This window comes from Herbaspirillum lusitanum (assembly GCF_046025995.1).
GTDB classification, from domain to species: domain Bacteria; phylum Pseudomonadota; class Gammaproteobacteria; order Burkholderiales; family Burkholderiaceae_D; genus Herbaspirillum; species Herbaspirillum lusitanum_A.
The window spans coordinates 230,686-346,028 of sequence record NZ_JAQQFM010000008.1; the positions used below are offsets into that span (position 1 = coordinate 230,686).

At 60.7% G+C, this 115,343-nt stretch carries 96 protein-coding genes and 2 tRNA genes (2 of these 98 only partly in view); 42 read left to right on the forward strand and 56 right to left on the reverse strand.

What is annotated here, in order from left to right; all coding sequences use genetic code 11:
* Positions 1–537: the 3' portion of a MetQ/NlpA family ABC transporter substrate-binding protein gene (locus PQR62_RS19020; RefSeq protein WP_408159579.1), read on the forward strand. It extends 264 nt beyond the left edge of the window; 537 of the gene's 801 nt are visible here — the last part of the coding sequence; the start codon falls outside the window, past its left edge; the stop codon is at positions 535–537.
* Positions 538–656: 119 nt separating this feature from the next.
* Here PQR62_RS19020 and ylqF read toward each other — a convergent pair whose 3' ends face one another.
* Positions 657–1,628, reverse strand: a complete 972-nt coding sequence (ylqF, locus tag PQR62_RS19025) for a ribosome biogenesis GTPase YlqF (protein ID WP_408159580.1) — start codon at positions 1,626–1,628, stop codon at positions 657–659.
* A 174-nt stretch (positions 1,629–1,802) separates the two neighbouring features.
* Positions 1,803–3,152 carry an MFS transporter gene (locus PQR62_RS19030; protein WP_408159705.1) on the reverse strand — a complete coding sequence of 450 codons (1,350 nt, stop codon included), beginning with the start codon at positions 3,150–3,152 and terminating at the stop codon, positions 1,803–1,805.
* Between the two features lie 434 nt (positions 3,153–3,586).
* Between PQR62_RS19030 and PQR62_RS19035 the strand changes: the two genes are divergently transcribed.
* Positions 3,587–4,462 (forward strand): LysR family transcriptional regulator, encoded by an 876-nt coding sequence (locus tag PQR62_RS19035; protein ID WP_408159581.1) that lies wholly within the window; start codon positions 3,587–3,589, stop codon positions 4,460–4,462.
* Positions 4,463–4,483: 21 nt separating this feature from the next.
* Here PQR62_RS19035 and PQR62_RS19040 read toward each other — a convergent pair whose 3' ends face one another.
* Positions 4,484–5,452, reverse strand: coding sequence for a histone deacetylase family protein (locus tag PQR62_RS19040; RefSeq protein ID WP_408159582.1), 969 nt, complete (start codon positions 5,450–5,452; stop codon positions 4,484–4,486).
* Between the two features lie 379 nt (positions 5,453–5,831).
* On the opposite strand from PQR62_RS19040, the gene mltB reads away from it, so the two are divergent.
* The 3 genes from mltB (at position 5,832) to PQR62_RS19055 (ending at position 10,514) form a co-directional block, all read left to right on the forward strand.
* Positions 5,832–7,028: a lytic murein transglycosylase B gene (gene mltB, locus PQR62_RS19045; RefSeq protein WP_408159583.1), complete on the forward strand. Its 1,197-nt coding sequence runs from the start codon at positions 5,832–5,834 to the stop codon at positions 7,026–7,028.
* 144 nt (positions 7,029–7,172) lie between these two features.
* The gene (locus PQR62_RS19050) at positions 7,173–9,326 is read left to right on the forward strand and encodes a TonB-dependent siderophore receptor (RefSeq protein ID WP_408159584.1); all 2,154 of its coding nucleotides are present in this window, start codon (positions 7,173–7,175) and stop codon (positions 9,324–9,326) included.
* A gap of 24 nt (positions 9,327–9,350) precedes the next feature.
* Positions 9,351–10,514 (forward strand): phosphotransferase enzyme family protein, encoded by a 1,164-nt coding sequence (locus PQR62_RS19055; RefSeq protein ID WP_408159585.1) that lies wholly within the window; start codon positions 9,351–9,353, stop codon positions 10,512–10,514.
* 31 nt (positions 10,515–10,545) lie between these two features.
* Here the strand turns inward: PQR62_RS19055 and PQR62_RS19060 are convergent, their stop codons facing one another.
* Positions 10,546–11,088: a YaeQ family protein gene (locus PQR62_RS19060; RefSeq protein WP_408159586.1), complete on the reverse strand. Its 543-nt coding sequence runs from the start codon at positions 11,086–11,088 to the stop codon at positions 10,546–10,548.
* A gap of 224 nt (positions 11,089–11,312) precedes the next feature.
* Between PQR62_RS19060 and PQR62_RS19065 the strand changes: the two genes are divergently transcribed.
* Positions 11,313–11,903, forward strand: a complete 591-nt coding sequence (locus PQR62_RS19065) for a DUF1415 domain-containing protein (protein WP_408159706.1) — start codon at positions 11,313–11,315, stop codon at positions 11,901–11,903.
* Between the two features lie 330 nt (positions 11,904–12,233).
* Positions 12,234–12,593 (forward strand): hypothetical protein, encoded by a 360-nt coding sequence (locus PQR62_RS19070; RefSeq protein ID WP_408159587.1) that lies wholly within the window; start codon positions 12,234–12,236, stop codon positions 12,591–12,593.
* 215 nt (positions 12,594–12,808) lie between these two features.
* On the opposite strand, the gene cysM is transcribed toward PQR62_RS19070, so the two are convergent.
* Positions 12,809–13,711: a cysteine synthase CysM gene (gene cysM, locus PQR62_RS19075; RefSeq protein WP_408159588.1), complete on the reverse strand. Its 903-nt coding sequence runs from the start codon at positions 13,709–13,711 to the stop codon at positions 12,809–12,811.
* Between the two features lie 278 nt (positions 13,712–13,989).
* Here cysM and PQR62_RS19080 point away from each other — a divergent pair, with 278 nt between their 5' ends.
* The gene (locus tag PQR62_RS19080) at positions 13,990–15,690 is read left to right on the forward strand and encodes an isovaleryl-CoA dehydrogenase (protein ID WP_408159589.1); all 1,701 of its coding nucleotides are present in this window, start codon (positions 13,990–13,992) and stop codon (positions 15,688–15,690) included.
* A 60-nt stretch (positions 15,691–15,750) separates the two neighbouring features.
* Here PQR62_RS19080 and PQR62_RS19085 read toward each other — a convergent pair whose 3' ends face one another.
* The 3 genes from PQR62_RS19085 to PQR62_RS19095 are packed head-to-tail and all read right to left on the reverse strand — an operon-like array spanning position 15,751 to position 18,674.
* The gene (locus PQR62_RS19085; RefSeq protein ID WP_408159590.1) at positions 15,751–17,043 is read right to left on the reverse strand and encodes a ribulose-bisphosphate carboxylase large subunit family protein; all 1,293 of its coding nucleotides are present in this window, start codon (positions 17,041–17,043) and stop codon (positions 15,751–15,753) included.
* Positions 17,043–17,582 carry a VOC family protein gene (locus PQR62_RS19090; RefSeq protein ID WP_408159591.1) on the reverse strand — a complete coding sequence of 180 codons (540 nt, stop codon included), beginning with the start codon at positions 17,580–17,582 and terminating at the stop codon, positions 17,043–17,045. Before PQR62_RS19090 ends, PQR62_RS19085 begins: the two co-directional genes overlap by 1 nt.
* A 60-nt stretch (positions 17,583–17,642) precedes the next feature.
* A complete protein-coding gene (locus PQR62_RS19095) occupies positions 17,643–18,674 on the reverse strand; it encodes a TRAP transporter substrate-binding protein (protein ID WP_408159592.1) in 1,032 nt (343 codons plus the stop codon).
* 321 nt (positions 18,675–18,995) lie between these two features.
* Between PQR62_RS19095 and PQR62_RS19100 the strand changes: the two genes are divergently transcribed.
* A complete protein-coding gene (locus PQR62_RS19100) occupies positions 18,996–20,189 on the forward strand; it encodes a LacI family DNA-binding transcriptional regulator (RefSeq protein ID WP_408159593.1) in 1,194 nt (397 codons plus the stop codon).
* Positions 20,190–20,259: 70 nt separating this feature from the next.
* On the opposite strand, the gene PQR62_RS19105 is transcribed toward PQR62_RS19100, so the two are convergent.
* From PQR62_RS19105 to PQR62_RS19120, 4 genes are all read right to left on the reverse strand, one after another.
* On the reverse strand, positions 20,260–21,165 hold the full coding sequence (locus PQR62_RS19105) for an NAD(P)-dependent oxidoreductase (protein WP_408159594.1): 906 nt from the start codon (positions 21,163–21,165) through the stop codon (positions 20,260–20,262).
* Positions 21,162–21,479, reverse strand: coding sequence for a putative quinol monooxygenase (locus PQR62_RS19110; protein ID WP_408159595.1), 318 nt, complete (start codon positions 21,477–21,479; stop codon positions 21,162–21,164). Before PQR62_RS19110 ends, PQR62_RS19105 begins: the two co-directional genes overlap by 4 nt.
* 9 nt (positions 21,480–21,488) lie before the next feature.
* On the reverse strand, positions 21,489–22,847 hold the full coding sequence (locus PQR62_RS19115; RefSeq protein ID WP_408159596.1) for an NAD(P)H-dependent oxidoreductase: 1,359 nt from the start codon (positions 22,845–22,847) through the stop codon (positions 21,489–21,491).
* A gap of 257 nt (positions 22,848–23,104) precedes the next feature.
* Positions 23,105–24,016: a LysR substrate-binding domain-containing protein gene (locus tag PQR62_RS19120; protein WP_408159597.1), complete on the reverse strand. Its 912-nt coding sequence runs from the start codon at positions 24,014–24,016 to the stop codon at positions 23,105–23,107.
* A 287-nt stretch (positions 24,017–24,303) separates the two neighbouring features.
* Here PQR62_RS19120 and PQR62_RS19125 point away from each other — a divergent pair, with 287 nt between their 5' ends.
* On the forward strand, positions 24,304–25,386 hold the full coding sequence (locus PQR62_RS19125; RefSeq protein ID WP_408159598.1) for a TRAP transporter substrate-binding protein: 1,083 nt from the start codon (positions 24,304–24,306) through the stop codon (positions 25,384–25,386).
* A complete protein-coding gene (locus PQR62_RS19130) occupies positions 25,383–27,269 on the forward strand; it encodes a TRAP transporter large permease (protein ID WP_408159599.1) in 1,887 nt (628 codons plus the stop codon). Before PQR62_RS19125 ends, PQR62_RS19130 begins: the two co-directional genes overlap by 4 nt.
* Positions 27,270–27,421: 152 nt before the next feature.
* Here PQR62_RS19130 and gltK read toward each other — a convergent pair whose 3' ends face one another.
* The 10 genes from gltK to eat form a co-directional block, all read right to left on the reverse strand.
* A complete protein-coding gene (gene gltK, locus PQR62_RS19135; protein ID WP_408159600.1) occupies positions 27,422–28,105 on the reverse strand; it encodes a glutamate/aspartate ABC transporter permease GltK in 684 nt (227 codons plus the stop codon).
* 31 nt (positions 28,106–28,136) lie between these two features.
* Positions 28,137–28,871 carry an amino acid ABC transporter permease gene (locus PQR62_RS19140; protein ID WP_408159601.1) on the reverse strand — a complete coding sequence of 245 codons (735 nt, stop codon included), beginning with the start codon at positions 28,869–28,871 and terminating at the stop codon, positions 28,137–28,139.
* Positions 28,872–28,881: 10 nt separating this feature from the next.
* Entirely contained in the window at positions 28,882–29,466 is a 585-nt protein-coding gene (locus tag PQR62_RS19145) for a carboxymuconolactone decarboxylase family protein (RefSeq protein WP_408159602.1), read from the reverse strand.
* 46 nt (positions 29,467–29,512) lie between these two features.
* A complete protein-coding gene (locus PQR62_RS19150; RefSeq protein WP_408159603.1) occupies positions 29,513–30,454 on the reverse strand; it encodes a transporter substrate-binding domain-containing protein in 942 nt (313 codons plus the stop codon).
* Positions 30,455–30,524: 70 nt separating this feature from the next.
* Positions 30,525–31,853: an aspartate aminotransferase family protein gene (locus tag PQR62_RS19155; RefSeq protein ID WP_408159604.1), complete on the reverse strand. Its 1,329-nt coding sequence runs from the start codon at positions 31,851–31,853 to the stop codon at positions 30,525–30,527.
* Positions 31,854–32,189: 336 nt separating this feature from the next.
* Positions 32,190–33,113 carry a MurR/RpiR family transcriptional regulator gene (locus PQR62_RS19160; RefSeq protein WP_408159605.1) on the reverse strand — a complete coding sequence of 308 codons (924 nt, stop codon included), beginning with the start codon at positions 33,111–33,113 and terminating at the stop codon, positions 32,190–32,192.
* Positions 33,114–33,267: 154 nt separating this feature from the next.
* Positions 33,268–34,110 (reverse strand): ethanolamine ammonia-lyase subunit EutC, encoded by an 843-nt coding sequence (gene eutC / locus PQR62_RS19165; RefSeq protein WP_408159606.1) that lies wholly within the window; start codon positions 34,108–34,110, stop codon positions 33,268–33,270.
* 15 nt (positions 34,111–34,125) lie between these two features.
* Positions 34,126–35,523, reverse strand: coding sequence for an ethanolamine ammonia-lyase subunit EutB (locus tag PQR62_RS19170; RefSeq protein ID WP_408159607.1), 1,398 nt, complete (start codon positions 35,521–35,523; stop codon positions 34,126–34,128).
* A gap of 79 nt (positions 35,524–35,602) precedes the next feature.
* Positions 35,603–36,928, reverse strand: coding sequence for a haloacid dehalogenase-like hydrolase (locus PQR62_RS19175; protein ID WP_408159608.1), 1,326 nt, complete (start codon positions 36,926–36,928; stop codon positions 35,603–35,605).
* A gap of 64 nt (positions 36,929–36,992) precedes the next feature.
* Positions 36,993–38,399 carry an ethanolamine permease gene (gene eat, locus PQR62_RS19180; RefSeq protein ID WP_408159609.1) on the reverse strand — a complete coding sequence of 469 codons (1,407 nt, stop codon included), beginning with the start codon at positions 38,397–38,399 and terminating at the stop codon, positions 36,993–36,995.
* A 305-nt stretch (positions 38,400–38,704) separates the two neighbouring features.
* Here eat and PQR62_RS19185 point away from each other — a divergent pair, with 305 nt between their 5' ends.
* Both PQR62_RS19185 and PQR62_RS19190 read left to right on the forward strand, forming a co-directional pair.
* Positions 38,705–39,742: a helix-turn-helix domain-containing protein gene (locus tag PQR62_RS19185; RefSeq protein WP_408159610.1), complete on the forward strand. Its 1,038-nt coding sequence runs from the start codon at positions 38,705–38,707 to the stop codon at positions 39,740–39,742.
* A 349-nt stretch (positions 39,743–40,091) separates the two neighbouring features.
* A complete protein-coding gene (locus PQR62_RS19190) occupies positions 40,092–41,822 on the forward strand; it encodes an acid phosphatase (protein WP_408159611.1) in 1,731 nt (576 codons plus the stop codon).
* Between the two features lie 109 nt (positions 41,823–41,931).
* Here the strand turns inward: PQR62_RS19190 and PQR62_RS19195 are convergent, their stop codons facing one another.
* Positions 41,932–42,147, reverse strand: coding sequence for a hypothetical protein (locus PQR62_RS19195; protein WP_408159612.1), 216 nt, complete (start codon positions 42,145–42,147; stop codon positions 41,932–41,934).
* Positions 42,148–42,342: 195 nt separating this feature from the next.
* On the opposite strand from PQR62_RS19195, the gene PQR62_RS19200 reads away from it, so the two are divergent.
* The gene (locus PQR62_RS19200) at positions 42,343–42,597 is read left to right on the forward strand and encodes a hypothetical protein (protein WP_408159613.1); all 255 of its coding nucleotides are present in this window, start codon (positions 42,343–42,345) and stop codon (positions 42,595–42,597) included.
* Positions 42,598–42,696: 99 nt separating this feature from the next.
* On the opposite strand, the gene PQR62_RS19205 is transcribed toward PQR62_RS19200, so the two are convergent.
* Positions 42,697–43,125, reverse strand: a complete 429-nt coding sequence (locus PQR62_RS19205; RefSeq protein ID WP_408159614.1) for a response regulator — start codon at positions 43,123–43,125, stop codon at positions 42,697–42,699.
* A 299-nt stretch (positions 43,126–43,424) separates the two neighbouring features.
* Between PQR62_RS19205 and PQR62_RS19210 the strand changes: the two genes are divergently transcribed.
* Together PQR62_RS19210 and PQR62_RS19215 are read left to right on the forward strand one after the other, a co-directional pair.
* Entirely contained in the window at positions 43,425–44,081 is a 657-nt protein-coding gene (locus PQR62_RS19210; protein ID WP_408159615.1) for a GNAT family N-acetyltransferase, read from the forward strand.
* 268 nt (positions 44,082–44,349) lie between these two features.
* Positions 44,350–44,748, forward strand: a complete 399-nt coding sequence (locus PQR62_RS19215; protein ID WP_408159616.1) for a hypothetical protein — start codon at positions 44,350–44,352, stop codon at positions 44,746–44,748.
* A gap of 245 nt (positions 44,749–44,993) precedes the next feature.
* On the opposite strand, the gene PQR62_RS19220 is transcribed toward PQR62_RS19215, so the two are convergent.
* The 5 genes from PQR62_RS19220 to PQR62_RS19240 form a co-directional block, all read right to left on the reverse strand.
* Positions 44,994–46,580: a methyl-accepting chemotaxis protein gene (locus PQR62_RS19220; protein WP_408159617.1), complete on the reverse strand. Its 1,587-nt coding sequence runs from the start codon at positions 46,578–46,580 to the stop codon at positions 44,994–44,996.
* A gap of 427 nt (positions 46,581–47,007) precedes the next feature.
* Complete coding sequence (locus tag PQR62_RS19225) at positions 47,008–49,371, reverse strand: TonB-dependent siderophore receptor (RefSeq protein WP_408159618.1); 2,364 nt, start codon at positions 49,369–49,371, stop codon at positions 47,008–47,010.
* Positions 49,372–49,580: 209 nt separating this feature from the next.
* Entirely contained in the window at positions 49,581–50,573 is a 993-nt protein-coding gene (locus PQR62_RS19230) for a FecR family protein (protein WP_408159619.1), read from the reverse strand.
* An 8-nt stretch (positions 50,574–50,581) separates the two neighbouring features.
* Positions 50,582–51,097, reverse strand: a complete 516-nt coding sequence (locus tag PQR62_RS19235) for a sigma-70 family RNA polymerase sigma factor (RefSeq protein WP_408159620.1) — start codon at positions 51,095–51,097, stop codon at positions 50,582–50,584.
* Positions 51,098–51,327: 230 nt separating this feature from the next.
* Positions 51,328–51,945 carry a DJ-1/PfpI family protein gene (locus PQR62_RS19240; RefSeq protein ID WP_408159621.1) on the reverse strand — a complete coding sequence of 206 codons (618 nt, stop codon included), beginning with the start codon at positions 51,943–51,945 and terminating at the stop codon, positions 51,328–51,330.
* Between the two features lie 88 nt (positions 51,946–52,033).
* Here PQR62_RS19240 and PQR62_RS19245 point away from each other — a divergent pair, with 88 nt between their 5' ends.
* The gene (locus PQR62_RS19245; protein ID WP_408159622.1) at positions 52,034–53,374 is read left to right on the forward strand and encodes an aminotransferase-like domain-containing protein; all 1,341 of its coding nucleotides are present in this window, start codon (positions 52,034–52,036) and stop codon (positions 53,372–53,374) included.
* Between the two features lie 34 nt (positions 53,375–53,408).
* Here the strand turns inward: PQR62_RS19245 and PQR62_RS19250 are convergent, their stop codons facing one another.
* Positions 53,409–54,302: an SDR family oxidoreductase gene (locus tag PQR62_RS19250; RefSeq protein WP_408159623.1), complete on the reverse strand. Its 894-nt coding sequence runs from the start codon at positions 54,300–54,302 to the stop codon at positions 53,409–53,411.
* Positions 54,303–54,426: 124 nt separating this feature from the next.
* Between PQR62_RS19250 and PQR62_RS19255 the strand changes: the two genes are divergently transcribed.
* Positions 54,427–55,365, forward strand: coding sequence for an AraC family transcriptional regulator (locus PQR62_RS19255; protein ID WP_408159624.1), 939 nt, complete (start codon positions 54,427–54,429; stop codon positions 55,363–55,365).
* A gap of 18 nt (positions 55,366–55,383) precedes the next feature.
* On the opposite strand, the gene PQR62_RS19260 is transcribed toward PQR62_RS19255, so the two are convergent.
* From PQR62_RS19260 to rpoD, 5 genes are all read right to left on the reverse strand, one after another.
* Positions 55,384–55,515: a hypothetical protein gene (locus PQR62_RS19260; protein ID WP_408159625.1), complete on the reverse strand. Its 132-nt coding sequence runs from the start codon at positions 55,513–55,515 to the stop codon at positions 55,384–55,386.
* Positions 55,516–55,532: 17 nt separating this feature from the next.
* Complete coding sequence (locus PQR62_RS19265) at positions 55,533–55,679, reverse strand: hypothetical protein (RefSeq protein ID WP_408159626.1); 147 nt, start codon at positions 55,677–55,679, stop codon at positions 55,533–55,535.
* 107 nt (positions 55,680–55,786) lie between these two features.
* Positions 55,787–55,996 carry a hypothetical protein gene (locus tag PQR62_RS19270; RefSeq protein WP_408159627.1) on the reverse strand — a complete coding sequence of 70 codons (210 nt, stop codon included), beginning with the start codon at positions 55,994–55,996 and terminating at the stop codon, positions 55,787–55,789.
* Between the two features lie 234 nt (positions 55,997–56,230).
* A tRNA-Ile gene (locus PQR62_RS19275) sits at positions 56,231–56,309 on the reverse strand.
* A gap of 43 nt (positions 56,310–56,352) precedes the next feature.
* The gene (gene rpoD / locus PQR62_RS19280; RefSeq protein WP_408159628.1) at positions 56,353–58,578 is read right to left on the reverse strand and encodes an RNA polymerase sigma factor RpoD; all 2,226 of its coding nucleotides are present in this window, start codon (positions 58,576–58,578) and stop codon (positions 56,353–56,355) included.
* A gap of 148 nt (positions 58,579–58,726) precedes the next feature.
* Here rpoD and PQR62_RS19285 point away from each other — a divergent pair, with 148 nt between their 5' ends.
* Positions 58,727–58,933 carry a hypothetical protein gene (locus PQR62_RS19285; RefSeq protein WP_408159629.1) on the forward strand — a complete coding sequence of 69 codons (207 nt, stop codon included), beginning with the start codon at positions 58,727–58,729 and terminating at the stop codon, positions 58,931–58,933.
* 445 nt (positions 58,934–59,378) lie between these two features.
* Here the strand turns inward: PQR62_RS19285 and dnaG are convergent, their stop codons facing one another.
* The 3 genes from dnaG to rpsU all read right to left on the reverse strand — a co-directional run bounded on the left by dnaG (position 59,379) and on the right by rpsU (position 62,137).
* The gene (dnaG, locus tag PQR62_RS19290) at positions 59,379–61,151 is read right to left on the reverse strand and encodes a DNA primase (RefSeq protein WP_408159630.1); all 1,773 of its coding nucleotides are present in this window, start codon (positions 61,149–61,151) and stop codon (positions 59,379–59,381) included.
* A gap of 43 nt (positions 61,152–61,194) precedes the next feature.
* Positions 61,195–61,644, reverse strand: a complete 450-nt coding sequence (locus tag PQR62_RS19295; RefSeq protein WP_408159631.1) for a GatB/YqeY domain-containing protein — start codon at positions 61,642–61,644, stop codon at positions 61,195–61,197.
* Between the two features lie 280 nt (positions 61,645–61,924).
* Complete coding sequence (rpsU, locus tag PQR62_RS19300) at positions 61,925–62,137, reverse strand: 30S ribosomal protein S21 (protein ID WP_005877634.1); 213 nt, start codon at positions 62,135–62,137, stop codon at positions 61,925–61,927.
* An 82-nt stretch (positions 62,138–62,219) separates the two neighbouring features.
* Between rpsU and PQR62_RS19305 the strand changes: the two genes are divergently transcribed.
* The gene (locus PQR62_RS19305; protein WP_408159632.1) at positions 62,220–62,471 is read left to right on the forward strand and encodes a hypothetical protein; all 252 of its coding nucleotides are present in this window, start codon (positions 62,220–62,222) and stop codon (positions 62,469–62,471) included.
* Between the two features lie 34 nt (positions 62,472–62,505).
* Here the strand turns inward: PQR62_RS19305 and PQR62_RS19310 are convergent, their stop codons facing one another.
* The 5 genes from PQR62_RS19310 to PQR62_RS19330 form a co-directional block, all read right to left on the reverse strand.
* Positions 62,506–63,702 (reverse strand): BaiN/RdsA family NAD(P)/FAD-dependent oxidoreductase, encoded by a 1,197-nt coding sequence (locus tag PQR62_RS19310; protein WP_408159633.1) that lies wholly within the window; start codon positions 63,700–63,702, stop codon positions 62,506–62,508.
* Positions 63,703–63,868: 166 nt separating this feature from the next.
* Positions 63,869–64,981, reverse strand: coding sequence for a YbdK family carboxylate-amine ligase (locus PQR62_RS19315; protein ID WP_408159707.1), 1,113 nt, complete (start codon positions 64,979–64,981; stop codon positions 63,869–63,871).
* 188 nt (positions 64,982–65,169) lie between these two features.
* Positions 65,170–66,381: a cation:proton antiporter gene (locus PQR62_RS19320; protein WP_408159634.1), complete on the reverse strand. Its 1,212-nt coding sequence runs from the start codon at positions 66,379–66,381 to the stop codon at positions 65,170–65,172.
* 211 nt (positions 66,382–66,592) lie between these two features.
* Positions 66,593–70,126, reverse strand: coding sequence for a UvrD-helicase domain-containing protein (locus PQR62_RS19325; protein ID WP_408159635.1), 3,534 nt, complete (start codon positions 70,124–70,126; stop codon positions 66,593–66,595).
* Positions 70,127–70,143: 17 nt separating this feature from the next.
* Entirely contained in the window at positions 70,144–72,996 is a 2,853-nt protein-coding gene (locus tag PQR62_RS19330; protein ID WP_408159636.1) for a PD-(D/E)XK nuclease family protein, read from the reverse strand.
* A gap of 439 nt (positions 72,997–73,435) precedes the next feature.
* Between PQR62_RS19330 and trxA the strand changes: the two genes are divergently transcribed.
* The 5 genes from trxA (at position 73,436) to PQR62_RS19355 (ending at position 79,467) form a co-directional block, all read left to right on the forward strand.
* Positions 73,436–73,762, forward strand: a complete 327-nt coding sequence (trxA, locus tag PQR62_RS19335; protein ID WP_408159637.1) for a thioredoxin TrxA — start codon at positions 73,436–73,438, stop codon at positions 73,760–73,762.
* A 144-nt stretch (positions 73,763–73,906) separates the two neighbouring features.
* Positions 73,907–75,163: a transcription termination factor Rho gene (gene rho, locus PQR62_RS19340; RefSeq protein WP_408159638.1), complete on the forward strand. Its 1,257-nt coding sequence runs from the start codon at positions 73,907–73,909 to the stop codon at positions 75,161–75,163.
* Positions 75,164–75,529: 366 nt separating this feature from the next.
* Positions 75,530–75,799 carry a type B 50S ribosomal protein L31 gene (locus PQR62_RS19345; protein WP_408159639.1) on the forward strand — a complete coding sequence of 90 codons (270 nt, stop codon included), beginning with the start codon at positions 75,530–75,532 and terminating at the stop codon, positions 75,797–75,799.
* A 505-nt stretch (positions 75,800–76,304) separates the two neighbouring features.
* Entirely contained in the window at positions 76,305–78,029 is a 1,725-nt protein-coding gene (locus PQR62_RS19350; protein WP_408159708.1) for an ArnT family glycosyltransferase, read from the forward strand.
* Positions 78,030–78,120: 91 nt separating this feature from the next.
* Positions 78,121–79,467: an MATE family efflux transporter gene (locus PQR62_RS19355; RefSeq protein WP_408159709.1), complete on the forward strand. Its 1,347-nt coding sequence runs from the start codon at positions 78,121–78,123 to the stop codon at positions 79,465–79,467.
* A 10-nt stretch (positions 79,468–79,477) separates the two neighbouring features.
* Here the strand turns inward: PQR62_RS19355 and PQR62_RS19360 are convergent, their stop codons facing one another.
* Positions 79,478–81,661: a putative bifunctional diguanylate cyclase/phosphodiesterase gene (locus PQR62_RS19360; RefSeq protein ID WP_408159640.1), complete on the reverse strand. Its 2,184-nt coding sequence runs from the start codon at positions 81,659–81,661 to the stop codon at positions 79,478–79,480.
* A 1,068-nt stretch (positions 81,662–82,729) separates the two neighbouring features.
* On the opposite strand from PQR62_RS19360, the gene PQR62_RS19365 reads away from it, so the two are divergent.
* Positions 82,730–83,179 carry an XRE family transcriptional regulator gene (locus tag PQR62_RS19365; RefSeq protein WP_408159641.1) on the forward strand — a complete coding sequence of 150 codons (450 nt, stop codon included), beginning with the start codon at positions 82,730–82,732 and terminating at the stop codon, positions 83,177–83,179.
* A 169-nt stretch (positions 83,180–83,348) separates the two neighbouring features.
* Here PQR62_RS19365 and ybiB read toward each other — a convergent pair whose 3' ends face one another.
* The gene (gene ybiB / locus PQR62_RS19370) at positions 83,349–84,326 is read right to left on the reverse strand and encodes a DNA-binding protein YbiB (RefSeq protein WP_408159642.1); all 978 of its coding nucleotides are present in this window, start codon (positions 84,324–84,326) and stop codon (positions 83,349–83,351) included.
* Between the two features lie 195 nt (positions 84,327–84,521).
* Between ybiB and tsaD the strand changes: the two genes are divergently transcribed.
* Positions 84,522–85,550 carry a tRNA (adenosine(37)-N6)-threonylcarbamoyltransferase complex transferase subunit TsaD gene (gene tsaD / locus PQR62_RS19375; protein ID WP_408159643.1) on the forward strand — a complete coding sequence of 343 codons (1,029 nt, stop codon included), beginning with the start codon at positions 84,522–84,524 and terminating at the stop codon, positions 85,548–85,550.
* 93 nt (positions 85,551–85,643) lie between these two features.
* On the opposite strand, the gene plsY is transcribed toward tsaD, so the two are convergent.
* From plsY to PQR62_RS19395, 4 genes are read right to left on the reverse strand one after another with little or no spacing between them, the layout of a single operon-like run.
* Positions 85,644–86,261: a glycerol-3-phosphate 1-O-acyltransferase PlsY gene (plsY, locus tag PQR62_RS19380; protein WP_408159644.1), complete on the reverse strand. Its 618-nt coding sequence runs from the start codon at positions 86,259–86,261 to the stop codon at positions 85,644–85,646.
* 23 nt (positions 86,262–86,284) lie between these two features.
* Positions 86,285–86,776, reverse strand: a complete 492-nt coding sequence (locus PQR62_RS19385) for an aminoacyl-tRNA deacylase (RefSeq protein ID WP_408159645.1) — start codon at positions 86,774–86,776, stop codon at positions 86,285–86,287.
* Positions 86,777–86,816: 40 nt separating this feature from the next.
* Positions 86,817–87,740 (reverse strand): site-specific tyrosine recombinase XerD, encoded by a 924-nt coding sequence (xerD, locus tag PQR62_RS19390; protein ID WP_408159646.1) that lies wholly within the window; start codon positions 87,738–87,740, stop codon positions 86,817–86,819.
* Between the two features lie 3 nt (positions 87,741–87,743).
* The gene (locus tag PQR62_RS19395; RefSeq protein WP_408159647.1) at positions 87,744–88,256 is read right to left on the reverse strand and encodes a methylated-DNA--[protein]-cysteine S-methyltransferase; all 513 of its coding nucleotides are present in this window, start codon (positions 88,254–88,256) and stop codon (positions 87,744–87,746) included.
* 121 nt (positions 88,257–88,377) lie between these two features.
* On the opposite strand from PQR62_RS19395, the gene PQR62_RS19400 reads away from it, so the two are divergent.
* Positions 88,378–89,043 (forward strand): VOC family protein, encoded by a 666-nt coding sequence (locus tag PQR62_RS19400; protein WP_408159648.1) that lies wholly within the window; start codon positions 88,378–88,380, stop codon positions 89,041–89,043.
* A gap of 587 nt (positions 89,044–89,630) precedes the next feature.
* Here the strand turns inward: PQR62_RS19400 and PQR62_RS19405 are convergent.
* From PQR62_RS19405 to PQR62_RS19415, 3 genes are all read right to left on the reverse strand, one after another.
* Positions 89,631–90,911, reverse strand: a complete 1,281-nt coding sequence (locus tag PQR62_RS19405; RefSeq protein ID WP_408159649.1) for a TRAP transporter large permease — start codon at positions 90,909–90,911, stop codon at positions 89,631–89,633.
* A complete protein-coding gene (locus PQR62_RS19410; protein WP_408159650.1) occupies positions 90,908–91,468 on the reverse strand; it encodes a TRAP transporter small permease in 561 nt (186 codons plus the stop codon). The genes PQR62_RS19405 and PQR62_RS19410 overlap by 4 nt, the downstream gene beginning before the upstream one ends.
* Positions 91,469–91,652: 184 nt before the next feature.
* Positions 91,653–92,669, reverse strand: a complete 1,017-nt coding sequence (locus tag PQR62_RS19415) for a TRAP transporter substrate-binding protein (protein ID WP_408159651.1) — start codon at positions 92,667–92,669, stop codon at positions 91,653–91,655.
* Between the two features lie 340 nt (positions 92,670–93,009).
* Here PQR62_RS19415 and PQR62_RS19420 point away from each other — a divergent pair, with 340 nt between their 5' ends.
* The 3 genes from PQR62_RS19420 to PQR62_RS19430 all read left to right on the forward strand — a co-directional run bounded on the left by PQR62_RS19420 (position 93,010) and on the right by PQR62_RS19430 (position 96,726).
* Positions 93,010–95,028, forward strand: a complete 2,019-nt coding sequence (locus PQR62_RS19420; protein ID WP_408159652.1) for a PAS domain S-box protein — start codon at positions 93,010–93,012, stop codon at positions 95,026–95,028.
* 202 nt (positions 95,029–95,230) lie between these two features.
* The gene (locus PQR62_RS19425) at positions 95,231–95,821 is read left to right on the forward strand and encodes a response regulator transcription factor (protein ID WP_408159653.1); all 591 of its coding nucleotides are present in this window, start codon (positions 95,231–95,233) and stop codon (positions 95,819–95,821) included.
* A gap of 14 nt (positions 95,822–95,835) precedes the next feature.
* Complete coding sequence (locus tag PQR62_RS19430) at positions 95,836–96,726, forward strand: AEC family transporter (RefSeq protein WP_408159654.1); 891 nt, start codon at positions 95,836–95,838, stop codon at positions 96,724–96,726.
* Between the two features lie 28 nt (positions 96,727–96,754).
* On the opposite strand, the gene queG is transcribed toward PQR62_RS19430, so the two are convergent.
* A complete protein-coding gene (gene queG / locus PQR62_RS19435; RefSeq protein WP_408159655.1) occupies positions 96,755–97,873 on the reverse strand; it encodes a tRNA epoxyqueuosine(34) reductase QueG in 1,119 nt (372 codons plus the stop codon).
* A gap of 38 nt (positions 97,874–97,911) precedes the next feature.
* Between queG and tsaE the strand changes: the two genes are divergently transcribed.
* Positions 97,912–98,397 carry a tRNA (adenosine(37)-N6)-threonylcarbamoyltransferase complex ATPase subunit type 1 TsaE gene (gene tsaE / locus PQR62_RS19440; RefSeq protein ID WP_408159710.1) on the forward strand — a complete coding sequence of 162 codons (486 nt, stop codon included), beginning with the start codon at positions 97,912–97,914 and terminating at the stop codon, positions 98,395–98,397.
* The gene (locus PQR62_RS19445) at positions 98,361–99,722 is read left to right on the forward strand and encodes an N-acetylmuramoyl-L-alanine amidase (RefSeq protein ID WP_408159656.1); all 1,362 of its coding nucleotides are present in this window, start codon (positions 98,361–98,363) and stop codon (positions 99,720–99,722) included. The genes tsaE and PQR62_RS19445 overlap by 37 nt, the downstream gene beginning before the upstream one ends.
* A 107-nt stretch (positions 99,723–99,829) precedes the next feature.
* On the opposite strand, the gene PQR62_RS19450 is transcribed toward PQR62_RS19445, so the two are convergent.
* Positions 99,830–100,492: a VTT domain-containing protein gene (locus tag PQR62_RS19450; RefSeq protein ID WP_408159657.1), complete on the reverse strand. Its 663-nt coding sequence runs from the start codon at positions 100,490–100,492 to the stop codon at positions 99,830–99,832.
* Between the two features lie 489 nt (positions 100,493–100,981).
* On the opposite strand from PQR62_RS19450, the gene PQR62_RS19455 reads away from it, so the two are divergent.
* From PQR62_RS19455 to PQR62_RS19480, 6 genes are all read left to right on the forward strand, one after another.
* Positions 100,982–104,002 (forward strand): sensor domain-containing protein, encoded by a 3,021-nt coding sequence (locus PQR62_RS19455; RefSeq protein WP_408159658.1) that lies wholly within the window; start codon positions 100,982–100,984, stop codon positions 104,000–104,002.
* Between the two features lie 332 nt (positions 104,003–104,334).
* Positions 104,335–106,314 (forward strand): methyl-accepting chemotaxis protein, encoded by a 1,980-nt coding sequence (locus PQR62_RS19460; protein ID WP_408159659.1) that lies wholly within the window; start codon positions 104,335–104,337, stop codon positions 106,312–106,314.
* Between the two features lie 145 nt (positions 106,315–106,459).
* The gene (mutL, locus tag PQR62_RS19465; protein ID WP_408159660.1) at positions 106,460–108,355 is read left to right on the forward strand and encodes a DNA mismatch repair endonuclease MutL; all 1,896 of its coding nucleotides are present in this window, start codon (positions 106,460–106,462) and stop codon (positions 108,353–108,355) included.
* Between the two features lies 1 nt (position 108,356).
* Positions 108,357–109,310: a tRNA (adenosine(37)-N6)-dimethylallyltransferase MiaA gene (gene miaA / locus PQR62_RS19470; RefSeq protein ID WP_408159661.1), complete on the forward strand. Its 954-nt coding sequence runs from the start codon at positions 108,357–108,359 to the stop codon at positions 109,308–109,310.
* Between the two features lie 176 nt (positions 109,311–109,486).
* A tRNA-Met gene (locus tag PQR62_RS19475) sits at positions 109,487–109,563 on the forward strand.
* 550 nt (positions 109,564–110,113) lie between these two features.
* A complete protein-coding gene (locus tag PQR62_RS19480) occupies positions 110,114–110,938 on the forward strand; it encodes a glycosyltransferase family 25 protein (protein ID WP_408159662.1) in 825 nt (274 codons plus the stop codon).
* 177 nt (positions 110,939–111,115) lie between these two features.
* Here PQR62_RS19480 and PQR62_RS19485 read toward each other — a convergent pair whose 3' ends face one another.
* Entirely contained in the window at positions 111,116–111,328 is a 213-nt protein-coding gene (locus PQR62_RS19485; RefSeq protein ID WP_408159663.1) for a hypothetical protein, read from the reverse strand.
* A 74-nt stretch (positions 111,329–111,402) separates the two neighbouring features.
* Between PQR62_RS19485 and miaB the strand changes: the two genes are divergently transcribed.
* Genes miaB through ybeY form a run of 3 tightly spaced genes read left to right on the forward strand, consistent with a single transcriptional unit; the run spans position 111,403 to position 114,372 of the window.
* On the forward strand, positions 111,403–112,743 hold the full coding sequence (miaB, locus tag PQR62_RS19490; protein WP_408159664.1) for a tRNA (N6-isopentenyl adenosine(37)-C2)-methylthiotransferase MiaB: 1,341 nt from the start codon (positions 111,403–111,405) through the stop codon (positions 112,741–112,743).
* A gap of 17 nt (positions 112,744–112,760) precedes the next feature.
* The gene (locus tag PQR62_RS19495; protein ID WP_408159665.1) at positions 112,761–113,930 is read left to right on the forward strand and encodes a PhoH family protein; all 1,170 of its coding nucleotides are present in this window, start codon (positions 112,761–112,763) and stop codon (positions 113,928–113,930) included.
* Positions 113,905–114,372, forward strand: coding sequence for an rRNA maturation RNase YbeY (gene ybeY, locus PQR62_RS19500; RefSeq protein WP_408159666.1), 468 nt, complete (start codon positions 113,905–113,907; stop codon positions 114,370–114,372). Before PQR62_RS19495 ends, ybeY begins: the two co-directional genes overlap by 26 nt.
* 130 nt (positions 114,373–114,502) lie before the next feature.
* Here the strand turns inward: ybeY and PQR62_RS19505 are convergent, their stop codons facing one another.
* Positions 114,503–115,343, reverse strand: the 3' portion of a protein-coding gene (locus tag PQR62_RS19505; RefSeq protein WP_408159667.1) for a PepSY-associated TM helix domain-containing protein. It continues 467 nt past the right edge of the window; the window shows 841 of its 1,308 coding nt (coding positions 468–1,308); the start codon falls outside the window, past its right edge; the stop codon is at positions 114,503–114,505.

A 115,343-nucleotide genomic window follows, 5' to 3' on the forward strand; every position in this document is an offset into this window, starting at 1 on the left:
CTGGACGCACAGATCAAGGACCGCGGCTACAAGCTGGTCAGCGTCGGCACCACCATCACGTTCCCGATGGGCGTGTATTCGAAGAAGATCAAGTCGCTGAAGGACGTCAAGGAAGGCGGCCGCATCGGCGTGCCTAACGATCCGACCAACGGCGGCCGCGCGCTGCTGGTGCTGCAGGCACAAGGTCTGATCAAGCTGAAGGCCGATGCCGGTCTGAAGGCTACGCCGCTGGACGTGATCGACAACCCAAAGAAGATCAAGATCGTCGAACTGGACGCAGCGCAACTGCCGCGTTCGCTGGATGACTTCGAAGCTGCTGTGATCAACGGCAACTTCGCTGAATCGGCCGGCCTGTCGCCGACCAAGGATGCGATCGCCGTCGAAGCATCGACCGGCCCTTACGCCAACGTTCTGGCGGTGCGTATCGCCGACAAGGACAAGCCATGGGTGGCCAAGCTGGTCAAGGCTTACCATAGCCCGGAAGTGAAGAAGTTCGTGATCGAAAAGTACAAGAACTCGGTGATTACTTCCTGGTAAGCCTGAGTTGATGATGGCGCTGCCGATGGCGGCGCCGGCATTGAAAAAGCCCGCATCGTTTGCTCGATGCGGGCTTTTTTTATGGGGAGTGATCGGGAATGAAGCGTCGTCGCCAAGACTCAGTCGCGCCGCTCGCGCGGATCGCCCTGATTGCGCCAGTCGTCCTCGTCATAACCGCTGTCGTCGTCTTCGTCCTCTTCCTTCAGCGCATCCGGATTATCGGTTTCCTGATACGTCGCCAGCAGCTCGATGCGCGACTGCGGGGTTTCCAGCGAGATGCGTCCCAGCGCACCGGTACGGTAATCCTGCAAAAAGATGTGCGAGGCTTTTTCGAAATCGTAGTCGCCGCCCTTGAGACGGAAACCGCGCTTGGCGGCCACGCCCTCTATCACCGACACGCCGTCCATGCCTTCGGTCTTGAAGCCGTAGCGCGCTTCCAGCAGCGATGCATAGTTGCGCTGCAGCAGCAGGTCGGCCAGAAAGGTGGCGACTTCATCTTCGATCAGCGCATTCACGCCGACCGCGTGGCTGGCGGCCAGCATCAGGCCATCGCTTGGGTGTTCGATCTTGGGCCACAGCATGCCCGGCGTATCGGTCAGCACCATGTTGTTGCCGAGATACAGGCGCTGCTGCGATTTGGTCACGGCCGGCTCATCGCCGACGGCGGCCACGCGTTTTTTCAGTAGCGCATTCATCAGCGTCGATTTGCCGACGTTGGGAATGCCCATGATCATCATGCGCAGCGGCTTGAGCACGGTGCCGCGATGCGGCGCCAGTTCCAGCGCAAACTTGGGCACCCGCACCACGTCGCTGGGCTTCTTGCAGCTCAGGGCCACCGCTTTCACGCCTTTCTGGCTGTTGTAATGCGCCAGCCAGGCCTGGGTTGCGGCCGGATCGGCCAGATCGCTCTTGTTCAGAATCTTGAGGCAAGGCCGCTGGCGATGCTTGCGCAACTGCTCGATCATCGGGTTGCAGCTGGCCTGCGGCAAGCGCGCATCGACTACCTCGATCACGAGGTCGACCTTTTCCATGGCTTCCGCCGCCTTCTTGCGCGCGGCGTTCATATGCCCCGGGAACCACTGTATGGACATGCTCATTCTTCGTTTTTGACGGATAAGGCCCGTATTTTACGGCCTCCGGGCTGCGCTCCGCCAAAAATCGCTACGTTGACGACGCTATTGTGGCGCCTGCGCTTGCCACCCGCCTTTCCATGCAAAAAGGCCGGCGCAGCGGCCGGCCCCTGATTTGCATCGCCAGAATCCTGATCAGGCAGTCTTCAGCGCCAGCGCCTTTTGCGCCGCCACGTAGCGCCACACCAGCCACAAGGCCAGCGCATAGACCAGCGCCATGCTGCCGAAAGCCAGCGGATTGCGCACGCCCCAGCTATCGAAACTGTGCAGAATCGCACCCATCACCGCCACCCCGACCAGCGCACCGATCTGACGATTGGCATTGAGCGCAGCGGCGGCGCTGTTGGAATGCGTACGCCCGGCGACCTGCATCACCACCACCGTCATGGCCGGAATCGCCGTGCTGATGCCCAGATTCGCGGCCGCGCTGATCAGCGCCAGCAGCCAGTAAGGCGTGTGTGGCGTCAGGCTGGTCTGCAGCAGTGCAAACGTGGCCGCCACCGACAAGCCCAGCAGCAAAGGCACGCGTGGACCCCAATGCGCGCTCATGCGGCCCGAGGTGAGATTGCCGATGAAGATCACCGCCATCATCGGCAGCAATTGCACGCCGGTCTGCAAGGCATCGGTACCGCGCCCCTGCTGCAGAAACAGCGCCAGATAGAACAACTGGCCGTAGACACCGAAATTGATCAGAAAACCGATGCCGTTGGCGGCTGCGAACTGCGGCGTGGCAAACAAGGCGCGCGGCAGCAGCGGCGCGGTGCCGCGCTTTTCGCGCCAGACCAGAGAACCCATGGCGACCAGCGCCAGCGCAAACGCCGAGAGGATGCGGGCGGAACCCCAGCCATAGGCCGGCCCCTGAATCAGCGCAAAGCTCAGCGCCGCCAGCATCACCACGCCCAGCAAATGACTGAACAGGGTCAGCGCGCGGGCATGGCGCGCCACCTGCGGGATCAGCGAACGCGCCATGAACAGGCCGATCAGGCCTACCGGCACGTTGATCAGGAACACGCTGCGCCAGCCGAACCAGTGAATCAGCACGCCGCCGACCAGCGGCCCGACCGCCGCAGCCACGCCGACCGTGGCCGACCACACGCCCAGCATATGAGCGCGCACCTTGTCGTCCTGATAAACGTGCGTCAGCAGGCTGAGCGAACTGGGCATGAACAAGGCCGCGCCCAGCCCTTGCAGCAGGCGCGCCGCCACCAGCGTGACGCCGTTGGGCGCCATGCCGCACAGCGCCGAGGCGATCACGAACAACAGCAGCCCCAGCAGATAGATGCGTTTGGCGCCGTAGCGGTCGGCCAGCGCGCCGCCCACCAGCAGCATCGCGGCGAAGGTCAGCGTGTAGCCGTCGACGACCCACACCAGCATGGTCAGCGGCGCCGCCAGACTGTGTTCGATGGAGGAGAGGCCGACATTGACCACCGTGACGTCCAGCATCGCCATGACGAAACCGATGGCCAGCGCCACCAGCGGCAGCATGCCGGCGCCGCTTGGCGCGGCCTGTGCGGCCTGTGCGGACACGGCGCTGGCCGCCGACTGCGCGGCTGGATGAGCTGCCGCTGAAGCTGCGGCCGGAGAAGATGCGGAGCCGGCGTTGATGCGAGGGCATTGCGCGGACATGATGGACTTTCTTTCAGAGGTGAAGCGCCATGCGGGATGAATGGCCATGTCCGCCATTTTAGGCAGCTTGTGCGACGCAATAAATACGCAAAGGCTCAGCACCATGATGCAAATATGCATCCATATTATTGATGGCGAAGCATTATTGCGCCAAACGGTCAGCCTATAATTGCGCTGTGAACGGCATGTGGAGGGAAAACATGCGCATTTCACGTCCGCATCATTTCCCGGATGGAATTATCCGAGAGATGTGTTTTTGCATCACCGACAGCACCGACAACCGGAAAACCAGGATGGATTGGGACAACGCACGCATTTTTCTGGCGATACATCGCGTGGGCACCCTGCGCGGCGCCGCCGAACAGTTGCAGATCGATCAGGCCACCGCCGGACGGCGTTTGGCGGCCATGGAAAAGTCGCTGGGCGCAAGGCTGTTTCTGCGCACTCCGGCCGGTTATGTCGCCACGCCCGCCGGCGAACTGGCGGCCGCGGCGGCCGAGCGCATGGAACAAGGCGCGGAGCAGTTGATGCGGCAGATGCAGGGCATCGATGAACGCCTGTGCGGCGTGGTGCGGGTGGCCGCCACCGACACCATGGCCAAGCACTTCCTGATGCCTGCGATACGCAAGCTGCATGCGGCTCATCCCAATATCCGCGTGGTGCTCAGCACCTCGACCCAGATCACCAACCTGACCCGGCGCGAAGCCGATCTGGCGGTGCGCAGCCTGCGCCCGAGCAGCCCTGATCTGATCGCGCGCCATCTGCGGCGGCTGGCGACCGGCTTGTACGCCTCGGCCGAATATCTGGAGCAGCACGGCGTCCCGCAAGCCGGCAATGCCTTCAGCGGCCATGATGTGGCGATCTATCAGCGCGCGATCTCGCCGCGCCAGAGCGAAGCGATCTGCGGCGAATCGATCGCCAATGCGCGGGTGACCATGGAAGTGAGTTCGGGCCTGATGCTGGAAGAAGCGCTAGCCGCCGGGCTCGGCATCGGCGCGCTGCCGGTGCATATCGGCAATGCCTCGCCGGGACTGGTGCGCGTGTGGCCGGAGCGCTCCGAGCCTTACGATATCTGGCTGGTGCTGCACAGCGACCTGAATCGATCGGCGCGGGTGCGCGCAGTGGCGGATGCCATCATTGCCTCGTATGAAGAAGCGCCGCAAGTCTGAGCATAAAACTCGGCGGGCCGCTCAATCGAGATCGGCCAGCACCTTGAGATGCGCCACCACACTGCGACCCAGCGCCGACAGGTTGTAGCCGCCTTCCAGGCAACTGACGATGCGCCCTTGCGCATACTGATCGGCGATCTGCATCAGTTGCTTGGTCATCCAGGCATAGTCGGCCTCGACCAGCCCCATCTGCCCCATGTCGTCTTCCCGATGCGCGTCGAAGCCGGCCGAGATGAAGAGCATTTGCGGCTGATGCGCGTGCAGCGCCGGCAGCCATTTGTCGCGCACGATATCGCGCACCACATCGCCGGCGCTGTAGGCCGGCACCGGCACATTCAGGATGTGCTCTTCGGCCGGCTCGGCGCCGCTGAAGGGATAGAAGGGATGCTGAAAGAAACTCGCCATCAATACCCGTTTGTCGTGCGCAAAGGCGAGTTCGGTGCCGTTGCCGTGGTGCACGTCGAAATCGATGATGGCCACGCGTTCGAGGCCATGCACGTCCATCGCATGGCGCGCCGCAATCGCCACATTGTTGAACAGGCAAAAGCCCATGGCCTTGGATGGCGTGGCGTGATGGCCGGGCGGCCGCACGGAGCAAAAGGCGTTGTCCAGCTCGCCGGCCATGACCGCATCGGTCGCCGCCACCGCCGCACCGGCGGCACGCAGGGCGGCTTGCCAGCTATGCGCGTTGAGCAGGGTGTCGCCGTCTATCGAGTAATAGCCGGCATTGGCGTCATCCGGGCTGGGGACGGCACCCGAGGCCTGCAATCTCGCCGAATGTTCGCGCACGAAGGCAATCGCTTCGGGCGTATGGATGCGCGCCAGCTCGGCCAGTTCGGCCAGCGGCGCCTCGCGTCGTTCGATGAACTGATCGATGCGGCTCAGGATCAGTTGATCCTCGATCGCTTGCAGGCGCGCGGGCGTCTCGGGATGCCAGTTGCCCATCTCGTGGCGCTGGCAGTCGGCGTGGGTATAAAAGGCGGTCGTCATTGTTGTCGTTATTGCCATCATGCAACCCGACTGGGCTTGCCGCCGCTATACATTTCAGGCGACCGTCAATCCGCTGATCGGGTGGCGTTGTCTCGGTTTTCGTCTTGATGCACCTGCATCGCGGCGCCTGGATTGCACTTCGTCTGCGTTCAGCGGATTGTCAGTTCTATCCCTTACCGCTCACCTGCGGAATACGCGGGCGCCTGCGCGCTAGTGTACATCCAAGCCGCACCGCAAAGCATGCGCCGATTGCGGCGCAGCAGAATGCCCACCATCCGATACGGTATACTCGGCGGCTGGTTGTACGTCTGCCGTATCTGATTCGCGCCGCATTGCTGCATGGTCACTGCTGCACCGCCTGAAATCTTCAAAGCCTCTCATGCCGATCAAAATTTCCCATCGTCTTTCCAAGTTGCCCGCCACCCTGTTGATGACTGCAAGCTGCCTCGCCGCTCTGGCAGGATCAAGCGCATACGCTCAGGGCAGCGACACCGATACGCCGAAGAAGAGCGCCAGGCCGGCGCCGTCCAAAAAAGCCGGCAAGCAGAAGCAGGATGCCAAGAGCGCCGGCAAGAAAAGCAGCAGCACCAAGAAAAAAGCCGTGAGCCCGCAGGAAGGCGAATACGTCAACTTCAACGAATGGAAAGACGTCAGCAAGTTCGTCGATGAAATGGTGGCGCGCAACGGCTTCAACAAGGAAGAGCTGAACGCGCTGTTCGCCAAGACCCGTTATCTGGACAGCGCGATCCAGCTCATGAAGCCGGCGCCGAGCAACAAGCCCAAGAACTGGGCCGCCTATCGCGCGCGCTTCATCGAGCCCTACCGCATCAATGCCGGCGTCGCCTTCTGGAATGACTACGGCGTGGCGCTGGCGCGCGCCGAGGCGCAATACGGCGTGCCGATGGAAATCATCGTCGGCATCATCGGCGTGGAAACCGTGTATGGCCGCAACACCGGCAATTTCCGTGTGATGGATGCGATCACCACGCTGGCCTTCGACTATCCGAACACGCCGACGCGCGACGCGCGCATGGCCTTCTTCCGCGGCGAACTGGAAAACACCTTGCTGTTCGCACGTGAATCCAATATCGATCCGATGAGCCTGCTGGGCTCCTATGCCGGCGCCATCGGCTGGGCGCAATTCATGCCGGGCAGCCTGCGTCAGTACGCAGTGGATTTCGACGGCGACGGCAAGATCGATCTGCGCAATTCACCGGTGGACGCCATCGGCAGCGTGGCGCATTACCTCTCGGTGCATGGCTGGCAGCGCGGTCAGCCTATCGTGTTCCCGGCCGCCATCAGCAACGGCGAAGGCAAGTTCGATGCCCTGCTGAATCAGGGGCTGGAAGCCAAGTTCACGCAAGACGATCTGCAAGCCGCCGGCATCGCCTCGCGCAGTGAGATCCCGGCCGGTCTGCGGCTCGGTCTGGTCGATCTGCAAAACGGCACGGCGCCCACCGAATACTGGCTGGCGACCAATAACTTCTACGCGATTACGCAATACAATCGCAGCTACTTCTACGCCATGTCGGTGGTTGAACTGGGCCGCGCCGTCAGCGCCGCCCGCAATCGCTGAAGCTGAACACCTGACCATCCAGCAACAGGCCGGGCGCCGCGCGACATCAGCAGCGGCGCCGGTCCATCGCATACGAGACCGGCAATGGCGATCCGCTGGATGTTCCCGATTACTCATACGCTCTGCACTGCACCTAAAACCACAATGAAACGCATCGCTCCCCTCGCCTTTTCGCTGACGCTGGCCGGCGCCGCCCATGCTGCCGGCGCCGACGCCACCAGCACCGATACCGACAATCTGCCCACGGTCAATGTCAGCGCCAGCGGCAACAGCAAGAACGAGGCGCGTGCTCGTTCAGCCTCAGTCGCCGGTTTCGACGACACGCCGCTGCTCGATACGCCGGCCTCGGTCTCGGTCGTGACGCAGCAGCAGATGCAGAATCAGCAGGCGCGCCTGTTGAGCGATGTGATCAAGAACGACGCTTCGGTGGCAGAGAATTACGCCCCGGCCGGCTATTACGAAAACTTCAGCGTGCGCGGCTTCGCCCTCGATCTGGCCAGCGGCTACAAGCTGGACGGCCTGACCATCGCCGGCGAACAGAACGTCGCGCTGGAAAACAAGGAGCGCGTCGAATTCCTCAAGGGCGTGGCCGGTCTGCAAAGCGGCGTGGTGAATGCCGGCGGTCTGGTGAATTACGTCAGCAAGCGGCCGGCCGATGTGCGCTCGGTCACGCTTGGCACCGACTCTTACGGCTCGCGCTATGTCGCGACCGATCTGGGCGTGCTGTTCGGCGAGCAAAAGCAATTCGGCCTGCGCGTGAATGCCGCGCATGAAGATATCCATTCTTACGTCAGCCACGCCGACGGCTATCGCGATTTCGCATCGGTCGCCGCCAGCTGGGCGCTGACGTCCAAGGCGCTGCTGCAGATCAATGCCGAGTACCAGCAGAAATCGCAGAAGTCGGTGGCCGGCTATCAACTGCTGGGCGGCAGCGTGCTGCCCTCAAATGTGTCGCCGACCACCATGCTGACGCCGCAATCCTGGACGCAGCCGGTGCGCGACGATTCGCTCAACGTCAACGCCCGGCTCGACGTCGAATTCAATGCCGACTGGCGCGGCTATCTGCTGGCCGGACGCAGCCGCGCAGTGATCGACGATTATCTGGCCTTCCCGTATGGCAGCGGCGGCGGCGCTTCGCCGGTGTTCGGCGCCAATGGCGACTTCGACGTCTACGACTATCGCAGCCCCAATGACGAACGCCGCAACGATGAAGCGCAGGCGGTGGTGCTGGGCAAGTTCAGCACCGGTTTCATTCGCCATGACATCACGGCCGGCGTCAGCATGCTGCGCCGGGTGGTGGACAAATCGGACGGCATTTCCAGTCTGGTCGGCAGCGACAATATCTACAACCCGACGCCGCTGGCATTTGCCGCCAGCAGCGACGTGCCGGCGCCCGCCTATCGCAATCTGGACAGTCGTCAGAAGGCGCTGTTCTTCACCGACCGCCTGCACTTCTCCGAGCAATGGCAAGTGCTGGCCGGCGGCCGCCAGGTGTGGCTGAACGAGCAGGCCTTCAATGCGGATGGCAGCGTGAAGCGCGACACCAGCCGCACTCTGTTCCTGCCGCAACTGGCGCTGATCTTCAAGCCACAGCAAAACATCTCCATCTACGGCAGCTATGCGGAAACACTGTCGCTCGGCACCGCGGCGCCGTTCTGGGTCAGCAATTATCCGGTCACATTGCCGCCCTCGGTCGCCCGCCAGATCGAAGCCGGCATCAAGCTCGACGTGAGCAAAGACCTCAGTTTCAGCGCCGCGCTGTTCCGCACCCGCAAAGCGTTTGAATACGCACAGCCTGATTCCAGCGCTTTCGGCTTCAGCTACGTGCAACAGGGCACGCAAACCAATACCGGCATCGAGCTGGGCGCCAACGGCAATGTCACACGCCAGTTGCAACTGGCGGCCAGCGTCGCGATCACGCAGGCGCGCGCCAGCGATACCGGCACCCCGGCTTACGACGACAAACAGGTGGTCAATGTGCCGCGCCTGCGCAGCGCGCTGTATGCCGATTACACGGTGGCGCAACTGCCCGGCCTGAATGTGCAGGGCAGCTGGCTGTACAGCGGACGCAAGTCGGCCAATCGCAGCGGCAGCGCCGAAGTGCCTGCCTTCCACGTCTTCAACGCCGGTGTGCGCTATCGCACCGCGCTGGGCGGCCACACTGCAACCCTGCGTCTGAACATCGACAATGTATTCAACAAGTTTTACTGGAAAGACAGCGGCGAATCGCTGGGCGACAGCTATGTCCATCTGGGCGCACCGCGCACCGCGCGCCTGTCGCTGCAATACGAATTCTGAGCGAAACGAGGGACCAAGGACGATATGGAAGCGGCTTCCCATCACCTGACGCGGGTCATCAGTCACGGCATGAATGCCGAGACCGTGATCTCCGACTGGCCGGCGCTGACCTCGGCCGAAGTGGCGCGCATATTGCAGCACTATCCGCAGGCCGGCAAACCGCAGCGACTGGTGTGGCATAGCCCGCGACCCTTCTCCGCCGCGTGCGTGATGCATACCGATGCCGGCGAGATTTTCATCAAGCGCCATCATCTGAAGGTGCGCGACGTCGACGCGCTGGCGGAAGAACACCGCTTCGTTGCGCATCTGCATGCCAACGGCCTGCCGGTCAGCACGGCGCTGCCGACCGTCGACGGCGCCACCGCCTTCACCGACGAACACTGGACTTACGAAGTCCACTGGCTGGCGCCGGGGGTGGATCTGTATCGCGATGCGATGTCATGGACGCCGTTTTCGAGCAAGGTGCACGCCTACTCGGCCGGCCGCATGCTGGCGCAATTGCATCAGGCGGCGGCCGGTTACGATGCGCCTGCGCGCAAGGCCGGCGCGCTGATTTCCAGCTTCACGATTTTCTCGGCGGCCGATCCGATGCCGCAGTTGCAGGCTTATATTGAGCGCCGTCCGGCGGTAGCGGACTATCTGGCGCATCGCTCATGGCGCGATGAAGTGGCTCAGCATCTGTTGCCGTTTCATGCCCGGCTCAAGCCTTATCTGAATGCGCTGACGCCGCTGTGGACGCACAACGACTGGCACGCATCAAATCTGCTGTGGACCAATCGCAGCCCGCATGCGCAGGTGCAGACCGTGCTCGACTTCGGCCTGTCCGACCGCACCTGTGCACTGCACGATCTGGCGACCGCGATTGAACGCAATATTGTGGAATGGCTGGCGATTCCGCATCGCCCGGATCAACTGATTCACCTCGATCTGCTCGATGCGCTGCTGGATGGCTACGCCTCGCTGCTGCCGCTGAGCCAAACGCAGATGCTGACGCTGGCGGCGCTGCTGCCGCTGGTGCATGCCGAGTTTGCGCTGGCCGAGCTGGATTATTTCCACGGCATCACGCATGCGCCGCACAATGCGGCGCTGGCTTACGACACCTATTTTCTAGGGCACGCGGCCTGGTTCAACAGCGCCGAAGGCAAACGCCTGCTGCGCCATCTGCAAGGGCGCGCCGCACAGCTCTGAGCGAATCAGGCCAGGCCGCGCCGGCGCGATTTCAGGCGAAATCCTTGATCGTCTGCGGCTCGATCAGCACCATGTTTTCATTGCTGCCGAGCCAGATCTGCGCATCCTGAATCGTGCATTGCAATTGCATGTTGCGCTGAGCCAGCTTGCTCAGCGCTTCGCTGGCTTCGGCCGGAATATTCACCACCTTGAGATTCTTGGCGCGCTCGACGCGGCTGCCGGTCTGGCCCCACCAGATATGGCTGACGCTGCTGTAGCTGTAGACGATCACGCGATTGGCGCGACCGCAGGCTTTCAGGATCGCCTTGTCGTCAGGCTGCCCGACTTCTATCCACAGATCGATGGCGCCGGTCAGATCCTTTTCCCACACATCGGGCTCATCGGTATCCGACAAGCCTTTGCCGAAAGCCAATGCTTCGCTGGCGTTGATGGCGAAGGCCAGCACGCGGATCATCATGCGCTCGTCGGTTTCCGAGGGATGGCGCGCGATGGTCAGCGGGTGGTTCTGATAATAGTGGCGATCCATATCCGAAATCTGGAGGTCTGCCTTGAAGATGGTTGCTTTGAGCGCCATGAGAGTGTTCTTTTGTATTTCCGAAGGTTGGCAAGCATAGCCGATTTGCGCCCGCTGCGAGGGCATGAATCACGCCGGCGCCGGCCTGGTCGGCTCGCCCTGCCCAAATCCGATGCCATGTTGCAGCTGAAGCACGCATGCACCGCGATGGCCTGGGCTGCAGGATGGTCGAATCAGTCATCTTTGACAGCGCTGCGCACGAGGCACGCATGCGAAAATACGGCATGTCCGAGCTCAATACCGCCCCCCTTACTCCGCCCTCAGATGACGAGGTCATTAGCCGCACGCAGGCCTGGCTGGAACAGGCCGTGATCGGCCTCAACCTCTGCCCCTTCGCAAAATCGGTGCATGTGAAAAAACAGATCCGTTATGTTGTGAGTCGCGCCGCCGGCTGGAACACGCTTTCGGAAGATCTGCATGACGAGTTGTTATTGCTTGATAAGACTGATCCTGACGTCATCGACACCACGCTGCTGATCCACCCACTCGCATTACAGGACTTTCACGAGTACAACGATTTCCTGGTACAGGCCGATCGTGTGCTGGAGCAAAACAATCTTGAGGGCATCATCCAGATCGCCAGTTTTCATCCGTACTATCAGTTTGCCGACGCGCAAGCCGATGACATAGAGAACTACAGCAACCGATCACCATTTCCCATGCTGCATCTGTTGCGAGAGAGCAGCATCGATCGGGCCGTTGCGGCCTTCCCCGAGGCCAGCGCCATTTTCGAGAAAAACATGGATACGTTAAGGAATCTGGGCCTATCTGGCTGGAACTCGCTGCCATTTTCCGTATCAAAAAAACAACGGTGACAAATATCGAAAAATTCCTGTTAATATCTGTTACAAATTCGAAGTGAGTTTCTGCAACTATTGTGTAATAGTCCTTTCTGAACTAATGAACTATGTGCAACTATTTCTATGCAAACATAGTAAAAGTTGTATGTTCTCAGCACCGCGATCAGAGAGTTAGTTTGAAGTCTTTTACCTGGTAATTAAAGGAACACAAGGTCGTTTTTTTGCAGAAGGACTACAGGCCCGTTTTGCTTCAAATAGATTTAGTCGCGTTTTGCAGTTTTACCAACAAATAATGCTTAGGCAATAAAGCCTTTAACAAACATCTGCATAATGGAACGTCCGATCATGACTACACCAACTGGAACAACATTAGATAAACTCTCGTCCGATCAGGTCAATTACGACCCGAATCACCTGCTGGATGCGTTGATCGAGAAGCTGCACCTGAAGAACGATGCCGCCCTGTCGCGCGCGCTGGAAGTGGCGCCGCCGGTCATCAGCAAGATCCGTCACCGTCGTCTGCCGGTTGGCGCTTCGCTGCTGATCCGCATGCATGAGGTGAGCGAGTTGTCGATTCGTGATCTGCGCGAACTGATGGGTGACCGCCGCGAGAAATTCCGTATCAGCGACAAGCAATTCAAGCCTAAGGCGCCTGGTTCGCCTGAGAGCGAAGCATCAACAACGTCCGACACGATTTCGGAATAAAAAACGGAGCCTCAGGCTCCGTTTTTGCATCCGGACTCGCTTAAGCTCGTCGTGTTTGCTCCGCAATATTGGCTAGTCATTTGCAGTACCAGCCTGTCATAAGGGCAGTAGCGTCTCAATGAAAAACGGCAACCATCTGGTTGCCGTTTCTGTTTTCAGCCTGTTTTTAAGGCTGCCATTGTCGATACCCGCTCAACATTGTCGACCAAGTCAGCTCAGGCCGGAAACACGCCTGTCGACAGATAACGGTCGCCGCGATCGCAGACGATGAAGACGATGGTGGCGTTTTCCACCTGCTGGGAGATGCGCAGCGCCACCTCGCAGGCGCCTGCGGCAGAGATGCCGCAGAACATGCCTTCGGTCATCGCCAGCTTGCGCGCCATGTTTTCGGCATCGGCCTGACTCACGTACTCCAGCGAATCGACACGCGGCTTTTCATAGATCTTGGGCAGATAAGCTTCCGGCCACTTGCGGATACCGGGAATCGACGAGCCTTCCGAAGGCTGGGCGCCGATGATCTGCACCTGTTCGTTCTTTTCCTTCAGATAGCGCGACACGCCCATGATGGTGCCGGTGGTGCCCATGGCGCTGACGAAGTGGGTGATTTTGCCCTTGGTGTCGGCCCAGATTTCCGGACCGGTGGTTTCGTAGTGCGCCAGTGGATTGTCCGCATTGGCGAACTGGTCGAGAATCAGGCCCTGGCCTTCTTTTTGCATCTGCTCAGCCAGATCACGGGCGTATTCCATGCCGCCGCTCTTGGGCGTCAGCACAATCCTGGCGCCGTAGGCGGCCATGCTCTGGCGGCGCTCTTCGCTCAGATTCTCCGGCATCAACAAGACCATTTTGTAACCGCGCATTGCCGCCACCATCGCCAGTGCGATGCCGGTGTTGCCGCTGGTGGCTTCGATCAGGGTGTCGCCGGGCTTGATCTGGCCGCGCTCTTCGGCGCGACGGATCATGGACAGCGCGGCACGATCCTTGACTGAACCGGCCGGATTATTGCCTTCAAGTTTGCCGAGGATGATGTTGTTGCGGCGCGCGGCGTCTTCGCCGCCTATGCGCGTGAGCTGGACCAGCGGCGTTCTGCCGATGGTGTCTTCAATAGTCAGGTAGGACATGGGGGATAGGCTCTCTGTGCGCATTCTGTGCAGAAGGCTCATTTTAATATGACTGCTTATTATGTGCAGACGCGCCATCTCAACAAGATAATTATATGGATATAGCAAATTCGCCTAAACGAGCTTGCTGCTGAGACAAGAAATCCTGCATGTAGCAACTGCCGCCGTCTTTCGCGGTCTCGATGACATACACTGAAGCACGGCCTCCGGCGCCCACGACCGGACTGATTGCATGACACGCATCATGGACGAGCCGAGCACCAGCCAAGGAGACCAGCATGACCAGCGAGACTGAGCGCGGCACGATACGCAATTCTTCCGACCTCGACGCCATCCCGAATCAGGTGCCCGATCTGCAGAACTACAACCTGTTCGACACAGATCTTGCGCTGACCGAAGGCCTCAGACGTGAAGGCGCCGGCTGGCATGCCACTGCGCTGAATTGTCAGGGCGCCGAACTGGGCAGCGCCGAGGTCTTGCAACTGGGCGCGCTCAGCAATCGCCATCTGCCGGAACTGCACAGCCATGATCGCGTCGGTCACCGCATCGACCTGGTCGAATTCCATCCCGCCTGGCATGCCCTGCTTGAACTGCTGCGACGAGCGGGATTGCACGCACTGCCGTGGATGCAGCCGGGGGACGGCGCCCATGTTGCGCGCGCCGCCGGCTATTTTCTGCACGCGCAGGTCGAGGCCGGCTCGCTGTGCCCGACCACCATGACCTTCGCCGCCATCCCGCTGCTGCAAACTGAGCCGGCGCTGTTCGATCCATTGCGCAGCAAGCTGTTTTCGCGTGAACACGATCCGCGCGATTTGCCCATAGCGCAGAAACGCTCGGTCCTGATCGGCATGGGCATGACCGAAAAACAGGGCGGCTCGGATGTCCGCAGCAACAGCTCGCAAGCGCAGCCGCTGGGCGCAGCGGAAGGTCGCGGCGCGGACTACGCCTTGCACGGCCACAAATGGTTTTTCTCGGCGCCGATGAGCGACGCCCATCTGGTGCTGGCGCGCACGGTCAACGGCCTGTCCTGCTTCTTCATGCCGCGCTGGCGGCCCGACGGCAGCAAGAATGCTATCCACATCCAGCGCCTCAAGGACAAGCTCGGCAATCGCTCCAACTCCAGCAGCGAAGTCGAATTCCACGATGCCTATGGCGTGATGGTCGGCGAGGAAGGACGCGGCATTCCCACCATCATCGAAATGGCCAATCACACCCGGCTCGACTGCGTGATCGGCAGCGCCGGCCTGATGCGGCAGGCGCTGGTGCAGGCCATCCATCATGCGCGCCACCGCAGCGCCTTCGGCCGCCTGCTCGCCGAGCAGCCGCTGATGCGCAACGTGCTGGCCGATCTGGCGCTGGAAAGCGAAGCCGCCACCCAACTCATGCTGAGACTGGCGCATGCCTTCGATGCGCCGCAAGATCCGCTGCAGCGCGCCTGGCGCCGCATCGTCACACCCGCCGCCAAGTTCTGGATCTGCAAGCGCGCGCTGGAATTCAGCGGCGAATGCATGGAAGTCTGGGGCGGCAACGGCTATGTCGAAAACGCACCGATGGCACGCATGTATCGCGAAGCGCCGGTCAACTCGATCTGGGAAGGCTCGGGCAATGTGATGTGTCTGGACGTGCTGCGCGCCATCGAGCGCGAGGCCGAAGGTTTCATTCTGCTGCTGGAACAACTGGAGCAAGCTGCCGCCGGCCATGTGCTGTTGCAGCGCCGCGTGACCGAACTCAAGCAGATACTGTCAAGCGCGCCCGAGCAGCGTGAAATGCTGGCGCGGCGGCTGGTGCAGCAACTGGTGCTGAGCCTGCAAGGCATGCTGATGCTGAAGCACGCGCCGGGCTTTGCCGCCGACGCCTTCCTCGCCAGCCGCGCCGATCATGACGGCGGACGCGTCTACGGCACGCTCGGCCTGACGGCGCAAGGCGACGCCACACAAGCCCAGATCAGGATTCTGGAGCGCGCCTGGCCGCTGCCGTGATTCCATTGCTCAGGGTTCCCCGGCACAGACCAGCGGACTTGAGCTGACCTTGCTTCAGCGCTACTTCAGCCGCGGGCCGAAAAACTCCAGCGCGCGGCGCAACTCCGGCGCATCTTTCGCATAGTCGTTCACGGTCACGCCGGAGCGCGCCGCATCCCAGGCCTGACGCAAGCTGACGACGCCGGCCGCTGCGCCGTCCGGGTGCGCGAGGATGCCGCCGCCGGACAGAAAAATCACATCGCTGCTATGGATCGCATCGAAGGTCGGCCGCACGGTCCCGGCCCACTGGGCGTTGGAAAATACCGGCATCACTGCGTCGCCGTCAGCCATCGGCGACAGGCAGGCACGCGCCGACGCCACTACCTCGTCATTGAATTCGGAGAATTTCCCGTTGAGCCCATGCACATGCAGGTGATCCACACCGGCCAGACGCCACATCGTCTGATAGGCCGCAAAGGACATCCCCAGCAAAGGCTCGCGCGACATCATGCCAAAGCCGTTGCGATGGCCGTGCAAGGCAAGCGGCGTGCTGCGGCGCAGGCTTTGCACCGCCGAAAATCCGCACCAGTTCAGCCCGACCATCACGCAACTGCCGCCTTCGCGTTCGACCAGTTCAGCGTGGCGCCGCATGGCGTCGAGATCATCGGTGATGTTGAAGGCAATCATCACGCGCCTGCCGCTTCTGTCCTGATAAGCACGCACGCGCCGCATCACGGCCTGCACGCGCTCCTTCAGCGGCGCATGCGCGGGATTGGCGCACACCTCGTCATCCTTGATGAAGTCCACCCCGGCCTCGCACAGACGGCCGACCAGTTCGGCGGTCTCTTCCGCCGACAAACCGACGTTGGGCTTGATGATGGTGCCCAGCAAGGGCGCATCGGCCACGCCGGTCAAGGTGCGGGTGCCGGCGATACCCTGGCGCGGCAGATCGAACTGCCGTCGATAGGCGGCCGGCAGCTTCACATCCAGCAGACGCAGGCCGGTCACTTCGCCCAGGTCGAACAGATTGCCGGCCACGGTCGCCGCCAGCGTCGGCAGATTGGGGCCGACATTGGCGACCGGGAAGGAAATGCGGATACGCGCGCGCCGGTACGGTCCGCCGATGTGCTGCCGCTGCTGCCAGGCATTGGGCAGGCTGGGTTCGGCCACGCTCTCGATTTCGTCAACCGACAAGACCTCGGCGCGTGCGCGTTGGCGCAGCTGATCGGTTTCGCCTGCCACCCGCACGAAGGTGCCGCAGGACTGTTCGCCGGCCATCACCTCGGCCACATGGGCCGGTTCCAGCGGCGTCTCGATCAGATAGTCGGCGCTGAAGCGCTGCTCATCCGCCTGCAATGATGCGACAGCCGGCATCACAGCTTGCTCAGGTCGGGGAAGGCGCGCACCGGATCGCTGCCGTCCCAGCCCTCGGATGCTTCGCGGATGAGGCGAAATACCGTGCCCTTGGGACCGGCCACTTCCGACAATTCGATCACCGTACCGGGATGGTATTCGGTCTCGAAATACACGAAACGCCCGCGCGCGCCGACCTCGCCGCTCATGCCGACCTTCCAGCCCTGGTCCTGCAACAGTTGCAGGTCGCGGTCGAAATCTTCGGTCCAGTAAGCCACGTGCTGCAGGCCGCTCTTGCTGCGCGCGATGAAATCGCGATACATCGAAGGCGTGTCGCTGCGCGCCTGAATCAGCTCGACCTGCACCCCACCGGCATTGGCCAGCGCCACCGAATTGTGGATCTCGTAGGGCGCGCCCTTGTAGCGGTAATTCTGCAGCGGCACCTTTTCCATGTAGTAGAACGGACCGACGCCCAGGACCTCAGTCCAGTACTTCATCGCCGCTTCGATATCCTCGACCACGTAGCCGAGTTGCTTGATCTCTCCGAGAAAACGACTCATCTCAATTCCTGTTCATTTTTCATATTCATGATTCGGCCTGCCTGCATCTGAATGGCGCGATCAGGCCAGCTTGCCCGTGTATTTCTCCAGCATGGCCCAGGCCTCATCACCGAATTTCTTGTGCCATTCCGTGTAGAAGCCGGAGCTGCGCAGCTTGGCGCGGAAGGCATCGTTGTCGGTCTCGTTGAACTGCAGGCCCTTGCCCTTCATCTCCGCCACCAGCGATTCATTGAGCGCCTTGACGTCGACCCGCTGCTTCACTCCCGCCTCGTTGATATTGCGGGCCACGATCTCTTGCAGATCCTTGGGCATGCGTTCGAAGGACTTCTTGTTGCCCATGAACCAGAAGCCGCTCCAGACATGATTGGTCATGGAACAGAATTTCTGCACCTCGTAGAACTTGACGGTGGAGATCACCGCCAGCGGATTTTCCTGCCCTTCGACGATCTTGGTCTGCAGCGAGGAATACACCTCGGCGAAGTTGATGCTGGTCGGCGAGGCATCAAAGGAACGGAACAGCGAAGTGGCCAGCGGGCTCGGCGGCACGCGCAGCTTCATGCCCTTGAAATCCTCAGGTCTGGCGATGGCGCGGGTGCTGGTGGTGACCTGGCGATAGCCGTTGTCCCAGCAGCGCTCGAACGCGAACAACGAGGTCTTGGCGGCGATCTCCTTGCGCACATAGGCGCCGAGATCGCCATCCATCGCCGCCCACACCTGCTGGTAATCCTTGAAGGCGAAACCGACGCCGCTGATCTGGCCGGCCGACACCAGCGTGCCCAGCACTTCCGGCGAGATGGTGAAAAAGTCGATGGCGCCGGAACGCACCTGCGACAGCATGTCGGTATCGGTGCCGAGCTGGCCGTTGGAATACACCTGCAGATCGACGCGGCCCTTGGATTCGGCGGCGATCTTTTGCGCCATTTCCTTGGCACGCACATTCATGGGGTGCGTCATCGGCAGGTTGTTGCCGTACTTCAGCGTGAATTCAGCGGCGTGCGCCTGGCTGCTGTAGACGCCCGACAATGCGGCTGCCGATGCAATCGACGCGGTCTTCAGAAAATCGCGGCGGCTGATGTGACTGATATTGCTCATGCTGGTCTCCTCGTTAGCCTCTGGCGGGCTGGTGTTGGCTGGGCGCGTGAACCCTTGGTCCGGCCTTGTTGTGCTGCTCTTTCTGGCTTGCCGTACTCAGCGCCCGGCCCGCGCTCTGCGTCGCTGCGGCCGGAAGCTCATGCACTTTTTGATGCTGCCATCTGATTCTTTTTGATTTAGACTGAGCGCCATCCCCGGCCTCATCCTGCTCCAATACCAGCCATAAAATCAGGGCACAGCGAAGAATATCGCTATGAATTTAAGACCGTCAAAGCTGTTTATTGATGTTTTTTGATGTGACTTGATCCAAGGTGCACCATCATGAAATCCCGCCGCGCCCCATCGGGCAGCAATGCCCGGAAAAAATCTCCCGCCAGGGCGGCGCTGCCCTCAGACCATGCTGCACAGGCGGCAGTCGCCGCAGTCGCGGCAGCTAGCCCGACCGCAAATGACAGCGCGCGCGCAAGAATTCCCGACATTGCTGCCGCAGCCGGCGTCTCCACCGCCACCGTCGATCGCGTGCTGAACCAGCGTCCCGGCGTACGCGCCGCCACCATGCAAAAGGTCATGAAAGCAGCTGCCGCGCTCGACTATCTGCCCGAAGCCGATCTGTACAAGGCGATGCAACCGCGCCCGATGCGCCTGGTGTTTTTGTTGCCGCCGCAGAGCAATCGCTTCATGCAGATGCTGGGCGATTACATCGGTTTCGCAGAAGAACAGCTGGCGCCGTTCAACGTCAAATGCCGCTGCCATCACATCGAGGGTTTCAATCCGCGCGTGCTGGCGCAACGCCTGCTGCATTACGGGCGGCAGGCTGACGGTGTGGCCTTCATGGCGCTGGAACATCCGCTGGTGCGCGAAGCCGTCAACACGCTGGCGGAAGAAGGCGTGCACCTGGTGACGCTGATCTCGGATCTGTCGAACTCGCGGAGCGCCGCCTATGTCGGCATGGACAATCGCGCCGCCGGCCGCACCGCCGGCTATCTGCTGGCGCGCTTTCTGGGTGGTGCCGCCCACGCCGGCGACGGCGGAGGTTCACCGACAAAGCAGGGCAAGATTGCAATGATCGCCGGCAGCCTCAGCTATCGCGGCCATGAAGAAAGGGAGATGGGATTTCAGCACGTGCTGCAGGAAATGCTGCCGCAGCTGCAACTGGTCGGCCTGCGCGAAGGCCACGACGACGCCGACACCAATTACAAGCAGGCGCGCACGCTGCTGGAGCAATACCCGGATCTGGTCGGCATGTACAACATCGGCGGCGCCTCCGACGGCGTCGGCCGCGCGCTCAAGGAAAGCGGACGCGCGCACAAGATGGTGTTCGTCGGCCACGGCCTCACGCCCGACACGCGCGGCCTGCTGATCGACGGCACCATGGACGCGGTGCTGACCCAGCAGCCGCAGAACATGATCATGAATTGCGTGCGCATCTTCAGCAATCTGCGCGAACGCAGAGATGCCCTGAGCGGCGTGGAAGCGGTGCGCATCAGCGTGATCCTGCGTGAAAACCTGCCATGAAAAAAGCGTAAGCAGACACTGAGCTGCTCACGCCTGCAGGTGCAAATCAAACACACAAACACTCATACGCTTAAAGCGGCAGATCGTTATGCCGCCGCAATTCGCGTATCACCCCGCTGTGATCGAGGTCGCCGTCGCCATGTTCGATCATGTCGCGGAACAGTTGATCGGTGCGGTTCAGCATCGGCAAGGCCAGTCCCACGCTCTGTGCAAAGCGCACCGCGGTGCCGGTGTCCTTGAGCTGATAGCGCGCCGGGCCGCCCGGTTCGAAATTGCCGGAGATCATGCGCAGGGCATGCTGGCGCAGGATGGTCGAATCGGCAAAGCCGCCCAGCAAGGCCTCGCGCACGCGCGCCGGATCGGCGCCGCCGCGTTCGGCCAGCAACAGGGCCTCGGCCACGCTGGCGATATTGCTGGCGACCATCATCTGATTCACCAGCTTGGCCAGTTGTCCGCTGCCGGCCGGGCCGACATGCGTGACCCGTCCCATTTTTTCCAGCAGCGGGCGCGCGCGCTCCACTGCCGCCGCCGCGCCGCCGGCCATGATCGCCAGCGTCGCTTCGCGCGCGCCTTTTTCGCCGCCGGAAACCGGCGCATCGACATAGGCGATATCGCGCAAGGCGGCCTGCTGCGCCTGATGGCGCGCCGTCTCGACCGGGATGGAACTCATCACGACCAAGAGCGCGCCCGGCTGCATGCGCGCAATCAGGCCGGCTTCGCCCAGCAGCAATTCGTCGCAACTGGGGCCTGAGCTCAGCATGCAGATCAGCACCTGCGCCTGCTCCACGGTCTGCGCAGCCTGCTCGCAGATGCGCGCGCCGGACGCTGCCAGACGCTGCGCCTTTTCCGGGGTGCGATTCCAGGCCTGCACGCGATGACCGGCCTGCGCCAGATGACGCGCCATCGGAAAACCCATGATGCCGGTGCCGATGAAACCGACCGTGATTCTTTCTTCAGCGATGACCTGCGCACTCATTGCCCTGCTCCCCGCACACCCGACACCCCAAAGCGCACCGGCAACTCACGCACGATCAGCGCCGGAAATCCTGCGCGAAAACGCGCCAGATGCGGCGTGGCCAGATGGGCGTCGAAGGCGGCGCGGTCGTCATAGACTTCGTAAAACAGGACATGCGAAGAATCCGGCATGCGCACCACGTCGAACTGGCGGCAAGCGGCTTCGTCACGCACCGAACACTCTGCATCGTCATGCGCGAGCGCGAGGAAGTCCGCCATGCAGGCAGGCCTGACCTCGAACTCGGCGATGACGACAAATGCCTCTGCATTTGCCATCGCCGCTCCTCAGCGTTGCAGCGCGCCGGCGCCGCGTGCCTGACGTTCCATTTCCTGACGCAGCGCCACGACGTCCATGTCGCGTCCCAGCTCCACGTCCTCGAAACGCACGATGGTGTCCTTCTTGACTGCGCGCTTGAGCTTGACGTTGTGCGCCAGACCGATAGGCAAGGCGCCCAGCGCCAGGCTGCGCGACGCCGGAATCGCGTTGGCCCACACTGCGTAGCCGCCCTCGCCGTCCAGCATGTCGCCGGCCTGCAGATCGCGCTTGGCAGTGGCCACGGCATCGCCGCGGAACTCCTTGGAACAGCCGGTCGCTTCGCCGCGCAACACCGCCGACAAGACACTCACGCTGGTTTCCAGACCGATCATGTGGAACGGACGCCACATCGAGCCGTACCAGCCCGACTTGTCGACCAGCAGACCGTATTGCTTGAAGCAGGCGCGCGCATATTCGGTCGGCGCCTTGAAGGTGACGAACACGCCGTAGCGGATATTGTTCATCACTTCACGGCCATCCGGCTCCTGGCTGGCGGCGATGTCGACCAGACCGCTACGCGACAGACGGCCGCCGTCAGCCGCGGGGCGGAATACGCTGGCCAGATCGTGCAGACCGGCCGGCGGAAACGCCAGACCGTCGTCCGGACAATCGAGGCCGGTGCCGTTGGCCACTGCCGCCATTTCAATCGCGGCCTTGGTGCCGTCGGTGAAGGAGTTGTACATCTTGGGATTGAAGTCGCCGGCGGCCACTTCTTCATCGGTCCAGCCGAAATAGCCCCACACGGTGTCCGGCGTCGAATAGCGATAGCGCGGCTCGAAGTTCATACCCTTGCCGGCCGAGACCAGCTCGAAGCCGCAGGAGCGCGCCCAGTCCACCAGCTCGCAGATGATGGCCGGCTGATCGCCGTAGGCCATGCTGTAGACCAGACCCTTGGCCTGCGCCTTGGATGCCAGCAGCGGGCCGCACATGGCGTCGGCTTCGACGTTGACCATCACCACATGCTTGCCGCCTTCGATCGCCGACAGCGCATGGCGCACGCCGGCAATCGGATGGCCGGTGGCTTCGATGATGCATTCGATCTCTTCGCAATCGGCCAGCGCGGCGGCGTTTTCCAGCACGCAGGTGGTGCCGTTCCTGACCGCTTCGCCCAGGCTCTTGGCCTGATATTTTTCTTTTGCCCAGCCCACTCGCGCCAGCGAGGCATGCGCCTTTTCCACATTCAGATCGGCCACGCCGACGATGTGCATGCCCTGGATATGCTGGGCCTGAGCCAGCACCATGGAGCCGAATTTGCCGGCGCCGATCAGACCGACACGCACGGGGCGGCCTTCAGCCACCCGCTGTTGCAGCAAGCTGTACAGATTCATTTTTGATCCTTCTCGTCAATGTCAGGGGACATCGCATTTGTCTCTCGCGTTTTAAGGCTTGATGCGATATCGGGAAGCGGGATTGCGGCGCCGCAGCCACATGGCGCGGCGGCGCTGCAAACTCTGTGCAGACAGTCGGGACTGCCGGCCTTGCCGCTTATCTGGCGACTTCGGCCTCCGTCTGATCCGTGCAAAAAAGTTTACTCAGCGCATCCTGTTAAAACAATTAACATTTACGAGAAGAATTGTTAGTTTTTCTAATCAGTGAAAGGGAGCGGCGTGTGCTGCGCCTGCCAGACTGCGACTTCGGCGCGCAGCCATTCGATGAAGAGATTGACCTTGTTCTTGCGCAGATGGTCGACCGGGCAGACGATCCATTGCGTGGTCTGAGAGATGCGCGGCGGCTTGCGCACCGGGCAGATCAGCGTGCCCTCGCGCAGCTCGCGCCACATCATCAGGCTGCTTTCCAGCGCCAGGCCGATACCGTCGGCGGCGGCGTCGATCGCCATGTGGCTGCGGTCAAACAGCACGCGCCGCATCTGATTGGGTGGCGTGAATTTGTTGACCGAAAACCAGTAAGGCCATTGCACCTGCGATTTGACCGACTGAATCAGCCTGTGCTGCGGGACATCGGCCACGTCCATGCTGGCCGGCGCCGCATACTCCGGGCGGCAGACCGGAAAGAACCACTCCTCGGCCAGCCCCTCGGTGTACAGACCGGGCCACTGGCCGCGCCCGTGACGGATTTCCACATCCACGGTTTCGCGCGTGAAGTCGGTCACTTCATTGGTGCCGTTGAGACGCACTTCCAGATCGGGGTTGGCTTCCAGAAACGAGCGCAGGCGCGGCAGCAGCCATTTGCTGGACAGCGTCGGCGTGGCGCGCACCGTCAGCAAGGTCACCGGGCGCAGTCCGCGAATGCTCTGGGTCGCTTCGGAGATGCGGTCGATCTCTTCCGCGATCATCGAAAAATAGCGTTCGCCGGCCTCGGTCAGGGCGACGCCGCGTCCGACCTTGACCATCAGCGAGGTGCCCAGATGGGTTTCCAGCGACTGGATCTGCTGGCTGACGGCCGAGGGCGTGACATTGAGTTCTTCCGCCGCGCTGGAGATGCTGCCGGCGCGGGCTGCGGCATGAAATACGCTGATCGCGCGAAGCGGAAGATACATAAGGCAACCCTTTAAATTTTCTACACGATAGTGAAAAATAAATTAATTGTACTTCACCAATAAACCTTTTACATTCAATCACGCACTCACCCGGCAACCTCGCAGAAGGCACGCCGGGAGCCCGGAATGCACGCGCTTCAGCCGCGCGATCTGCTATCGGATCGCAAGCGCCTGAGCCAGTTTTCTGCAGCCGGGCACTGCCACCGCAGGAATCCGCCTGCCATCGCACCACCTTCAGCCGGTGGGCACGGCAACGGATCTTGAATCATAAAAATGGAGACAACAGCATGAGCACACCGAAAACGCCACGCGGCGACGCGTCCTCTATCGCCTCGCAGGATGCCCACCGCAACGACACCGCCCCCTGTGCCAAGCGCCGCAGTCTGTTGACGGCGGCTGCCGCCCTGCCGCTGTTCACGGTCTGGTCGCAGCCGGCGCGCGCCGCTGAATTCAATTACAAGCTGGCCACCGGTCAATCACTGGATCAGCCGATCAATGCCCGTCTGAAGCAGGCCACCGACCGCATCCGTGAAGCCAGCTCGGGCCGCCTCGACATCCGTTTTTTCCCGGCCAGCCAGCTCGGCTCGGATACGGATCTGCTGACCCAGGTGCGCTCCGGCGGCGTCGAGTTTCTGAATATCTCGGGCTCGGTGCTGTCGACCGTGGTGCCGCTGGCGGCCATCACCAATGTCGGCTTCACTTATTCCGACTATCAGCAGGTGTGGAGCAGCGTCGACGGCGATCTCGGCAAGCTGGTGCGGGCGCAGATCGACAAGAGCGGCTTCGTCTCGGTCTCGAAGGCCGGCGACAACAGCTTCCGCCAGATTTCATCAGCCTCCAAACCGATCAAGACGCCGGCCGATCTGCAGGGCTATCGCATCCGGGTGCCGGTGTCGCCGATGTTTACCTCGCTGTTCAAGGCACTGGGCGCCAATCCGACTTCGATCAACTTCAACGAGCTGTACACCGCGCTGCAGACCAAGCTGGTGGACGGCCAGGAAAACGGCCTGGTGGCCATCGAGGCCGGTAAGCTGTATGAAGTGCAGAAGTACATCAGCCAGACCAATCACATCTGGGATCCGTTCTGGCTGCTCGGCAACCGCCGCGCCTACGCCAGTCTGCCGGACGATCTGAAGAAGATCGTGCAGCGCGAATTCGACCGCGCCGCCGTCGAGCAGCGCGCCGATGTCGAGCAACTCAATACTTCGCTCAAGGAGCAGCTCAGCAAGAAGGGCATCGTGTTCGACACCGCCAATCGCGAGGCCTTCCGCAAAGCCTTGACCGACGCCGGCTTCTACAAGGAATGGCGCGACAAGTTCGGCGCCGCGCCCTGGGCTGCGCTGGAGGCCGTCGTAGGGAAAATGGCATGAGCGCGGCGCACAGCATGGCGCCGGCCAATTCCGCCGATCCGGGCGCCTTGCACAGCCAGCCCGGCCATGCGCTGGGCGCGCTGCAACGCGGGCTGGAACGAGCGGTCGAGATACTCGCCGCCATCGTGCTGGTGGCCGAGGTAGTGATCCTGTTCGTCGGCATCATTGCCCGTTCGGTGCTGCACGAATCGCTGGTATGGAGCGATGAGCTGGCGTCCATCCTGTTCCTGTGGCTGGCCATGCTGGGCAGCGCGCTGGCGGTACAGCGCTCCTGCCACATGCGGCTGACCTTCTTCGTCTCGAAACTGTCGCCGCGCGCGCAGGTCTGGGCCGAAACGCTGGCGGTCGGCATCACGGCGGTATTGCTGCTGATGGTGCTGCATCCCAGCTTCGACTATGTGGAAGATCAGGGCTTCGTCGAAACCCCGGCGCTGGGCTGGAGCGGCATGGTGCGCGCGCTGGCCTTGCCGGTCGGCTTCGCACTGGCGCTGGCCAGTTGCGCGCTGCGCCTGCTGCAGCACAAGCGCGCCGACATCTTCAGCGTCGGCGCGCTGATCGCCGTCATCGGCGGCGCCTGCTATCTGGCGGCACCGGCCCTAACCGCCATGGGCCAGAGCGCGCTGCCGATCTTCTTCATCGGCCTGCTCGGCGCAGCGGTGATGGCCGGCGCGCCGATTGCATTTGCCTTCGCCATCGCCACCTGCGCCTATCTGCTGAGCACCACGTCGACGCCGGTGGTCATCGTGGTCGGCCGCATGGATGAAGGCATGAGCAGCCTGATCCTGCTGGCGGTGCCGATGTTCGTGCTGCTGGGCCAACTGGTGCACGCCACCGGACTGGCGCGCGTGATGGTGGAATTTCTGGCTTCGCTGGTCGGCCATGTGCGCGGCGGCATGTCCTACGTACTGCTGGGCGCGATGCTGCTGGTGTCGGGCATTTCCGGTTCCAAGACCGCCGACATGGCGGCGGTGGCGCCGGTGCTGTTTCCTGAAATGCGCAAGCGCGGCATGCAGGACAGCGAACTGATTTCACTGCTGGCCGCCTCCGGCGCCATGAGCGAAACCATCCCGCCCTCGCTGGTGCTGATCGCCATCGCCTCGGTCACCGGCATCTCGATTGCCGCGCTGTTCACCGCCGGCATTCTGCCCGCCTTCGTGCTGGCCATCGTGCTCGGTATCGTGGCCTGGTGGCGTGCCGGCGCCGATCACGTCGAAAGCGCGCGGGCGCCGCTCAAGCATGTGCTGAAAACCTTCGCCATTTCGGTGCCGGCCCTGCTGCTGCCCTTCGTGATCCGCACCGCCGTGGTGGAAGGCGTGGCGACCGCGACCGAGGTCTCGACCATCGGCATCGCCTACTCGCTGATCGTCGGCCTGCTGATCTATCGCGGCAGTCTGAAGTGGAATATGGCCTTGCCGATTCTGGTGCAGACGGCGGCCTTGTCCGGCGCCATCCTGTTCATCGTCGGCGCCGCCAGCGCCATGGGCTGGGCGCTGACGCAATCGGGCTTCTCGCATGATCTGGCGGCCATCATGACGGCGGTGCCGGGCGGCGCCACCGGTTTCCTGCTGGTGTCGATTTTCGCCTTCATCGTGCTGGGCAGCGTACTCGAAGGCATTCCCGCCATCGTGCTGTTCGCGCCGCTGCTGTTTCCGATCGCGCGCCAGCTCGGCATCCATGAAATTCACTATGCGATGGTGGTGATTCTGGCGATGGGGCTGGGCGTGTTCGCGCCACCGTTCGGCCTGTGCTATTACGCGGCCTGCATCATCGGCCAGGTGCAACCGGAAGTCGCACTGCGCCGCATCTGGCTGTATCTGGGCGTGCTGCTGGTGGCGCTGATCGCGATCACTTTCATTCCCTGGATTTCGACCGGCTTCCTGTGAGCAGCGGCTGAGCAGCAAAGATCATGCACAGGTTCTGTGACCTCTGACCATCAAGCGAAATCGGGTCAGGCAGGTTTTGAGACGGCTCTGCGGAGCCGTCTTTTTTTATGCCGGGCTCAATGAAAAATGCGCGCCGCAATCAGAATATCGGCTCAGGCCAGGGCCTTTTCCCGGTAACGCTTCACCAGCAACGACATGCTGAAGCAGATCACGAAATACACCGCGCCGGCCACGAACAGCAGTTCGATGATGCGACCATTGCGTTCACCGATGCTGTAGGCGCGGCCGAAGAAATCGGCCAGCGCGCTGACATACACCAGCGAGGTGTCCTGAAACAGCACGATGCCTTGCGTCAGCAGCAGCGGCACCATGTTGCGGAAGGCCTGCGGCAGCACCACCAGCCGCATCGCCTGCGGATAGCTGAGCCCGAGTGCAAAGGCGGCGCCGATCTGGCCGCGCGCCACGCTGTTGATGCCGGCGCGGATGATCTCCGAGTAATACGCTGCTTCGAACAATGAAAACGCCACCAGCGCCGAGGTCATGCGCAGATCGTTGGAGGGCGACAGATTGAACAGCTTCTGCAGCAACTGCGGCATGATCAGGAAGAACCACAGCAGCACCATCACCAGCGGAATCGAGCGGAACAGATTCACGTAAAACATCGCAAACCAGCGCAGTGGTTTAATGTGCGACAGCCGCATCATCGCCAGCAAAGTGCCCCAGATCACACCGAACACAATCGCCACCAGCGTGATGCGCAGCGAGACCAGCATGCCGTCGGCCAGCACGTTGACGGCGGCCGGGGTGACCGCGCTGAAATCGAATTCGTAAGCCATGACTCTCTCGCTTCCTGTGTCTTTTGATGCGTCACTTGCCGCCGGCGGCGACCATGCCAGGCAGACTGGTTTTGATTTCCAGCCAGCGCATCAAGCCCATCACGCTCAGATTGATCAGCATGTAGGCCAGCGTGACGGCGATGAAGGCTTCGTAAGGCTGGGCGGTGTAATCCACCAGCTGCCGACCTTGCGCAGCCAGTTCCATCAGGCCGATGGTGGAAGCCACGGCAGAATTCTTGAAGATGGTCAGAAACTCCGAGCTCAGCGGCGGCAGCACGATGCGAAACGACATCGGCAGCAGCACGCAGCGATAGGTTTGCGCCAGCGTCAGGCCGAGCGCCAGACCGGCGTTCTTCTGCCCGCGCGGCAGCGAATCGATGCCGGAACGCACCTGCTCGCAAACGCGCGCGGCAGTGAACAGACCAAGGCACAGCATGGAAGTGACGAACTGCTGCATCAGCGGATCGAGCGCCTTGATGGCATCGCCGAAAGGCAGAATCTCCGGCATCGCGAAATACCAGATGAAAATCTGCACCAGCAGCGGCACATTGCGGAACAGCTCCACGTAGCATGCCGCAAAGCCCGACAGCCAGCGGTTCGGCAAAGTCCGCATGATGCCCAGCACGGTGCCCAGCGCGAGTGCGATCAGCCAGGCCGTCAGCCCCAGCAGGAAGGTCACCTTGAGGCCGGACAGCAGCCAGCCGAGATAGGTCTCGTTGCTGGACGGCGCCTGCAGAAATACCGACCAATGCCATTGATAAGACATCTGTGTCTCCTTAGCCGGTCTCGCCAGGTTCAGCGAACGGCAGTCCGCTCACCTGATCCTGACCGTCGGCGCGCATGTCAAACACATTGAGCGTCATCGCCACCAGCGCGTAGTAACCCAGCAGGCCGACCAGATTGACCACTACCGGCAAACCGAAGCGAATGCAGGCGGCGTCGTACACCGCATCCGACACGCGCTTGTCCTGGTACAACTCGGTGGCGAAACACCAGATCAGCAGCTCATCCTGATCGGCAAAATCCGGCCTCGCGCCAATACGAATCTGCTCCGCAACAACGGGCGACAGGCCGGCTTCAACTGCAATCGGCAGATGGATATGCCACTCCGCCTGCGACTGCCAGCGCGCCGCCGTCACCAGAATCGCCAGCTCCGACAAGCGCAGCGACAAGCCGGTGTCGTAACGGCAGTAAGCCCCCAGCCGCTGCGCCAGCTCGCCTAGTTGCGGGCTGTGTATCCAGGCCACGAAAGGACCGTTGAGGTTCTTGCGCGGGCCGTTCCGGATAGCGTCGAGCATGGCGCGCTGCTCGGCGTTCATCTGTTCGCGGCTCAGCGGCGGCAGGCGGTTGACTGGTGGCATGGTGAGGCTCCGGTTGAATGCGCGGATGAGTTCGGATCTGCTCCGCTCAATCCATGGGCTTGTCGGTCGGCGTGGCGTACAGCCTGGACACCGTCTCGGACATCGGGAAATTGAAGCTGACGTTCTTCGGCGGAATCGGGAAGGTGAACCACTTCGCATACATCTTCTTGATTTCGCCGTTCTTCATCAGCTCGCTCAGTGTAGCGTCGACCAGTTGCTTGAATTGCGGATCGTCCTTGCGCACCATGAAGGCATAAGGCTCGGCGCCGAACGGCGTGCCGGTCAGCAGCCAGTCGCCCGGCTTTTGCGCGGTGGTGCGGGCGCCGGCCAGCAGCACGTCATCCATCACATAGGCGGCGACACGGCCCGATTGCAGAATCAGAAAGGCTTCGCCGTAATCCTTGGCGCTCTGCAGCTGCATGTTCATCTTGCGATGTTCGTTGAGATTGCGCAGCAACTGTTCGGAAGTCGTACCGGCATTGGTCACCACCGCCTTGCCGGCCAGATCGGCGAAGTCCTTGATGCCGCTGTCGCGCCTGGTCAGGATGCGACTGCTGGCGACGAAGAAATTGGTGGCAAAGGAAACCTGCTGCCAGCGATTCTTGAGATTGCTGGTGACGCCGCATTCCAGATCGATGGTGCCGTTCTGCAGCAGGGGTGTGCGGTTCTGCGCGGTGACCGGCACCATGCGCACTTCCAGCGAAGGCGCATTCAGTTTCAGTTTGACCTGATCGATCACCTTCTGGCACAGGTCCTGCGAATAGCCGATCACCTTCTGGTTTTCGTCATAGTAGGAAAAGGGAATCGAGCTGGTGCGATGGCCGATGGCGATCAGATTGCCCTCCTTGATCTTTTGCAATGTCGGGCCCAGTGCAGGATCGGCCGCCCGGGCCGGTGCAGCGGCGAGCAGCACTACTGCGGAAAATACGGTGGAAACGATGGACGCGATGGACGCGATGGAAACGGCGGTAGCGGCTTGGCGTGACATTGGAACTCCCCTTGTTGGTTCAATGATCCGATGAATGAAGGCGGTAAGTGCGGAAAGTAAAAATCCCGACTCAGACAAAACCGGTCGCGGCATCGACCGCCGGTCCGAGGCGATTGACGATCTCGTCGATGTCGGCGGCGCTGCTGATGAAGGGCGGCGCCAGCAAGATGTGATCGCCCAGACGACCGTCGATGGTGCCGCCCATGGGATAGACCAGCACGCCGTTCTGCATGGCCTGCGCCTTGACCTTGGCATGGGTTTTGAGGGCAGGATCGAAAGGCTGCTTGCTGACGCGATCCGCCACCAGCTCGACGCCGACGAACAAACCGCGACCGCGGATATCGCCCACATAAGGGTGATCGGCAAAGCGCTCGCGCAAGACTGCGCGCAATTGTTCGCCGCGCTCACGCACATTGCTGAGCAGGTCTTCGTCGCGGATGGTCTGCTGCACCGCCAGCGCCGCAGCGCAGGCAGTCGCGTGGCCGATGTAAGTGTGGCCATGCTGGAAGAAGCCGGAGCCGGCCAGGATGGTGTCGTAGATCCTGTCGGTGCAGAGCATTGCGCCGATGGCCTGATAGCCGGCGCCCAGGCCCTTGGCGATCATCACGATGTCGGGCGTGATGCCATCTTCCTCGCAGGCGAACAGATAGCCGGTGCGGCCCATGCCGGACATCACTTCGTCCAGCATCAGCAGCACGCCGTACTTGTCGCACACCGCGCGCATCCTGCGGAAGTAATCGGCGACCGGCGGCACTGCGCCGGCGGTGGCGCCGACCACGGTTTCGGCGACGAAGGCCGCCACGTTTTCCGCGCCCAGCGCCAGAATCTTTTGCTCCAGCTCATCGGCCAGACGCTGCACATATTGTCTATCGCTTTCACCCTCAAGGCGGTCGCGATAGGCATAGCAAGGCGCGACATGATGCGCCTCGATCAGCAGCGGCAGAAAGGCTTCACGGCGCCAGGCATTGCCGCCGATGGCCAGCGCGCCCAGGGTATTGCCGTGGTAGCTCTGGCGACGCGCAATGAAGTATTTGCGCTGCGGCTGTCCGGCCTCGACATGATATTGGCGCGCCAGCTTGAGCCCGGCCTCCACAGCTTCGGAACCGCCCGACACGAAGTACACATGATTCAGCGTACCCGGCGCCGCCGCCGTCAGCATGGCGGCCAGCTCTTCCGCCGGTTCGGTGGTGAAGAAGGAGGTGTGCGCATAGGCCAGCGCATCCACCTGTTTGTGGATCGCCGCCAGCACGCGCGGATGTCCATGGCCCAGACAGGACACCGCCGCACCGCCGCAGGCATCGATGTAAGACTTGCCTTGCTGGTCGATCAGCTCCAAGCCCTTGCCGCCGACGGCGACCGGCATGTTCTGTCTGGGGTTCCGATGGAATATCCGGCTCATCTCGCTTCCTCTTCGCTTCTGTCCGTGTCGGCAACATACGTTGCAAAATTCAGTAAGAACGCAATATAAGCGAAGCAAAATCACATTGCAACATATGTTGCACATATTTTTATTAATGATTTTTTTGGTGCAATGCGGAATGCGGCGTGACGTCTTTTGGTGCGTCATTGCAGCCAGGTCAGCCGGCTATTCCGGGCCGGGAAGAACAGCTGCCGCCAAAGAAAAAATGCCGGCAAGCGCCGGCATTTCAATTGCAGAAGAGTAAGGAGAAATCCGCTGATAGCCCCTCAGGTGCGGGCTCAAGTGCGGCTCAGCCGCGGCCGCAGCCGCCGGACATCAGCGGCTGACCGGCGTCACATAAGCGCCGGTGCGATGCAGATCCTGCTCGGCCAGCTCCAGCCGTTTGACGGCTTTGCCGTCGTCCATCGAGATCACCAGCTCGATCAGGCTCTCTGCAACAGCTGTTGCAGCGGCCATGGAGGGAAAGAAGGATGGGCTCTCATGCGAGAACAGAATCGTGTGATCGGCCTTGAGGGCAATCGGCGATACCGCGCTGTCGGTCAGCGCAATCAGCTTGCCGCCGGCGGCGGATGCTGCGTCCGCCACCCGCACCGCTTCCGCCGAATAGGGCGCGAAGCTGATCACCACCACCGCGTCCTGCGGCTCGATGGCGCGCAACTCTTGCTCGATGGAACCGGCGCCGCCATTGATCAGGCTGACCGAAGTGCGGAACAGGCGATACAGGTAGTGCAACAGAAATGAAATCGAAAATGCCGCACGGAATCCGGCGATGTGCACATGGCGCGCCTTGACCATGATTCTGGCGGCGGCCAGCAACTGGTCGGCGCTCTTGGGTTCGGAGGCGTCGAGATTGGTGCGCTGGGCATCGAAAATCTCGGCCACCAGCTTGTCGCTATTGCTGCGCCTGACGATGCTCTTGGCCTTGAAGGCATAGGCCTTGGGATTGCCGGCCAGACGTTCTACGAACAGCGCACGCAGCTCGGCCCAGCCGGCGAAGCCCAGATATTGGGCCAGCCGCACGAAGGTCGACGGTTGCACCTCGGCCTTGACGGCGATGGCGCGCATGGTCGATACCGCAACCTCGCCAGGATTGTCCAGCAGAAAGGCGGCGCCGGCCTGAAACTGCGGACGCATCTCGGGAAAGCGCTCGCGGATCGCGGCTTCCAGTTCGCTGAAGCTGCCGGGCGGTGCATAGGCGGAGCCGGCATGATCGGTCGTGTCGGCGGTATCGGTTTTCATGGCGGCTGGATGCGGAATCGGTCGGAGGAATGCAAAATGAATGCGACGAGCGTGACGCTCAAGGCGCCGATAGTAGCAAAAAAATCGCTGCCACCGATCTGCTTATCCGCATCTTCCGATTGACGTGCCTGTGAATTGCATCAGTGCACCGCGCTCAGTCCAGCAGGAAGTTGCGCGGCGACGTTGCCAGCACCTCGCCTTCGCTGCCGCTTTCATCCTTGAGCGCAACGCCGGTCAGTTGCCGCTTGTGCGCTTCAGCTAAGAGATAGTGCAGCTTGTAGGCAGCTTCCTCGTAACGCATGCCTTCCGGCCGCACGTTGGAAATGCAGTTGCGGCCGGCGTCGCTGAGGCCGACGCGCGGCATCCAGCTCAGGTACAAGCCCATGCTGTCGGGCGAACTCAAACCCGGCCGTTCGCCGATCAGCACCACCACCAGCCGTGCGCGCAGCAGCTGGCCGACTTCATCGCCGACCGCGACCCGCCCCTGACGCACGATGGTGAGCGGCGCCTGAGTCCAGTTCTGTGCTGCGATGCGCGGCTGCAATGCGGCCAGAAACGGCGCTGCGTTCTTGGCGATGGCCAGCGCCGACAGGCCGTCGGCAATCACGAAGGCCAGATCGTAGATGCGCTGATCGGCGCTATCTTCTGCAACATCTGCTGCGCCGTCGGGTTCAGCAAATTGCTGGCGCGCCGCGTCACTGAGCCGCCGTCCCAGATCGGGCCTTTGCAGATAAGTGAGACGGTCGGGCGCGGCGCTGTTTACCACCCGGCACGCTTCACTCCCCGGGATGGCGGCTGCGCGCAATTGCTGTTGCAGATGATCGGTATCCAGCGCCAGGTGCACCGCGTCGCGCGCCTGCGCATGTGCCAGTTGAAATGCCAGTTGCGGCGCCGTCGGCAAACTCACTCCGGCGCGCCCGAGTGCAATGCGCGCCGCCGTGAACTTGCGCAGCGCTTGCCAGGGGTTGTCGACAACGGGTTTCTTCGGCTGGTCCATCGAATGTCTCCGCTTTCAGGACAAACGTCGCAGCGCTTCGCTGAAGCCCGGCGGCAAACCGGGATGCAGTTGAAATTGCGGTGCGTCGCTGAAAATCTGCATCTGCTGCAGCCAGGCCTCGAACTCCGGCGCCGGCCTCAGCCCCAGCACGCGACGCGCATACAGTGCGTCATGGAAGGACGTCGTCTGGTAATTCAGCATGATGTCGTCGGAGCCGGGAATGCCCATCACGAAGCTGCAACCGGCGGTCGCCAGCAAGGTCAGCAGATTGTCCATGTCGTTCTGATCGGCCTCGGCGTGATTGGTGTAGCAGACGTCGCAGCCCATGGGCAGGCCGAGCAGCTTGGCGCAGAAATGATCTTCCAGGCCGGCGCGGATGATCTGCTTGCCGTCGTACAGATATTCGGGGCCGATGAAGCCGACCACGGTATTGACCAGCAGCGGTTTGAATTTTCTGGCGACGGCATAGGCGCGCGCTTCGCAGGTCTGCTGATCGATGCCGTGATGCGCGTTGGCCGACAGCGCGCTGCCCTGCCCGGTCTCGAAGTACATGACATGCTCGCCGACGGTGCCGCGCCTGAGCGACAGCGCAGCGCTGCGGGCTTCCCCCAGCAAGGCCAGATCGATGCCGAAACTGCGATTCGCCGCCTCGGTGCCGGCAATCGACTGGAACACCAGATCGACCGGCGCGCCGCGCTCGATGGCGGCCATGGTGTTGGTGACGTGGGTCAGCACGCAGGACTGCGTGGGGATCTCGTAGCGCGCGATGATGTCGGCCATCATGTTCACCAGATTGATCACCTGCGGCACATTGTCGGTGGCCGGGTTGATGCCGAACACCGCATCGCCGCTGCCGTACAGCAAGCCGTCCAGCAGACTGGCGGCGATGCCGCTGGCATCGTCGGTCGGATGATTCGGCTGCAGCCGGGTGGACAGGCGCCCCTCGAGGCCGATGGTGTTGCGGAAGGCGGTCACCACGCGACATTTTTTCGCCACCAGAATCAGATCCTGATTGCGCATGATCTTGCTCACCGCAGCGGCCATTTCCGGTGTGATACCGGGTGCGACGGCGGCCAGCACAGCACTGTCCACTTCATCGCTCAACAGCCAGTTGCGGAAGTCGCCCACCGTCAGATGGCTGACGGCGGCAAAGGCGGCGGCATCGTGATCGTCGATGATCAGGCGCGTGATTTCATCGCTCTCGTAGGGGACCAGCACTTCGTTGAGAAAGGTGCGCAGCGGCAATTCCGCCAGCGCCATCTGCGCCACCGCGCGCTGCTCGGCGCTGGCTGCGCCGACGCCGGCCAGCATGTCGCCCGAGCGCTGCGGCGTGGCCTTTGCCATCAGATCCCTGAGGTCCGCGAAGTGATGCGTCAGCGTACCCACCGTGTGGCTGAAGCGATGTGCGCTCATGCCGGTCTTCCTCCGTGTTTTCTCAGCCGCCATCTGCAGATGCGCTGCTGCGCTACCGCAGCAGCTCATCTGTGCGGCTTTAAGCGATCAGCAGCGGCGCCGTCTTGCCGTACTTGATACTGGTTTCCACCGGTAACCAGTTGCCAGTGGATTCTTGCCGCCCCTGCAACAAAAAGCGCGGCTGGCCGGAAGTCATTTGTGTCGCAGCCAGTTTCGACAGCTCGCCGATCTTTCCGTTCTTCATGCGGTTGACGATCAACCCGAAACGGGTATCGGCAAAGTCGCGCAGCATGTCGTAATCGCCATCGCTGTCGCCGGCCACGAACAGCGGGCCGTAACCCTTGGCAGCCACCAGTTCGCTCTTGATGGCGACGGTCTTGCCCGGGCCCCAGGTCAGCGGCCAGTTCTTCAGATAGGCGTTGCGATAGGCGCCGCCCTGCTGCTCCAGACGCAGACCGATGACGTTCTCGCGCTGGACGTTGTAGCCGTATTTCGGATTGGTGGCGAACACCGCCACCACGTCTTCCAGCGAGGCGGTACAGACATAGATATCGATGCCGTGATCGCGGAAGGTGTCCATCATGCCGCCCACTTCCGTGCACAGACGGATGCCATGAAAGTGCGTGACGCTGACCACGCCGGCGCGGCCCGGCCGATCCGCCGGGCTGGTGTATTTAACCTTGGTCAGTGCGGCGCCGAGCGCAGCATCGTTGGATGCCTCAGCCAGCGCCATCACTTCCGCCACGCTCATGTTGGCGAAGAAGTAGATCACCCAGGGATAGCCGACATTCACGCCATGCGTGTCGTTGACGGCTTCATACAGATAGTAGAGCTTGGCGCGGAAGTCCAGAAACTCGGACGTGACGCTGATTTCTTCCAGCGATTTGCTGCCGGCGAAGCCCTTGTAGCCGGCATGCAGGAAAGCGTAGTCGGCGTCGAGGTCGGCGCAGATCGAATCCAGATCGACGATATTGCCGGCGGCGTTCTTGAAGTCCTTGCTGAAGGGACCGGGCGGCACGTTCTGACGGATGATGGCGCCGAATTCCGCCGGCGTCAGCTTGAACGACAGAGTATTGATCTGATGCATCAGCAGCGCTTCTTCGCAGTCGTTCATGATGCTGGTGTTGTCCCAGTCGAACACTGCGTAAGGACGCTTGTTGCTCTTGTAGCCGGCGGAGGTATTGCCGTACATGGCGATCATCTGCGCCACCATTTCATGATTGCGCGGCGACCACTTTGCGCGATCCAGTCCGACCGGCGCCTTGGCCTTTTTCATCTTGGCCTCGGCCAGCACCGGTGCGCCGACCATCGCGGCGCCGGCGGCGGAAGCCAGCGCGCGTCCCAGAAATCCCCGGCGCGCAATCACTGGCGCATTTCCCTGTTGTTCATTTTTCATGTTGTGCATTCTCTGGTGAAGGTTGAGACGATATTTAAATCAGACAGCGTAAAAATAAGGAGGCAGATGCGCTTCAGTGTTCGGCGGTTACCAGCTGTTCGGCGTCCTGACGACTGCGTGCGGTCATCAGGAAATAGACGTAACCGAGCGCCAGGAACAGCAGGAAGATGCCGAAGATCAGCGGGTTGTAATAGATCATGGTAGCCATGCAGATCAGTGCCCCGAACAAGGCGAAGGCCGGGAAGAGGGGATACAGCGGCGCACGGAAAGGACGCACCAGATGCGCTTCGCTGCGGCGCAGTTTGAACAGGCTGAGCATGCTCAGGATGTACATCAGAATGGCGCCGAACACCGACATGGTGACGATGTTGGCGGTCAGGGTCTGGCCGCCGATCTTGATCAGCTCGTCGCTGTAGATGGCCGCGATGCCGACCGCGCCGCCCGCCAGAATCGCCCGGTGCGGGGTCTTGAAGCGCGGATGCACCTTGGCGAAATAGGCCGGCAGATAAGCCTCGCGCGCCAGCGCAAAGATCTGCCGCGAGTAACCGAGAATGATGCCGTGGAACGAAGCCACCAGACCGAACAGGCCAAGCCAGACCAGCATGTGCAGCCAGTTGCTGTTTTCGCCGACGATCAGCTTCATGGCCTGCGGCAGCGGGTCGTTGATGTTGGCCAGCTTGGTCCAGTCGCCGGCGCCGCCGGCAAACAGCATCACGCCGATGGCCAGCACCACCAGCGTCAGGATGCCGGTGATGTAAGCGATGGGAATGGAGCGGCGCGGATCCTTGGCTTCTTCCGCCGCCATCGCCACGCCCTCGATGGCGAGGAAAAACCAGATCGCAAAGGGGATCGCGGCGAACATGCCGGGGATCGCCGCGAGGCTGAAATTGTCGCTGCCGGACCAGCCGCCCTTGGTGAAGTTGAGCAGCGAGAAGCCGGGCGAGACCACACCCATGAACACCAGCAGTTCGAAGATCGCCAGCAAGGTCACGCACAGCTCGAAAGTGGCGGCGATCTGCACACCGACAATGTTGAGCGTCATGAACACAACGTAGGCGCCGAGCGCGGCCAGCTTGGGATCGATAGAAGGAAACTGCACGTTCAGATAGGCGCCGATGGCCAGTGAAATGGCCGGCGGCGCGAACACGAATTCGATCAGCGTCGCAGCGCCGGCGAGATAGCCGCCGGTCGGGCCGAAGGCGCGCCGGCTATAGGCAAACGGGCCGCCCGCATGCGGAATCGACGTGGTCAGCTCGGTGAAGCTGAAGATGAAGGTGGTGTACATCGCAGCGATGAACAGTGCGGTGACGGTGAAGCCCAGCGTGCCGGCAGTGGCCCAGCCGTAACTCCAGCCGAAGTATTCGCCGGAAATCACCAGACCGACGGCGATGCCCCATAGCTGCAGGGTACTCAATACCGGTTTGAGCACCGCGCCGTGCGGCGAAGCGGAAGCGGAGCTGGCGGGGGGGCTGCGTTCCATACATGGACTCCTGTGCATTGATTGGCTTGCTGGCCAGGTCGTGGATGGGAATATCGATCAGCGATTTCCAGAGTGCAGCGTGGGTGCCTGAACGACGGGCATAACGCTTGCTTGCATCTGGCGTCATCAGCTTGTGCGGCGAATATAACAACGCAGTGAAATACGGCGTTATCGAAATTCGGCAAACATGCGGCCTGTACTTCAAGCACGGGCAAGGCTGACTGGATGCACGGCTCGGCACCGCATGCAATTCAGGCAACTTGTTTCCTTGCATCATCATGGATGCATCTACCGGGGTTTCCAGCATGCCAACTCATCTGTTCCAGACTGACACGCCGGCGCACCGCGCCGACACACTGCGCACTGTCATCGCCCGCGATGTGGATGAGCACGCGCACAATCTGACCAATTGGGAACAGCGCTACGACCAGATCACCGCCGGCCGTTTTTGCGGGGTGCTCGATGAGTGGCGCGCCGACAGCCTGCAGATTTTTCGCGAGCGCGGCAGCCGCGCAGTGCGTCAATCCTGCAAGGTGTGGCCGGATGCATTCTGGTTCGGCATCGAACCGGTGGCGACCGGCATGCGCATCAACGGCCGCCAGGTGGGCGCCGATGCGATCCTGACCCGGCCCGGCAACTGCGAGTTCGAACTGATGACGCCGGACGATCACGAAATCCTCGGCATCGTGATTCAGCGCAATGCATTGCTGGATTCGGCGGCGCAACTCGGCTGTGAAATCGAATGGGGCAAACTGGCGGCGGCCGAGTTGCTGCATGTCGACAATGCAGCGCTGAACGCCTGCCGCAGCAGTATTGAAATGCTGCTGGCGAAAGATGTTCACGCGCCCGAGGATCAGGCCATCACGATCAGCAGCCATCGCCAGATCCGCGCGATGCAGCAGGAAAGCGTGATCACCTCCCTGCTGGCGCTGCTCGACAGCAGCGAAATCGAAAGCGAGGCCTGCGCCAGTCTGCAACGCCGGCGCCGCATCGTCGGCGATGCGCGCGACTTTGCGATGAACCATCAGGAGCTGCCGATCACCGTGCCCATGCTGTGCGAACAATTGCATGTGAGCCGACGCACGCTGCAATACTGCTTCGAAGACGTGCTCGGCATCAGTCCCATGACATATCTGCGTTCGCTGCGCCTGAACGGCGTGCGACGCCAGTTGCTGGCGCCGGCCGATGGCGCGGTCAGTATCGGCGACGTCGCTGCCGCCTGGGGCTTCGGCAACTTCAGCCAGTTCTCCTGCGACTACAAGAAGCTGTTCGGCGAATCGCCGTCGAGCGCGCTGCGTGCCGCTGCAGGCCAGGGCATGGTGTATGCCGTGCAGGCGCATTGAGATGCTCATGCATTGCAATGATGCGCTGTTGAACGCTGCGGCTTCCATGAATGTGGATTGACCCAGCAAGAAGCTGAATGCCCCACCTTGACGCGGCTACGCTGAGACGACGCCGGCCGGCATCCTGAGGTCAGCCCCACGCTCCCCTGCCCGCCTCCTTGCTTCCGCGCAGTTGCTCGCAGCTTCCCCGCATTTCCCTTTCCCTGCGGCATGAGAAAAACAGCACTATTTTTTGACACATGCCTGTCATAAAGCTCATCTATGCTGCTGCTCTTCCTATACAGGCGCGGCACATTGTATGCTGCGCTCCACAGCAACAACGCCAACCGCCAATCCGCAAAGGAAGCTCATGAGCAAGCATCCACACGAGGCCGATACTCAGGCCCCGGACTCTTCCGCACCGTCATCCACAGAAGCATCCACCACGCAGCAACCCGACAACAGCCGTCGCCGCTTTCTGGGCGGCATGGCCGCATTGGGCATAGGCGGTTCGCTGAGCGCCTGCGCCAGCGACGGCGCTTCGCAGGCAGCACGCATGGCGACGCCGGCCGAAGCCGCCGCCATTGATGCCGGCCTGAAAAAGAATGTAAAGACCATCGTCGTCATCTACGCCGAGAATCGCAGCTTCAATAATCTGTTCGGCGACTTCCCGGGCGTGGAAAAACCGCTGTCGGCGCTGAAGTCTTCCGACTACGTGCAGCGCGACCGCGACGGCAGCGTACTCAAGAAACTGCCGCCAAGCTGGGGCGGCGTGCTCGGCCTCGGCCCGCAGACCATCGAAGGCGTCACCTACGAAGCCGGCAAGCAATATCAGGACAATCTGCCGAATGCGCCTTACGCCATGAAAGGCCCGAACGGCGAACCGCTGCCGCTGGGTCTGGTAACGCGCGATCTGTGGCATGTGTTCTATCAGAACCAGATGCAGATCAACGGCGGCAAGAACGACGGCTTCGTGGCCTGGGCCGATTCCGGCGGCCTGGTCATGGGCTATTACGCCGATACCAAGTACAACCTGCGGCTGTGGGACATCGCCAGCGAATTCGTGCTGTGCGACAACTTCTTCCAGGGCGCTTTCGGCGGTTCCTTCCTGAATCACCAGTATCTGATCGCCGCTACCGCGCCGTTCTACCCCAACGTCAAGACCTCGGTCTCGCACACGCAAGTGGCAAAGACGGTGAGCGGCGAGGCTAAGGATACGCGTCTGGCAACGTCTGAAAACAGCCCGGCCAGCGCCATGACCGGCGCGCCGAAATTCGGCCCGAGCGCGCTGACGCCGGACGGCTATGCGGTCAACACCATGGCGCCGCCGTACTGGCCGACCTGGGCGCGCGACCGCAACAATCCGGCCTACTCCGAACCGAATCAGCCTAGCGTGCTGGTGCCGCAGACGCATGAACACATCGGCGACAAGCTGGGTAAAAAGGGAGTGGAATGGGCCTGGTACGCCGGCGCCTGGCAGGCCACGCTGGATGAGTACAAGGACTCCAAGGGCATCCCCAAGATTCCGAATTTCCAGTATCACCATCAGCCCTTCAACTACTTCAAGAACCTGGGTCCGGAGAATCCGGCCGAGCGCAACAAGCGTCTGCGCGACGGCGGTCTGGGCGACGACAGCAGCACCAACCGTTTCCTGGCCGATGCCGAAGCCGGCCGCCTGCCGCCTGTCAGCTTCTACAAACCGCAGGGCAATCTGAACATGCATGCCGGCTATGCTGACGTCGCCTCGGGCGACCGCCACATTGCTCACATCGTCAAATCGCTGCGCAGCAGCCCGCAATGGAACAACATGGTGGTGGTCATCACGGTCGATGAAAACGGCGGCTGGTGGGATCACGTGGCGCCCCCGAAGGGCGACCGCTGGGGTCCGGGCACACGTATTCCCGCCCTGGTGGTATCGCCGTTCGCCCGCAAGGGTACGGTGGATCACACGGTGTACGACACAGCGTCCATCCTGCGCCTGATCACGCGCACCTTCGGTCTGGAAAAGCTGGATGGCCTGAAGGAGCGCGACGATGCCATGATCGCGCGCGGCCAGTTGCCGATGGGTGACCTGACTAATGCATTGAATCTGCCAGGCTGATCAATGCCTTGATGCCGGCAGGATTCTTGCTGCCATCTGAAAATGCCATGCTGCTTTTGCTGCATGGCATTTTTCATTGAATTTGTTCATCGGCACTCCTGCATGCGGCTCACTCCAGAGCATGCGCATCGATCGCGGGATCGGGCCGCATGTTCTGCTTGCGCATCAACCGCAGCAAAGGCATCGCCACCATGGTGGCGATCATCATGATCCTGAAGTCGTTGAGATAGGCAAGGAAGGAAGCCTGCCGCGTCACCTCCTCATCAAGCGCTGCCAGTCCAAGTTGCGTGGCGGGGTTGCAGAACGCCGGCACGCTGGTTTGCAAGCCAGGACTGGTCAGCGTCACTGACCTGCTCACCCTTCCGCGCGCCGCCGCCGGCTAGCGAGATAGACTGTCATCCAGGTGCGAATTCTCCGACGCCGGAAGCATAGGGCGGCCTACTGCATATCAGGCAAGCCGCTCTTATCATGACGTTACGACTTCGCATACGGCGAACGTCAACCACAAGGAGAACAAGACATGTCTAAGAAACTCATTGGAACTTTGCTGGTCACTGCGGTGTTCAGCACCGGCGCGTTCGCTCAGAGCACTTCGATGCCGGCTTCGAGCGACAGCGGCACGCAAACCCAGAATGCAGATAACGCCAAGCAGTTGAAGAAGCAGCAAAAGCGTCAGAAGAAACAGGAATCGCGCAACCGTAACCAGAACGGCAGCAATGGGCCGGCAGAAACTTCGTCCAGTCACGGGCCGGCGTCTGGCACCGGCAGCCAGTAAGAATCAAGGCCCGGTTCAGGATCATTGAAATCGAGTCCATGGTCGAACAAAGTGCTCGGCCATGGAAAAAAGCCCCGCAGGTTTCGGCGGGGCTTTTTTTTATGCGGCGCGGTGATCGGCTGAACTTGCCAACGATGCGGAGACAGCGTCAGGGCGACTTTCTGCGCCTGACAGCAGCAAGCGAGAAATGGTCGACAGCAAATGTTCGATGGAACAGGGTTTCAGCAAAAAGGCCGAAATTTCTGGATGGCGATTTTCGAGAGAAGGCAGATTGGCGCTGATCAGCGCCACCGGAATCTCGCGATACGCCACATGTGATTTCACATATTGCGCCAGTTGCAGGCCATCCATGTTCGGCATGTGCAAATCGGTCAGCACCAGATCCGGCTTGGATCGCACCATCTTTTCGATCGCTTCGATGCCATCGCCGGCCGGTATAGCCAGGATGCCGTTCTGCTCCAGCAGTTCACATAAAATATCGCGGGAATCCTCATGATCCTCGACCACCAGAACCGTCTTCCCCGTCATCGGCATATCCATTGCCCGCTTCCCCGATCAGTCGCACATGATGTCAGTGCGTATTGCGTTTTTGACATTTTTTTCAGATTACATGATGAATGACGGGAAGCAAAGCGACTATCAGGAGTTTCCCTATTCACGCCACATTTCTCATGCGCAGACATTGCCGCAGGAAAACTTTTATAGTTTAAAACCCTATGCGGATGGCAAACGGAAATGCAGGGCATACGCAATCACGAAAATCCTCCCTGCTGGCGCTTCATCTGTTTGCTGGTAAGGTAAGCTCTTTTTTCCGCATCGCTAAATCCATGAGCAGCGCAAGCAACGCCTCCCTCACTACTGCATCCGCCACCGCATCTGCCTCATTATCAGGCGCGTCAACGCCATCGGCACATTCCACGCTTACCGGCAATCTGGTGCGGCTGGAAGCCTTGCGCGGCGATCACGCAGACGCTTTGCTGCAAGCGGCCGCCGATGGCAAACTGTGGGAGATGAAACTGACGGTGGTGCCGGGCCCGGAAACCATGGGCCGATACATAGATACAGCGCTGGCAGGTACCCAGGCCGGAAGCGTCATGGCGTATGCCATCGTGCGCCAGAGCGACGACAAAGTGGTCGGCAGTACCCGCTTCTGGAAAATCGATCGCAACAATCGCAAACTGGAAATCGGCCATACCTGGCTAGCCAGCTCGGTGCAGCGCTCGGGCATCAATACCGAAGCCAAGTACCTGCTGTTAAGTCAGGCTTTCGAGGCCATGCAATACGTGCGCGTGCAATTCACCACCGATGAACTCAATGACAAATCGCGCGCAGCGATTATGCGGCTGGGTGCACTGCAGGAAGGTATCGTGCGCCATGAACGCATCATGCCCGATGGCCGCAAACGAAATTCAGTGCGTTTCAGCATCATCGACTCCGAATGGCCTGAGGTGAAGGCGAGGCTGCAAGAAAAGATGCGTCGCTGAAAGCCGTCTTATGTCCCACCGACGCCACTAAGTGATATCCACAGTCTGCTGCCCAAGCGGTATTCAGCACTGACAATTTCCTGACAAATCAGAAGACATTTTCTGTCCGCCCGCGTCTGCCGGGCGATCCCGTCGCGGCCTCGCCACATTTACTTTTTCCAGCTGGAAATCCTTACTGGGAGCGGCTTTCACGGAAATACGCAGCTAGGGTTTTTCCTGATGTCGCGCACCGGAAATGCTCACTAGAGTTGGTCAAAAGGGAGGAATCATGATCAATAAAAAACACGCTAAAGCCGTGATCTTCATGGCGATCGGTCTCAACCTGCACAGCATCGGAAACCTGTGGGCGGCGACGCCTATCGGACAGGTCGACGTATCCGCCATCGTCACCGAAAAATGCAGGATCGACTTCAGTGAAGGCAGCGCCGACTTCTTCCAGAGTTGCTCCAGCGGCGACGGTCTGGCGACTACCAGGGCATCCAATGTGCTGGGCTCAGTCGCTGCCGCCGAAGCCACTGTCGATCCTTATTACCTTGATCGCGATCCCGACACGCTGCTGGCAGCCTCGGCGGCCGGCGCTGCGAATGAGCTCGGCGCACAGAGGAGCGCTACGGCGGCGGCAGACCGACGACGAAGGGCGCCGAAAGTGGTCACGATTCACTACTGAACAAGCTGATCGCCGGATCATCCGCTTGTGTGCTGCGGAACGGCTCATCTCTAAAATTTTTCTCCCCATTTTTAATGGGTATCACGGTCAGGCATTTTACTGTTCGAAGACGATGTGCTGATCCGCCCTCTCGCATGGTGAAGCGATATCAAGTTGATCCGATGCATAAAAAAGGGCCTGCGAGTTAGCGCAGGCCCGGCTCGGCTGATACGATAAATTGCAGACTCAGCAAGCGGCTATAACCATCAGGCCAGCGCCAGTTGCCCCTGATGATTGATCTTGAAGACCGAGACCGCATTGAGCAAGCCATTCGCCTGGAACGACAATGCCTGAGCCGCCGCACTGGCCTGCTCCACCAGCGCCGCATTCTGCTGCGTGACCTGATCCATCTGCACGATGGCGGTGTTGACCTGCTCGATGCCGGTGGATTGTTCGGTCGATGCGGCGGCGATGTCGTTCATGATTTCACTGAAGCGGCGCACCGACGAGACCACATTCGCCATTTGATTGCCGGCCTGCGAGACAAGGTCCGAGCCGGCGCTGACATGCCCCACCGACTCGCTGATCAACTCCTTGATCTCCTTGGAAGCCATGGCGCTGCGTTGTGCCAGCGACCTGACTTCGCTCGCGACCACGGCGAAGCCTCGCCCCTCTTCACCGGCGCGCGCAGCCTCCACCGCCGCATTCAGCGCAAGGATGTTGGTCTGAAAGGCGATCCCTTCAATCACGCCGATGATGTCGGACATCTTGCTTGAACTGGAGGCAATGCGGGCCATGGTCGCCACCACTTTTTCAAACGCTTCGCCGCCCGATACGGCAATGTCGGACGCGCCCGCCGAAAGCGCCCGCGCCTCCGTCGCATGCTGAGTATTCTGACGAACTGCGGTAGTGAGCTCCTCCATGCTGGCGGCGGTTTCTTCCAGCGAAGCCGCCTGCTCCTCCGTACGCTGCGACAGATCGAAGTTGCCTTGCGCGATTTCGCCGCTGGCGACGGAAATGGTTTCTGCCGCGGTCTTGATGCCGTTCACTATCACATTCAACTGCGCACGCATCTGCTCGATGGACGCCATCAGGCTGCCGCTATCCCCGGGGCGCAAGCGGACCACCGCCGTCAGATCGCCATTGGCAATATCTCTGGCAATGCTCTGCGCCTCGACCGGCTCTGCCCCGAGCTGCCGCACGATACTGCGTGCAATCAGGACTGCACCGATCACGCCGATTAGCACTGCGCACACCATCACGCCCAGCGTAAATATTCTGAGACGTTCATAAGTTGTTTCTGCAGCCAGGGCGGCCTCATCATTCAACTTCTCCTCAAAATCGGATAGCTCTGTGAGCGTTTTTATCCAGGCCGCCTGCCGGGGACGAACTTCCGCGATCAGTACCTTGATGGCGCCCGCGTTGTCATTGGCCAGCCCCAGCTGCAGTGCCTTGTTCATCAAGGGAGTGGCCGCAGCTTCATCCAGTTTCAGTTGCGCCATGAGCTGGCGTTCGCGATCGGTGGTTGAAGGCTCGCTCGCGAACTTTGCTTCGAGCGCGGCAAAGGAGTCGGCATATATTTTTTCCTGGCGCTTGAGATTTTCCGCTTCCGGTCGCATCGCCTCGGCATCATCCAGCAGCGCGATATTGCGGATCACAATCGCCCGTGAGCTGATGGCGTTGCGCAAGGTGGTCGCGAGCTTGGTTTCGGCATTATTGATATTGGTAATATCGCGCAGCGCGCTCGCCATCCTGGACATGCCGAACAGCCCCAATAAGGATACGCAAATCAGAAACACCAGAATCAGCCCGAATCCGCATGCCAATCTGGTCACCACTTTCAGATGCCCCATCACTCCCCCCTATCTGATCGTCAACCACAAGAATTGAAAAACACCGGCGTGCGCATGTAACCAATGAATAAGTAAGGCACGTAACTCTAAGTTACTACCCGGCCATCCTGAGTGCACTGGCTTTTTGCGGTTTGTATAAAGAGTGACAACTCGATTTGTTGTATTTTTCCCGATGAGCATGACGCACGTCAGGGCAGGCGCTGACAAGATGACAAGCTAATGTTGACTGGTCTCGCATCGCTCGGCCTCTGGCGGAGTCATGTGTTTGCTCACTTTACATTGCGGGGAAAATGCGAGCGGGCATGAAAAAATGCCGTGCAATCCTGATCGGAACTGCGCGGCATTCGGTTTTCATACAACTATTTATGTCGTCGGACGAGGCTCAGGCCATCCGCTTCACCATTTTTTCTCTGACGCAACTGCCTGCTTACCACTCATAACGCGCAGTCAGATTGGCCGTGCGGGCATTGCCGTAATAGCAGGAGTTGAGGTCGTCGCAGGAAGCGACATAGCGCTTGTCGAACAGGTTCATGACGTTCAGCTGCAGCGTCCAGCGTTCGATGGTGTAACGCATCGACGCGTCGAACAACAGATAGCCGGCAGTTTCCGAACTGTCCAGCTTGTTGTAGCCGACGTGATTGCCCACGTAACGCGCGGTGCCGCCAAAACCAAGACGTGCCAGCGCACCGGACTGGATCACATAGTCGGCGCCGACGGTGGCCTGCTGTTTCGGCACCAGCGGAATCGGACGATCGACTTCAGTCGGATTGGCGCTCGCCAGAATGCGCGAGTTGGTATAGGCATAGGAGGCCGACAGGCGCAGACCCGGCAGCGGCGAGGTCTTGCCTTCCAGCTCCACGCCGCGCACGCGGGTTGCACCGAGCTGACGTTGACGGAACAGCGGATCCGAAGTCACGGTATTGTTTTGCTTCAGTTCATACATGGCCAGCGTAATCAGATCGGTGCTGCCCGGCGGCTGATACTTGACGCCGACTTCGGTCTGATTGGCGGTGGTCGGCTTCAACGCCGAGTTCAGATAATCAACCCCGGCATTGGCCTGGAACGATCGCGAATAGGCGATGTAAGGGCTGATGCCGGAAGCGAACACGTAGTTCAGGCCGACGCGACCCGAGAAAGCCTGATCGCTCTGTGCGGTGCTGCTGGCAGGCGTCAGAATATTATCGGTCGTGCTGCGCACCCAGTCTTCACGCGCGCTGGCCGTCAGCACCCATTGATCAAGCTTCATCTGGTCTTGCAGATACAGGCCGAACTGGCGCTGCTTGCTGACGGTGTGATTGCTCACGGCCGGCGTGACCACGGTCGCGCCATAGACCGGATTGAAGATGTCCAGCGTCGGTACACCGCCGAACGCGGTCGAGGCGAATGCCGACGAATAATCGTCCTTCTGGTCGCTGTAATCGGCGCCGACCAGCACGGTATGGCTGACTGCGCCGGTCACCAGTTTCGCTTCGAGTTGGTTGTCCAGCGTCACGCCGCTGGACTTTTCGCTGACCGGGAACAGGCAACGGTTCAGCGTGCGCTGGTCGGCCGCGAGACCGCAGCCGTAGACTGCGCTGTGATCCAGATTGATCTGGCTGTAACGCAGGTTCTGACGGAAGCTCAGCGTGTCGTTGAAGCGATGCTCCAGCGTGTACCCGATCGAGGACATGTCCTTGCGGTAGTAATCGTAGCCGGGTTCGCCGGTATTGATGTGCTGCGAAATCTGACCGTAGGGATTGGCGTCGCGCGTGCCGGATGCGGGCAGGAAACTTGCAGCGCCGATGCCGTTGGTATCGGCCTTCTGAAAGCGCGCCAGGAAAGTAATGTCAGTATCGGCGCTAGGACGCAAAGTGATGCTCGGCGCAATGAAATAGCGCTTGTCCTTGACCTGATCGACCTGGGCGTTGCTGTCGCGCACCTGCGCGGTCAAACGATACAGCGCGGTCTTGTCGTCATTCACGGGGCCGCCCAGATCGAGGCCGATCTGTTTCTGGCCATAGGTGCCGACCTGCACTTCGATTTCATGCAAGGGCTCGTCGGTCGGACGCTTGCTGATCATGTTGACCATGCCGCCCGGCGGCACCTGGCCGTACAGACCGGAGGACGGCCCTTTCAACACTTCCACGCGCTCCAGGCCGTAAGGCTCGAAGCGGCTTTCGGTGGCATAGGAACCGGTCGGCAGCGCCAGACCATCGAGGAAGCGGGTCGGTTTGAAACCGCGCACCAGCAGCCAGTCGGTGCGCGGATCGTTGCCGTAACCGGCTGCCATCACGCCCGCAGTGTAAGCCAGCGCTTCATCAATGCCGTTCACACCGCGATCGCGGATTTCTTCACGCGTGATCACGCTGATCGCTTGCGGCGTTTCCAGAATCGAGGTGTCGGTCTTGGTGCTGGAGGCGCTGCGACGCGCCACATAGCCGCCCACCGGGCCATTCGCTTTTTCATTCTCGCGCGCACTGCTCACGCTGATGGCCGGCAGGCTGCCGGCAGCTGCGGATCCGGTAGCTGCTTCGTTGCGCCTGAGGGTCAGCGTGCCGTTGCCGGTCTGCTGCAATTGCAGATCGCCATTGCCGTCACCGAGCGCCTGACGCATCGCTTCCGCGGCGGTCAGATTGCCGCTGATGGCGGGCGCCTGACGGCCGCGCACCAGTTCCGGATCGACCGCAATGGCTTGCCCGCTTTGCTGCGCGATCTGCGTCAGTGTCAGCCCCAGCGGACCGGATGCGATCTGATACTGACGCGTTGCAGATGCCGCGGCATTGGCGGCAGCGGCCGGAGCCGTCTGCGCCATGGCAGATACGCTGCACAAAACGGCGCAAGCCGCGGAAACAGCTACCGCCAGAACACGGAATTGCAGTGTGAATCGCTGATGCATGTCGCTTACTCCCTCAAGTTATAAGTTTCTATGAAGGGGGTAACGCGAGGCCGGCAAAAGTGATCATTTCTGCAGAAAATAATTTGATTGTTTTTTGAAACGGCATCAGACCGCATCAGGCTGCATTACCGGACGTCAATCATGACCAGCAGATTGCCGAAATTGCGCACGCTGATCGGCATGGTCTGCTCCAGCGAGCGCAACACGTTGTCGGTATCGTCCAGCGGAAACGCGCCCAGCACACGCAGCCGCGCCGCAGCCGGCGACAGGCGGATGAAGCCCTTGCGGTAGGTGCGCAGCGTTGCGATGACCTCGGCCAGCGTCTCGTCATTGACGACCAGCATGCCGTCGGCCCAGGCCGCCTTGCTGCGGATATCTTCGGTCACGCGCGTGATGCCGTCGCGATTGAAATACGCCGCCTGCCCGCTTTGCAGCACTTGTTCCTGGCTGCCGTTTCTGACCAGGATGCTGTGTTCCAGCACCAGCGCCAGCGATTGCTCCGGCTCGCGCCGCACCAGGAATCTGGTGCCCAGCGCGCGCGCCGTACCGTGTTCGGTCTCGATGACGAAGGGGCGTGCGGCATCGGCCGCCACGGTAGCGATCAGCTCGCCCTGATGCAGACGCACGCGGCGCAGAGCGGGACTGAAATCGATATCCGCCGCCGAACGCGCATTGAGCACCAGCGTACTGCCGTCCGGCAGCGTGAAGCTCTTGCGCTGGCCGGTGCCGGTATGCAGATCGGCACGCAAGGCCGCCAGCGGCATGGAGCGGTTGGCCAGAATGCCGGTGGCGACGCCGACCGCACCCAGCATCAGGGCGCCACGCAGCACCTTGCGCCGCGTCGGCGAAGCTGCCGGCCGCAACACGATGCGCTCGACGGCTTCGACCTGGCCGGGGGCGCGGCTGTTGACCTCGCGGATGGGCGCAAAGGATCGCTGCAGCACGCCTTGCATGCGCGCCCAGATCTGGGCGTGGCGCGGATCGGCTGCGCTCCAGGTGGAAAAGCGCTGGTAGTCTTCAGGCGTCGCTTCGCCGGAACGAAACAGCACCATCCATTCGATGGCCTGCTCGGCCAGAGGATTGTCGAGGGCTTGCGTGCTGCGCTTCGTGCCGCGCATGCCTGCGCTCATTGCAGCGGCTCCGGCTCCGCCGCCAGCCAGCAGGCGCGCATTGCCTGCGCCATGTAGCGGCGCACGGTGATCACCGGCAGCGCCAGTTGTTCGCTGATTTCGCTATAGGTGAGTTCCTGCAGCTGACTCAGCAAGAAAACCTGGCGGGCTTTGGGCTTGAGGCTGCTGAGCGCCAGATCGATCTGTTGCAAGGCTTCCAGCACCAGCGCCCGATCTTCCTGCGAAGGCGCAAGCGCTTCCGGGAATTGCGCCAGTTCTTCCAGATAGGCGCGCTCGATGTCGCGACGACGCCAGAAGTTGTAGAGAACATGTTTGGCCAGCGTCGCCAGAAAGGCGCGCGGTTCATTGATCTGCTCGACGTTGCGTGCCGCCACCACCTGAACGAAGGTGTCCTGCGTCAGATCGGCGGCGTCATCGCGGCAGCCGAGACGGTGCCGCAGCCAGCCTTGCAGCCAGTCGTGATGTGTATCGTAGAATTGCGTCAGAAGAACATCTTGGGTGCCGGAAGACATGGGATGGTGATCAGCCGATAATTCAAAATGAGAATTATTACTATCTATGGCGATCTCCGCAAGGGCGGTGAACACTTCCCATCGGAAAAGCAACGTTATATTTCCAAGGAGAAATTTAAATTACGGCAATTATCCGTCCCTAGAAATAACGACTGCTCTACCGTCTCTCACTTCAATACTTAACAAGCAACCATCACTCGCCTCTGCACCTCAAGACATCGTTCTCCCAGTCAGATTGCGACCACCGTCTCAGGCAAAAACTGCGCGACGTTCGCCAGCATGCGCGCCACATATTCCTCTTTCTCGCCCACCGGCGCGACGTAATGCATCGCCTTTTCTGCGGCATCGAGACCTTCCAGACGCGCAATCACCCACGCTGCCAGATAGCCGGATGCCAGACAGCCGCCGGCCGTGGCGACATTGCCGCGCGCAAAAAACGGCTGGTTCAAGACCTCGACGCCGGCTTCCTGCACCCACGGTTTGGTGGTCAGATCAGTGCAGGCCGGCACGCCGCCGAGCAAACCCAGTTTGGCCAGCACCAGCGTGCCGGAGCATTGCGCGCCCAATAGTTGTCTGGCCGGATCGAGCTGCAACTGCGTCATGATGGCTGGGTCGGCGACGATTTCGCGCGTCCTTACGCCGCTGCCGACGATCACGGCGTCGGCGTATCGGGCCTCTTCCAAGCCCACATGCGCTTCGATTTCCAGACCGTTCCAGGAACGGATGCGCTGGTCGGCGCCGGCGATCGATACGCGCCAGTCGGGCTTCTTGATGCGATTGAGGATGCCGAAGGCGATCAGCGAATCGAGTTCGTTGAAACCGTCGAAGGTGAGGATGGCGATGTGCATGGCGTGGTCCTGTTCAAGTTCGATTGCGATGAGGGATGATATGTCTCACAATCAGCACAATCAAATTATTGTCATGGATACATAAACTATGGTTCAGGCACGCTACAAAGCGCTGGTCGATCGTTTCGCTGCCGATATCCGCGGCGGGGTGCTGCGTCCCGGCACGCGCCTGCCCACGCACCGCGAACTGGCGGCGCAAGAGAAGCTGGCGCTGGTGACGGCCACCCGCGTGTATGCCGAGCTGGAAGCCATGGGTCTGGTCAGCGGCGAAACCGGGCGCGGCACCTTCGTGCGCGAAACCGCACTGCCTCCGGGCCAGGGTGTGGATCAGCACGCGGCGGCGACCGGCATGATCGATCTCAACTTCAACTACCCCGCGCTGCCCGAACAAACCCGTCTGTTGAGCCAGGCCTTGCGCCAGCTTGCAGCAGGCGGCGATCTCGAAGCGCTGCTGCGCTATCAGCCGCACGCCGGCCGTCAGCATGAGCGGGCGACGGTGGCGCGCCATCTTGCCACGCATGGATTGCCGGTCGAGGCGGAGCAGATAGTGATCGTCAGCGGCGCGCAGCATGGACTGGCCGCCGCTGCCATGAGCATGCTCAATCCGGGCGACGTGGTGGCGGCCGATGCGCTGACGTATTCGGGATTCAAGGTACTGGCCGACGCGCAGCGACTGGAACTGGTCGCGATTCCCGCTGCGCCGAATGAAAACGGCCCCGATCTGGAGGCGCTGGAAAAACTGTGCCGGCGCCGCCGCGTGCGCGCGCTGTACACCATGCCGACCCTGCACAATCCGCTGGGCTGGGTCATGAGCCTGGCGCAGCGCAAGAAGCTGGTGACGCTGGCGCGCCGCCACGGGCTGCTGATCATTGAAGATGCGGCCTACGCCTTCCTGGCCGACACCCCGCCGCCGCCGATTGCCGCGCTGGCGCCGGAGAGCACGGTGTATGTCTCAGGCTTGTCCAAGAGCGTCGCCACCGGACTGCGTGTCGGCTTTGTCGCGGCGCCTGTGGCCTGGGTACCCAAGATCGAAAGAGCCATCCGCGCCACTACCTGGAACACGCCCGGGGTCATGACTGCCATCGCCTGCGGCTGGCTGGAAGACGGCACCGTCGCCCGACTGGAACAGGAGAAACGCGCAGATGCAAGCCGTCGTCAGGCGCTCGCAAAAAAACTGCTCAAGGGTCTGGACTGCATCGCGCATCCGGCCTCTTATTTTCTGTGGCTGCCGTTGCCCGAAGAGGCACGGGCCGATCAGATCGCGATGGCGCTGCTGCGCGAAAATGTCTCGGTCTCAACCGCCGAGCCGTTTGCCATCTCAGAGCATGTGCCGCACGCGATCCGGCTGGCGCTAGGCTCGGTGGAGATGGATGCGCTGCAACTAGCCTTGAGCACAGTGAGAAAAGTGGTCGGCGAACATGTGTATTGAATGAAGCCGACATCATTCGCCGACCTGTAGCATCTCATTCGTAGTTCATCGCCTCCAGATCGGCGATCAGCCCTGGACCGCTCGGATGCCATCCCAGCAGGGTCTGCGTCACGGCGCCGGAAGCCGACATGTCGTGACCGACGAAGCCGCTGAGCCAGCTGAATTGCGCCGCAGCCTCTTCCGGCGCAATGCTGCGCACCGGCACCTTCAGGCCGCGCCCGATCACCTCCGCGATCTCGCGCATCGCAATCCCCTCTTCCGCCACCGCGTGATATCTGCTGCCCGCCTGCTGCCGCTCGACCGCCAGACGGTAAAGACGTGCGGCATCGCTCAGATGCACCGCCGACCAGCGATTGGCGCCCTCGCCCACATAGGCCGACACGCCCTTTTCACGCGCCATCTGAATCAGTGGCGAGATCAGGCCCTGGCGCCGTGGATCATGCACTTGCGGCAGACGCACCACCGAGACGTTGACGCCGCGACCGGCCACCACCGCACCGGCCAGCTCCGAGGCTTTGCGCGGATTGGGGTGATCCGGATTGAAGTTGTCTTCCAGCGCCGGCTGCCCCGGCGCCTTGCTGCTTGAGCCCATGCCGACGCCTGAAGTAATGATGAGCGGACGATCAGAGCCCGCCAGTTCTGCGCCGAGCGCCTCGATGACCTGGCGATCGGCTTCGCAATTCGCCACGAATTGCGAGAAGTCGTGATTGAAGGCGGTGTGAATGACGCCGTCGGCCATGGCCGTTCCGCGCCGCAGGCTTTCCCTGTCGTCCAGATTGCCGTGATGGACTTCGGCGCCGGCCGCCAGCAGCGCCTGTGCACCTTCCTCCGAACGGGTCAGGCCGAGCACCTGATGGCCGGCCCGGATGAGTTCCGCCACAATGGCGGTGCCGATGAAACCGGTCGCGCCGGTCAGAAAAATACGCATGATGAATGTGCCTTTGCTTGAGTTGCGGACGTCAGCTGCAATCCGATGGGAGCAAATATAGGCGCTTGCATCGGCACCATCAATGCCATACAGTCCGCATTATTGGCTCAATCGTCCGGATATCATGGATCCTCTTTCTGATGTACTGTCCTTGCTCAAACCCCGCAGCTACGTATCGGGCGGCTTTCTGATCGGCGACGCCTCCATCCAGTGGCCGGCGCATGCGGGCATCAAATGCTATGCGGTGGTCTCCGGTGAATGCTGGCTGTCCGTGGAGGGCGTGGCCGAGCCGGTGCTGCTTACCGCCGGCGACTGCTATCTCCTGCCGCCCGGCCCACCGTTCCGTCTCGCCACCGATCTGTCGGCTACGCCCATCGATTTCCAGACCTTTCGCCTGACCCGAAAATCGGGTGGCGAAGTCCCTGCCAAAGGCGGCAAGAACTGCTACCTGGTCGGCGGCCATTTCGGGCTGACCGGCAGTCATGCCGATTTCCTGTTGAATTCGCTGGCGCCCATCGTGCACATCCGCAAGGAGTCGGACAAAGCGGCGATGCGCTGGTCGCTGGAACGGATGAAAGAAGAACTGGCCGACCCGCAGCCGGGCAGCGCATTGATCGCGCAGCAACTGGCCTACATGATGCTGGTGCAAGCCTTGCGGCTGCATCTGGCGGATCAGGACAAGGATGGCGTCGGCTGGCTGTTCGCGCTGGCCGACAAACGCATGGGCGCGGCGATCAGATGCATGCACGATGATCCGGCGCACCGCTGGACGCTGCAGAAACTGGCGGTACAGGTCGGCATGTCACGCTCGATCTTCGCCCTGCGCTTCAAGCAAATGGTCGGTGAAACGCCGATGGAATACCTCACCCGCTGGCGCATGCTGCTGGCCGGCGACCGCCTCAGAAACTCCGGCGAATCGACGTCCGCCATCGCCCTCGCGCTCGGTTACGAATCCGAAAGCGCATTCGGCAAAGCCTTCAAACGCGTCATGGCCTGTACGCCGAGAGAACATCGCCGCGCGGGCACGCCGACCGGCATCCTCGCTGCGAATGCAGGCAACTGAGCCGCAATTAAGCCGTAACTAAGCCGCAATCAGGCGCGCCCAGAATCTGGCCAGCTTGAGAAGCGGTGCGGCGGCGGCATGCCCTTGGCCGCTACCGGCCTGCGCGTCGAAGGCGGTCGGCATGAGGGACATCATCAACAGGCGGCGCATTACTCCTGCACTCCGCTTCAGCGCGCAAATGCGATGTGGAAGGACCTGGCGCAAGCCTCATGCAGACAGGCCGGCGCTTCGCCGTGGAAGGATTCCACCAGCATGCTGATGGCGTCGAAAAAGTGTGTCATCTCTTGCGCCAGCAGAAAAATAGAATCGTCCATGTCGTTCTCCATTTGAATGCCAACCGAGGTCATGCTGACCGGGCTGGAATCACAGATCAATCATCGCTCACATACGTGCGAGCTCGAGATTCGCCTTAGGCCCCGCCTCAGGCGAAAGGAAAGTAGCTCATGAATTTGTAAAGCGAACGCGAGAAGTCGGACATCGCCTGAATGGTCGGCAGACCTGCAATTTCAGCAGCCTGGACATTGGCGGCAATCATAAACAAGGTGGTGATGAAAGCGGTACGCATGAGATCCTCCGAATGGTTGATTGATGAGCAGTAAAGGGCCGAACCAGCAGGCTGCTTTTTTTGCATCTCAGTCTCGGCTTGGGATCTATTTTGTTTTTTTATGGTTGCGGGTGTATTTCAGGTGAGAACGGATTTATTTCAGTTGAAATATTGCCCTCCGTTGTTGAGAGCATGCGACAAGCAATTCTCTGCCGCGGCGCGCGGTGGATTGCCGGACTAAATTTGGAATAAATGGACAAAAAATCCCCCAGCAAAAGAAAAAGCGGCTTAGCGTGATAAGACGCTAAGCCGCTTCAGTGCTGGTGGCCCCCCCGTGAGTCGAACACGGCACCAACGGATTATGAGTCCGCTGCTCTAACCAAGCATGAGCTAGAGGGCCTGAAACCGGGCGGCGATTTTATCACCGACCGGCTCTGACACTCTTAATTTCCTTCGAGGAAGCTCTTCAGCTTGTCGGAACGGGAAGGATGGCGCAGCTTGCGCAGCGCTTTTGCTTCTATTTGACGGATGCGCTCACGCGTGACGTCGAATTGCTTACCGACTTCTTCCAGCGTGTGGTCGGTCGACATTTCGATACCGAAACGCATGCGCAGCACCTTGGCTTCACGTGGTGTCAGGGAGTCGAGGATGTCCTTGACCACACCGCGCATCGAAGCATGCAAGGCCGCATCGGCCGGCGCCAATGTGTTGTTGTCTTCGATGAAGTCGCCCAGATGCGAATCGTCGTCGTCACCGATCGGCGTTTCCATGGAGATCGGCTCTTTGGCGATCTTCATGATCTTGCGGATCTTGTCTTCCGGCATTTCCATCTTGATCGCCAGAGTTGCAGGATCCGGCTCGGCGCCGGTTTCTTGCAGGATCTGACGCGAGATGCGGTTCATCTTGTTGATCGTTTCGATCATGTGCACCGGAATACGGATGGTGCGCGCCTGATCGGCGATCGAACGGGTGATCGCCTGACGGATCCACCATGTCGCGTAGGTCGAGAATTTGTAGCCGCGACGATATTCGAACTTGTCCACAGCCTTCATCAGACCGATATTGCCTTCCTGGATCAGATCCAGGAATTGCAGACCACGGTTGGTGTACTTCTTGGCGATCGAGATCACGAGACGCAGGTTGGCCTCGGTCATTTCACGCTTGGCCATGCGCGCCTTCTTCTCGCCGGCGCCCATCTTGCGGTTGATACCGCGCAGATCCGGTAGTGGCAGGACAACGCGCGCCTGCAGGTCGATCAGTTTTTGCTGCAGTTCCTTGATCGCAGGCACGTTACGGCTCAGCACCACGCTGTAGTCGTGGTTGCCGTTGACTTCTCCATCGACCCAGTCCAGGTTCACTTCGTTACCCGGGAAGACCTTGATGAAGTGCGAGCGCGGCATGTTGCACTTGTTCACTGCGACGTCGAGGATCTGACGCTCGATCTGGCGGACTTCGTCCACCTGGGCACGCAGTGTGTCGCACAGCTTTTCGACAACCTTGGCGGTGAAGCGGATGCCCAGCAGTTCGTTCGAAATGATCTCTTGCGCCTTGACGTAAGGCTTGGAGTTGTAGCCTTCCTTTTCGAAGGCCTTGCGCATGTTTTCAAATTGCTGCGAGATGGTCGCGAACTTGCCCAGCGCGTCGCGCTTGAGCTGTTCCAGCTGTTCGGCGGAGAAACCTGCGGCGCCGGCAGTGCTGGAGCCTTCGCTTTCTTCTTCGTCCTCTTCCTCTTCTTCGTCTTCTTCCTCTTCTTCATCCTCAGAGGCAGACGCAGCTTCAACCGGTTGCACGCTTTCGTTCAGATCGACCAGACCGTCGACGATTTCGTCGACCTTGATTTCATCACGGGTGATCTTGTCGGCGGCGACCAGGATTTCAGCGATCGTGGTCGGGCAAGCCGAGATCGCCTGGATCATGTCCTTGAGGCCGTCTTCGATACGCTTGGCGATTTCGATTTCGCCTTCGCGGGTCAGCAGCTCGACCGAACCCATTTCACGCATGTACATGCGAACCGGGTCGGTGGTGCGGCCGAAGTCGGAATCAACGGTCGACAGCGCGGCTTCAGCCGCAGCTTCGGCGTCGTCATCGCTGGCGACATTGGCGACGTTGTCAGACAGCAGCAGGGTTTCAGCGTCAGGCGCATGCTCGTAGATCGAGATGCCCATGTCGTTGAAGGTGCCGATGATGCCTTCGATCGCTTCCGGATCGACGATGTTTTCCGGCAGGTGATCGTTGATTTCGGAGAAGGTCAGGAAGCCGCGCTCCTTGCCCAGCTTGATCAGCGTCTTGAGCTTCTGACGGCGGCGTTCGAGTTCTTCTTCGCTGGCTTCGGTGTCGGACGAGAATGCGTCCTTCAGCAAGGCCTTTTCCTTGGCTTTGCGATCCTTGGCCTTGGCCTTGTCGACCGCCTTCAGCTCAGCGCGTTCGACCGCGTTGAGTGCGGCGATTTCGTCGTTCTCAGGCTGGAATTCTTTCGGCTTGCGACCGCGACGGCCCGGCACCTTGACCGACGGCAAAATGTAGCCAGACGTGTCGATGGCGGCCAGAGCAGCGGCATCGGTAGTTTGACTCACGCCGGACGCGGCCATCGCGGTGACGTCTTTAGACTCGATCTTTGCTGCTGCTTTGATCGGCTTGGCTGTCTTGGATTCGGGTTTCTTGTTTGTCACGGAAGCTTTCGATTTCACGGAAGCCGCTTGCTCGGCGGCTTGAGATAACTTTTTGGCTGGCGCTGCAGTCGCTTTGGGCGCTGCTGCGCGTACCGGCTTGGCGGGAGCCTTCGCTACCGCTTTTTTCGGCGTAGCTGCCGAAGCAGTCTTGGCCGTCGATTTCACTGCCTTTGCGGGACTTGTCGCTTTCACCGCTGCAGTCTTGCTGGCGGCTTTGGCGGCAACGGTCCGCGAAGTTGCTTTGGCACCGTCCGGCGATTTTACCGCCGATGCCGGGTTCTTGCTTTTTGCGGAGACTGCTGGCGTTTTCGCGGGTTTCTTCATTGCATTCGTCATAGAATCAACTGCCAATTGAGTTTTCCCTCATTGCGCAAATCATTCATGCTAAAAATGCAGTGACATCCTAGTCCCGGGCTCAACAAAGCTTATGGAGCTTTGACAACCCCGTAGACTACAGCTGCACGCGCAACGTTCCTTATTTCTCCCGCCCCTGATATTGCTAAAACGGGCAAATCCTGTTGTATCCGAAGATCTGAAGGGTCCTGCGAAGGACCTCTTTTTTGCTGTGTGTTCTGCGCTGAAATCGGCCCTGCGGGCGTGTCGATGGCGGAACTAAAGCCGGACATTATACTACAGATATGGTCATATTTCCCTTGGAATCAAGGCTTTGCAAGTGATTACCTGCTCATTGAAATGGCTAATTTGCGTCAATTCAATGCGTCCTGAGCCTGCTCGATTGCAAAAGAGAAACTTTATACGGCGCCAGCCACGGAAACCCATCACGGCGGCCTCCGCACGCATCAACCGCGCTTCAGCATTTCCTTGTACTGCGACAATTCGCGATAGCGATTGCGCAACTCTTCATTGCCGAGATTGGTCGAGGCCAGACGTTGCAGCTCTTCATCCACCGCGCGTATCTTGCATTGCCTGACGGCGCTGCTCATTTCTATCTGCACCAGCTCGAATTCAGACTCGGTCTCGGCAGCGATTTCCGCAATCATGGTGTCGAAGCCGTCGCCGGCCTCCCGCAGATGCTCAACCAGACTGGCGAAACTGGCCTGCTCGCCCATATCGCGGATCGCGTCCACCAATTGCTTCAGCATCTGCGCCTGATCCGGGGCCAGATGCGCGACCGCACGCAATGCATCGTCATCCAGCTCGGCGCCCAGACGCGGATGCGCCACCAGCAAACGTATGATCTGGCGCTCCAGACCCACCGGCGCCATGCGCTTGCTCTTGGGCGGCGCCACTTTGACGCGTGCAATCGGCTTGGCAAGATCGAACAAGGCCTCGATCTCACCCGGAGTTGACTGCGTGACCCCCGCCAGACTGCGCACGATCTGCAACCGCAAGCCGGACGGCGGCAAAGCCTGCAACATCGGCTTGGCGTCAAATTGCACGCGGGCGCGGCCTTCCGGCGTGCTCAGGTCGCTCTCGCCGATCACTTCCTTGAGCAAGAATTGCGACAGCGGCATGGCCTCCTGAATCTGCTGCTCGAAAGCATCTGCGCCCATCTCGCGCACATAGCTGTCCGGATCATGCTCGGTCGGCAAAAACAGGAAACGAATTACCTTATTGTCCGAGGCGTGCGGCAGGCAGGCTTCCAGCGCGCGTCGCGCTGCACGCCGTCCGGCCTTGTCGCCATCAAAGCTGAAAATCACCTGATCGGTCTGACGCAGCAGCTTCTGCACGTGAATAGGCGTACACGCCGTACCAAGCGTCGCCACCGCCTGCGGGAATCCCAGTTGCGCCAGCGCAACCACATCCATGTAGCCTTCGGTCACCAGCGCATAGCCAGCTTCGCGAATGGCCTGCCGCGCTTCAAACAGGCCGTACAACTCGCTACCTTTTTGAAATAGGGGTGTTTCCGGCGAGTTCAAGTACTTGGGCTCGCCGCCGTCCATCACGCGGCCGCCGAAGCCGATCACCTGCCCCTTGGTATTGCGGATCGGGAACATCACCCGATGGCGGAAACGGTCGTAACGCTTGCGATGCGCGCCGTTGTCGTCGCTCTTGTCGATCACCAGACCGGCCTCGACCAGCGCCTCGATGTCGTAATCGGGAAACACGCCGCGCAGGCTGTCCCACTCGTCCGGCGAATAGCCCAGCCCGAAACGGGCGGCGATTTCACCAGTCAGGCCGCGACCTTTCAGATAATCGATGGCCGGCGGCGCCGCGCGCAATTGCTGGCGATAAAAATCGCAAGCGCGCGTCATCACATCCGACAGCGCCAGGCTCTTGGCCTGATACTCGGCGCGCTGCGCCGGCGGAATCTTGTCGTCATTGTCCGGCACGGTCATGCCGACGCCCTGCGCCAGATCCTTCACGGCATCGACGAAGCCGAGGCCGGAATATTCGATCAGAAAACTGATGGCGGTGCCGTGCGCACCGCAACCGAAGCAGTGATAAAACTGCTTGGTCGGACTGACGGTAAAGCTGGGCGACTTTTCATTGTGGAACGGGCACAAGCCCATGAAGTTCGCCCCGCCTTTTTTCAAAGGCACATAGCGGCCCACCACGTCGACGATATCGACGCGATTCAACAAATCCTGGATAAACGACTGTGGAATCACAGAGTTCGACCGCCCGCCACGTCAGCTAAAAGATGCGACCGGCTCAGGCCGGCACCAATGCAGCCTTGACCAGAGCGGACACGGCCGTCATGTCGGCGCGACCGGCCAGCTTGGGCTTGAGTACACCCATCACCTTGCCCATGTCCTGCGGACCGGCAGCGCCGGTGGCGGCGACAGCAGCCTGCACCTCGGCCTTGATTTCATCTTCCGACAGGCCGGCAGGCATGTAGCCCGACAGAATGACCAGCTCGGCCTTTTCGATATCGGCCAGATCCTGGCGACCGCCGGCTTCGAACTGGCTGATGGAATCCTTGCGCTGCTTGATCATCTTTTCGATGATGACCAGCACGATGGCGTCAGTGATTTCAATGCGCTCATCCACTTCCTTTTGCTTCATGGCAGCAGTCAGCAGACGGATCGTGCCCAGCTTGCCCGCATCCTTGGCGCGCATCGCGGCCTTCATGTCTTCGGTGATTTGCTCTTTTAAACCCATTGCGTACTCCACGGAGATGAGATGTTGGACAGGACGGCGCCGCCAGGTCGGGCACGCGAAGCGCGCTTGATCAGACGACGCAAACGCAGAAGAGGCGAAAGCCAGGAGTAATCGCAGGGTACACAGCCCCAAGACCGGCCCCATGCATGCGCACTTCAAGCATATTGAAGCACGTCCGGCGAGAACACCCAGAAGCAGACGCTAAATGCGAAAACCCGCTGCGGACCAACACCGGAGCGGGTTTACACATTGCCGCGCAAAAGAGCGCGACAAAAAATTCTTAGTACATCTTCTTAGGCAGTTGCTGGCTGCGGATGCGCTTGTAGTGGCGCTTCACGGCTGCGGCCAGCTTGCGCTTGCGTTCCGCTGTCGGCTTTTCGTAAAACTCGCGCGCGCGCAACTCGGTCAGCAGACCGGTTTTTTCAATGGTGCGCTTGAAGCGGCGCATTGCAACTTCGAACGGCTCGTTTTCTTTAAGACGAATAGTGGTCATGTAAATTCAAACCAAAAAGGTTAGGTTGGATCAGGAAAGAAAGCGATTTTATCAGACCACAGGCCTTAATGGAAGTCTTGTCGTGGCTTTTTTTCCAAAGACAACCCGAAATCCATTTAAAAATCAAGTATTTGCATACGTCCAGTTCATGCAAGCCCTGAGCATTTTTAAGGCAGTTTCAGGCGTAAAACGCCATGAAGAGAGCAAAAATCAAGTGAAAAACCAGATGCACGAAGCCATTGTTCAGCGCTGCGAAGTCGCCACAGGCCAAGGCGATGCCAACCTGAGGCGGCCGGATGCCCTCGCGCCAACAAATCCTCGCTGTCAGGAATAGGCGGACTCACACGTGAGACTCACCGCTCTCAGCATCAGACCGCCTGCCCCGCCGCCACACCCGAGGCCCAGGCCCACTGGAAGTTGTAACCGCCCAGCCAGCCGGTGACGTCGATTGCTTCGCCGATGAAATGCAGGCCCGGCACGCTGTTGACCATCATGCTCTGCTGCGACAGCTCGCGCGTATCGACGCCGCCCAGCGTGACTTCGGCTTTCTTATAACCTTCCGACCCACTCGGCCTGATGCTCCAGCGGTTGAGCGAATCGCCCAACTGGCGCAAGCCCTTGTCCGGCATGTCGGCAATGCGCGCCGCGCCGTCGAAGCCGTTGAGCTCCAGCCAGCCTTCGACCATGCGGCCCGGCAGCCATTGCGCCAGCAGATTGCTCAGGTTCTTTTTCAGCGTGCCCTTGCCTTCGATCAGTGCTTCGGCGACGTCGACTTCCGGCAGGAAATTGATGCTCAGCGCCCCGCCCGGCCGCCAATAACTGGAAATCTGCAAAATTGCAGGCCCGGACAAGCCGCGATGCGTGAACAGCAAGTCTTCCAGAAAATAGCCGCGTCCTTTCTTGACGCCGGTTTCCACCTCCGCCTGCACGGCAATACCGGCCAGCGCCGAGAGCGCCTGCGAGGCGCCGCCATCGAAAGTCAGCGGCACCAGGCCGGGCTGCGTCTCGACCATCCTGAGACCGAACTGCGTGGCAATACGATAGGCGAAATCAGTCGCCCCGATCTTGGGAATCGACAGCCCGCCGGTGGCAATCACCACACTGGCCGCCAGCACTTCGCCGGCGCCGGTATCGATGCGAAACAGCTCGCCGCTCTTGCCGATGCCATTCACTGCACACGGCATCATCCAGCTGACGCCGCCCTGATCGCACTCGGCCTTGAGCATGGCGATGATGTCTTCGGCCGACTCGTCGCAAAACAACTGGCCCTTGTGCTTCTCATGGAAGCCGATGCGATGGCGCTTGACCAAGGCCACAAAGTCCTGCGGCGTGTAGCGCGACAAGGCGCTTTTGCAGAAATGCGGATTCTGCGACAGATAGTTCTGCGGCGTGGCGCCGACATTGGTGAAATTGCAGCGACCGCCGCCCGAAATGCGGATCTTCTCCGCCAGCCGTGCGGCATGGTCGATCAGCACTACCTTGCGACCGCGCTGGGCGGCGACGGCCGCACACATCATGCCGGCCGCGCCGGCGCCGATCACGGCGACGTCGAATTGCTTGCTCATTATTGTTGACAGCCCGAGGAAATCAAAGGCTTTGCGCCAGCGTCATCAGTACCGATGAGCGCGGCGACAAAGAAAAGAAAAAGGTCCGAGGCGAATCATATCCGCATCGGACCTGGTTTGACACTGAAGGCGTACAAGCGGGCCAGGAATCGCCCGCGCACTACCGTTACTGAAAATAAGGCGGCGGCGCCTCGCCCATCCAGAGTTCTGAAGACAGACGCATCATGTCGTTAAGCGTGCCGCGCTGATCGAACATCTGACGCAACCAGCCGGCATCGCTGACGCGGTCATGCGCCATGCGACGCAGGCGCTGCAGCGTCAGATGCTCGGCCTCGTTCTGCACATACGGAAGCAGCATATCGAGCTGGCGCAACAGATGCTCATAGATCGGCATCTTGCTCGACAGGGCCGGTGTCTCGCCGTGCTGCGCCAGCATGCCATTCAAGCCATAGCGGCTGGCTTCGAAGCGATTGAACTGATACAGCAGATAGAAATCGTCGCCGACCGTGAATGGCCGTTCGGTCAGAATCCAGCGCGCCAGCAATTGCGCATAGGCGCCCAGATGGGCTGCGTGCTCAATGGTCAGCGGGGTGTCGCAGACGCGGATTTCCACGGTGCCGTATTCCGGCTTGGGACGAATATCCCAGTAGAAGTCCTTCATGCTGCCGACGATGCCCATCTGCAGCAACTCGTCGTAATAGGTTTCAAACTCGGCCCACTTGGTATGCACCGGCGCCGTGCCCGACAACGGGAAGGCGCGCACCACGTTGCTGCGCGAAGAATCGAACTTGGTATCGGCGCCCTGATAGAACGGCGACGCCGCCGACAGCGCGATGAAATGCGGCACGTAACGCGAGAAGGCATGCGTCAGATACAGGGCATCGTCACCGTTCGGCACGCCGATGTGAATGTGCTGACCGAACACCGTGAAGGTCTTGGCCAGGTAGCCGTATTTTTCGTGCAGATGATGGAAGCGCTCGCTCGGCGTGATGCGCTGCTCGTTCCAGTGCTGAAAGGGGTGTGCACCGCCGCCGGAGACGTCGATATTCAGATGCTGCGCGCCGCGGTTGAGCGCCGCGCGCAAGCCTTTCAATTCTTCGATCAGCTCGTCCACACGGGTGTGGATGTTGGAGTTGAGCTCGATCATGCCCTGGGTCATTTCCAGCTTGATCTGCTTTTGCAGATCGCGCGGGGTGATCCAGGTCAGCAGATCGACGGCATCGCTGGCGAGATTGTAGTTGCGCCGGTTGACCAGTTGCAGCTCCAGCTCGATGCCCATGGTGAACGGCGTCGATGAAGTAAACGGCAAGACCCCGGCGCTGCTCTGCGGCGTAGCGGTATGTCCGCCCGAATGGCTGACGGTCTGCGCGGAGCCGACGGCGGCATGATTTTCGCCCACGGTCGAAGCTGGATAAGCGGCGTCGCCTTGCGCGGCGTCTGCTCTGTCATTCCGGATAAGTGTGTCGATCATGATTCACGTCCACTTTCACCTGATTTGATTAACGCAAATTGCGTGGCGACCGGGCCCAGCAATTCGAGCACGATCAAGGTTCCCGCCAGCAGCGGCAAGACCGCCGCAGCCGTATGCGGATACAGCGTCGAGAGCGTTTGCATCAGCCCCAGCCCGGCCTCGGTCATGGGCAGCGTGCCCAGTGTCAGCAGCGACGCCTGCTTCCAGTTCATCTTGGCAAAGCGTGCGAACAGAAATACGCCGCAGCCCATCGCGACAAAACGCGCCGCCACCAGAATCAGCACCGAGAAACCGAGCAGACTGAGGTCGGACAATTGCATCGATGCGCCCACGGTGATGAACAGCATCACGATGAAGAGTTCGTTGGCGACACCGAATTCGAGCTCCATCAGATCGTACTGGCGATCCAGATTCTTGGACAGAATCGCAAAGATCAGCATGGTCAGCATGACCGGCAGATGGAAGGCATGCGCCACGCCGATGGCCAGCGAAATCACCGAAATCACCAGCACGAACTGGCCACTGCGCTGACGTCCCAGCAGGCGTGCCAGCGGCATCATCAGCCAGTAAGTCAGATACGCCAGCAGGAAAGCGCCGCCCAGCGAATACAGGGTGTGCTGAATCAAGGTCAGCACCGGCGTGCCGGCTTCATGTGCAATCACCGGCAGCAAGGCGTACGCCGCCAGCACCGCCACGAAATTGTTGAGTGCAGTCATTGCCGCCAGCCGCCGCGTAACCTGGCCTTCGGCCTTGACGTCGCGCAGCACCACCAGCACCACAGCCGGAGCGGTGGCAATCGCCATCACGCCGCCAATCAGCGCCAGCACCGACGAAGTACCGAACCACATCAACGCCAGACTGACGAAACCGAAGCACAGTACGGCGCTGACGCCGACCGTGGCCAGCAGCCATTTTTCGCGCCGCAGCCAGCCTATATCAACATAGCGGCCGAGCTGATAGACCACCAGCGCCATGGCGACATCGGCAAAAATATTAGTGACCTTGAGCACCTCGCCAGACAGCAGATTGAGACCGCCGCTACCGAGAATGAAGCCGACCAGCAAATAGCCGGTGATGCGTGGCACCCAGGGAGATTTTGATACTACGTAGCCCGCGATCAACCCGAACAGCAGCAGGCCGCCGAATACCAGCAAGGCATTCCATTGAAGCGGCTGTGCGAGGGTGAAAGACGGAAGAGCCCACTCCATATCTCCTCCTGTGCAATGTTTTTGAGATTTATTGAGACTGCGCGCACCATGCAGGCGGCACGCAGATTGCGGCAAAAAAAACGGAGGATAGCCACCTCGCCGCAACACCTTTTTTATATTACAACGGAATAATTATTTGCCTTGCTTCAATTTATTTTTATTCCCCGTCAGTTAATTTTTTGAGATTGAGGCTGAGAGTTAAAGTCGGACGTCATTGTTCCCAAAAGCGTCCGTCAGCAGTAATCAGCGCAGACCTGATTTGCTTGTCAGAAAACACCGACATGAGTGCGTCGCGATAGCGCGCCATTTGCGCTGCATAAGGCACACGCTCGCTCTCCAGCAGATTGCGCTTGTAGTCGAGAATCCAGACCTCGTTTTCAAACATGACTACCCTGTCGCAACGCAGCACGCCGGCCGGCGTCACGATTTCCATTTCATTGCGCGCAAACACATGCAAGGCCGGATTGAAAAAACGTTCCAGTTCGGCCTGCGCAAAGATATGCTGCGCCTGCCCGCGAATGATCGCGGCATGCTCCATCGAACAATTGAGCCAGCGCACCAGCACCGGCGCATCAGGAATCTGCAGCGGCCAGCGGCGCGCATAGGTCAGGCGTTCCAGCAAGGCATGCAGCGCGATGCCTTCGTCGATGGCAGCACTGCCGCCGGCAGCCGGCGCATCGTCATCCGGACCGGGGCCAAGCACCGCGTTTTCATCGTCCATTCCGGGCAAGCCGAACAGCGACGGCGGCACCGGTTTGGGGTCGAACAGCGGCATGCTGAATTCAACATCAAGGGCAAGGGCCGCGGCGGCCGTCGACTCCGCGAAATCACCATCGGTGATCTCGCGCACATCGCCCGGCCCAGGCTGGCTGAACAGGCGCTGATACCAGCTGCCGTTCTGCATGCCGCCCTCCAGCGCGCCGCGCGTACCGGCCACGCCGCTGACGATCAGCAATTGCTTGGCGCGGGTCATCGCCACGTACAGCAGATTCCAGTCTTCCTGCTGCTTGAAACCTTCTTCCGCCTCGAACAGATGGGCGCGCGCCTTGCCGCGTTCGCTGCGGCGGCCGAAGGCGGAAAAATGCGTGGGCGCGTCGCTGTCCTGCGGCCAGTCGCACAAGATGCCGACATGGTCGTCGGCCGGATCGCTGTGATTGGCGTCAAGTATCGCCACCACCGGCGCCTCCAGTCCCTTGGCGCTGTGCACCGTGAGAATGCGGACGGCGTCGGCGCCGGCATCAATGCTGGCTTCATTGGGCGCATCGCCGCCGGAACTGCGCTGCAAGACCCGCAGCGCGTCGATGAACTTGGGCAGGCTGGGATAACGGCCTGCATCCAGATTGAGCGAAAGTTCGACAAAAGCTTCGATATTGCCCAGCGTCTGGCTGCGCGTCAGCGGCATGGCGTTTTGCGCGTAACGCGCCACCAGCTGACCCTGATGCAAAATCATGTCGAGCAGATCGTGCACCGGCAGATGCGGCGCCGCCTGCAGCCATTTACGCAACAGATGCACGGCACGCACCAGCTCGGCGGATGCACTGCCCTCTTGCTGCATGCAGCACATGCGCTGCCACCAGTGACTGCCGCTGTCCTCGCTACGGCGCGCCAGCTGAATCAGGTCTTCATCGCCGGCGCCCATGATAGGACTCTTCAGCACATGCGCCAGCGCGCGCGTGTCGTTGGGCGTGATCAGGAAGGTCAGCAGGGCGATCAGATCGGCGATCTCCAATGACTCCAGCAGACCGCCGCGCTTGTCGGATACGAAGGGAATCCCGGCCGCGCGCAGGGCGCTTTCATAGGCGGCCAGGTGAGTGCGTTTTTTCACCAGCAGCATGATGTCGCTCCAGCGCAATGCACGGCTGCGGCCGCCGCCTTCGGCCACGCCGACTTCTGCACGCGCCAGCAGCAAGGCACGCGCCAGCGCTTCGCCTTCCAGCCGGCGACGCGCATCTTCTTCCTCGTCCTTCGGCCTCAGCAGCGGATTGCGCCAGGCCGGTGGGGCATCGGCGATTTGTTCTGCATCCACGACGCCTTCCACAACGGCACTCTGGCCCTCATCTTCGGCCTCCTTCGCCAGCGGCAAGCGCCAGACTTCGCCGCCCTGCAAGCCCAGCGTGGTCTGCGCTGCAAACAGCGGGTTGCCGGTGAAACTGCGATTGAGCACGTCGACGATCACGCTGGCATTACGGCGCGTCTGATTGGCGCGCAAGACCGCAGCGCCCTGCTGCGCCAGCAAGTCGCGCGCGGCGACAAACACGCGTGGCTCGGCACGGCGGAAACGGTAAATCGATTGCTTGGGATCGCCCACCACAAACACGCTGGGCTGCGCCGCATCGTCGCCGTAGGCGCGCAGCCAGGCGCGCACGATGCTCCATTGCAGCGGGTTGGTGTCCTGAAATTCATCCAGCAGAATGTGTCGATAGCGCGCGTCGAGACGGGTCTGCAGATACGCCGCGCTGGCCTCATTGGTCAGCAGGCGATAGGCATGCCATTCCAGATCGGCGAAATCGAACACGCGCTGTTCGGCCTTCACGTCCTGATAGGCCGAGAGATAGGCGCGCCCGACCTTGAACAGCACACGATTGAGCTGCAGCACGGTCTTTTCCTTGCTGCGCTGCTGCAAGTTCTGCAGCTCGGCTGCCGCCGCGGCAAATTCTTCGTCGAACTGCGACTGCGCGACGTCTTCGCTACTGCCGAAATGCTTGACCAGCGCTGCATTCAGATTCTTGGTCTTGCGATTGGCGCGCAGCTTTTCGCTGTCGTCGTAGAACTGATGGGCCAGCGCGGCAAAATTTTCCATCGCGGCGCCATTGCTCAGGGCGGTTTCAATGGCGGTGGCGCGCTTCTGATTTTCCGCCGAACCCTGGCCCAGCAACATCGCCAGGCGCGTGATCAGTTCGCGCAGATGGCTTTCGCTTTGATCCCATAAGGCCAGGCGCGCATCGCGTTGCGCATCGGCGCCGCACAAGGCGGCCAGCCAGCGCAGCGGCGAACTGGCGTCTTGCTCCGCCATCTCTGCATCACTGATATCGGCGTCCGGCTGATCGGCGGCATCGCCGAGCGTCGACGCCCACCATTCGGCGCGCTTGTCGATGAAGGCGTCGAGCAGATTGCGGGCATTGAAATCGCCGGCCAGTTCGTACAGTTCCAGCAAGGCCGATTTCAGCGCTTGCTGCGCCGGCTGACGCAGACTTTGCATGAAGCGGCGATAGGCCTCGTCCAGCAATTCGCCATTCTTTTCGGTCAGCGTATAGCCGTGCGGCACACCGGCTGCCAGCGGCGCGATCTGCAGCAGACGCGCGAACCAGCTGTGGAAGGTGTCGATCGACAAACTCTGTTCGCTCGACAAAATGCGCTCATACATACCGCGCGCCAGCGGCAGCAAACGCGCCATGTCGGGCTCGGCCACGCCGCGCTCGCGCAGCAGGCTGGCGGCGTGTGCGTCGTCGGCCAGCGCCAGTTCGTGCAGCAACTCCATCAGGCGTTCGCGCATTTCCTGCGCAGCCTTGCGCGTGAAGGTGATGGCCAGCAGTTCCGATGCCTGCGCGCCGGCCAGCAACAAGCGCAACATGCGCGCCACCAGCAACCAGGTCTTGCCGCTGCCGGCGCAGGCTTCCACCACCACCGAATGACGCGGATCGCAGGCGGCCCGGGTAAACACTTCAGCCGCCACCGGCTGGCCGTTGACCTCGTAGGCGGCAATCTTGCGTGAGCTGGTGTCATTCATGGATGCAGCTGGATTCATCTTTTCATTCATGCCGCTCACAGCCACGCCCCTTTGCGGCACAGACCGCGCATGTCGCAATACTGGCAAATGCTCTCAATGCCGTTGGCCGGCAGCGGCGCGTCGTGCGCGACCGCTTCCATGGTGACGCCGATCTGCTGTTTCAACACCACCTGACGCTGCGGAAAATCCGGCGCGGCGGCATCCCCGGTCTTGTCCTGCGCCAGCTCCAGCGCAACGTAGTGCGCGTGCGTCATGCGCTGATCGGCCAGCAAGCCGTAAAAAGCCAGCTGATGATCGTCTTCATCCTTGACCTTGAGGCGCAGCGATTGCACGGTGCGCGTCTTGTAGTCGAGCAGCGCCTGTTCTCCGGCGTCGTTGCGATCGACGCGATCGAGGCGACCGTAAAGTTCTATGGCGCCGTCCTGCCACGCCAGAGTGTGCGTCATGGCCTCTTCACCGAAGGCGAAATGCCAGCCGTCGGCCTCGCGCTGATTGGCCCAGACCAGATACGCCGGCATCACCTTTTGCCAGCGTGCGTAGTAGCCGAGCGCAGCCGGATGCTGTGCCAGCGCGCGCTCGAACACCTCGGCGGAAATTTCTGCCAAGGCCGGCCCGCGCTGTGCCGGCGACAATTTTTCGTCGCGATTGCGCTCGTGATAGCGCGTCAGGATTTCGTGCAGCCAACTGCCGTAGTCACGCTTTTCCGGCATGTCCGACAGTTCGTCCAGCACTGCCACGCGCAGCATGCGCGAGGCGAAGAACTGATACGGGCAGGCGATGAAGCTGCCGTAGGCGCTGGCCGACAATCTGGCCGGCAACAAGACGCCCGCGGACGGCGCCGGCATGGCCGACGGCTGCCAGGCCAGCTTGCGCTCCGGCGCCGGCAGATTCAGGACTTTCAGTTCGGGCAGGCCGTATTGCGCCAGCCGCAATTGCAGACGCTCTATCCATGGACTGACCGGATTGGGTTCGCCGTTCTGATGCGTCTGCCAGCTCAGCACCACTTCTTTGTTCACACACAGCAGCTCGGTCAGATCGCGCAATTGCTGGCGCTGACGGCTGGCGCGCGTGGCGAGTCCCAGTTCGCGGCGCACTGCATTCGAAAAGAACAGCGTCTCCTGCGGCGGCGACGGCAGATGCGCAGCATCGGCGCCGATCACCAGCACTGCATCGAAGGAACGCAGACGCGCGCCGTTGAGCGGCAGCATCACCACACGGCGATCGCTGATCGGCGGCATGTAGGAGGTGGCGTCGAGGCGCAGATTGAGCAAGGCGCGCCATTCGGCGAAGCTGAATTCGTCCTCCAGATTGCTGCCCATCTGCTCGGCGGCGATTTCATCCAGCAGCAACAGACTTTGCAGACCGGCGCCGTCTGCGCTCAGCGCGCTGCGCATGTCGAAGGCATCGAACATGTCGCCTTCCGTCTTGCACCACGCCACCAGCGTCTTGCGACCTGAAAATTTGGCAGCCTGCTGCACGATCTGATGGATGCATTCGTATTCGGCCGAGGTCTTTTCGAAGCCGCTCAGCAAGGCCTGCCATTCGCCGGCGATATTCTTGCGACGCAGACGCCATTCGATCTGCATCACCAGATCGTCCTTGCCGGCGCGCGCGGGCAGGAAGAACGGCGACTTCAGCAGATCGAGCAAGGCGCCGGTTTCACCGCGTGCGGCGACCACATCATTCCAGGCCGCGAGCGCGGCGGCGGCGCGGGTGGTGGAAAGCTTCCAGCCGGTTTCATCGGCCACCGCCACCTGCGCGCGTTCCAGCAAGGCGCGCAAGCGGCGTGCGGTGACGCGATCCTGCGCCACGATGGCGATCTCGCTACGGCCCTGCTGCAGCCAGCGCAATACGATCTGCGCGCTTTGCACCGCAACCTGCTCCAGATCGGCGGCCGGGCACAGAAGCGGCAACGGCGTTGCGCGCAGAGCCGCCTGCTCAGCCGCAGTCAGCGCAGTTTTCTGCGGCGCCGCGGCCAGTTCTTCGAACGAGAGCGAATCCGGCGGCGGAAGCGCGTCAGCCGCGTCGCCATCCTCATCCGGCATCTCGATATCAGACTCATCCGGCTGTTGCACCAGCTCTTGCCAGGCGCCGGCATACAAGGGATACATGGGCGTGACGCTCTGGTGGCGCCAGTCAATGCTCAGCGCATACACCGGCTGCCGTTCGGCATAGGCTTCAAGGAAGGCACGATCCAGCGGCTCCGGTTCGGTCGGGCTGATCCACAGCAGCGGCATCTCGGCCTGCGCCGCCAGTTCCAGCATGCGGCCGAAGCGCTGAGCCAACTGGTCGCGCGCATCGAGCTGACCTTTCCAGACTTGCCAGACCAATTGCGCTTCATCCGACAACATGCCGTGCGCCGACGGCGTCAACTCATCCAGCAATTGCGCCAGCGCCTGCTGCCACAATTGGTCGGCGGCATCGGTGGCGCCGGCGTTGGCGCGTATTGCCGGCAACTGCGCCTGGGTCAGCTCATCCGACAGCGACAGCAGCGTCTGCGCCAGCGGCAGCAGATCGGCATTGCGCCGCGCCGAAAACATTTTCTTGAGCCAGCCGTGCTGGCGCAGCTGCGCGTACAGTTGCATCAGCCGTTCGCTTTCCGGCGGTGCGGCATCGGCAAGGGCCGAGGGCGGCAACATCGCCAGCCAACCCGACATGGTATTGATGCGCGGCGCCAGATAAGGACGCTGCAATTGCGCCGTCAACGCCGCCTTGAAATTCTGTGCGTGCGAGAAAGCAGGCACGACCAATTGCACCGACGAAAAATCGCATACCGCTCCGGAGCCCCGCAACGCCTGGCCCAGCGGATGATCGTCCTGCAAGAGAACGCGCACGGCCTGAGGCCAGAAATCAGCGGAGGGCGGAATCAGAATTGTGGCGAGCGGCATGCTGTCTGGTGCGTCCGGTAGGTCGTAATGAATGGAATGAAAATACGGCCGTCGCCGATTGAAAATATCTCTTGCGATGAAAGTTTTTATTTATCGGGAACAGCTGCCGCGATCATCGGCGATGCGCGCCGCCCATGCAATCCCCGCATTGTATGCGAGCGCAGCCGGCACCGGCGGCGCAGCACCGCGCGGGCACCGCATGGGCGATTGACAACAGCCGCCCGGCCGGCAATCACACATTCCCTGAAAATGGGTTATGATTGCCTCCGTACCCCGCCGATTACCTGTGCAGCGCTTCAAAACAACTTGAATTCGCGCACAACGACTCCAACTGAAAAAAGCAACTCCGGAAGCGTTGATGGCCGACAGCCACGCACAATGGTAAATATCCACGGCGCTATTTGACTACTTAGATTCCCCCTCATATCGAGCATTTGCCATGAGCGAAAACATTAAACACATCTCCGACGCGTCATTTGAAGCTGACGTCCTGAAATCCGACAAGCCGGTCCTGGTGGACTTCTGGGCTGAGTGGTGCGGTCCTTGCAAGGCAATCGCCCCTATCCTGGAAGAAGTCGCCAAGGAATACGAAGGCAAGCTGCAGATCGCCAAGCTGGACGTTGACTCCAACCAGGCCATTCCTGCAAAGTTCGGCATCCGCGGTATTCCGACGCTGATCCTGTTCAAGAACGGCGTTGCCGCTGCGCAGAAGGTCGGCGCGCTGGCCAAGGGTCAGCTGACTTCGTTCATCGACAGCAATATCTAAGAGTTTCAAAACGGCGGTGCGCCCGCGCCGCCGTTTCAGCTTGTAGCCCCCGGTAACCCCCTGCCTGCAAGCACGTTCTTTTATTGACACACACCACGCAACTCCCTCCCCCACCTTATATATTTCCCATCCCGGGACACTCATATGCATTTATCAGAATTAAAGGCGTTACACGTCTCCGCTTTGCTTGAAATGGCAATCGGCCTGGACATCGATAACGCTGCGCGCTTGCGCAAACAGGAATTGATGTTCGCGATCCTCAAGAAACGCGCGAAATCCGGAGAACAGATTTTTGGCGATGGCGCCCTCGAAGTGTTGCCTGACGGCTTTGGCTTCCTGCGCTCGCCCGACGCCAGCTACATGGCGTCCACCGACGACATTTACATTTCGCCCTCGCAAATCCGCCGCTTCAATCTGCACACGGGCGACTCCATCGAAGGCGAAGTGCGCACCCCCAAGGATGGCGAGCGCTACTTTGCACTGGTCAAGGTCGACAAGGTCAACGGCGAAGCGCCGGAAGCCTCCAAGCACCGCATCCTGTTTGAAAACCTCACACCACTGCATCCGAACAAGATCATGCAGCTGGAACGCGAAATGCGCGGCGAGGAAAACATCACCGGCCGCATCATCGATCTGATCGCCCCGATTGGCCGCGGTCAGCGCGGTCTGCTGGTGGCGTCGCCGAAGTCCGGCAAATCGGTCATGCTGCAACACATTGCGCATGCGATCACCACCAACCATCCCGACACCGTGATGATCGTGCTGCTGATCGACGAACGTCCGGAAGAAGTGACCGAAATGCAGCGTTCGGTGCGCGGCGAAGTCGTGGCATCGACCTTCGACGAACCGGCCACGCGTCACGTGCAGGTCGCCGAAATGGTGCTGGAAAAAGCCAAGCGCCTGGTCGAAATGAAGAAGGATGTGGTCATCCTGCTGGACTCGATCACCCGTCTGGCGCGCGCCTACAATACCGTGATCCCTGCCTCCGGCAAGGTCCTGACCGGTGGTGTCGACGCCAATGCGCTGCAACGTCCGAAGCGTTTCTTCGGCGCGGCGCGTAACGTCGAAGAAGGCGGTTCGCTGACCATCATCGCCACCGCGCTGATCGAAACCGGCAGCCGCATGGATGACGTGATCTACGAAGAATTCAAGGGCACCGGCAACATGGAAGTGCATCTGGAACGCCGCCTCGCCGAGAAGCGCGTCTATCCGGCGATCAACCTCAGCAAGTCCGGCACCCGCCGCGAAGAATTGCTGATCAAGCCGGATCAGTTGCAAAAGATCTGGGTGCTGCGCAAGCTGATGTACGACATGGACGAAATCGAAGCAATGGAATTCATCCTCGACAAGATGAAGGCGACCAAGACCAACAACGAATTCTTCGACATGATGCGTCGTTGAAACCGATCCTGCAGTCGAGCAACGGTCCGCTCCGGAGCAATCAGGAAGACACCTCGAAAACCGGCGCCGCGTGCGCCGGTTTTTTATGGCGTGCATAAACGGCACGGCATTGCAGGCACGACAACAAAAAGATTTCCTTCCGGATATTTTTTGCATATCCGGCCCCGGCAGCCACGAATTCCGTATGAATCAGACCACGCCAGCCCTGCCGCAGAGTCTGCCGGCACCCGTTTGGTTTGACGCAAGCCACTGATTCCACTGTATAATCTCGGGTTTTTCACCCCGCGCAAGTGATCGACAATCGGGTCAAGAAGCAAGACGACCGACGAAGTGACGATTGGCTACCATTAATTTTTAGAGGCACACATGAAAGCTGGCATCCATCCTGATTACCGCGAAGTTCTGTTCCACGACGTTTCGAACGACTTCAAGTTCATCACCCGCTCGACCATCGGTACCCGCGAAACAGGCGACTTCGAAGGCAAGCAATACCCACTGGTGAAGATCGAAGTTTCGTCGGAATCGCACCCGTTCTACACCGGCAAGCACAAGATCGTCGACACCGCTGGCCGCGTTGAAAAATTCCGCCAGAAGTTCGGCGCAGTCGGTTCCAAGACCCAAGTGTCGAAGGGCTAATCGAAAGATCCTTGCGCGAATTCATTTCGCCGGATTATTCGGTTCATCAAAAAAGGCAGCCCAGGCTGCCTTTTTTGTTCCTCTCCAGCTTTAAAGCATCACCGATACGAGCTGAGTTGGAACAGCCTCGCAAAGTACGTTGTCAATCGGCGATCGGTAGCATCTCTGAAACAACTTTTAACAGGGTTTTGCTGCACAATAGCGGCTGCATGAAATTCGCGGCGCCGGCACCCCTCAGACAGCAAGCAACAAGCCGATGCTACGGCGCTCCGGCCAGAAAACCTGAGACAGGCCATGCACCACAGCACCACCAGCGATGGAGACGCTACCCGAAAGGCCGCCTCAAGCATCTGATGCTCACCATGCATCGCGCGCATCTGCGCTTCAAAAGCGCTGCCGCATGCCTTGATCGGCCAGACTGCATCGCATGACGCATGCCGGCGCGACCGCCAGTGCACGCGCTTATATCCATCTACACCTGCAGAACAAGAGCAATAACATCGTGATGAAGCCAGTTAGACTCCCTGCCGCCGCTACCAACCTGCTCCCGCGCTGGGGTCTGCTGGCGCTCGCCCTGCTGTACATCCTGCCCGGCCTGATCGGGCGCGATCCGTGGAAGAACGAAGATGCCACCAGCTTCGGCATCATGTGGACCATGGCGCACGGCACGCTGCTGGACTGGCTCACGCCCAACGTCGCCGGCCTCGCGCTGCCGGCGGAAAGTCCGCTGGCTTACTGGTTCGGCGCCATCTGCATCAAGCTGTTCGGCTGGCTGCTGGGCGATCCTCTGGCGGCGCGCGTATCGACCATAGGCTGCTTCCTGGTGGCCTCGCTGTCGATCTGGTACGCCACCTATCTGCTGGGTCGCCGCAGCGGCGCACAGCCGCTGAAACTGGCCTTCGGCGGCCAGCCTGAACCCAAGGACTTCGGCCGCACGCTGGCCGACGGCGCCTTCCTGATTTATCTCGGCTTCCTCGGCCTGCTGCTGCACAGCCACGAAACCAGCCCCAAGACCCTGCAGATCGCGCTGGTGGCGTATGCCATCTACGCCTCGGTGCGCGTGTTCGACCAATTGAAACTGCGCCATGCCTGCCGCCTCGGACTGGCGCTGGGCTTGCTGGTGCTGACCTATGGCTGGCTGCTGCCGGTCGGCATTCTGATCGGTCTGCTGGCGCTGGCCTTGCTGCGCCAGGAAATGGTGCCGCTGCGTCTGATTCTGCTGGTCTCGCTGCCGCTGGCGATTCTGCCGGTGCTGGCATGGGTGATTGCACTGCGCACCCTGCTGCCGGATGAAGCCGCCGATCAGGTCGGCATCTGGATGAGCTGGAACATCTATCAGCTCAACTGGCCGACGTTGAACGCGCTCAAGTTCTTCCTCAAATACGGCGTCTGGTTTGCCTGGCCGGCGTGGCCGTTTGCGGGCTGGGCGATCTATGCCTGGCGCCGGCAGCCGCGCTCGCTGCATATCGCGCTGCCGCTGGCCTTCTTCATTCCGCTGACCTTGCTGGTGCTGCTCAATGTGCACAGCGAAGAAGGCATGCTGCTGCCGCTGTTGCCGGCGCTGGCGATTCTGGCAGCCTTCGGCCTGCCGACCATGAAGCGCGGCGCCATCAACGCGGTGGACTGGTTCTCGGTGATGACGCTGACCACCAGCGCCGCCTTCATCTGGGTCGGCTGGATTGCCAAGGAAACCGGCTGGCCGGCGCAGATCGCCAGGAATGCCTACAAGCTGGCGCCCGGCTTCAAACCCGGCTTCGAAGCGATCTCGCTGATCATCGCGGCGCTGACCACCATAGGCTGGATCATGCTGGTCCACTGGCGCATTTCGCGCCGCCCTTCGGTGCTGTGGCGTGCAGTGGTGCTGTCCTCCGGCGGAGTGATCCTCTGCTGGGTATTGCTGATGACGCTGTGGCTGCCCTGGGCCAACTACGGCAAGAGCTATGCCGGCGTGGCGCGTCAGATCGAAGCCAAACTGCCGTCCGCAAGCGAATGCGTGCAAAGCAATGTGGGCACGGCGCAGCGCGCGTCCTTTGCCTATTTCGGCAACGTGCGCTTTGCCGACGAACGCGGCCAGCGCTGCGATTATCTGCTGCTGCAGGATGACATCAGCAATGAAGATGCAGCGCCGATGCTGCGTCAGTATCCCGGCAGCTGGCGCGTGATCTGGGAGGGCCGTCGCCCATCCGACCGCGACGAGCGTTTCCGCCTGTATCGCCGCAACGGCGGTTGATCAGAGCGATTTTTCCTTGAGCCAGAACCAGCCATCCGCGCCGCCGGCAAACCATCCCGGCGGCGCCCTCCCTCATTCGCACACCCGCCGTATCGCATCGCTGGCGTGGCCGCTGCTGATCGGCCAGTTGGCCCTGATCGCCAACGGCGTGATCGATACCGCCATGGTGTCGCATTTCTCGGCCATGGACCTGGCGGCGCTGGCGCTGGGCGTATCCATCTACGTCAGCGTGTTTGTCGGCCTGTCCGGCGTGCTGCAAGCCTTGCAACCGACCATCGGACAACTCTATGGCGCGCGCCAGCTGCACGCGATCGGCAATGAAGTGAAACAAGGCCTGTGGCTGGCGCTGCTGCTGAGCATGATCGGCTGCGTGGTGCTGGCGTTTTCACCGCTGTTTCTGACTTTTGCGCACGCCTCGCCCGAGCTCGCAGAAAAGGCCACGCTGTATCTGCGCATTGAGGCGCTGGCCTTGCCGGCCACCTTGGGATTCCGCGTCTATGCCTCGCTCAATACGGCGCTGTCGCGACCAAAGATGGTGATGGCGATCCAAGTCACCGGTCTGTTTCTGAAGGTCCCGCTGAACGGCCTGCTGATTTTCGGCGGCCTCGGCTTGCCGGCATTCGGCGGCCCCGGTTGCGCCATCGCCACCACCGTGATCGCCTGGCTGATGCTGGGCGTGGCCTGGCTGCTGGTGGCGAAGATGCCGCTGTATCGCGAACTGAAGATTTTCGGGGGCGGCTTCGTGCGTCCGTCGTGGCGTGCGCAACGCAATCTGCTCAAGCTCGGCGTGCCGATCGGGCTCAGCTATTTTATCGAGGTCACCGCCTTCACTCTGATGGCGATTTTCATTGCGCGTCTCGGTGCGATTCCGGTGGCCGGCCATCAGATCACGGCCAACGTCGGCACCGTGCTGTACATGCTGCCGCTGTCGATTGCCAGCGCTACCAGCACCTTGGTGGCGCAAGCCATCGGCGCCAGCGAATGGCGTAATGCGAAAAAAATCGGCTATGCCGGCATCCGCCTGTCGATGGGTCTGTCGGTGCTGATCGGCATCGTCGTCTGGTTCATGCGCGAACACATCATCCGCGCCTACACCCCGGACCCGGTGATCATCGCCGCCGCACTGCCGCTGTTCCTGTTCATCGCCTTCTACCAGTTGTTCGACTCGCTGCAGGTGACGACCGCCTTCGTGCTGCGTGCCTACAAATCGGCCGTGATTCCGACCGTCATCTACGCGGTTACCTTATGGGGGGTGGGATTGGGCGGCGGCTATCTGCTCGGCTTCGACAGCTTCGGCCTGACGCCGGCCTGGCTGCAAGGCGCGCCGGGATTCTGGATGGCCAACAGCGCCAGCCTCGGCCTGGTCGGCGCCGGCCTGATGCTGTATCTGCGTCATGTGCAAAGACGCGCGGCGCGGCGCGCAGCCGCTGATAGCTGACACCGCAGACTTAATGCAAGCGTGAAGCCTGCTGCGGCGCTGCGCTATACAGGCAGTCATCGAATACGTCTGCCAGCAAGGGCGCCGCCACCGGACGTCCCAGCAAAAAACCCTGCACCTGATCGCAGTTCAGACTTTGCAATTCCTGCAATTGGTGTTCGGTCTCCACTCCTTCCGCCACCACTTCCATTCCGAGCGCATGCGCCAGAGCGATGATGGCGGAGACGATGGCACGCCCCGAATGATCGCTGAGTTCCAGTCGGGAAGTGAAGAAGCGATCGATCTTGATTTGCCGGCAATGAAACTGCGCCAGATAGGCCAGACTGGAATAGCCGGTGCCGAAATCATCGATGGCGATGTCGAAGCCCAGCGCCTGCAGATCGTTGATGATGCGGGTGCTGCGTTCCACGTTCTTCATGGCCGCCGTTTCGGTGATCTCGAACATCAGCCGCTGCGGTGAAATGCGCGCCTCGCCGACTACCCGCACGATGCTGTCGACCAGGTCCGGCCGCATCTGCAGCGGCGAAAGATTCAGCGCCACCTTGACCGGTTTGCCGCCGGCCTCATCCCAACGCTTGATCTGCGCGCACACCTCGCGCAATACCCAGTCGCCAATGGCGATGATCTGCCCCGAGCGTTCCGCAATCGGAATGAATTCTACCGGGCTCATGTCGCCCAGCTCGGGATGCTTCCAGCGCAGCAAGGCCTCAACCCCGGTCAGCTCACGCTCGCCGGAAGCTGCGGCCGCAGCATTCGTACCTCCACTCGTTCCGCCATTCACCCCACCATTCAGACCGCCATGAATGCCGCGATATTTGGGCTGGAAATGCAAAGAGAATTGCTGCTTCTCCAGCGCCTCCTGCAAGGCCTGGCGCACGGTCAGATGACGCATGGCGCTGGCGTGCATGGCGGGCTCGAAAAAGCGATAGGTATTGCGCCCGCTCTGCTTGGCTTCGTACATAGCGGCGTCGGCATTTTTCATCAGCGCATCGACCGATTCGCCACTGTTCGGAAACACCGAAATACCGATGCTGGAGGTCACGCGCAAGGTCGATTCCTCCACCTGAAAATCATGGCGCAAGGCTGCCAGAATATTCTCCGCCAGTTGCTCCACCACCTCCGGCGAAGACAGATTGCTCATCACCACCACGAACTCGTCGCCGCCGATGCGCGCCACCATATCCTCGCCGCGGATGCAAGCGCGGATGCGCTGCGCCACTGCCACCAGCAAGCCGTCACCCACGGAATGTCCGAGCGAATCATTGATGCCCTTGAAGCCGTCCAGGTCCATGAACAACACCGAGAAGGTCTTGCCGCTGCGCCGCGATACCTGGATCGCATGCAGAATGCGTTCGCTCAGCAGCGCGCGATTGGGCAAGCCGGTCAGCACGTCATGGGTGGCAAAATGCAGCAGCTTGTCGTTGGTGCGGCCGACGATTTTCTTCAGCGTGCGATTGCGATGCGCGCCGCTGAATACGAGTGCCGCCGCCATCATCAGAAAGGCACCGAAAACAATACCGTTGAGCAGATGATCGCGACTGATGGCGTGCGCCGCGCGACTGATGCCTTCCATTGGGAACGCACTCGCCGACACGCCGAGACAATTGCACGCAATCAGTGCCGCACCGACCAGCAATGCCGCAACGATGCGCCGTATCTGCTGCGCATGCAGCGAACTGATGGCAGCCGCCTTGCGCAGGTTGGTGGCGGAGAAAAGGAAGATGCCGAAAATCGCAGCGCCTTCGGTCGCCAGCAAGGCAAACAGCAGCAAAGCCTGGTTGTAACGGATGGCCGGCGCCAGTTGCATGGAGGCCAGACTGATGTGGAAAATGGCATTCAGCGCGGCGCCTATCATCAGCCCGCCGATCAGCAGACGGCCGCGCCCCGCGCGGCGCAAGGCGGACAGATGCAGCAGATAAAACGCACTGCCTGTCGACAGCAGCAGCGCCAGCATCATCAGGCGTCCGTCGAAACCGAGCTTGCCTGCCAGCGGCAGGCGCAAGGCCGCCAGCGTGGTATAGCTGGCAGCCCAGATGCCGAGTCCGAACACCACGCCGCCCAGCGCCAGCCACATGCGCCGGTATTGCGCCTCCTGCGCCGCCACCCGCTCGGAAATTTCCAGCGCGGCATAGCAGGCAAGGCTGGTCACCAGCAATGCAAAACAGAGGAGAAGGAAATTGTAGGAACCCGCCATCGCGTCGCAACCCATCTCACATCAATGCGCGTCAAACAAACGATCAAGCTGTGATGAGCAAACCGGCTTGCACACAGCTGACGCGTACAGGATCCGTCAGCGATTCCGGCGCACCGGCCCTGGCCCATATCAGGAATCGGGAAAATGAGGTGATGCGTTTCGGAGATCCGAGAGAACCTGGCTATGCGAAACGCAAAACACGGAGAACCCAGCACGGAATTAAGTCTGCACCGAGCTGCTCAGTTACGCGCGTCATGTCTCAGATTCTCACCGCGCTGGTTCACCTCATCGGCGAACGCCCCCACTGCCCCCACTGCATTTCCTGATCGGCCTGCAAGCCTGCCGGCCTGTAGCAGGCCGTGCAATTTGCTCATTCACTTCTGGTTTAACTTGACCAATCAAGCGGCCCGACTTTGCGAGTCCGCTGCTCTTCTTTTACTTCTGTTCGTTGAGCGTGTGCCTTGCAGCAGCTGAAGTGGCGGGTGTGTGCAGCGTGGTTCGACCCGTTGTCGGAAATCCAGCCCTGAATTTATCGCGCTATCGATATTGAACTGCAATATTCAACTGTCTTGTTCAACTGCGTGAATGAAATGCGATACCCCTTACCAGCGCCTATTCTAGCCTGTTTGCGTCCGCAACTGACATCAAAAATAAAGCATTCATGACATGCCGAAACGGCAAGCCGCCGGCGTCAAACCCAAAAAAATCTGCAGACACGCACGCTTGATTTTCCTGAGGGAAATTGCGAGCAAGAGAGGTAAAAAATCTCCGGTTTTTCCTGATATCCAACGCTGAGCTTGCGCGTTAACTTGAGACACGTCGGCGATATCAAATTGTTCACATGCACGCGGCAAGAACTTGGACGCTGACAGGAAAAAGGAGAACGCAATGTCGCATTCATCACCATCAGATCAGGCCTTTTTTTCGATAGGCGCCGTGCTTTTCTTTGGCATACGGCAAGTCTTTCGATGGTTTTCGAGGTTTTGATTGCAAATCAAGCGTATTGCGTAATTATCAAGCAATGCAAACGTAACCCGGTAAGCTCAAGGGCAAAGTACCTTCAAAACCATGGAAACCGCCAATCAAAAATTCGCAAAACGTTTGCGTACATCAATGGAAAAAGCTGGATACGAACCAAAACCGGCTGTTCTTGAACGTGAATTCAATCTTCGTTATTGGGGCAAACCGATGACCTTGCATGGCGTTCGCCGCTGGTTGCTGGGAGAATCGATGCCGAAGCAGGACAAACTGGAAACGCTGGCCGAATGGCTGCTGGTCACACCGCAACACCTGCGCTTCGGCGAAGAGATCGGCAAGCGCATCGACAAGCGGCGTGCACGCTGGGAAGAGGCGATCGGCTACAAGGAGCGGGAAGCCTTTGAAGCCTTCATCAATCTGCCCGCGCCGCAACGCAAGATCGTCAAGGAGGTGATTTATGCATTTGCCCACATGACCACGGTGGTAGTGGAAAAAGCAGTTGCTCCGGTCAAACCTGCAGTACGGCGTCGCGCCACCTGAAACGGCATCAGGCACCTTCCCTCGCAGCAATTTCTCTTCTTAAATTCTCCGCATGTCCTTCCGTCAGGCAACTTGCCTGGCATTTTCTTTTCCGCCAAGCACACCCCGATCCCGCTACGTGAGAATGAGTGCAGACTCAGCCTGCCCATCATGATTGCCCTGGGCTAATTCAGCCGCGCAAGCGTATCGCCGACGCAACACTCAGGCAATGCCCTACCTGTTCTTCGATGGCTTGCGGCACCGCACGCTTTCCCTCCAGCACGGACTCTATCCAGCGCGCCGTGGTTTCCGCATCACGCCCTTCCGGCAGATCCGGCAACTCTTCGGCGACGCTTTGTTTTTCCACCAGCACGGTCTTGCTGCCGCCATGGAACCATTCGATCTGTTGCGCGCGCCGCGCATTGGCGACCGTTTCGCCTTCTGTACCGCGCATCAGAAATGCATCGCCGCGTGCGGCCGGCGCCGCATCGCTGAAATAAGCGCTCAGCATCGCCAGATATTCGGGATGGGTATAAGACGTCAGACGCAGGGCCGGCTGTACGAAAGGCTGCATGATCTTGACCAGCGTATGCGTGGAATTGCGCACGCCGAGCACGCGCCGCATCGCCAGCAGACGCGCCATCTTGGGCGCCAGCACCTGGATCGGCACGAAGGTCGGCTGACCGGCGGCCAGTTGCTGCTCGGCCTGCTGCGGCGTGTCGGCATGGCCGAGGCCTAGCGCTTCGAAAATCTCGGCGCTGGTCACCCGCTGCGGATCGTGCGTCACGCCGTGCATCAGCACTGGCACGCCTTTGCGCGTGAGCAGCAAAGCCAGCAAGGGGGTCAGATTGGCCATGTTGCGCGAGCCGTTGTAACTCGGCAGCACCACCGGTGCATAGTCGCCCGGCGGCGCCATGATCTGCTGAAACGAGGCTTCGGCGGCATCCAGAAAACCGGCGATCTCGGGCACCGATTCGCCCTTCACGCGCATCGCCAGCAGGATCGCACCCAGCTCCAGGTCGCTGACGCGGCCGTCCAGCATGGCGCCGTACAGCAGCGCAGCGTCTTCGCGCGACAAGCTGCGCGCACCGTCTTTGCCGCGTCCGATTTCTTTGATGAAACGCGCGGCCGCCAGCGGTTCGGCGATGAGAGTCTGATCATTTTGCATGGAGCGAAGGGTACACCAAACCTGCCGCGACGACAGCATCTGCAGGCCTGCACGATGCCTGGATTGATCTGCATCATGGTGCCTGCAAGACAGGCAGGACCGGCCCGCGGCGCCGCACGGCAGCGGGCTTTCCTTTACAATAGCGCCTTCCCGCGCGAGCGCGCGGCCCGCACGTTTCTCTTTTTTCTGCACTCAATGATTGTTCTCGGCGTCGAATCTTCCTGCGATGAAACCGGTCTGGCCCTGTATGACACCGAACGGGGTCTTCTCGCGCACGCACTGCATTCACAGATCGCCATGCATCAGGAGTACGGCGGCGTGGTGCCGGAACTGGCTTCGCGCGATCACATCCGGCGCGCAATTCCGCTGCTGAAAGAAACGCTGAAGCAGGCCGAGGTCAGCTCCGCGGATATCGATGCCATCGCCTTCACCCAAGGGCCCGGCCTGGCCGGCGCCCTGCTGGTCGGCGCCTCGGTCGCATGCGGACTTGGGCTGGCGTGGGACAAGCCGGTGCTCGGCGTGCACCATCTGGAAGGCCATCTGCTGTCGCCTCTGCTGGCCAGCGAGCCGCCGGAATTTCCCTTCATCGCGCTGCTGGTATCGGGCGGTCATACGCAACTGATGCGCGTCGACGGCGTCGGCCGCTATGAATTGCTGGGCGAGACGCTGGATGATGCGGCAGGCGAAGCCTTCGACAAATCGGCCAAGCTGCTGGGCCTGGGATATCCGGGCGGCCCGGCGATTTCACGGCTGGCCGAGTTTGGCGATCCGGGCGTGTACAAATTGCCGCGCCCGATGCTGCATTCCAAGAATTTTGATTTCAGTTTTTCCGGCCTCAAGACCGCGGTGCTGACCGTGGTCAAACAGCAGACCACCAACATCTGCGAGCAGGACAAGGCCAACATCGCGCGTGCCTTCGTCGACGCCATCGTCGAAGTGCTGGTCGCCAAATGCATGAACGCGCTCAAGCACAGCGGCCTCAAGCGTCTGGTAATTGCCGGCGGCGTCGGCGCCAACAAGCAATTGCGCGAGGCGCTCAATGCAGCCGCCGCCAAGCGCCGCTATCGGGTGTTTTATCCCGAACTGGAATTCTGCACCGACAACGGCGCAATGATCGCCTTCGCCGGCGCCATGCGGCTGCAACAGAATCATGAAGCCGCGCAAAAAAATTACGCCTTCGGCGTGCGGCCGCGTTGGCCGCTGGATGAACTGCGACCGGACTGATTGCTTTGGTTTGATGCCGATCCGAATAAAAAAGAGGCCGTCGATGACGGCCTCTTTTTCATGCAGTAGCGAGTTCTCTGTTGAACTCGCTGATTATTTCTGCGCTTTCTTCTTGTCGCCGATGCGGCTTTCCTTGCCCGCCAGCAGATTGCCGATGTTCTTGCGATGGCGATAGATCAGCAGAATGCTCATCGCCACGATCGCCAGCAAAATGCCGTCGGTGCTGCCGAACAGCAGACCGTAGTAGAACGGTGCGAATACTGCCGCCACCAGCGCAGCCAGTGACGAATACCGGAAGGCATAGGCAATCACCAGCCAGGTCACCAGCGTCGCCAGACCGAGCCAGCCGTTCAGCGCGAGCAGAATACCCAGCGCTGTCGCCACGCCCTTGCCGCCGACGAAGCGGAAAAACACCGGCCACAGATGCCCGAGGAATACGCCCACCACCACCAGCGCGATACCGCTGTCTTCCACCCCGAAGCGCGGTCCGAACCTGATCGCCAGCCATACCGCCAGCCAGCCCTTGAAACCGTCGCCGATCAGCGTCAGCGCCGCCGCCTTCTTGTTGCCGCTGCGCAGCACATTGGTGGCGCCAGGATTCTTGGAACCATAGGTGCGCGGATCGGCCAGCCCGAACAATTTGCTGACGACTACCGCAAAGGACAGCGAGCCGATCAGATACGCGGCGATCGCAAACAGGATTGTGTACATGGTTCCTCGTGATTCAGTTTGAATTATTCTTGCAGCGCGCACTGCACGGCCTTGGCCGGCAGCACTTGCATGATGGCGGCGGGCGCGATGCCGACCAGAAAGCCGCGACGGCCGCCGTTGATATAGATTCTGTCGAGTTCCAGAATGCTGGATTCGACATACACCGGCATCGCCTTGCGGGTGCCGAACGGCGAGGTGCCGCCGATCAGAAAACCGGAATGCCGATTGGCCACCTCCGGCTTGCAGGGCTCGACCGACTTGCAGCCGATCTGCCGCGCCAGGTTCTTGGTCGACACTTTGCAGTCCCCGTGCATCAGCACCAGCAAAGGTTTGGCGGCCTCATCCTGCATCACCAGCGTCTTCACAACGGCGTGCTCTGCCACGCCCAGTTCGCGCGACGATACCGAGGTGCCGCCATGCTCTTCGTAGTCATAGGGATGTTCGCTGAAGGCGACCCCGTGCTTGCGCAGGAACTGCGTGGCAGGAGTCTCCGAGATGTGTTCTTTCTTCGCCATGGGCGCACATTATGCCGCAAGAACGCCGCTTTGCCAGCACCTAGCCGCGCGGATGGTGTTGCGCGTGAAGTTGCTTGAGCCGCTCGCGCGCCACGTGGGTATAAATCTGCGTGGTCGAAATATCGGCGTGTCCCAGCAACAGTTGCACCACGCGCAGATCGGCGCCGTGATTGAGCAGATGGGTGGCGAAGGCATGCCGCAAGGTGTGCGGCGACAGCGGCGCATTGATATCGGCCTGGCGTGCGTATTTTTTGATCAGTATCCAGAACATCTGGCGCGTCATCGGGCCGCCGCGCGCCGTCACGAATAGCGCATCGTCCATCTGGCCGTCCAGGATCGCGCCACGGCCTTCCTGCAGATAGCGCATGATCCACAGGCCCGCCTCTTCACCGAAGGGCACCAGCCGGGTTTTATTGCCCTTGCCGGTGATGCGCAGCACGCCCTCGTTCATGCCTACCTCGATGCTCTTGAGCAGCACCAGTTCCGACACACGCAAGCCGCTGGCGTACATCAGTTCCAGCATGGTGCGATCACGCAGGCCCAGCGGCGTGCCGACGTCGGGCGCTGCCAGCAAGGACACTACATGCTCCTCCGACAAGGTCTTGGGGAAACGCGGCGGCTGCTTGGCCGACTTCATCTTCAGACAGGGATCGACGCTGATGCGATTCTGGCGCAGCGCCAGCTGGAAGAAACGTTTGAGCACCGCCAGCCGCCGGTTCGACGAGCTGGCCTTGGTGTCTTCATGGCGCGCCGCGAAATAGGCGTTGAGATCGTCGGCGCCGGTGGCGTAGACGAGTTTCCCTTGGCTGGCGTGCAGCCAGTGCGCGAACAAGGTCATGTCGCGCCGATAGGCTTCCAGCGTATTTTTCGACAAACCGTCTTCCAGCCACAGGTTGTCGCAGAACTCATCGATGGCGGCACGGCTTTCGGCCGGCGCCTCTATTTTTGGCGTACCTCTGGGCATGGTTCAGTATCCGCTCACACCCTCGTGCTGCAACAGCCAGCGCTTGACGTCGAGAAAAAAGCTGTCGCTGTCGTCCTGATGTGAAAATCCGCCCAGACCGCCGGCGGCCGTCACCCGATGGCAAGGCACCACCAGCGGAAACCAGTTGGCGCCGCAAGCCTGTCCGACGGCGCGCGGCGCCGACTTGATGCGGCGCGCCACATCGCCATAGGTCAGCACCTGGCCGCAGGGAATTTCAGCGATCGCCTTCCACACCCGCTGCTGAAACGGCGAACCGACTTCCGCCAGCGGCAACTTGAATGCAGAGCCGGGCTTTTCGATGTAACGCCGTATCTGTTTGGCGGCACGCTCGGCAACCACATCGGTGGGCGCTTTTTCATGGAAGTATTTCGGCAGATACACCATTTCGATCAGCACGCCGGCAGCGGTACGCACGCCCATGCCGCCGAAAGGCGTATGCACGATGGCGGAGAATATCTCACCGGCTTGTTGCGCTTGTTGTGTATTCTGCTTCATTCAGATCATCCGGTAAGGCCGTGGCAAACTGTTGCCTGCATGCTGCCTGCAGCGCGACGGCAAGCTGCGGTTCATCATCGGCCGACCATGCGCGAAAACCACTATTAAATCATAAGAGACCATGAAGACACCGCAAGCACATACCTGCCCCGACCATATGGTCGTCACCGCGCCGACCTTGGCCGCCGGCATAGACTGGGTCGCGCAAAAACTCGGCGTGGCGCCGCGCATCGGCGGTGAGCACATAAAGCTGGGAACGCACAATGCCCTTCTGCGACTGGGACCGCAGTTCTATCTGGAAGTGATCGCGATCAATCCGGCGGCGCCGCCGCTCTCGCCTCCGCGTGCGCGCTGGTTCGGACTCGATCGCATCAAAGCCGACGATGCGCCGCGCCTGGCGCACTGGGTGGCGCGCACCGATGACATCCATGCGGCCAGCGCCGCCTCGCCGATTGCGACCGGCCTCATCGAAGAGATGAGCCGCGGACCTCTGCACTGGCTGATCAGCATTGCGGCTGACGGCAGTCTGCCGATGGCGGGCCTGATGCCTTCGCTGATTCAATGGCAGGCCGAACCGCATCCGGCGCAGGCCTTGCCCGAACTCGGCTGCAGCTTGCACACACTGGAAATCCGTCATCCGCAGGCGGTGGAAATTCATCGGGCCTTGCAAGCGATCGGACTTCAGCAAAGCGATCCTGTGGCACAGGCGATCAGCATCGTGCCTGACCTGCGCATTGGTTTGCATGCGCAGATTTTGACTGCGGGCGGTCTGCGTACTTTGGATTGAAAAAACGGGCGGCGCCAGCTTCGGGAAGATCAGCATACTCACACCGAAGCCGGCAAGCCTGCGCTGAAACCGTCGCACAAAAAGAAAAAGGCGCGTCATCGACGCGCCTTGAAGAACTTCGTATGCATTCCCGGCCGCTTTTATGAATCGCGCGCAGCTTCAATCGAACGCATGTCTCCTCTGTTTCCTCGGTATTCGGTTACCGCTTGTTATGCACCACCCGCTTTGTATTCTGTTTTGATTCCGAATCTGGCGAGGCCGGATCCGGAAGGCGAAGCTTACATACCACCTTGATCATGCTGCTGAATTCTGTTGGTGCCAAGAACCGTTTTCCGGTCTTGCTTGAACGGCAAAGCTTGCTTGCCGTTTTGGCAGAGACCGCACTTTAACAGCAGTTTTCCCTGTTTCAAAGTATTTTTTCATCACCCGGGAAACATGCAATATAACAATATTTCCAGACTGGCAATTAAACCCGGACCGCTATCCTTCACAGCGGCCCGGAAGCCTTGATGGCCGGGCGTTCCATCAGGACGGCCAGCCCGAATATCCGGTTACCCTGAAGCCCTTAAACAGACCTGGATCTACGATCAATTGAACACCAGATTAGGCAGCCACAGAGAGATCTGCGGCACATAGGTCACCAGCGCCAGGAAGGCCAGCATGGTCAGCAGCCACGGCATCACCGCGATGGTCAGCTCGGTGATGCCCATCTTGGTGATGCCGGAGGCGACATACAGATTCAGACCGACCGGCGGATGGCACATGCCCACTTCCATGTTCACCACAATCAGGATGCCGAAGTGCACCGGATCGATACCCAGCTTCATCGCCACCGGGAACAGAATCGGCGCCATGATCAGCACGATGGAAGACGGCTCCATCACATTGCCGGCCAGCAGCAGCAATACGTTCACCACCAGCAGGAAAGTGATGGGACCGAGACCGCTGTCGGTGATCATCGCCGCCATCGACTGCGGAATGTTTTCGCTGGTCACCAGGAACGAGAACAGCACCGCGTTGGTGATGATGTACAGCAGCATGGCCGACATCGAAGCGGAGTCCAGCAAGACCTTGGGCACCTGCTTCAGGCTCATGTCCTTGTACACGAACACTGCAATGATGAAGGCATACACCGCCGCCATCGCCGCCGCTTCCGTCGGTGTGAACACGCCGCTGTAGATGCCGCCCATCACGATCACGATCAGGAACAGACCCCAGCCGCTCTTGCGGAAGGCCACCATGCGTTCTTTCCAGCTGGCCTTGGGCAGACGCGGATAGTTGTTCTTGCGCGCCAGATGCCAGGTAGTCAGACCGAGCAGGAAGGCCAGCATCAGGCCCGGCACCACGCCGGCCATGAACAGCTTGCCGACCGAGGTATTGGTCGAGACCGAATACATCACCATCACGATGGATGGCGGGATCAGGATCCCGAGCGCGCCCGAGGTCGTGATCACGCCCGCGCCGAAGCGCTTGGGAAAGCCCTGCTTGACCATCGCCGGCAGAATGATGGAGCCGATCGCCACCACCGTGGCCGGCGACGAACCGGACACCGCCGCGAACAGCGCGCAAGCCATCACGCCGGCCAATGCCAGACCGCCGTGCCAATGGCCGACCATGGAGGTGGCGAAGTTGATCATGCGTCGCGCCACCCCGCCATGCGTGAGGAAGTTACCCGCCAGGATGAAGAACGGGATCGCCATGATCTCGAACTTCTCGATGCCGGTGAACAGCTTCAGCGCGACTGACTGAATCGGCACATCGGTCATGGTGAAAAGGAAGGTCAGCACCGTGAGGCCGAGCGAAATCGAGATCGGCATGCCGGTCAGCATCAAGCCGAACAGCAGGATGAAAATGATGGCTGCGTTCATGCTTTTTCTCCTTTGACTTCTTCATCAAGACCTTCCACGAAAGCGTGGTCGTGTTTGGGCAACTCACCCGTCCTGGAGAAATTCCATGCCACTTGCAAGAAGCGGAAACACATCAGATACGAACCCAGAGGCACTGCCATATAAACGATCCACATCGGCACTTCCATCACTTCGGAGGTGCTCGAATGCTGGCTGATGTCCCACACGAACTCGGCGCCCAGGGTGCCGACGATGCCGGTGAACAGCGCACCTGCCAGCAGGCCGAAGATCACGAACTTGTTGCGCCATGGGGTATCCATGCGATTGATCAGCACATCGACGCCGACGTGGATGCCGGTGCGTACACCGTAGGCCGCGCCGAACTTGGCCATCCACACGAACATGTAGATGCACAGCTCCTGCGCCCAGCTCATGTTGATCTGGATCAGCTCGTCCTGCAGCCAGGGAATGTCGAGACCGGAGGCATAGCGATGCACCACGGCGACGAAAATGATGAAGGTGGCGCCCGCCATTAACGAGGCGATCAGCCACTCTTCCAGATGGTCGAGAAACTTCATGGGGTCTCCTGCTTCAAAAAAAGCCGGTGAGCAATGAGTCACCGGCCTTTGAGCGTGAATTGGTTTTTATTGATTCTTGTCTTTGCCGTCCCTGCAATCCTTGCAATCCGCCCCCGAAATTTTGGATGAAGACGGATTGCCGGCTATAAAGCCTGTGGCTGCCGAGCCGGCCTTTTACGGCAACTTACTTCTGTCCCAGCGCCGCCGCTTCCTTGTTGACGGCGGTGATCAGATCCTTGCCGATGCGGCTTTCCATCTGCTTTTGTACCGGCAGCAAGGCCTTGCGCCACTCAGCCTTTTCCTTGTCGTTCAGACGGTAGACCGTTGTCTTTCCGGTCTTTTCCACCGCCGCCAGCGCCGCATCGTTTTCTTGCTGAGCGATGGCGTTGGCATACTTGGTGGCATCCTTCATCGCGCCTTCCAGCGCGGTGCGGATATCGGCTGGCAGGCCATCCCAGAACTTCTTGTTGACGATCACCGCGTAGCCCAGATAGCCGTGATCGGAGACCGTCACGTGTTTCTGCACTTCATGCATTTTCTGGGTATAGAGATTCGAAGGCGGATTCTCGGTGCCGTCGACCACGCCGGTCTGCAGTGCCTGATATACCTCGGAGAAGGCCAGCACCTGCGGGTTGGCGCCGAGCGCGCGCATCTGCGCATCGAGCACCTTGGAGGACTGGATGCGCATCTTCAGGCCGCGGAAATCGGACGGTGCATGCAAGGGCTTGTTGGCCGACATCACCTTGAAGCCGTTATCCCAATACGCCAGACCGGTGATGCCCTTGGGCTCCAGCTTCTTGAACAGGTCCTTGCCGATCGGACCTTCGGTCACGCGATACAGCACTTCCTTGCTCGGGAAAATATACGGCAGGTCAAATACCTCAAACTCCTTCACGCCCAGCGGGCCGAACTTGGCCAGCGACGGCGCCAGCATCTGCACCGCGCCCAGCTGCAGCGCTTCCAGTTCTTCCTTGTCCTTGTACAAGGTGCTGTTCGGATAGACCTCGATCTTCACGCGGCCCTTGGTCGACTTCTCGGCCAGTTCCTTGAAGCGCTCGGCAGCCTTGCCTTTCGGCGTATCGTTGGCCACCACGTGGCTGAACTTGATGACGATGGGCGCCTGCGCAAAGGCGCCGGAACTGAAGCCGGAACTGACGACGGCTGCTGCGGAAAGTGCAAAAAGCAATGATTTGAGTTGCATTGTTGTCCCCTGTTTTAATTGAAATAATCGGATTGGGTCAGTCACTTGATGTAACTTGCCGCGAATTGTGGACAAGAGCGCACGCCGCTACAAGTGTGGAAAACCACAGTCTGACAAATTGTCAGAAAGGGCACGAACCACGCTGCGGCGCAGCATTGCGGGCCGGCATCGTTTGCCGGAAAGCACATTTACAACCACTCCAGCGAGCATGACGCAGCGCAAGGCGATACGCTTCATAGAAAAATCCGGCAGCACAAAATAGCCTGCCTTGCCGTGCACCGAATTGAGTTAATCTGCCGGCATCGCCGCCCGACCGGAAATTCCGACAAGTCCAGTGCCCATGCAATCGCCCTCCTCCATCCACGCCCCGCACTCCTCTGCCGCCGCGCTGCTGTCGCCGCGCCGCAAGCACATCATGCGCTGGGTGATTCCATTTCTGCTGGTGCTGCTGTTTCTGCTGACGCTGATCTGGCTGCCGCGCCAGGCGCAGCAAATGGAGGCCAGCGAAAGGCTGGAGCAACTGATCGCCGACTCGCTCTGGGTAGAGCAGGCGATCCGCTTCCAGCTCAGCCGCGACGATGAAAGCATGCGCATCATCGGCCGCGAGATCATCGTCGGCCATCTGCACAAGGATCAGTTCCGCGCACGCCTCAACGCGCTGTTGCGCAACAACCGCGAGTTCTACCGCGTCACCTGGCTCAATCCGGAAGGCAAACCGGTGGCCTCCACCGACGACTTCCCGATTTCGCGGGCCGACCTGTCCGACGCTTCGCGCATGACGGAAGAGCGCGCACGCGCCAGCCGGCGCCCTCTGTACAGTTCGCCGGCGGTGCCGCCCGGCATAGCGGAGCCCTCGCTGATGGACTATCACGTGCCCCTGTATCGCGACAACGTCTACATAGGCAGCCTGGTGGCAAGTTATGCGGTGGCGCGCATCCTCAATGAAATGGTGCCGTGGTGGTTCGCCCAGGATAATGAGATCGCGCTGACCGACACCGACGACAACGTGGTGGCGCGGCGCACCGCCGGCGGCCCCGGCCTGAATGTCTATACCCACCGGCGCGAGCTAGAACTGCCGGGACTGACGCTGGTGCTGCACACCAACAGCACCAAGAGCGCGCCCAAGCTGCTGCCGAATCTGCTGGTCGGCTCGGTGATCGTGCTCTCGCTTGGTTTGCTGTGGAGCCTGTGGGCCCTGTGGCGCGACATCAACCGCCGCACCAAGGCCGAGGATGCGCTGCTCAACGAAGTGTCCTTCCGCAGCGCGATGGAAAACTCGCTGGTCACCGGCATGCGCGCACGCGATCTGCAGGGGCGCATCACCTATGTCAATCCGGCCTTCTGCAAGATGGTCGGGATCGCTGCGGATCAACTGGTGGGCAAGATTCCGCCGATGCCGTATTGGGCGCCGGAGGCCATGGACGAATATCAGGAGCGCTTTTCCAACGTGCTGGCCGGACGCGTGACGCCGCAGTTCGAAACCATTTTTCAGCGTATCGACGGCACCCGTTTTCCGGTGCTGATTTTCGAATCGCCGCTGGTCGATCAGAACGGCAAGCAGACCGGCTGGATGGGTTCGATTCTGGATGTCTCCGAACAGAAGCGCGCCGAAGACCTGAACCGCACGCAGGAAGAAAAACTGCAGGCCAGCGCACGTCTGGCCAGCATGGGCGAAATCGCGTCGACGCTGGCGCACGAGCTGAATCAGCCGCTGGCGGCGATTTCCAGCTACACCACCGGCGCCCTCAACATGATGCAGAACGGCCGCGCGGAACCCGCCGCGCTGCAACCTGCGCTGGAAAAAATCCACGCGCAGGCGCAACGCGCCGGCCATGTGATCCGCAGCGTGCACCAGTTCGTCAAGAAGCGTGAACCGGCGCGCCAGCCCCTGCAGATCAAGGCGCTGGTCGAGAACGTCAGCGCGCTGATCGAATTGCAGGCACAACCTTTTTTCGTGGTGTTTCAAACCCAGATCGCACCGCGTCTGCCGACCGTGCTCGGCGATCAGGTGTTGCTGGAACAGGTGATCCTGAACCTGACCCGCAACGGTATCCAGGCCATGGCGGCGGTGCCGCCGCAACGCCGCATCCTGCGCATCGTGGCCGAACTGGATCGCAGTCTGGCCACCGCCGAAGCGGTAGTGGTATCGATCATCGATCAGGGCCACGGCATCGCCGACGATGTGGCGGCGCGGCTGTTTTCGCCATTCTTCTCGACCAAGGCCGAAGGCATGGGTATGGGCCTCAACATCTGCCGCACCACCATCGAGTTCCACGGCGGCACCCTGACCTACACCAACAACCCGGCTGGAGGTACAATCTTCCGGTTTTCGCTGCCTGCGCAGGGGAACACGTATTGAGCGTACCGAACATACCGACCCGCTGCGGCGACGACGCAAACATGCCCTCACAGAACGACGGCGGCAGCCTCGCCTGAACGGCAATAACCCATAACAAGACGCGGCCAGCGCCCCCGACTCCCACGCCACATGATGCGCCGCCCGCTGCGGCGCTTGCGGATTGCAGGGAGATGCCGGCGGCGCGCCGCGATTGAATGACCCGATGCTGCATATAGTCGACGACGAAGAAATCATCCGCGATTCGCTGCTGTGGCTGGCGCAATCGCGCTCCATCGCCGCCACCGCTTATGAAAGCGGCGAAGCCTTCCTGAGCGCGCTGGAACAGGCCGGCCGGTTCGATCCGGTCGGCGAATGCATTTTGCTCGACGTGCGCATGCCCGACATCAGCGGCGTGGCGCTGTTCAATCAATTGTCGGCGCGTGCGCTGATCCAGCGTCGCCCGGTGATCTTCCTGACCGGTCACGGCGATGTGCCGATGGCGGTCGACATGCTGAAAAACGGCGCCTTCGACTTCTTCGAAAAACCTTTCAACGACAACCAGTTGATGGATCGCGTGCTGGAAGCGCTACAGGCCTCCTGCGCCGCCGGCGAACAGGATGCGGTGCGCACCCGGCTGGAAGCCTTGTCCTCGCGCGAGCGCGAAGTGCTGGATCTGATCCTGGCCGGCAAGATGAACAAGGTGATCGCCGACGAACTCGGCATCAGCATGCGTACGGTGGAGGTGCATCGCGCGCATATCTTCGACAAGATGAACGTGAAGACCGCCGTCGAGCTGGCGCGCGTGCTGAAGTAAGCGCACGCCGCCTCATGAATATCATCAATCTTCTGCTGCCGGATTTCAGCCTGATCTTTCTCGGCATGTTCGTCTATCGCATCAGCAACTGGGGCGAAGCCTTCTGGACCGGCATGGAAAAGCTGGTGTACTACCAGCTGTTTCCGGCCCTGCTGTTCTACTCCACGGCCCGCCTGCAACTGGATCTGGCAAGCACCGGCAAGCTGCTGCAGACGGGAGTGCTGGCGCTGCTGTGCGGCATCGCGCTGACCTGGATCGGCAAGCCTTTCATCAAGGCTTCGCCGATGACTTACGAGTCCGGCATGCAGACCGCCTATCGCTTCAACTCTTACATTGCGCTGGCGCTGGCCTCGCGTCTGGCGGGCGACCAGGGCGTGGGCCTGATGGCGCTGCTGCTGGGTTTCGGCGTGCCGCTGTGCAATGCGGCGGCAGTGCATGCGCTGGCGCACAAGAGCGGCAATCTGCTGGCCGAGCTGGCGCGCAACCCGCTGCTGATCGCCACTGCTTCCGGCTTGCTGTTCAGCGCCGCCGGGCTGCACTTGCCGGAGTTCATCGGCGTCGCGCTGTCGCGTCTGGGCAGCGCCTCGATAGCGCTGGGGCTGCTGATGGTCGGTGCGGGCCTGCGCCTGTCCGGCCTGCGCGAGAGCAAACTGATGGTGGCCTACTTCACCGTCATCAAACTGGTGGCGGTGCCGGCCGCCGCCTATTTCATCGGCACCGTACTGGCGCTGCCTCAGTTGCAGCTGCAGATCGTGGTGCTGTTCTGTGCGCTGCCGACCGCCTCCAGCGCCTACATTCTGGCCACGCGCATGGGCGGCAACGGCCCGGCTACGGCATTTCTGATTTCCTTGGGCACACTGCTTTCGGCGCTGACGATTCCGTTCTGGCTGGCGCTGGTGCATTGAACCCCGGCTCTGCCGCCATCTGGCAGCCTTACCCCAGATGGCGCTGCAACGCCCACGCAACATGCTCGCGCACCAGTTCGGAAGGATGATGGGCACGCCCCTGCAGCGCAGCAACGAGATCGTCGCGCCCTTTGAGAGCAGCATCCGCAGCTGCGTTGCCCAGCCCCACCGCCATGTTGCGCAGCCAGCGTTCGTGGCCGATGCGGCGGATCGCGCTGCCTTCGGTATTGCGCAGGAATTGCTCTTCTGTCCAGCCCAGCAGGTCGACCAGCGAAGCGCTGTCGAGTCCGTGGCGCACGTCGAAATCAGGCAGCACCGAGGCCTGCGCAAATTTATTCCAGGGGCAAAACAACTGGCAGTCGTCGCAACCGTAGACGCGGTTGCCGATCAGCGGCCGCAGCTCGATCGGAATGCTGCCCTTGAGTTCAATGGTGAGATAGGAGATGCAGCGGCGCGCATCCAGCTCATACGGCGCGACAATGGCCTGTGTCGGGCAGACGTCGATGCAGGCGCTGCATTGGCCGCAATGCGGCGTGACCGGTGCATCCACCGGCAGCGGCAGGTCGGTGAACAACTCGCCGAGAAAGAACATGGAACCGGCTTCGCGATTGAGCAGCAGCGTATGCTTGCCGCGCCAGCCGAGGCCGGACTTTTCGGCCAGCGCCACCTCCATCACCGGCGCTGAATCGGTGAAGACGCGATAGCCGAAGGGGCCGGTTTCGGTCTCGATCCGGCTCGCCAGCTGTTGCAGGCGCGCACGCAAGACCTTGTGGTAGTCGCGGCCGCGGGCATAGACGGAAATTTGCGCGGCGGCGCCGTCGGCGCTGCGCGCTTCCTCGCGGGTGCGCCAGTCGCGGCCGGCCTCACTTGCTGCCCCGCTTTCTTCCCCGCCAGCGGCAGCACGCGGCAGATACGGCATGCGCACACTGACCACGCGCACCGTGCCCGGCACCAGTTCTGCCGGACGCGCGCGCTTCATGCCGTGGCTTGCCATATAATCCATCTCGCCGTGATAGCCCTTGTCGAGCCAGGCCTGAAAACCGGCTTCGCGATGCGAGAGATCGACGTCGGCAATACGTACGTCGGCAAACCCGAGTTCACGCCCCCAGGCTTTGATCGCAACGGCAAGTGCGGCTAAATCGGTCATGAAACACAGAAGAAACACAGAATCTGAAAATGAGTGCCATGCAGCGACTGCAACTCCACCTTCCCGATGAAGCCGCCACCGCCACGCTGGGCGCCGATCTGGCGCGGGCATTGACGCCCGGCCTGACGCTCTATCTGCACGGCGACCTGGGCGCAGGCAAGACCGCGCTGACGCGCGCGCTGTTGCATGCGGCGGGCTATCGCGGGCGGGTCAAAAGCCCCACCTACACGCTGGCCGAACCCTACGAGGTCGAACTGGCAGACCGCATGGTAACCCTTATCCATTTCGATCTCTACCGCATGGCCAGTCCGGAGGAGTTTCTGGATGCCGGTTTCCGTGAACATTTCAACGAAAACAGCGTCTGTATCGTCGAATGGCCGGAAAAGGGCGAGCCGGTGTTGCCGCCGCCGGATATTCACCTCAGCCTGGTAGTCGCACAACACGGGCGTGATGTAGAATTACGTGCGTTGTCTGACAAGGGTCATCAATGCCTCGCTCGCCTGAAATTCGCGCCCAATCTGTGAAATCAAAAACCCGTCGCACCATCATCAAAGCAGGCGGCGCTCTTTTCGTCTCCGTCGTTACTCCCTTGCCGGCCTGCGCTTCGCAGATTCTGGCGGTGCGTGTCTGGCCGTCCGAAGACTACACCCGCGTCACGCTCGAAAACGACAGCAATCTCAAGGTCACCCACTTCGTGGTCAAGGATCCGGAACGGCTGGTGGTCGATATCGAAGGTATCGATCTCAACAGCACGCTCAAGGACCTGGTCGCCAAGATCCAGCCCAACGATCCGTATATCAAACAGGTGCGCGTCGGCCAGAACCGGCCGAGCGTGGTGCGTCTGGTGTTCGACCTGAAGGATGAAATCAAGCCGCAGGTGTTTACGCTGGCGCCGGTGGGCGAATACAAATATCGCTTCGTGATCGACCTGTACCCGGCCGCGCCGCCGGATCCGATCGCAGCGCTGATCCAGAAGGGCGACTGGCTCAAGGACACGCCGCAGAATCCGCAAAATCCGCAGCAGGCGCAGATCCCGGCCCAGCCCGATCCCGCACCGCTGGCGGAAGCCAAACCGGCGCCGGAAGCCAAAAGTGAAAAGAATCCCAAGGTGGTCGCGGAAGAACCGCGCATGCAGCTCACGCGCATGATCACGATTGCGCTCGACCCCGGCCATGGCGGCGAAGACCCGGGCGCCACCGGCGCACGCGGCAATCGCGAAAAGGACGTGGTGCTGTCGATCGCCAAGCGCTTGAAACGCAAGATAGAAGAACATCCCAACATGCGCGTCATGCTGACGCGCGACGCCGACTTCTTCGTGCCGCTCGGCCAGCGCGTTGTCAAGGCGCGCAAGGTGCAGGCCGATCTGTTTGTATCGATCCACGCCGACGCGTTCGTCCAGCCCACCGCACGCGGCTCCTCGGTGTTCGCGCTGTCGGAAAAAGGCGCCAGCTCGACCGCTGCGCGCTGGCTGGCGAATAAAGAAAATTCGGCCGATCTGATCGGCGGCGTCAACATCAAGACCCACGACCGCCAACTGGCAAGCGTGCTGCTGGACTTGTCGACCACGGCCCAGATCAACGACAGCCTGCGCGTCGGCAATGCGGTGCTCAAGGAAATCGGCGGCATCAACAAGCTGCACAAGGGCGCGGTGGAACAGGCCGGCTTTGCGGTGCTGAAGGCGCCGGATATTCCGAGCATCCTGATCGAGACCGCCTTCATCTCCAATCCTGAAGAAGAAGCCAAGCTGACCGACGAGCGCTATCAGGACCAGATGGCCGACGCCATCCTGACCGGCATCCGCAAGTATTTCGCCAAGAATCCGCCGCTGGCCAAGAACAAGCTGACCTGATCCTGATCCAGTGCGGCAGTACAAAAAGAAACCCGGCCATGCCTGCGCATGCCGGGTTTCTTTTTATCAGGTATCAGCGTTGAAGCCAGGGCATCTGCCGCGCCAGCTCAGGGTTGCTTCAATCTGCGCTTGCCGGTCAGCTTGCGATAAAGCTGCCAGCCGGCGCCGAGAATGATGGGCACGATGGCGGCCACGATGCCGACCAGCACCAAGGTGTTCAGGTTTTCCTGCACCATGGGAATGTTGCCGAACAGATATCCCAGCACCACCAGCCCCACCACCCACAGCAGCGCGCCGATCACGTTGAAGAACTGGAACTTGACGAAGCTCATGGCCGAAACGCCGGCGATGAAGGGTGCGAAAGTGCGCACGATGGGGGTGAAACGCGCGATCACGATAGTCTTGCCGCCATGCTTTTCATAGAAAGCGTGGGTCTTGCGCAGCGCGTCAGGATTGAGCCAGCGGTAATTGTGCGTGTAGACGCGATGCCCGACCAGCATGCCTATCCAGTAATTGAGCGTATTGCCGCCGATGGCGGCGACCACCAGCAGGAACATCAGCACCCAGATGTTCATGGCGCCGGTGGCGCAGAAGGTGCCCGCAATGAACAGCAGCGAGTCGCCCGGCAGAAAAGGCAGCACCACCAGACCAGTTTCACAGAAGACAATCAGGAAGAGCACCATATAAATCATGGGGCCGTACTGCTGAATCAAGAACCCGAGGTATTTGTCGACGTGCAGGATCACGTCCAGAAACTGCAGATAATCCATAAACCCAATTCTTCAAAATGCTTGTACCGGCCATCTGCCCCATGCGTAAAAACGCCCCCGGATGGTCCAGCCAAAGATCATACACCATGACCCGTCCCGCCCACGCGCCCGACCGCGCGGAAATTTGCTGCAGCGCGCTAGCTGCAGCATTTGTCATACAAGTGAGACAGATTATTGCGCCGGGCTCTTCAGAATACGGCCGCGGCGACCGATAACAGAGGGCGGCACGATGAATGCAGCGGCGACGGAGAAATATTGCATGAATGAAAACAATATGAATGATGCACGCGCAAGGAAATGGGAGCAGCGCGTCGGCAATTGCTGAAGCAGGAAGCAAGAGCGCGAAGGCCGACCAGCGCATCGCCAAAATGATGTGCGGCATCTGAAAAATCGTCATATGATGAAACCGGGTGGGCCTCTTTGCAGCGGTGCCAGCAGCCGGAGCGACATCGCAAAGACGGTACCGGGCATGACGGGGGGAATCCAGCTATGCAAGAGCGCGAGCCGTTTTTTAGTGAGCACTTGAATCTTCCGCAAGATCATTCAGGGACGCAATTGAACGATCATTTGTGGAGCCGTCTCACCGCCGCCGAAAAAGATGGCGTGCTGACCGCGCTTTCGCGCTCAATGGCGATGCTGGAAATCGCACCCGACGGTACCCTGCTCGACGCCAACGACAACTTTCTCCAACTGCTGGGCTATGCGCGCAGCGAACTGGTGGGCCAGCATCACCGCATGCTGTGCGACCCTGTCTACACCCAATCGCCGGCCTACGAAGATTTCTGGCGCCGTCTGCATCAGGGCGAGACCTTGTCCGGCCCCTTGCAGCGCATGCGCGCCGACGGCTCCGAGCTATGGCTGGAAGCCAGCTGCAATCCGGTCATGGATGCCGAAGGCCGGCTGCAGAAAGTGGTGTCGATCGCCACCGACATCACCACCCACATCGACGACTCCAAGGAATCCAACAGTGTCCTGAGCGCACTCAACCGCTCACTGGGCGTGGTCGAACTGTCGGCCGACGGTCTCATCATGTCGGCCAACGGCAATTATCTGAAGACCATGGAATATCTGGCCGATGAATTGATCGGCCAACCGCACAGCATCCTGTGCGACAAGGAATACGCCGCCGGTCCCGAGTACCAGGCATTCTGGCGCGACGTCTGCAGCGGGCGCTTCTTCTCCGGGCGCTTCAAGCGCTGCTCGCGCAACGGCCGCACGATCTGGTGGGAAGCGACTTACTCGCCGGTGCTGGATGCGGCCGGCAAGCCGCTCAAGATCATCTGCATCGGCGCCGACGTCAGCTATCGCGTCACCCGCGAACAGAAGGATAGAGAACACCTGCATCTGCTGTCGCTGGGCATCAACGAAACCGACAACGCGGTCTTCATCACAGATCAGGCCAACCGCATCGTATTTCACAACAGCGGCTTCACCCGCATCCTCGGCTACAGCGCCAGCGAAGTGATCGGCAGACATCCGCGCGAACTGTTCGCCGACCAGCCGGCGATCATCAATTTCATCGAAGAATGCTACGGCGAACTGACCGCCGGCCGCAGCTTCCATGCCGAGGAACTGATCCACGATCTGAATGATCAGCCGCTGTGGATGTCGGCGGTGGTCAATCCGATTCTGGATGCCAGCGGCACGCTGATCAATGCGGTCTGCGTGATGACCAACATCACCAACACCAAGATGCATGAGGTGCTGCAGTACAAGGTGCTCAATGCGATGGTGCACGAAGCCTCGCTGGAAGAGCAGATGAGACTGCTGTGCGAAGAGGTCGAACATATTGCGCCGGAAGTGATCGCCTCCATCCTCAGCATTGATGCAAGCGGCGGCTTGCATACCTTGGCGGCTCCCAGCCTGCCGCCCGAATACAACCTGGCCCTGAGTCTGCTGCATATCGGCGCCGACAAGGGATCGTGCGGCAGCGCCGCCTTCCTGGGCGAAGCGGTCGAAGCGATTGACATCGAAACCGATCCACGCTGGGCCGATTACAAGCATCTGGCCTTGCCGCTGGGCTTGCGCGCCTGCTGGTCAACCCCGATCAAGTCGGCCGATGGCCGTGTCATCGGTACCTTCGCCTTCTATTACCGTGAGTCGCGCGGCCCCAACCCGATTCATCATCTGCTGGTGGACGCCAGCATCGGCTTGTGCGCGCTGGCGCTGGAACGCGAAGAAGCGCGTTCGCGCATCCATCAGCTGGCCTTCTACGACGCACTGACCGGCCTGCCCAATCGCAGCCTGCTGCTGGTGAAGGCCAATCAGGCCATCGCCACGGCCGCGCGCCACCAGACGCCGCTGGCGGTGCTGTTCATCGACCTTGACCGCTTCAAGCAGATCAACGACTCGCTCGGGCATCAGGCCGGCGACGAACTATTGCGCACCATTGCCACCCGTCTGCAGGTCGACGCGCGGCGTTCGGATATCGTCGGCCGGCTGTCGGGCGACGAATTCGTGATGGTGCTGGCACAGTGCGACCTGCAGCGCGTGGCCGAGGTGGTGAAGCGGATTCAGGATCAGATTTCGCAGCCCTGCCACATTGACGGGACCGCCGTCATGCCTTCGGCCAGCATCGGCGTGAGCCTGTTTCCGGCCAATGGCGAAGACATGGAAATCCTGCTGCATCGCGCCGATCTGGCGATGTATCAGGCCAAGGCAAAAAATCGTGGCCGCTTCAGTTTCTTCAGCGATGAAATGAATGCCCAGGCGCAGGAGCGCATGGCGCTGGAAAGCGCGCTGCGCGACGCCTTGCGCGGCGGCGATTTCGCGCTGCATTATCAGCCGCAGATTCATATCGAGAAAAATCGCGTGCATGGCGTGGAAGCGCTGGCGCGCTGGCATCACCCGCAACTGGGCAATGTCTCCCCGGGCCGCTTCATTCCCATCGCCGAAGAATGCGGCCTGATCGGCGAACTCGGCAAATGGGCGCTGACCGAGGCCTGTGCGCAATTGAGCGACTGGCGTCGCCGCGGCATCGAGGTGCCATCGGTCTCGGTCAACCTCTCCTCCACCAATTTCCACGATCTGGAGATCCCGCAGTTCATCGCGCATCTGCTGCAGCAATACCAGTTGATGCCTTGCGATCTGACGCTGGAAATCACCGAGACCGTGCTGATGGATACCAATCCCAGCACCAACCGCACCATCTGCGAAATCCACGACATGGGCATCGCGCTGGCAATGGATGACTTCGGCACCGGCTACTCCAGCCTGGGCTATCTGCGCAATCTGCCGGTGCAGGAACTGAAGCTGGATCAGAGCTTCGTCAAGGACATGGCGACCGACGCCACCGTCAGCGCACTCACCAATGCCGTCATCCGCATCGGCGAAAGCCTGAGCCTGACCGTGGTGGCGGAAGGCGTGGAAGATCTGGCGCAATATGAACTGTTGCGCCAGCAAGGTTGCGCCATCGCTCAAGGCTATTATTTTGCGCGGCCGATGCCGGCGGCTCAGTTGGAGATCTGGATCGGCAACTTCAATACGGAATCGATTTCACTCGATCTGTAGTGGTATCGCATGCAAATTGACGCCGAGATATCGCTCAAATTTCCGCCTGACAATTTGCTGTCACAACCCTGCGACGCCATGCAAGCAAAATTTCTCACCGGCCATAAATCGTTGTCTTTTTTTATATACATTTTAAAAATAATCTGCACAAAAACAACAGGTTATCGATAATCACGTAGTAATTTATGCAATATTCAAATCGCGAGTAAGGGTCGATGGATATACTCCGGACCTCCCTCGAAATTTGAACAGCTGTCCACGTGTGCGTAGCCATCATGTACAGCCGACGCATGCTGTTCGATTTCCAACCTCCGAACAAGAAAAATCTGCACATGAACACTTCCTCCTCAGGCTCGCGCTTCAATTTCCGACACTGGCCCGTCGGCACCAAACTGACCACCTTGACGGTGGCGCTGGTTGGCATCGTTTTCACTGCAGCGATCTTGCTGATCAGTTATTCGACGTCGCGCTTGCTGGAGCAGCGCTCGGTCACGCAGATTGCCGATGAAACCCGCAGCGTGGTCAACATGGTCGAGATGTTCGACCGCACCGTGACCAGCCAGGTGGACCGTTTCTCCGGCATGTTCGGTCAGGAGTTCAAGGGCAAGTTCAAGCTGGACGCAGCGCGCACCGTGCAGATCGGCGATCAGGCCACGCCGGTGCTGCAGGATGAAGGCACTGATCTCAACATGAATTTCAGCGTGCCGGACCGCTTCACCGCCGAGACCGGCGTGACCGCGACCATCTTCGCCAAGACCGGCGACGACTTCGTGCGCATCTCGACCTCGCTCAAGAAAGAAAACGGCGACCGCGCCATCGGCACCTTGCTCGACCGCGCCCACCCCGGTTATGCGGCATTGAAATCGGACAAGGCATACAGCGGCACGGCGATGCTGTTCGGCAAGCAGTACATGACCAAGTATGTGCCGATCAAGGATGACGGCGGCCAGATCATCGGTGCGCTGTATGTCGGCGTGGATATCTCGCCGGACATCAAGGCGCTGAAGGACAAGATCAAGGCGCTGCGCATCGGCCCGACCGGTTTCTTCTATGCGCTGAACGGCAAGGACGGCAAGGATCAGGGCGTGCTGCTGGCAGGTAGCGACATCGACGGCAAGAAGGAAGGCGACAATCTGTCCGGCATGCAGGACGCCGACGGCAAGGCTTATATCAAGGAAATGATGAGCGGCACGGAAGGTATATTGCGCTATCGCCCGACGTCCGGCGGTGGCGAAAAGATCGTGGCCTATAGCCGCTATCCCAACTGGAACTGGGTCGTGGTCGGCGAAACCTTCACCGCTGAAGTGACGCAGGAGATGCGCGCCCTGCGCAATCAATACATCATCTTCGGCGTGGTGTTCCTGGCGCTGCTGGCGGTATTGCAGACACTACTGGTGCGCAGCATGGTGACGCGTCCGCTGGATCAAGTGAAGACCGCTGCCAACAGCCTGGCAGGCGGCGACCTCACCACCCGTATTGCGGTGACGCGTGAAGATGAACTGGGCCAGTTGATGCGCGCCGTCAACGGCATCAGCGAAGGACTGGCGACGGTGGTTTCCAGCGTACGTGTCGGCACCGACCAGATCACCCATGCCGCGTCTGAAATCGCGCAGGGCAATATGGATCTGTCGACGCGTACCGAACAGCAGGCCAGCTCGCTGAACCACACCGCATCGTCGATGGATCAATTGACCTCGACCGTGAAGCAGAATGCCGGCAGCGCGCAACGCGCCAATCAACTGGCGGCATCGGCCTCTTCGGTGGCCGAACAGGCGGGCGGCGTAGTGGCGCAAGTGGTGAATACCATGGACGCGATCAGCAACTCTTCGCAAAAGATCACCGACATCATCAGCGTGATCGACGGCATCGCCTTCCAGACCAATATCCTGGCGCTCAATGCGGCGGTGGAAGCGGCACGCGCCGGCGAGCAGGGTCGCGGTTTTGCAGTGGTGGCGTCGGAAGTGCGGGCACTCGCGCAGCGCAGCGCCGCCGCCGCCAAGGAAATCAAGGAACTGATTGACGATTCGGCACAACGCGTCAGCACGGGCAGCCAGTTGGTGCAACAAGCCGGCGCCACCATGACCGACGTGGTGCAAAGCGTGCAGCGCGTGACCGACGTCATGACCGAAATCAGCGACGCCAGCCACGCCCAGAGCAGCGGCATCGAGGAAGTCAACCAGACTGTGGCGCAAATGGATGAGCACACTCAGCAAAATGCCGCGCTGGTGGAAGAAGCTGCCGCCGCTGCGCAATCGCTGCGCTCACAGGCTGAAAAGCTGACTGCGGTGGTCGCTGCCTTCAAACTGCACTAAGTCATTGGCGCTCTCTGCTAGCAGTTTACCGGCGGCCCTCCTTGAACGGACAGGCGGCCGGTGCAGTATTTGAGGTGCAGCTTCCCCGATCTGCCTTCAGCGCCTTGCGCCGAAAATGCCGCCGACGGAACGGTATAATCGCGGCATGAATGCACCGCACGCCCCCTTTCGCCCCATCCAGGCCCTGCCCGACCAGTTGATCTCCCAGATCGCGGCCGGCGAGGTGATTGAACGCCCCTCCGCCGTGGTCAAGGAATTGCTGGAAAACGCGCTGGATGCCGGCTCGACGCAGATCACCGTGCGCCTGGAACAAGGCGGCGTCAAACGTATCGCCATCACCGACAACGGCCGCGGCATTCCGCCCGATCAGTTGCCGCTGGCGCTGGCGCGTCACGCCACCTCCAAGATTGCTTCGCTCACCGATCTGGAAAACGTCAACACCCTGGGTTTTCGCGGTGAAGCGCTGGCCTCGATCGCCTCGGTCTCGCAACTGACCGTCACCACGCGCACCGCCGATGCGCCGCACGCCTGGGAAATCGTCGGCTCGCAGCACGCCACAGTGGCGCCCGCTTCCGGCGCCCAGGGCACCACCATCGATGTGCAGGATCTGTACTTCAACACGCCGGCGCGCCGCAAGTTTCTCAAATCTGAACAGACCGAATACGGCCATTGCGCCGAGGTGGTACGCCGCATTGCGCTGGCGCGTCCCGATGTGTCGTTTTCGCTGAGCCACAACGGCAAGACCGTCGATCACTGGAACATCGGCGAATTCGCCAAGCGCAGCGCGCACATCCTGGGCGACGAATTCGCCAATGCGCGCCTGATGCTGGAAGAAAGCGCCGGCGCGCTCAAGCTGCACGGCTTCGTCGGCCTGCCGACCGCCTCCAAGGCGCGCGCGGATGGCCAGTATTTTTATGTGAATGGCCGCTTCGTACGCGACAAACTATTGGTGCACGCGGTGCGCGCGGCCTATCAGGATGTGTTGCATGGCGATCGTTATCCGTCGTACGCGCTGTCGCTGGAACTGGATCCGGCGCTGGTCGACGTCAACGTGCATCCATCCAAAATTGAGGTGCGCTTCCGCGACAGCCGCAGCGTGCACCAGTTCGTGTTCCACGCCGTCAGCCGCGCACTGGCGCAGACTTCAGCCACCTCCTTCGGCGCCGCGCCGGCGCCGCAAGCCGCCGGCAACGGCCCGCTGCCGTGGATGCGCGAACAACAGCAAGCTTCATTCTCCGGGCAGTTCTCGACTGAAATGCCGCGTGCTTATCCCTCCCCCGCAGGCGGCTACGGCGGTGGTGGTGGCTACGGCGGTGGTGTTGCGCAAGACACCGGTGCCTACGGCGCGCTGTTTTCCGGCGCCAGCGCGGGCGGCAATCCGATACCGTCCATGCAGATCAATGAGCCGCGTCCGGCCTTCACCGTCGGCGGCGCCGGGCAATCGCTGCCGGCCGATGATTTCCCGCTCGGCTTCGCGCTGGCGCAATTGCACGGTATCTACGTGCTGGCGCAAAACAGCAAGGGCCTGGTGGTGGTCGATATGCACGCCGCGCATGAACGCATTCTTTACGAACAGTTGAAAACCGCGCTGGACGGTAATGAGATGTTCGTGCAGCCGCTGCTGATTCCGGTCACGTTTTACGCCGATGCGGTGGAAGTCGGCACCGCTGAAGAACATCAGGAAACATTGAGCGCGCTCGGCTTCGATATCGCCGTGATGTCGCCCACCACGCTGGCGGTGCGTGCAGTGCCGGCGCTGCTGAAAAACGCCGACGCCCAGTCGCTGGCGCGCGATGTATTGCGTGATGTACGCGAATACGGCGGATCCCGGGTGCTGGTCGAACGCCGCAACGAAATGCTCGGCACCCTGGCCTGCCACACTGCCGTGCGCGCCAACCGTGCGCTCACCCCGCCCGAAATGAACGCGCTGCTGCGCCAGATGGAAGCCACCGAACGCGCCGACCAGTGCAATCACGGACGGCCGACCTGGAGCCAGCTGGCGCTGTCGGACCTGGACAAACTTTTCCTGCGCGGCCAATAAGATGAAGGCTGCACCACTGGCGGTTGCCATCATGGGGCCGACCGCGTCCGGCAAGACGGCGGCGGCGCTGGAAATCGCCCGGCACCTTCCCTGCGAAATCATCTCGGTCGATTCGGCCCTGATCTATCGCGGCATGGACATCGGCACCGCCAAACCCAGCTTAGAAGAACTGGCCAGCGTGCCGCATCATCTGATCGACATCCTCGATCCGCTGGATGCTTACTCGGCCATGCAGTTTCGCACCGACGCGCTACGCCTGAGCCTGGAGATCATCGCGCGCGGCAAACTGCCGCTATTGGTCGGCGGCACCATGCTGTATTTCAAGGTGCTGCGCGACGGGCTGGACGAACTGCCGCAAGCCGATCCTGGGCTGCGCGCGCAGCTGGATGAAGAAGCCGCCCGCATCGGCATGCCGGCCATGCACGCCAGACTGGCAGAACTGGATCCGGTCACGGCGGCCCGCCTCAAACCCAACGATAGCCAACGCATCCAGCGCGCGCTGGAAATCAGCCTGCTGACCGGCGGCCCGATGTCGGCCCTGCTGTCGCAGAAAACTGCAGAAGAACTGCCGTTCGATCTCTTGCCACTGGCGCTGGAACCCTCCGACCGTGCCGTGCTGCACGAACGCATCGCCCTCCGCTTCGACCTCATGCTCAAAGACGATGCTCTGCTCAATGAGGTACGCAAACTGCGCGCACGCGGCGACCTGCACCCCGGTCTGCCCTCCATACGCTGCGTCGGCTACCGCCAGGCCTGGGAATATCTGGACGGAGAAATCGAATACGCGACGATGCGCGAAAAAGGCATCATTGCCACCCGACAACTGGCCAAACGCCAGCTCACCTGGCTGCGCTCGATGCCGGACCGCATCGTGATCGACTGCAATGCCCCGGATGCAACGCAGCAGGTGCTCTCCAAAGTACTGGCGACTCAGGCTGCCAAAACAGGCGGCTAAGGCGCTGCAAGCCAGAATGGGGGGAGATTGAGAAACACGGCATCACAATGCCGCCCGGCTTGCCGATTTGAAAATACCCGAGGCAAGCGATACCGCATTTACGCATCAGCATCGTCCGCATACAGAATTATCTTGACAGCCGCGTGGCTCGATCGTATAGTTGCGGGCTTGCTTTTGGTGATATAGCTCAGTTGGTTAGAGCACAGCACTCATAATGCTGGGGTCGGTGGTTCAAGTCCACCTATCACCACCAAAGACACGCTTCAGCAGCATCAGGAAGCTTAGAAACCCGCATACAGCCAAGTGCTTGTGCGGGTTTTTTGTTGCCCGCCGCTTTCTCACACCCGTTTACATTCGCTTTCTTTACATCCATACTTTTATGAATAAAAGCAATACTCAAAAATTCATAAAATCCGGGGTGAAAAAAATGATCAGATCAGAAGGCTTGCCGGCTGGTATACGAGCCAGGCAATGGGGAATAGAAAGCCATGCCGGCTTAATTGTCGTATACGCGTCAACGTCGAACACGAACAAGAATGGCTTCGACATATTGATTGGCGAATAGTAAGGCTTGATCCATATTTCGAAGCTTTTAACATTCATGTGATGATTTCATCGCATGACATGCGAATTTTTGTGTCGTGTAGCGCTCCATTCGCAATACAGAATGATGGCGTAACCCCTGCCGATTAAAACATCCGCTCAGGCCGACCATTTCAATTTGCCATCGGTCGAAGCGCTTCCCACACCGAGACGAGCGAACAAAAACCGGGGAAGCCGCTGCCCAAAGACAATCTCAGGTCTTGCCGACAGCTACCGAAAACACGCGCCCTGACTCTTCGCCAACATGGTCAGCGAACAACTCTATTGTTTTTTCTTCACCAAAAATGACGAAACCCTCTTTGCCGCCTCTCGTAGTGATTTCTCTGATTGAAAGCCAGGACCGCCGCGACTACATCTCGGAGCAACTCGATAAAAGCAGCATTCCGTTTCGCTTCTTCGATGCAGAACGACTGAAGGAATACCCTCCCGCTTATGATGCGCGCGCGCGTCTCAGCATGCATGGCAATCACATGAATCTGTCGGAAGTCGGTTGCTATGACAGCCATTACAGAATCTGGGAACAACTGGCCGCATCAGATGACGATATCTGGTGCGTGCTGGAAGATGACGTAGAACTGGCGGACAACTTCGCCGACCGACTTGCTGCCGCCATGCAGGCACCGCTGGCCTTTGGCGTCATGCGCCTGTGCGACTTCGGCGGTGACGGCTCCTGGGTGGTCGGCACGCTGCCTGACGGCAGCATACTGAAAGATCACAGAAAACAGCCGTTCGGCACTCAGGGCTATCTGATTCATCGCTCAGCCGCCGTGACTTTGCTCGAATACGCCAAGCGCATCCTTTACCCGGTTGACGACTTGCTGAACCGCAGCTGGGAACATCGCATCAAGATGATTTCCCTCTCGCCCGGGACCCTGATACACCGCAACGACCTGTTAGGCACCACGATCGGCCGCGCCCGAGCCAAACGTACGCTCTCACAGAAATTAAAACGTGAGTTCTACATGGGACGAGACAGCCTCAGCAGTCATGTTGATGCCTGGCGCAGACGCATATTGAAGCGATAAATCCGCTCTTACCTATCAATTCAGCCCGCAAGCATGCGGGGATCAATCGAAGCAAGATGCCAGATGGCATCTTGTCAAGGCAAACCCAAGCAAATACTGCTATCAGCTGTTGCAGCCAGAATTGCCGCGACACTTCCCACGCGAGCCCTTGGTCATGCAAATTCAAACCTGCCGCCCTCAGCCGAATCTAAGGATCAGGGTCTTTTTTTGCAACACCCGCCATCCCGCCGCCTGGCCGCCCCGATGATATAATCCCGCGCTTGGGCAGCCGCTCGGACGGCCGTTGTACTGATCGTCCTGCAGCGTTTCACCGCTGCCTTCCAGCCGCGTCCCACCGGCAATTCCGCTTGCATAAATTTCGACCCGGCTCCGGCAAGTCTTCTTGCGCATCGAGACCGGCCCGATTAGGCAATGATCCAAACCAGCACCCAATTGAAGCAGCGCAGCAGCGCGACTGAATGACCATGCAGAAGAAAGTATTCATCAAAACCTTCGGCTGCCAGATGAACGAGTACGACTCGGACAAGATGGCAGACGTGTTGAACGCATCCGACGGGCTGATCAAGACCGATCGGCCGGAGGATGCCGACATCATTCTGCTCAACACCTGCTCGGTGCGCGAGAAGGCGCAGGAGAAAGTGTTTTCCGATCTCGGCCGCCTGCGCGAGCTGAAGAAGAGCAATCCCGATCTGCTGATCGGCGTCGGCGGCTGTGTGGCCTCGCAGGAAGGTGAAGCCATCGTCAAGCGCGCGCCTTACGTCGATATGGTGTTCGGCCCGCAAACCCTGCATCGCTTGCCGCAGATGATCAGCGAGCGCCGCTACAGCGGCCGTCCGCAGGTCGACATCAGCTTCCCGGAAATCGAGAAGTTCGATCACATGCCGCCGGCGCGGGTGGAAGGCGCCACCGCGTATGTGTCGATCATGGAAGGCTGCAGCAAGTATTGCAGCTATTGCGTGGTGCCCTACACCCGCGGCGAAGAAGTCTCGCGCCGCTTTGAAGATGTGCTGACCGAAGTCGCCGGTCTGGCCGAACAGGGCGTGAAGGAGATCACGTTGCTGGGTCAGAACGTGAACGCGTTTCGTGGTCAGATGGCCGATGGCGAAATCGCCGACTTCGCGCTGCTGATCGAATACATCGCCGACATCCCCGGCATCGAGCGCATCCGCTTCGTCACCAGCCATCCGAAAGAATTCACGCAGCGCCTGATCGACACTTACGCCAAGGTGCCGAAACTGGTCGATCACCTGTATCTGCCGGCGCAGCATGGCTCGGACCGCATACTCGCCGCCATGAAGCGCGGCTATTCGGTGCTGGAATACAAATCGGTGATCCGGCGCCTGCGTCAGGTGCGCCCCAATATCGCGGTGTCGAGCGACTTCATCGTCGGCTTCCCGGGCGAGATTCAGGAAGACTTCGATGCGCTGATGAAACTGATCACCGACATCGGCTACGACACCAGCTTCAGCTTCGTGTTCAGCCCGCGGCCCGGCACCCCGGCCGCCAATCTGAGCGACGACACGCCGTATGAAGTCAAACTCAAGCGCCTGCAGCATCTGCAGGCCGTGGTACAGGAAAACGCCACCAAGATCAGCCTGGGCATGCTTGGCAGCATCCAGCGCATTCTGGTGGAAGGCCCGTCCAAGAAAGATCCGAACGAACTGCAAGGCCGCACGGAAAACAACCGCGTCGTCAATTTCGACGGCGGTCCGAACAGCGCGCGCCTGATCGGCCAGATGGTCGATGTATCGATAGTGCAAGCTTTCCCGTACTCGCTGCGCGGCGAGGTCGTCGTCAAACAATAATTCCGGATCACGCCCCCTTGAAAAAAATTCCTAGTCAGCCTCATTACTTCATCCCGCAGCCGCTGGACAATCGTCGTCTGGCGAATCTGTGCGGCCCGCTGGATGAAAACCTGCGGCAGATTTCCGCCGCGCTGGATGTGACGATTTTCCGACGTGGCGAAAAGTTCATCGCCACCGGCACCAATGCACAACGCGCGGTCGAAGTGCTGGAGCGCTTCTACGAAGTGGCGGATCGCGCAGTGGCGGTGGACGATATTCAGCTGGCGCTGGTGGAGCAGCGTGCGCATGCCGCCGCTGATGACGAAGCCGGACTGCCGCCCTTGCCCCGGCGCGGCAAAAAGGCCACGCCGGCCGACAAAGATGTCGATGCACAAGAGGGCAAGAACAGCACCGCCGAAGCGGCCGCAGACGACGAGCTGGGCGCGCTCGACAGCCCGGTGCTGAAAACCCGCAAGCACGATCTGCGCGGACGCACGCCGCATCAGAGCCAGTATCTGAACGCCATTCTGGAACATGACATTACCTTCGGCGTCGGCCCGGCCGGCACTGGCAAGACCTATCTGGCGGTCGCCTGCGCGGTCGATGCGCTGGAACGCGATGCCGTGCAGCGCATCGTCCTGACCCGCCCGGCAGTGGAAGCCGGCGAACGCCTGGGTTTTCTGCCGGGCGATCTGGCGCAGAAGGTCGATCCGTATCTGCGTCCGCTGTACGACGCGCTGTACGATCTGCTCGGTTTCGACCGCACGCAAAAGCTGTTCGAAAAGCAGGCCATCGAAATCGCGCCGCTGGCCTACATGCGCGGCCGCACGCTGAATCACGCCTTCATCATTCTGGATGAAGCGCAAAACACCACGCCGGAACAGATGAAGATGTTCCTCACGCGCATCGGTTTCGGCAGCAAGGCCGTCGTCACCGGCGACGCCACGCAGATCGACCTGCATCACGGTCAGAAGAGCGGCCTGGTGGATGCACTGAACGTGCTGCAAAATGTGCGCGGCATTGCCGTGTCGCGCTTCACCAGCAGCGACGTGGTGCGCCATCCGCTGGTGGCGCGCATCGTCGATGCCTACGAGGCGTCCTCGCCTACCCCTCACAGCAACAGCGCCCGCGTTGTTGCACGCCAGGCGGTGAACCAGCTCACCAAATCTGCCAAGCCAAGAAATGCCAGAAAAAGCTCCGAAAATTAAACTGACGCTGTCCGTCCAGTATCCCGACCCGCGCCTGAAAGACATCGTCACCCGCCCACTGCTGCGGCGCTGGATTCAGGCTGCCCTGTTTGCACCGGCCGAACTGACGCTGCGCTTCGTCGATGCAGAAGAGGGGCGCACGCTGAACCGCGACTATCGCGGCAAGGACTACGCGACCAATGTGCTGACCTTCGCCTACACCGAAGATGAAGAGGCCGAAGTCACGCAGGCCGACATCATCTTTTGCACCGACGTGCTGCAACGCGAAGCGGAAGAACAAAAGAAAACCCTGCTGGAGCATGCCGCGCATCTGGTGATCCACGGCGTGCTGCACGCACAGGGCTACGATCACGAAGACGAAAGCGACGCCGAAGAAATGGAGCAGATAGAAACCGAGCTGCTGGCGGGACTGGGCTTTGCCGATCCTTACAAGGAACAGTGATCGGTGAGATCTGCGGCTGAGACCATCGGTCGGCCGCGTCTCTCTCATGCAAAACTGCTGAAGCCCCGCAGGGATCATGCTTGCGGGGCTTCATGCTTCATGCCGTGCATCGCCGGCCGTCACGCCGGATTCAGATGCCCGAATCCTGCGGCGCCGGCTTCGGTATTGCGCGCTTTTCGGACTTGCCGATCTTCTCCGGGTTGCTGGTCGTCCCGGCCCTGCCCTTGCGCTTCTTCCACCAGATATAAACGCCGCTGACCGACAGCACTGCCACCATCAACCCCACCAGCGAAATAAAAATGCGATAAGGCAAGCCGAACACATGTCCCATGTGCAGCGCGCCTATCCAGTTGCTGAAGGTATTGCCGCCGACGTCGCCTGTCGGCAGCCAGTGGCCGCGCAGCTCGCCGCTGCGGGCATCGATCAGGATGCCGGTATTGCCGGTGTCCTTGCGCAGGTCGAGATTGCTGTGCACCAGATAGGCATACAGACCACGGCGGCCATCGAAGGCCAGCAGCTCTTCAAAGTCGATAACAAAACCCTGCGCCTGCGCATAAGTCTGCATCCGTTCGCGGGCCAGCGCGTGCGCCTGCGGCCACGACAGCGGCGGCGCGGCCATTGGTTTCGGCAGACGCGGTGCGCCGCGCCAGCTGTTGTCGAATTTGAATATGGCCGACATCACCGGCTCATAGACCTGCTGACGCAGATTGAACATCACGCTGGACCAGGCGAACAACAACAGCATCAGCCAGAGCCACAAACCACCGGCGCGGTGCAGGTCGAAAATGAAGCGATAGTTGCTGCTGCCGAGCTTGATCTTCCAGGCCTTGCCCCACCTGTTCAGATACGGGCGCTGCAAGGGCCAGGTGAGATAGATGCCGACGAAGCAGTCCAGAGTCCAGATCACCGAGATCACGCCCATCAGCAGCGTGCCCCAGATTCCCGGCAAGGCCAGCGAGTGATGCAGCTTG

Coding starts and splice junctions, on each gene's coding strand:
- PQR62_RS19160 (WP_408159605.1), bottom strand. CDS start 33,113: ATGAAAACCGATACCGCCGACACGACCGATCATGCCGGCTCCGCCTAT.
- PQR62_RS19040 (WP_408159582.1), bottom strand. CDS start 5,452: ATGACGACCGCCTTTTATACCCACGCCGACTGCCAGCGCCACGAGATG.
- PQR62_RS19270 (WP_408159627.1), bottom strand. CDS start 55,996: ATGCAAAAAAAGCAGCCTGCTGGTTCGGCCCTTTACTGCTCATCAATC.
- rpsU (WP_005877634.1), bottom strand. CDS start 62,137: ATGACCACTATTCGTCTTAAAGAAAACGAGCCGTTCGAAGTTGCAATG.
- PQR62_RS19060 (WP_408159586.1), bottom strand. CDS start 11,088: ATGGCGCTCAAAGCAACCATCTTCAAGGCAGACCTCCAGATTTCGGAT.
- tsaD (WP_408159643.1), top strand. CDS start 84,522: ATGATTGTTCTCGGCGTCGAATCTTCCTGCGATGAAACCGGTCTGGCC.
- PQR62_RS19110 (WP_408159595.1), bottom strand. CDS start 21,479: ATGGCAAATGCAGAGGCATTTGTCGTCATCGCCGAGTTCGAGGTCAGG.
- PQR62_RS19170 (WP_408159607.1), bottom strand. CDS start 35,523: ATGAGCGCACATCGCTTCAGCCACACGGTGGGTACGCTGACGCATCAC.
- PQR62_RS19310 (WP_408159633.1), bottom strand. CDS start 63,702: ATGAGCAAGCAATTCGACGTCGCCGTGATCGGCGCCGGCGCGGCCGGC.
- PQR62_RS19265 (WP_408159626.1), bottom strand. CDS start 55,679: ATGGACGATTCTATTTTTCTGCTGGCGCAAGAGATGACACACTTTTTC.
- PQR62_RS19190 (WP_408159611.1), top strand. CDS start 40,092: ATGAGCAAGCATCCACACGAGGCCGATACTCAGGCCCCGGACTCTTCC.
- PQR62_RS19065 (WP_408159706.1), top strand. CDS start 11,313: ATGTCCGAGCTCAATACCGCCCCCCTTACTCCGCCCTCAGATGACGAG.
- PQR62_RS19140 (WP_408159601.1), bottom strand. CDS start 28,871: ATGTCTTATCAATGGCATTGGTCGGTATTTCTGCAGGCGCCGTCCAGC.
- PQR62_RS19055 (WP_408159585.1), top strand. CDS start 9,351: ATGGAAGCGGCTTCCCATCACCTGACGCGGGTCATCAGTCACGGCATG.
- PQR62_RS19365 (WP_408159641.1), top strand. CDS start 82,730: ATGGAAACCGCCAATCAAAAATTCGCAAAACGTTTGCGTACATCAATG.
- PQR62_RS19250 (WP_408159623.1), bottom strand. CDS start 54,302: ATGCGTATTTTTCTGACCGGCGCGACCGGTTTCATCGGCACCGCCATT.
- eat (WP_408159609.1), bottom strand. CDS start 38,399: ATGGAACGCAGCCCCCCCGCCAGCTCCGCTTCCGCTTCGCCGCACGGC.
- PQR62_RS19230 (WP_408159619.1), bottom strand. CDS start 50,573: ATGCGCGGCACGAAGCGCAGCACGCAAGCCCTCGACAATCCTCTGGCC.
- PQR62_RS19425 (WP_408159653.1), top strand. CDS start 95,231: ATGCTGCATATAGTCGACGACGAAGAAATCATCCGCGATTCGCTGCTG.
- PQR62_RS19325 (WP_408159635.1), bottom strand. CDS start 70,126: ATGAATCCAGCTGCATCCATGAATGACACCAGCTCACGCAAGATTGCC.
- rho (WP_408159638.1), top strand. CDS start 73,907: ATGCATTTATCAGAATTAAAGGCGTTACACGTCTCCGCTTTGCTTGAA.
- tsaE (WP_408159710.1), top strand. CDS start 97,912: ATGCAGCGACTGCAACTCCACCTTCCCGATGAAGCCGCCACCGCCACG.
- PQR62_RS19345 (WP_408159639.1), top strand. CDS start 75,530: ATGAAAGCTGGCATCCATCCTGATTACCGCGAAGTTCTGTTCCACGAC.
- PQR62_RS19405 (WP_408159649.1), bottom strand. CDS start 90,911: ATGAACGCAGCCATCATTTTCATCCTGCTGTTCGGCTTGATGCTGACC.
- gltK (WP_408159600.1), bottom strand. CDS start 28,105: ATGGCTTACGAATTCGATTTCAGCGCGGTCACCCCGGCCGCCGTCAAC.
- PQR62_RS19450 (WP_408159657.1), bottom strand. CDS start 100,492: ATGGATTATCTGCAGTTTCTGGACGTGATCCTGCACGTCGACAAATAC.
- PQR62_RS19260 (WP_408159625.1), bottom strand. CDS start 55,515: ATGCGCCGCCTGTTGATGATGTCCCTCATGCCGACCGCCTTCGACGCG.
- PQR62_RS19350 (WP_408159708.1), top strand. CDS start 76,305: ATGAAGCCAGTTAGACTCCCTGCCGCCGCTACCAACCTGCTCCCGCGC.
- PQR62_RS19240 (WP_408159621.1), bottom strand. CDS start 51,945: ATGCACATCGCCATCCTCACCTTCGACGGTTTCAACGAACTCGATTCG.
- PQR62_RS19100 (WP_408159593.1), top strand. CDS start 18,996: ATGAAATCCCGCCGCGCCCCATCGGGCAGCAATGCCCGGAAAAAATCT.
- PQR62_RS19360 (WP_408159640.1), bottom strand. CDS start 81,661: ATGGCGGGTTCCTACAATTTCCTTCTCCTCTGTTTTGCATTGCTGGTG.
- PQR62_RS19415 (WP_408159651.1), bottom strand. CDS start 92,669: ATGCAACTCAAATCATTGCTTTTTGCACTTTCCGCAGCAGCCGTCGTC.
- PQR62_RS19315 (WP_408159707.1), bottom strand. CDS start 64,981: ATGGGCATCGAGCTGGAGCTGCAACTGGTCAACCGGCGCAACTACAAT.
- PQR62_RS19320 (WP_408159634.1), bottom strand. CDS start 66,381: ATGGAGTGGGCTCTTCCGTCTTTCACCCTCGCACAGCCGCTTCAATGG.
- PQR62_RS19245 (WP_408159622.1), top strand. CDS start 52,034: ATGGTTCAGGCACGCTACAAAGCGCTGGTCGATCGTTTCGCTGCCGAT.
- PQR62_RS19185 (WP_408159610.1), top strand. CDS start 38,705: ATGCCAACTCATCTGTTCCAGACTGACACGCCGGCGCACCGCGCCGAC.
- PQR62_RS19035 (WP_408159581.1), top strand. CDS start 3,587: ATGGATTGGGACAACGCACGCATTTTTCTGGCGATACATCGCGTGGGC.
- PQR62_RS19070 (WP_408159587.1), top strand. CDS start 12,234: ATGACTACACCAACTGGAACAACATTAGATAAACTCTCGTCCGATCAG.
- miaA (WP_408159661.1), top strand. CDS start 108,357: ATGAAGGCTGCACCACTGGCGGTTGCCATCATGGGGCCGACCGCGTCC.
- PQR62_RS19395 (WP_408159647.1), bottom strand. CDS start 88,256: ATGAAGCAGAATACACAACAAGCGCAACAAGCCGGTGAGATATTCTCC.
- mutL (WP_408159660.1), top strand. CDS start 106,460: ATGAATGCACCGCACGCCCCCTTTCGCCCCATCCAGGCCCTGCCCGAC.
- PQR62_RS19220 (WP_408159617.1), bottom strand. CDS start 46,580: ATGGGGCATCTGAAAGTGGTGACCAGATTGGCATGCGGATTCGGGCTG.
- PQR62_RS19225 (WP_408159618.1), bottom strand. CDS start 49,371: ATGGCGCAGACGGCTCCGGCCGCTGCCGCCAATGCCGCGGCATCTGCA.
- PQR62_RS19420 (WP_408159652.1), top strand. CDS start 93,010: ATGCAATCGCCCTCCTCCATCCACGCCCCGCACTCCTCTGCCGCCGCG.
- plsY (WP_408159644.1), bottom strand. CDS start 86,261: ATGTACACAATCCTGTTTGCGATCGCCGCGTATCTGATCGGCTCGCTG.
- PQR62_RS19430 (WP_408159654.1), top strand. CDS start 95,836: ATGAATATCATCAATCTTCTGCTGCCGGATTTCAGCCTGATCTTTCTC.
- PQR62_RS19145 (WP_408159602.1), bottom strand. CDS start 29,466: ATGCCACCAGTCAACCGCCTGCCGCCGCTGAGCCGCGAACAGATGAAC.
- PQR62_RS19330 (WP_408159636.1), bottom strand. CDS start 72,996: ATGCCGCTCGCCACAATTCTGATTCCGCCCTCCGCTGATTTCTGGCCT.
- queG (WP_408159655.1), bottom strand. CDS start 97,873: ATGACCGATTTAGCCGCACTTGCCGTTGCGATCAAAGCCTGGGGGCGT.
- PQR62_RS19155 (WP_408159604.1), bottom strand. CDS start 31,853: ATGAGCCGGATATTCCATCGGAACCCCAGACAGAACATGCCGGTCGCC.
- PQR62_RS19150 (WP_408159603.1), bottom strand. CDS start 30,454: ATGTCACGCCAAGCCGCTACCGCCGTTTCCATCGCGTCCATCGCGTCC.
- PQR62_RS19400 (WP_408159648.1), top strand. CDS start 88,378: ATGAAGACACCGCAAGCACATACCTGCCCCGACCATATGGTCGTCACC.
- PQR62_RS19105 (WP_408159594.1), bottom strand. CDS start 21,165: ATGAGTGCGCAGGTCATCGCTGAAGAAAGAATCACGGTCGGTTTCATC.
- PQR62_RS19255 (WP_408159624.1), top strand. CDS start 54,427: ATGGATCCTCTTTCTGATGTACTGTCCTTGCTCAAACCCCGCAGCTAC.
- PQR62_RS19460 (WP_408159659.1), top strand. CDS start 104,335: ATGAACACTTCCTCCTCAGGCTCGCGCTTCAATTTCCGACACTGGCCC.
- ybiB (WP_408159642.1), bottom strand. CDS start 84,326: ATGCAAAATGATCAGACTCTCATCGCCGAACCGCTGGCGGCCGCGCGT.
- PQR62_RS19120 (WP_408159597.1), bottom strand. CDS start 24,016: ATGTATCTTCCGCTTCGCGCGATCAGCGTATTTCATGCCGCAGCCCGC.
- PQR62_RS19130 (WP_408159599.1), top strand. CDS start 25,383: ATGAGCGCGGCGCACAGCATGGCGCCGGCCAATTCCGCCGATCCGGGC.
- PQR62_RS19410 (WP_408159650.1), bottom strand. CDS start 91,468: ATGAAGTTTCTCGACCATCTGGAAGAGTGGCTGATCGCCTCGTTAATG.
- PQR62_RS19385 (WP_408159645.1), bottom strand. CDS start 86,776: ATGGCGAAGAAAGAACACATCTCGGAGACTCCTGCCACGCAGTTCCTG.
- PQR62_RS19115 (WP_408159596.1), bottom strand. CDS start 22,847: ATGAATCTGTACAGCTTGCTGCAACAGCGGGTGGCTGAAGGCCGCCCC.
- miaB (WP_408159664.1), top strand. CDS start 111,403: ATGCAGAAGAAAGTATTCATCAAAACCTTCGGCTGCCAGATGAACGAG.
- PQR62_RS19445 (WP_408159656.1), top strand. CDS start 98,361: ATGCCTCGCTCGCCTGAAATTCGCGCCCAATCTGTGAAATCAAAAACC.
- cysM (WP_408159588.1), bottom strand. CDS start 13,711: ATGTCCTACCTGACTATTGAAGACACCATCGGCAGAACGCCGCTGGTC.
- PQR62_RS19085 (WP_408159590.1), bottom strand. CDS start 17,043: ATGCCGGCTGTCGCATCATTGCAGGCGGATGAGCAGCGCTTCAGCGCC.
- PQR62_RS19090 (WP_408159591.1), bottom strand. CDS start 17,582: ATGAGTCGTTTTCTCGGAGAGATCAAGCAACTCGGCTACGTGGTCGAG.
- PQR62_RS19095 (WP_408159592.1), bottom strand. CDS start 18,674: ATGAGCAATATCAGTCACATCAGCCGCCGCGATTTTCTGAAGACCGCG.
- PQR62_RS19050 (WP_408159584.1), top strand. CDS start 7,173: ATGAAACGCATCGCTCCCCTCGCCTTTTCGCTGACGCTGGCCGGCGCC.
- PQR62_RS19210 (WP_408159615.1), top strand. CDS start 43,425: ATGAGCAGCGCAAGCAACGCCTCCCTCACTACTGCATCCGCCACCGCA.
- PQR62_RS19205 (WP_408159614.1), bottom strand. CDS start 43,125: ATGACGGGGAAGACGGTTCTGGTGGTCGAGGATCATGAGGATTCCCGC.
- xerD (WP_408159646.1), bottom strand. CDS start 87,740: ATGCCCAGAGGTACGCCAAAAATAGAGGCGCCGGCCGAAAGCCGTGCC.
- PQR62_RS19215 (WP_408159616.1), top strand. CDS start 44,350: ATGATCAATAAAAAACACGCTAAAGCCGTGATCTTCATGGCGATCGGT.
- PQR62_RS19295 (WP_408159631.1), bottom strand. CDS start 61,644: ATGGGTTTAAAAGAGCAAATCACCGAAGACATGAAGGCCGCGATGCGC.
- PQR62_RS19485 (WP_408159663.1), bottom strand. CDS start 111,328: ATGCGCAAGAAGACTTGCCGGAGCCGGGTCGAAATTTATGCAAGCGGA.
- trxA (WP_408159637.1), top strand. CDS start 73,436: ATGAGCGAAAACATTAAACACATCTCCGACGCGTCATTTGAAGCTGAC.
- PQR62_RS19080 (WP_408159589.1), top strand. CDS start 13,990: ATGACCAGCGAGACTGAGCGCGGCACGATACGCAATTCTTCCGACCTC.
- eutC (WP_408159606.1), bottom strand. CDS start 34,110: ATGGACCAGCCGAAGAAACCCGTTGTCGACAACCCCTGGCAAGCGCTG.
- PQR62_RS19455 (WP_408159658.1), top strand. CDS start 100,982: ATGCAAGAGCGCGAGCCGTTTTTTAGTGAGCACTTGAATCTTCCGCAA.
- PQR62_RS19235 (WP_408159620.1), bottom strand. CDS start 51,097: ATGTCTTCCGGCACCCAAGATGTTCTTCTGACGCAATTCTACGATACA.
- PQR62_RS19125 (WP_408159598.1), top strand. CDS start 24,304: ATGAGCACACCGAAAACGCCACGCGGCGACGCGTCCTCTATCGCCTCG.
- ylqF (WP_408159580.1), bottom strand. CDS start 1,628: ATGTCCATACAGTGGTTCCCGGGGCATATGAACGCCGCGCGCAAGAAG.
- PQR62_RS19200 (WP_408159613.1), top strand. CDS start 42,343: ATGTCTAAGAAACTCATTGGAACTTTGCTGGTCACTGCGGTGTTCAGC.
- PQR62_RS19030 (WP_408159705.1), bottom strand. CDS start 3,152: ATGCTGCCGCTGGTGGCGCTGGCCATCGGTTTCGTCATGGCGATGCTG.
- PQR62_RS19175 (WP_408159608.1), bottom strand. CDS start 36,928: ATGCACAACATGAAAAATGAACAACAGGGAAATGCGCCAGTGATTGCG.
- mltB (WP_408159583.1), top strand. CDS start 5,832: ATGCCGATCAAAATTTCCCATCGTCTTTCCAAGTTGCCCGCCACCCTG.
- ybeY (WP_408159666.1), top strand. CDS start 113,905: ATGCCAGAAAAAGCTCCGAAAATTAAACTGACGCTGTCCGTCCAGTAT.